At 61.1% G+C, this 111,697-nt stretch carries 117 protein-coding genes and 1 tRNA gene (2 of these 118 only partly in view); 66 read left to right on the plus strand and 52 right to left on the minus strand.

Translation table 11 applies throughout. From position 1 onward, the window contains the following. From KF814_11410 to KF814_11420, 3 genes are all read left to right on the plus strand, one after another. On the plus strand, positions 1-481 hold the 3' portion of the coding sequence (locus KF814_11410) for an NAD(P)H-binding protein (protein MBX3236750.1). Its footprint begins 182 nt before the window's first position; 481 of the gene's 663 nt are visible here — the last part of the coding sequence; the start codon falls outside the window, past its left edge; its stop codon occupies positions 479-481. After that, positions 478-1,356 carry an SDR family oxidoreductase gene (locus tag KF814_11415; protein MBX3236751.1) on the plus strand — a complete coding sequence of 293 codons (879 nt, stop codon included), beginning with the start codon at positions 478-480 and terminating at the stop codon, positions 1,354-1,356. Before KF814_11410 ends, KF814_11415 begins: the two co-directional genes overlap by 4 nt. A 482-nt stretch (positions 1,357-1,838) precedes the next feature. Further along, the gene (locus KF814_11420; protein ID MBX3236752.1) at positions 1,839-2,633 is read left to right on the plus strand and encodes a DUF1295 domain-containing protein; all 795 of its coding nucleotides are present in this window, start codon (positions 1,839-1,841) and stop codon (positions 2,631-2,633) included. A gap of 13 nt (positions 2,634-2,646) precedes the next feature. Here the strand turns inward: KF814_11420 and KF814_11425 are convergent, their stop codons facing one another. The 3 genes from KF814_11425 to KF814_11435 all read right to left on the minus strand — a co-directional run bounded on the left by KF814_11425 (position 2,647) and on the right by KF814_11435 (position 4,278). Beyond that, entirely contained in the window at positions 2,647-3,492 is an 846-nt protein-coding gene (locus KF814_11425) for a hypothetical protein (GenBank protein MBX3236753.1), read from the minus strand. Positions 3,493-3,673: 181 nt separating this feature from the next. Next, a complete protein-coding gene (locus tag KF814_11430; GenBank protein ID MBX3236754.1) occupies positions 3,674-3,889 on the minus strand; it encodes a hypothetical protein in 216 nt (71 codons plus the stop codon). 59 nt (positions 3,890-3,948) lie between these two features. After that, positions 3,949-4,278 carry a hypothetical protein gene (locus tag KF814_11435; protein MBX3236755.1) on the minus strand — a complete coding sequence of 110 codons (330 nt, stop codon included), beginning with the start codon at positions 4,276-4,278 and terminating at the stop codon, positions 3,949-3,951. Between the two features lie 102 nt (positions 4,279-4,380). Between KF814_11435 and KF814_11440 the strand changes: the two genes are divergently transcribed. The 6 genes from KF814_11440 to KF814_11465 all read left to right on the plus strand — a co-directional run bounded on the left by KF814_11440 (position 4,381) and on the right by KF814_11465 (position 11,253). Next, the gene (locus KF814_11440; protein MBX3236756.1) at positions 4,381-5,838 is read left to right on the plus strand and encodes a TldD/PmbA family protein; all 1,458 of its coding nucleotides are present in this window, start codon (positions 4,381-4,383) and stop codon (positions 5,836-5,838) included. Continuing rightward, positions 5,835-7,181: a TldD/PmbA family protein gene (locus KF814_11445; GenBank protein ID MBX3236757.1), complete on the plus strand. Its 1,347-nt coding sequence runs from the start codon at positions 5,835-5,837 to the stop codon at positions 7,179-7,181. The genes KF814_11440 and KF814_11445 overlap by 4 nt, the downstream gene beginning before the upstream one ends. 168 nt (positions 7,182-7,349) lie before the next feature. After that, positions 7,350-8,051, plus strand: coding sequence for a hypothetical protein (locus tag KF814_11450; GenBank protein MBX3236758.1), 702 nt, complete (start codon positions 7,350-7,352; stop codon positions 8,049-8,051). 137 nt (positions 8,052-8,188) lie between these two features. After that, on the plus strand, positions 8,189-9,829 hold the full coding sequence (locus tag KF814_11455; GenBank protein MBX3236759.1) for a hypothetical protein: 1,641 nt from the start codon (positions 8,189-8,191) through the stop codon (positions 9,827-9,829). A 63-nt stretch (positions 9,830-9,892) separates the two neighbouring features. Continuing rightward, positions 9,893-10,702 (plus strand): methyltransferase domain-containing protein, encoded by an 810-nt coding sequence (locus KF814_11460; protein ID MBX3236760.1) that lies wholly within the window; start codon positions 9,893-9,895, stop codon positions 10,700-10,702. A 17-nt stretch (positions 10,703-10,719) separates the two neighbouring features. Next, positions 10,720-11,253, plus strand: a complete 534-nt coding sequence (locus KF814_11465) for a hypothetical protein (GenBank protein MBX3236761.1) — start codon at positions 10,720-10,722, stop codon at positions 11,251-11,253. A gap of 140 nt (positions 11,254-11,393) precedes the next feature. Here KF814_11465 and KF814_11470 read toward each other — a convergent pair whose 3' ends face one another. Continuing rightward, positions 11,394-11,867 carry an LEA type 2 family protein gene (locus KF814_11470; GenBank protein ID MBX3236762.1) on the minus strand — a complete coding sequence of 158 codons (474 nt, stop codon included), beginning with the start codon at positions 11,865-11,867 and terminating at the stop codon, positions 11,394-11,396. 141 nt (positions 11,868-12,008) lie between these two features. On the opposite strand from KF814_11470, the gene msrA reads away from it, so the two are divergent. From msrA to KF814_11485, 3 genes are all read left to right on the plus strand, one after another. Continuing rightward, positions 12,009-12,623 carry a peptide-methionine (S)-S-oxide reductase MsrA gene (gene msrA / locus KF814_11475; protein ID MBX3236763.1) on the plus strand — a complete coding sequence of 205 codons (615 nt, stop codon included), beginning with the start codon at positions 12,009-12,011 and terminating at the stop codon, positions 12,621-12,623. 243 nt (positions 12,624-12,866) lie between these two features. Beyond that, positions 12,867-13,394, plus strand: a complete 528-nt coding sequence (locus KF814_11480) for a lytic transglycosylase domain-containing protein (protein ID MBX3236764.1) — start codon at positions 12,867-12,869, stop codon at positions 13,392-13,394. Positions 13,395-13,417: 23 nt separating this feature from the next. After that, complete coding sequence (locus KF814_11485; protein MBX3236765.1) at positions 13,418-14,218, plus strand: lytic transglycosylase domain-containing protein; 801 nt, start codon at positions 13,418-13,420, stop codon at positions 14,216-14,218. 149 nt (positions 14,219-14,367) lie between these two features. Here KF814_11485 and KF814_11490 read toward each other — a convergent pair whose 3' ends face one another. Continuing rightward, on the minus strand, positions 14,368-14,718 hold the full coding sequence (locus KF814_11490) for a PilZ domain-containing protein (GenBank protein MBX3236766.1): 351 nt from the start codon (positions 14,716-14,718) through the stop codon (positions 14,368-14,370). Between the two features lie 316 nt (positions 14,719-15,034). Here KF814_11490 and KF814_11495 point away from each other — a divergent pair, with 316 nt between their 5' ends. Beyond that, positions 15,035-16,297, plus strand: coding sequence for a hypothetical protein (locus KF814_11495; GenBank protein ID MBX3236767.1), 1,263 nt, complete (start codon positions 15,035-15,037; stop codon positions 16,295-16,297). Positions 16,298-16,309: 12 nt separating this feature from the next. On the opposite strand, the gene KF814_11500 is transcribed toward KF814_11495, so the two are convergent. Further along, positions 16,310-17,704, minus strand: coding sequence for a serine hydrolase (locus KF814_11500; protein ID MBX3236768.1), 1,395 nt, complete (start codon positions 17,702-17,704; stop codon positions 16,310-16,312). Between the two features lie 148 nt (positions 17,705-17,852). Then, on the minus strand, positions 17,853-18,191 hold the full coding sequence (locus tag KF814_11505; GenBank protein ID MBX3236769.1) for a PilZ domain-containing protein: 339 nt from the start codon (positions 18,189-18,191) through the stop codon (positions 17,853-17,855). A gap of 216 nt (positions 18,192-18,407) precedes the next feature. Here KF814_11505 and KF814_11510 point away from each other — a divergent pair, with 216 nt between their 5' ends. Together KF814_11510 and KF814_11515 are read left to right on the plus strand one after the other, a co-directional pair. After that, positions 18,408-19,541, plus strand: coding sequence for a pyridoxal phosphate-dependent aminotransferase (locus tag KF814_11510; GenBank protein ID MBX3236770.1), 1,134 nt, complete (start codon positions 18,408-18,410; stop codon positions 19,539-19,541). Between the two features lie 127 nt (positions 19,542-19,668). Beyond that, positions 19,669-20,172, plus strand: a complete 504-nt coding sequence (locus tag KF814_11515) for a hypothetical protein (protein MBX3236771.1) — start codon at positions 19,669-19,671, stop codon at positions 20,170-20,172. A 3-nt stretch (positions 20,173-20,175) separates the two neighbouring features. Here the strand turns inward: KF814_11515 and KF814_11520 are convergent, their stop codons facing one another. Further along, positions 20,176-21,051: an NAD(P)-dependent oxidoreductase gene (locus tag KF814_11520; GenBank protein MBX3236772.1), complete on the minus strand. Its 876-nt coding sequence runs from the start codon at positions 21,049-21,051 to the stop codon at positions 20,176-20,178. 73 nt (positions 21,052-21,124) lie between these two features. After that, entirely contained in the window at positions 21,125-21,940 is an 816-nt protein-coding gene (locus KF814_11525; GenBank protein ID MBX3236773.1) for a 3'(2'),5'-bisphosphate nucleotidase CysQ, read from the minus strand. 114 nt (positions 21,941-22,054) lie between these two features. On the opposite strand from KF814_11525, the gene corA reads away from it, so the two are divergent. Further along, a complete protein-coding gene (corA, locus tag KF814_11530; GenBank protein MBX3236774.1) occupies positions 22,055-23,113 on the plus strand; it encodes a magnesium/cobalt transporter CorA in 1,059 nt (352 codons plus the stop codon). A gap of 18 nt (positions 23,114-23,131) precedes the next feature. Here the strand turns inward: corA and KF814_11535 are convergent, their stop codons facing one another. From KF814_11535 to leuC, 3 genes are all read right to left on the minus strand, one after another. Next, positions 23,132-23,521, minus strand: a complete 390-nt coding sequence (locus tag KF814_11535; protein ID MBX3236775.1) for a hypothetical protein — start codon at positions 23,519-23,521, stop codon at positions 23,132-23,134. A gap of 12 nt (positions 23,522-23,533) precedes the next feature. Next, a complete protein-coding gene (gene leuD, locus KF814_11540) occupies positions 23,534-24,157 on the minus strand; it encodes a 3-isopropylmalate dehydratase small subunit (GenBank protein ID MBX3236776.1) in 624 nt (207 codons plus the stop codon). A gap of 75 nt (positions 24,158-24,232) precedes the next feature. Continuing rightward, entirely contained in the window at positions 24,233-25,636 is a 1,404-nt protein-coding gene (gene leuC, locus KF814_11545) for a 3-isopropylmalate dehydratase large subunit (protein MBX3236777.1), read from the minus strand. A gap of 127 nt (positions 25,637-25,763) precedes the next feature. On the opposite strand from leuC, the gene KF814_11550 reads away from it, so the two are divergent. From KF814_11550 to KF814_11560, 3 genes are all read left to right on the plus strand, one after another. After that, complete coding sequence (locus KF814_11550; GenBank protein MBX3236778.1) at positions 25,764-25,997, plus strand: hypothetical protein; 234 nt, start codon at positions 25,764-25,766, stop codon at positions 25,995-25,997. Positions 25,998-26,082: 85 nt separating this feature from the next. Next, a complete protein-coding gene (locus KF814_11555) occupies positions 26,083-26,634 on the plus strand; it encodes a hypothetical protein (GenBank protein MBX3236779.1) in 552 nt (183 codons plus the stop codon). A gap of 92 nt (positions 26,635-26,726) precedes the next feature. Continuing rightward, positions 26,727-27,200, plus strand: coding sequence for an MEKHLA domain-containing protein (locus KF814_11560; GenBank protein MBX3236780.1), 474 nt, complete (start codon positions 26,727-26,729; stop codon positions 27,198-27,200). On the opposite strand, the gene KF814_11565 is transcribed toward KF814_11560, so the two are convergent. Further along, positions 27,180-27,398, minus strand: coding sequence for a DUF1653 domain-containing protein (locus KF814_11565; GenBank protein ID MBX3236781.1), 219 nt, complete (start codon positions 27,396-27,398; stop codon positions 27,180-27,182). The genes KF814_11560 and KF814_11565 overlap by 21 nt on opposite strands. Positions 27,399-27,483: 85 nt before the next feature. On the opposite strand from KF814_11565, the gene KF814_11570 reads away from it, so the two are divergent. From KF814_11570 to xth, 7 genes are all read left to right on the plus strand, one after another. Then, positions 27,484-28,848 carry an FAD-dependent oxidoreductase gene (locus tag KF814_11570; protein MBX3236782.1) on the plus strand — a complete coding sequence of 455 codons (1,365 nt, stop codon included), beginning with the start codon at positions 27,484-27,486 and terminating at the stop codon, positions 28,846-28,848. Then, positions 28,845-29,528 (plus strand): tetratricopeptide repeat protein, encoded by a 684-nt coding sequence (locus KF814_11575; protein MBX3236783.1) that lies wholly within the window; start codon positions 28,845-28,847, stop codon positions 29,526-29,528. The genes KF814_11570 and KF814_11575 overlap by 4 nt, the downstream gene beginning before the upstream one ends. A gap of 78 nt (positions 29,529-29,606) precedes the next feature. Beyond that, on the plus strand, positions 29,607-29,825 hold the full coding sequence (locus KF814_11580) for a hypothetical protein (protein ID MBX3236784.1): 219 nt from the start codon (positions 29,607-29,609) through the stop codon (positions 29,823-29,825). Further along, complete coding sequence (locus KF814_11585; protein ID MBX3236785.1) at positions 29,826-30,296, plus strand: hypothetical protein; 471 nt, start codon at positions 29,826-29,828, stop codon at positions 30,294-30,296. A gap of 18 nt (positions 30,297-30,314) precedes the next feature. Then, entirely contained in the window at positions 30,315-31,145 is an 831-nt protein-coding gene (locus KF814_11590) for a mechanosensitive ion channel family protein (protein MBX3236786.1), read from the plus strand. Between the two features lie 182 nt (positions 31,146-31,327). Next, the gene (locus KF814_11595; protein ID MBX3236787.1) at positions 31,328-31,726 is read left to right on the plus strand and encodes a hypothetical protein; all 399 of its coding nucleotides are present in this window, start codon (positions 31,328-31,330) and stop codon (positions 31,724-31,726) included. Positions 31,727-31,863: 137 nt separating this feature from the next. Continuing rightward, entirely contained in the window at positions 31,864-32,637 is a 774-nt protein-coding gene (xth, locus tag KF814_11600; protein ID MBX3236788.1) for an exodeoxyribonuclease III, read from the plus strand. 72 nt (positions 32,638-32,709) lie between these two features. Here the strand turns inward: xth and KF814_11605 are convergent, their stop codons facing one another. Then, positions 32,710-32,889, minus strand: a complete 180-nt coding sequence (locus KF814_11605) for a hypothetical protein (protein MBX3236789.1) — start codon at positions 32,887-32,889, stop codon at positions 32,710-32,712. 530 nt (positions 32,890-33,419) lie between these two features. On the opposite strand from KF814_11605, the gene KF814_11610 reads away from it, so the two are divergent. The 11 genes from KF814_11610 (at position 33,420) to KF814_11660 (ending at position 43,048) form a co-directional block, all read left to right on the plus strand. Then, positions 33,420-33,716, plus strand: coding sequence for a PilZ domain-containing protein (locus tag KF814_11610; protein ID MBX3236790.1), 297 nt, complete (start codon positions 33,420-33,422; stop codon positions 33,714-33,716). Between the two features lie 505 nt (positions 33,717-34,221). Then, positions 34,222-34,821, plus strand: coding sequence for a LemA family protein (locus tag KF814_11615; protein ID MBX3236791.1), 600 nt, complete (start codon positions 34,222-34,224; stop codon positions 34,819-34,821). 28 nt (positions 34,822-34,849) lie between these two features. After that, positions 34,850-35,764, plus strand: coding sequence for a TPM domain-containing protein (locus KF814_11620; protein ID MBX3236792.1), 915 nt, complete (start codon positions 34,850-34,852; stop codon positions 35,762-35,764). Continuing rightward, complete coding sequence (locus KF814_11625) at positions 35,751-36,410, plus strand: TPM domain-containing protein (protein ID MBX3236793.1); 660 nt, start codon at positions 35,751-35,753, stop codon at positions 36,408-36,410. Before KF814_11620 ends, KF814_11625 begins: the two co-directional genes overlap by 14 nt. A gap of 28 nt (positions 36,411-36,438) precedes the next feature. Beyond that, positions 36,439-38,028 (plus strand): hypothetical protein, encoded by a 1,590-nt coding sequence (locus KF814_11630; protein MBX3236794.1) that lies wholly within the window; start codon positions 36,439-36,441, stop codon positions 38,026-38,028. Between the two features lie 41 nt (positions 38,029-38,069). Beyond that, positions 38,070-39,695, plus strand: coding sequence for a murein biosynthesis integral membrane protein MurJ (gene murJ / locus KF814_11635; GenBank protein MBX3236795.1), 1,626 nt, complete (start codon positions 38,070-38,072; stop codon positions 39,693-39,695). Position 39,696: 1 nt separating this feature from the next. Beyond that, a complete protein-coding gene (locus tag KF814_11640; GenBank protein ID MBX3236796.1) occupies positions 39,697-40,284 on the plus strand; it encodes a methylated-DNA--[protein]-cysteine S-methyltransferase in 588 nt (195 codons plus the stop codon). Next, on the plus strand, positions 40,281-40,745 hold the full coding sequence (dtd, locus tag KF814_11645) for a D-tyrosyl-tRNA(Tyr) deacylase (protein ID MBX3236797.1): 465 nt from the start codon (positions 40,281-40,283) through the stop codon (positions 40,743-40,745). Before KF814_11640 ends, dtd begins: the two co-directional genes overlap by 4 nt. A gap of 330 nt (positions 40,746-41,075) precedes the next feature. Then, complete coding sequence (locus KF814_11650; protein ID MBX3236798.1) at positions 41,076-41,642, plus strand: hypothetical protein; 567 nt, start codon at positions 41,076-41,078, stop codon at positions 41,640-41,642. 50 nt (positions 41,643-41,692) lie between these two features. Further along, on the plus strand, positions 41,693-42,586 hold the full coding sequence (locus tag KF814_11655) for an isoaspartyl peptidase/L-asparaginase (GenBank protein MBX3236799.1): 894 nt from the start codon (positions 41,693-41,695) through the stop codon (positions 42,584-42,586). 30 nt (positions 42,587-42,616) lie between these two features. After that, positions 42,617-43,048, plus strand: a complete 432-nt coding sequence (locus KF814_11660) for a VOC family protein (protein MBX3236800.1) — start codon at positions 42,617-42,619, stop codon at positions 43,046-43,048. Positions 43,049-43,255: 207 nt separating this feature from the next. Here the strand turns inward: KF814_11660 and KF814_11665 are convergent, their stop codons facing one another. The 3 genes from KF814_11665 to mtgA all read right to left on the minus strand — a co-directional run bounded on the left by KF814_11665 (position 43,256) and on the right by mtgA (position 46,675). Then, positions 43,256-44,407: a tetratricopeptide repeat protein gene (locus KF814_11665; GenBank protein ID MBX3236801.1), complete on the minus strand. Its 1,152-nt coding sequence runs from the start codon at positions 44,405-44,407 to the stop codon at positions 43,256-43,258. Then, a complete protein-coding gene (locus KF814_11670) occupies positions 44,407-45,810 on the minus strand; it encodes a tetratricopeptide repeat protein (protein MBX3236802.1) in 1,404 nt (467 codons plus the stop codon). The genes KF814_11665 and KF814_11670 overlap by 1 nt, the downstream gene beginning before the upstream one ends. Positions 45,811-45,919: 109 nt before the next feature. Continuing rightward, positions 45,920-46,675, minus strand: a complete 756-nt coding sequence (mtgA, locus tag KF814_11675) for a monofunctional biosynthetic peptidoglycan transglycosylase (GenBank protein MBX3236803.1) — start codon at positions 46,673-46,675, stop codon at positions 45,920-45,922. 26 nt (positions 46,676-46,701) lie between these two features. Between mtgA and yihA the strand changes: the two genes are divergently transcribed. Beyond that, complete coding sequence (yihA, locus tag KF814_11680) at positions 46,702-47,304, plus strand: ribosome biogenesis GTP-binding protein YihA/YsxC (GenBank protein MBX3236804.1); 603 nt, start codon at positions 46,702-46,704, stop codon at positions 47,302-47,304. Here yihA and KF814_11685 read toward each other — a convergent pair. The 10 genes from KF814_11685 to KF814_11730 all read right to left on the minus strand — a co-directional run bounded on the left by KF814_11685 (position 47,294) and on the right by KF814_11730 (position 58,395). Then, on the minus strand, positions 47,294-48,268 hold the full coding sequence (locus KF814_11685) for a peptidyl-prolyl cis-trans isomerase (GenBank protein ID MBX3236805.1): 975 nt from the start codon (positions 48,266-48,268) through the stop codon (positions 47,294-47,296). The two genes, yihA and KF814_11685, sit on opposite strands and share 11 nt — an antisense overlap. Before the next feature lie 195 nt (positions 48,269-48,463). Continuing rightward, positions 48,464-49,360: a peptidylprolyl isomerase gene (locus KF814_11690; protein ID MBX3236806.1), complete on the minus strand. Its 897-nt coding sequence runs from the start codon at positions 49,358-49,360 to the stop codon at positions 48,464-48,466. Positions 49,361-49,391: 31 nt separating this feature from the next. Then, a complete protein-coding gene (gene mfd, locus KF814_11695; GenBank protein MBX3236807.1) occupies positions 49,392-52,865 on the minus strand; it encodes a transcription-repair coupling factor in 3,474 nt (1,157 codons plus the stop codon). Between the two features lie 7 nt (positions 52,866-52,872). Then, positions 52,873-53,355, minus strand: a complete 483-nt coding sequence (gene rfaE2 / locus KF814_11700; protein ID MBX3236808.1) for a D-glycero-beta-D-manno-heptose 1-phosphate adenylyltransferase — start codon at positions 53,353-53,355, stop codon at positions 52,873-52,875. A gap of 78 nt (positions 53,356-53,433) precedes the next feature. After that, positions 53,434-54,639: a DNA polymerase IV gene (locus KF814_11705; GenBank protein MBX3236809.1), complete on the minus strand. Its 1,206-nt coding sequence runs from the start codon at positions 54,637-54,639 to the stop codon at positions 53,434-53,436. A 12-nt stretch (positions 54,640-54,651) separates the two neighbouring features. Beyond that, positions 54,652-55,275, minus strand: a complete 624-nt coding sequence (locus tag KF814_11710) for a SprT-like domain-containing protein (protein MBX3236810.1) — start codon at positions 55,273-55,275, stop codon at positions 54,652-54,654. 23 nt (positions 55,276-55,298) lie between these two features. Further along, positions 55,299-56,300, minus strand: coding sequence for a hypothetical protein (locus KF814_11715; protein MBX3236811.1), 1,002 nt, complete (start codon positions 56,298-56,300; stop codon positions 55,299-55,301). Further along, on the minus strand, positions 56,284-56,862 hold the full coding sequence (locus tag KF814_11720) for a D-sedoheptulose 7-phosphate isomerase (protein MBX3236812.1): 579 nt from the start codon (positions 56,860-56,862) through the stop codon (positions 56,284-56,286). Before KF814_11720 ends, KF814_11715 begins: the two co-directional genes overlap by 17 nt. Before the next feature lie 50 nt (positions 56,863-56,912). Further along, positions 56,913-57,857, minus strand: coding sequence for a paraslipin (locus tag KF814_11725; GenBank protein ID MBX3236813.1), 945 nt, complete (start codon positions 57,855-57,857; stop codon positions 56,913-56,915). 103 nt (positions 57,858-57,960) lie between these two features. Next, on the minus strand, positions 57,961-58,395 hold the full coding sequence (locus KF814_11730) for an NfeD family protein (GenBank protein ID MBX3236814.1): 435 nt from the start codon (positions 58,393-58,395) through the stop codon (positions 57,961-57,963). A 143-nt stretch (positions 58,396-58,538) separates the two neighbouring features. Between KF814_11730 and KF814_11735 the strand changes: the two genes are divergently transcribed. Genes KF814_11735 through KF814_11745 form a run of 3 tightly spaced genes read left to right on the plus strand, consistent with a single transcriptional unit; the run spans position 58,539 to position 60,638 of the window. Beyond that, positions 58,539-59,792, plus strand: a complete 1,254-nt coding sequence (locus tag KF814_11735; GenBank protein MBX3236815.1) for a TIGR02710 family CRISPR-associated protein — start codon at positions 58,539-58,541, stop codon at positions 59,790-59,792. Between the two features lie 39 nt (positions 59,793-59,831). Continuing rightward, the gene (locus tag KF814_11740; GenBank protein ID MBX3236816.1) at positions 59,832-60,188 is read left to right on the plus strand and encodes a four helix bundle protein; all 357 of its coding nucleotides are present in this window, start codon (positions 59,832-59,834) and stop codon (positions 60,186-60,188) included. Positions 60,189-60,236: 48 nt separating this feature from the next. Then, a complete protein-coding gene (locus KF814_11745) occupies positions 60,237-60,638 on the plus strand; it encodes a YbgC/FadM family acyl-CoA thioesterase (protein ID MBX3236817.1) in 402 nt (133 codons plus the stop codon). 120 nt (positions 60,639-60,758) lie between these two features. Here KF814_11745 and KF814_11750 read toward each other — a convergent pair whose 3' ends face one another. Next, positions 60,759-61,073, minus strand: coding sequence for a hypothetical protein (locus KF814_11750; GenBank protein MBX3236818.1), 315 nt, complete (start codon positions 61,071-61,073; stop codon positions 60,759-60,761). A 370-nt stretch (positions 61,074-61,443) separates the two neighbouring features. Between KF814_11750 and KF814_11755 the strand changes: the two genes are divergently transcribed. Then, positions 61,444-62,997, plus strand: coding sequence for a DEAD/DEAH box helicase family protein (locus KF814_11755; protein ID MBX3236819.1), 1,554 nt, complete (start codon positions 61,444-61,446; stop codon positions 62,995-62,997). Between the two features lie 37 nt (positions 62,998-63,034). Here the strand turns inward: KF814_11755 and KF814_11760 are convergent, their stop codons facing one another. From KF814_11760 to KF814_11780, 5 genes are all read right to left on the minus strand, one after another. Continuing rightward, on the minus strand, positions 63,035-64,945 hold the full coding sequence (locus KF814_11760; GenBank protein ID MBX3236820.1) for an alpha amylase C-terminal domain-containing protein: 1,911 nt from the start codon (positions 64,943-64,945) through the stop codon (positions 63,035-63,037). Positions 64,946-64,974: 29 nt separating this feature from the next. Continuing rightward, entirely contained in the window at positions 64,975-65,280 is a 306-nt protein-coding gene (locus KF814_11765; GenBank protein MBX3236821.1) for a hypothetical protein, read from the minus strand. Between the two features lie 732 nt (positions 65,281-66,012). Beyond that, complete coding sequence (locus tag KF814_11770) at positions 66,013-66,552, minus strand: hypothetical protein (protein MBX3236822.1); 540 nt, start codon at positions 66,550-66,552, stop codon at positions 66,013-66,015. A 164-nt stretch (positions 66,553-66,716) separates the two neighbouring features. Then, positions 66,717-67,199 carry a GNAT family N-acetyltransferase gene (locus KF814_11775; protein ID MBX3236823.1) on the minus strand — a complete coding sequence of 161 codons (483 nt, stop codon included), beginning with the start codon at positions 67,197-67,199 and terminating at the stop codon, positions 66,717-66,719. Positions 67,200-67,413: 214 nt separating this feature from the next. Further along, positions 67,414-68,043 (minus strand): thermonuclease family protein, encoded by a 630-nt coding sequence (locus KF814_11780; protein ID MBX3236824.1) that lies wholly within the window; start codon positions 68,041-68,043, stop codon positions 67,414-67,416. Positions 68,044-68,247: 204 nt separating this feature from the next. Here KF814_11780 and KF814_11785 point away from each other — a divergent pair, with 204 nt between their 5' ends. Next, the gene (locus tag KF814_11785) at positions 68,248-68,478 is read left to right on the plus strand and encodes a hypothetical protein (GenBank protein ID MBX3236825.1); all 231 of its coding nucleotides are present in this window, start codon (positions 68,248-68,250) and stop codon (positions 68,476-68,478) included. Between the two features lie 146 nt (positions 68,479-68,624). Here KF814_11785 and hemL read toward each other — a convergent pair whose 3' ends face one another. The 5 genes from hemL to KF814_11810 all read right to left on the minus strand — a co-directional run bounded on the left by hemL (position 68,625) and on the right by KF814_11810 (position 74,967). After that, positions 68,625-69,914 (minus strand): glutamate-1-semialdehyde 2,1-aminomutase, encoded by a 1,290-nt coding sequence (hemL, locus tag KF814_11790; GenBank protein ID MBX3236826.1) that lies wholly within the window; start codon positions 69,912-69,914, stop codon positions 68,625-68,627. Positions 69,915-71,071: 1,157 nt separating this feature from the next. Next, complete coding sequence (locus KF814_11795) at positions 71,072-71,479, minus strand: DUF937 domain-containing protein (GenBank protein MBX3236827.1); 408 nt, start codon at positions 71,477-71,479, stop codon at positions 71,072-71,074. Between the two features lie 36 nt (positions 71,480-71,515). Continuing rightward, a complete protein-coding gene (locus tag KF814_11800; GenBank protein MBX3236828.1) occupies positions 71,516-72,049 on the minus strand; it encodes a barstar family protein in 534 nt (177 codons plus the stop codon). 6 nt (positions 72,050-72,055) lie between these two features. Further along, entirely contained in the window at positions 72,056-72,529 is a 474-nt protein-coding gene (locus tag KF814_11805) for a hypothetical protein (GenBank protein MBX3236829.1), read from the minus strand. An 89-nt stretch (positions 72,530-72,618) separates the two neighbouring features. After that, entirely contained in the window at positions 72,619-74,967 is a 2,349-nt protein-coding gene (locus KF814_11810) for a 6-phosphofructokinase (GenBank protein MBX3236830.1), read from the minus strand. 201 nt (positions 74,968-75,168) lie between these two features. On the opposite strand from KF814_11810, the gene pyk reads away from it, so the two are divergent. The 12 genes from pyk (at position 75,169) to KF814_11870 (ending at position 89,441) form a co-directional block, all read left to right on the plus strand. Next, positions 75,169-76,632 carry a pyruvate kinase gene (gene pyk / locus KF814_11815; protein MBX3236831.1) on the plus strand — a complete coding sequence of 488 codons (1,464 nt, stop codon included), beginning with the start codon at positions 75,169-75,171 and terminating at the stop codon, positions 76,630-76,632. A gap of 3 nt (positions 76,633-76,635) precedes the next feature. Continuing rightward, positions 76,636-77,199, plus strand: a complete 564-nt coding sequence (locus KF814_11820; GenBank protein MBX3236832.1) for a hypothetical protein — start codon at positions 76,636-76,638, stop codon at positions 77,197-77,199. After that, positions 77,196-77,843: an HAD-IA family hydrolase gene (locus KF814_11825; protein MBX3236833.1), complete on the plus strand. Its 648-nt coding sequence runs from the start codon at positions 77,196-77,198 to the stop codon at positions 77,841-77,843. Before KF814_11820 ends, KF814_11825 begins: the two co-directional genes overlap by 4 nt. A gap of 44 nt (positions 77,844-77,887) precedes the next feature. Further along, positions 77,888-79,465 carry an insulinase family protein gene (locus KF814_11830; protein ID MBX3236834.1) on the plus strand — a complete coding sequence of 526 codons (1,578 nt, stop codon included), beginning with the start codon at positions 77,888-77,890 and terminating at the stop codon, positions 79,463-79,465. Continuing rightward, positions 79,462-80,967, plus strand: coding sequence for an insulinase family protein (locus tag KF814_11835; GenBank protein ID MBX3236835.1), 1,506 nt, complete (start codon positions 79,462-79,464; stop codon positions 80,965-80,967). Before KF814_11830 ends, KF814_11835 begins: the two co-directional genes overlap by 4 nt. A 553-nt stretch (positions 80,968-81,520) precedes the next feature. After that, positions 81,521-82,027: a macro domain-containing protein gene (locus KF814_11840; GenBank protein MBX3236836.1), complete on the plus strand. Its 507-nt coding sequence runs from the start codon at positions 81,521-81,523 to the stop codon at positions 82,025-82,027. 107 nt (positions 82,028-82,134) lie between these two features. Then, a complete protein-coding gene (locus tag KF814_11845) occupies positions 82,135-82,968 on the plus strand; it encodes an MBL fold metallo-hydrolase (protein MBX3236837.1) in 834 nt (277 codons plus the stop codon). A gap of 57 nt (positions 82,969-83,025) precedes the next feature. Further along, positions 83,026-83,985 (plus strand): site-2 protease family protein, encoded by a 960-nt coding sequence (locus KF814_11850; protein MBX3236838.1) that lies wholly within the window; start codon positions 83,026-83,028, stop codon positions 83,983-83,985. Next, positions 83,986-84,570, plus strand: coding sequence for a hypothetical protein (locus KF814_11855; protein ID MBX3236839.1), 585 nt, complete (start codon positions 83,986-83,988; stop codon positions 84,568-84,570). Positions 84,571-84,647: 77 nt separating this feature from the next. Beyond that, positions 84,648-85,121 carry a DUF1566 domain-containing protein gene (locus KF814_11860; protein MBX3236840.1) on the plus strand — a complete coding sequence of 158 codons (474 nt, stop codon included), beginning with the start codon at positions 84,648-84,650 and terminating at the stop codon, positions 85,119-85,121. A 157-nt stretch (positions 85,122-85,278) separates the two neighbouring features. Further along, positions 85,279-87,981, plus strand: a complete 2,703-nt coding sequence (locus KF814_11865; GenBank protein ID MBX3236841.1) for a sensor histidine kinase KdpD — start codon at positions 85,279-85,281, stop codon at positions 87,979-87,981. Positions 87,982-88,289: 308 nt separating this feature from the next. Next, positions 88,290-89,441: a porin gene (locus tag KF814_11870; GenBank protein MBX3236842.1), complete on the plus strand. Its 1,152-nt coding sequence runs from the start codon at positions 88,290-88,292 to the stop codon at positions 89,439-89,441. Between the two features lie 188 nt (positions 89,442-89,629). Here KF814_11870 and KF814_11875 read toward each other — a convergent pair whose 3' ends face one another. The 3 genes from KF814_11875 to KF814_11885 are packed head-to-tail and all read right to left on the minus strand — an operon-like array spanning position 89,630 to position 91,809. Beyond that, on the minus strand, positions 89,630-90,346 hold the full coding sequence (locus KF814_11875) for a hypothetical protein (GenBank protein MBX3236843.1): 717 nt from the start codon (positions 90,344-90,346) through the stop codon (positions 89,630-89,632). Between the two features lie 29 nt (positions 90,347-90,375). Further along, on the minus strand, positions 90,376-91,326 hold the full coding sequence (locus tag KF814_11880; protein ID MBX3236844.1) for an NAD(P)-dependent oxidoreductase: 951 nt from the start codon (positions 91,324-91,326) through the stop codon (positions 90,376-90,378). A gap of 12 nt (positions 91,327-91,338) precedes the next feature. After that, the gene (locus KF814_11885; protein MBX3236845.1) at positions 91,339-91,809 is read right to left on the minus strand and encodes a hypothetical protein; all 471 of its coding nucleotides are present in this window, start codon (positions 91,807-91,809) and stop codon (positions 91,339-91,341) included. A gap of 169 nt (positions 91,810-91,978) precedes the next feature. Here KF814_11885 and KF814_11890 point away from each other — a divergent pair, with 169 nt between their 5' ends. Continuing rightward, the gene (locus KF814_11890; protein ID MBX3236846.1) at positions 91,979-93,346 is read left to right on the plus strand and encodes a M20/M25/M40 family metallo-hydrolase; all 1,368 of its coding nucleotides are present in this window, start codon (positions 91,979-91,981) and stop codon (positions 93,344-93,346) included. Between the two features lie 79 nt (positions 93,347-93,425). On the opposite strand, the gene KF814_11895 is transcribed toward KF814_11890, so the two are convergent. The 9 genes from KF814_11895 to der form a co-directional block, all read right to left on the minus strand. Continuing rightward, on the minus strand, positions 93,426-94,499 hold the full coding sequence (locus tag KF814_11895; GenBank protein MBX3236847.1) for an NAD(P)-dependent alcohol dehydrogenase: 1,074 nt from the start codon (positions 94,497-94,499) through the stop codon (positions 93,426-93,428). Between the two features lie 25 nt (positions 94,500-94,524). Continuing rightward, positions 94,525-94,947, minus strand: a complete 423-nt coding sequence (locus KF814_11900; GenBank protein MBX3236848.1) for a PEGA domain-containing protein — start codon at positions 94,945-94,947, stop codon at positions 94,525-94,527. A 126-nt stretch (positions 94,948-95,073) separates the two neighbouring features. After that, positions 95,074-96,801: a hypothetical protein gene (locus tag KF814_11905; GenBank protein MBX3236849.1), complete on the minus strand. Its 1,728-nt coding sequence runs from the start codon at positions 96,799-96,801 to the stop codon at positions 95,074-95,076. An 81-nt stretch (positions 96,802-96,882) separates the two neighbouring features. Continuing rightward, entirely contained in the window at positions 96,883-97,314 is a 432-nt protein-coding gene (locus tag KF814_11910) for a cytochrome c (protein ID MBX3236850.1), read from the minus strand. A gap of 23 nt (positions 97,315-97,337) precedes the next feature. After that, positions 97,338-97,634: a zf-HC2 domain-containing protein gene (locus tag KF814_11915; protein ID MBX3236851.1), complete on the minus strand. Its 297-nt coding sequence runs from the start codon at positions 97,632-97,634 to the stop codon at positions 97,338-97,340. A gap of 27 nt (positions 97,635-97,661) precedes the next feature. Further along, positions 97,662-98,291: an RNA polymerase sigma factor gene (locus KF814_11920; protein MBX3236852.1), complete on the minus strand. Its 630-nt coding sequence runs from the start codon at positions 98,289-98,291 to the stop codon at positions 97,662-97,664. 90 nt (positions 98,292-98,381) lie between these two features. Continuing rightward, positions 98,382-99,398 (minus strand): hypothetical protein, encoded by a 1,017-nt coding sequence (locus KF814_11925; protein MBX3236853.1) that lies wholly within the window; start codon positions 99,396-99,398, stop codon positions 98,382-98,384. A gap of 197 nt (positions 99,399-99,595) precedes the next feature. Continuing rightward, positions 99,596-99,979, minus strand: a complete 384-nt coding sequence (locus KF814_11930; GenBank protein MBX3236854.1) for a hypothetical protein — start codon at positions 99,977-99,979, stop codon at positions 99,596-99,598. Between the two features lie 236 nt (positions 99,980-100,215). Then, positions 100,216-101,601 (minus strand): ribosome biogenesis GTPase Der, encoded by a 1,386-nt coding sequence (gene der, locus KF814_11935; protein ID MBX3236855.1) that lies wholly within the window; start codon positions 101,599-101,601, stop codon positions 100,216-100,218. A 65-nt stretch (positions 101,602-101,666) separates the two neighbouring features. On the opposite strand from der, the gene KF814_11940 reads away from it, so the two are divergent. After that, entirely contained in the window at positions 101,667-102,365 is a 699-nt protein-coding gene (locus KF814_11940) for a haloacid dehalogenase-like hydrolase (protein MBX3236856.1), read from the plus strand. Here KF814_11940 and KF814_11945 read toward each other — a convergent pair whose 3' ends face one another. Next, on the minus strand, positions 102,366-102,983 hold the full coding sequence (locus tag KF814_11945; GenBank protein MBX3236857.1) for a class I SAM-dependent methyltransferase: 618 nt from the start codon (positions 102,981-102,983) through the stop codon (positions 102,366-102,368). It lies immediately after the preceding gene. Positions 102,984-103,181: 198 nt separating this feature from the next. Between KF814_11945 and leuS the strand changes: the two genes are divergently transcribed. Genes leuS through holA form a run of 3 tightly spaced genes read left to right on the plus strand, consistent with a single transcriptional unit; the run spans position 103,182 to position 107,447 of the window. Further along, a complete protein-coding gene (gene leuS / locus KF814_11950; protein MBX3236858.1) occupies positions 103,182-105,617 on the plus strand; it encodes a leucine--tRNA ligase in 2,436 nt (811 codons plus the stop codon). A 46-nt stretch (positions 105,618-105,663) separates the two neighbouring features. Beyond that, complete coding sequence (locus KF814_11955) at positions 105,664-106,305, plus strand: hypothetical protein (GenBank protein ID MBX3236859.1); 642 nt, start codon at positions 105,664-105,666, stop codon at positions 106,303-106,305. A 20-nt stretch (positions 106,306-106,325) separates the two neighbouring features. Continuing rightward, positions 106,326-107,447 carry a DNA polymerase III subunit delta gene (gene holA, locus KF814_11960; protein ID MBX3236860.1) on the plus strand — a complete coding sequence of 374 codons (1,122 nt, stop codon included), beginning with the start codon at positions 106,326-106,328 and terminating at the stop codon, positions 107,445-107,447. On the opposite strand, the gene rpsT is transcribed toward holA, so the two are convergent. After that, positions 107,419-107,697, minus strand: coding sequence for a 30S ribosomal protein S20 (gene rpsT / locus KF814_11965; protein MBX3236861.1), 279 nt, complete (start codon positions 107,695-107,697; stop codon positions 107,419-107,421). The two genes, holA and rpsT, sit on opposite strands and share 29 nt — an antisense overlap. A gap of 111 nt (positions 107,698-107,808) precedes the next feature. Between rpsT and pyrF the strand changes: the two genes are divergently transcribed. The 6 genes from pyrF to KF814_11995 form a co-directional block, all read left to right on the plus strand. Beyond that, complete coding sequence (pyrF, locus tag KF814_11970; protein ID MBX3236862.1) at positions 107,809-108,546, plus strand: orotidine-5'-phosphate decarboxylase; 738 nt, start codon at positions 107,809-107,811, stop codon at positions 108,544-108,546. Positions 108,547-108,709: 163 nt separating this feature from the next. Then, positions 108,710-108,784, plus strand: a tRNA-His gene (locus tag KF814_11975). A gap of 34 nt (positions 108,785-108,818) precedes the next feature. Beyond that, positions 108,819-109,193 (plus strand): PilZ domain-containing protein, encoded by a 375-nt coding sequence (locus tag KF814_11980; GenBank protein MBX3236863.1) that lies wholly within the window; start codon positions 108,819-108,821, stop codon positions 109,191-109,193. A 139-nt stretch (positions 109,194-109,332) separates the two neighbouring features. Continuing rightward, positions 109,333-109,677 carry a PilZ domain-containing protein gene (locus tag KF814_11985; protein MBX3236864.1) on the plus strand — a complete coding sequence of 115 codons (345 nt, stop codon included), beginning with the start codon at positions 109,333-109,335 and terminating at the stop codon, positions 109,675-109,677. A gap of 160 nt (positions 109,678-109,837) precedes the next feature. Continuing rightward, complete coding sequence (locus KF814_11990; protein ID MBX3236865.1) at positions 109,838-110,203, plus strand: hypothetical protein; 366 nt, start codon at positions 109,838-109,840, stop codon at positions 110,201-110,203. Positions 110,204-110,485: 282 nt separating this feature from the next. Continuing rightward, positions 110,486-111,697: the 5' portion of a glycosyltransferase gene (locus KF814_11995; GenBank protein ID MBX3236866.1), read on the plus strand. It continues 90 nt past the right edge of the window; only the first 1,212 of its 1,302 coding nucleotides appear in the window; it begins with the start codon at positions 110,486-110,488; its stop codon lies off the right edge, out of view.

Genomic DNA, 111,697 nt, shown 5'->3' on the forward strand with positions numbered 1-111,697 from the left:
TCAGGTGGTCGGAACGGATACGTTGGTGCATCTCGTCGGTGTGCCGAAACCTGCGCCCTGGAAAGGCGAGCAATTCAGGCGCGTCGATGGGCCCTCCGCACTCGCGGCGATTGCCGCAGCGAAGGATGCCAAGATTTCGCACATTGTGTATGTGAGCGTGGCGCATCCCGCGCCGATCATGAAAGACTACATCGAAGTCCGCGAGGCCTGTGAGGCGGCGCTGCAAAAGGCGGGCGTCATTTCCACGATCCTCCGCCCTTGGTACGTCTTGGGGCCGGGCCACTGGTGGCCGGTAGCCCTGCGTCCCGCCTATTGGTTCATGGAACGATGGTCGAGCACGCGCGAATCCGCGCTGCGGCTCGGGCTCGTGACGATCGACGACATGCTGCGCGCCATGGTGTGGGCCGTCGAGCAGCCGCCGGCTGCCACGCGTATCCTCGAGGTCTCGGACATTCGACGATTGGGGCGGGACGCGCGATGAAACCCGTCGTTCTCGTGACCGGGGCAGCGGGTCTGATCGGCGGTTACTTGATGAACACGGCAGGCCGGTGGGCTTCACGGTGGGACGTGCGCGGGCTCACGAGGGCGGACGGCGACCTGACTCGCCCGGATCACGTGCAGCGGCTGTGGGAATGCCACAAGCCGGAAGTGATCATCCATTGCGCGGCGCTCAGCCGAACCGGTGCCTGCGAGTCGAACCCAACGCTCGCGCGCGCTATCAATGTGGAGGCGGCACGGCACCTTGCCGCCGTGGCGCGGGACATCCCATTCATCTTTCTCTCGAGTGATCAAGTGTTCGACGGAGCGAAGGGGAGTTACGTGGAAACCGATGCGGTGCATCCCCTCAATGTGTATGGCCAGACCAAAGCCGAAGCCGAACAAGTCGTGTTGGCCAATCGCGGCCATTCCGTCATCCGAGTCGCCTTGACGGCCGGTGCCTCTTCCACCGCCGATCGGAGTTTCGTGGAAGATATGCTCCGGTCGGCGGCCAAGGGTGCTACGCTCACACTGTTCACCGACGAATTCCGATGCCCGATTCCCGCCGGTCCCCTTGTGCGGGCGATATGGGAGTTTATTGAGCAGCAGCGCCCCGGCCTCTATCATCTGGGCGGGCGGGAACGTCTCTCGCGATGGGAGATCGGGGAATTGCTCGCTGGATGGTATCCTGACCTGAAGGCCGCGATCCGACCAGGCTCGGTCGCCGATTACGTCGGCCCCCCTCGTCCACCGGATCTTTCGATGAACAGCAACAAGCTCCAGCGGTTGCTGTCCTTCCCGCTACCAGGGTTTCGTCAATGGCTTTCGAGGCCGCGATCGGTCGGGCGTGACGCCTGGGATGAGAGGGCTTCGCCGTGACCTACTTCGGCAACGATCGAATAGAGGCGAGGACCTGCCGGCTTTCTTCCACAGCCAAACGGCCGTTCCACGAGGGCATGGTTCCGTTACCCTGGTGGATCGTTGCAAGCAGCCCGCTGTCCGGCTTCTCCTGCGTGCCGGGAGCGGGGAGGTTCGCAGGGTCGACTCCCAATTTTCTCTAGCCGTCTCCCTTCCCCCTTTGCCCATGGCATCCCGCGCAGAGTTTCAGAAAGATCACTTTTCCCCTTACCACATCCGTCGCCCCATTCGAGCTTTCAGCGATACCAGGCAGTGGTAGACCGGTGCAGGATCCGAAAACCAGCAGGCCCGTCGCGAACAGCAATCGCGGGGTCAAGCCGTTCCTCATAGTGACTTGAGGCTCAGAACATACCCTTGCCGTAGCTACGATGCTATTGGGGCCGCTCGGTATGCTCGGCCTTCTGGACGGCGTACAATCACCGACAAGGAGTATCAGGCGCGCTATGGACCCGGTTTCACTCTTGATTCACACCTGGCTTGGCGGGGCTGTCCTCATGGTCCTGCTCTGGTTGCTTCAGGAGCGTTGTCGCAACGCCTCGGTGGGTGACGTGGGCTGGTGTTATGGTCTTGCAGGTAGCGCCATCTGGTGTGCCTGGCACGTGTCGGGGGAACCGGCCCGTCGAGTACTGGTTGCGATGATGGTCTGTATCTATGCCGTCAGGCTCGGTACCCATGTGCTCGTCGACCGGGTGTGGAACAAACAGGAAGACCCTCGGTATCGATCGTTGCGTGAGCAGTGGGGAACGGAGTCTCGATGGCGGATGGCGCTCTATTTCCAGCTGCAGGCTCTGGCGCTTCCGCTGTTCGTCCTACCGGCCTGGCTCGTGATGCAAAACCCGCATCCGCCCTTTCACTTGTGGGAACTCGCAGGGCTATTGCTTTGGGGAGTTGCGGTCTCGGGGGAAGCCATTGCCGATTGGCAGCTCGCGTCGTTCCGCAGCAAGTCCTGGAACGTGCGCCGGGTGTGCCGGGTCGGGCTCTGGTACTATTCACGCCACCCGAATTATTTCTTCGAATGGCTCCATTGGTGGAGCTATGCGCTGATGGGTGTTGCGCTGCCGATGGGCAACTGGGGGTTGACGCTGATTGGGCCTGTGGCGATGGGAGTCGCCCTGCTCAAGGTGACCGGAATCCCATGGGCAGAGGCTCAGGCTTCGGCGAGCCGGGGAGAGGAATATGCGGCCTACCAGCGAACGACGAACGCGTTCTTCCCTTGGTTTCCCAAAAAGTCGGGCTAGTTTTCCGGTCCTGCTAGGTCGTCTTGCGTGCCGTGCCTGGCTTCAAGATCTCCATCATGGCTCGGGTGGCGCGGTGGATGCCCAGGTCCATGGCTCCCTTGAGGGCGGCACCTGATTGCACGTAGAACTCCAGTCCGTTTTCTGTTTCCAGAAATGCTACGTACTGGTCGAGTTCCGATTGAGATAGGCTACGGTAGGTGTACAGCATGGAGACGAGGACGTGGGCCTGGGCTTGCGGACGCCAAGCGCCGCGTTCCCGCGACACCTGGACCCGGATTCGATCGGCTCCGGTTCGCTTTTGCGCGGGCAGGGTGGCGTCGTAGGCGGAGGCGATGCTCACCATCATCGACTCGGTGACGTCCAGGAGCAGCTCCGACGCGCTTGTCGCCGTGTCGATGCGACGAATCAGTTGCAGGCGGTCTTGCGGCGGCGGAGTCTTCTCGAGCTGCTTGGCGAAAGTCTGCAGCTCTTCCACACGCTTAGGGTCGGCGGCTGCCTCTTCGAGTTTGGTAATTCGTCTTCCCAAATCGGTCCGCAGCCATTCCAGCGTTCGAGCCGTCACCTCCGGACGAAGCGTCTCCTGCAGCTCCTTCGCGACGTGCCGTTCCATCAGAGGGGCGTCGAACGATTCGATGAGTGCCCGTCGTAACGCTGCCTGTTGGGGCGCTGGAATCTTCTGGCTCTGTTGATCGAACCCCGCCACGACCTGTTGCGGGATCTGCCGAAGCGTCTGCTCCATCCCGGACAGCTTCATCACGTCTTTGATGGCGGACTCCGGCAAAGCAGGGCCCGCCCAAACGGGAACAAGGTTCAGACTGCAGAACGCGACGACGCAGAGTCCGACGGTGCGCGACAACATGAAGGCCTCCATCCAGAGAGAAAAAGCGCTGCATGCGATGGATACCGACTAAGTATAGCCGGTCATCGTAAGGCCTTGATCTGTCGTGGAAGAGCGGTGGGGCAGGCGACGGATTCCGTAGGCACGACGAGGCATATGGCCCAGCCGAGAACATCGCTGGACGGCTCTTTTGGATGGCTCGCTAGGGCTTGGGTGACAACGCAGCCAACCGCTCGCGCGCCGGGACGGCGGCAGGCGAACCGGGGTAGTCCCGGAGGATCTGTTCGTACAGTTCCTTGGCGTGGGCGGGATTGTTCTGACGCTCTTCGAATCGAGCGGTCTCCAGCAGTTGGTCCGATTGGTCTGACCCGCAACCTCCCAGCTGAATCAAGAGCAGTACCGCGAAACCGGCCGACAACGTGGTGCCGAGTCGGACCAGGTTCGTTGGCTGCGCTGTCCCGATGCGAAGGATCGTCATCATATTGCGGGCTCCCCGTTCCCGTCCTCATGTTCGCGGATTCCATACCGGGGCGACGTGACGGATTCGCTGCGACAGCGGGGACAGCGGCTGGGTCTCTTCAGGCGAGTGCGATCGCGAAAGGCGAACCCACAGGTCTGGCATTCCGATGGCTCCAACATGAAGGTGCGCGTCGGATCGCGCGCGACCGTTTTCACCACGTGGAGGAGATGTTCCTCCACCTGGCGTTCGGGCATGCCGAGCAATTGCGCCAGCTGATGTGACGTCATCAGCGTTCCCGTCAAGAGGCCGATGATACGTTGGCGCGGGGTTTGTTCCGGTGCGAGCATGCTCCGTCATCATAGGAGAATCCGGGCGTGATGAAAAGGCGAGAATCATGTCATGAGATCTTGGTATACTGCAGCGTATCTCCTTCACCGCCGAGACCCGTGATGACCGGACCCTCGTGGGACGAGCTGGCCGAACTGGGACTCAGTCGCGTACGGGCGGCCGGCGTGGACTACGCCGACATCCGCATCCTGCACAGCACGACACAATCTTTGCGCGGGGAAGACCGGCGCATCGCCCACATTCGCGACGCGGACGACCACGGGTTCGGCATCCGGGTGCTGCACCGTGGGGCCTGGGGTTTTGCCGCAAGTTCGATTCTTTCGCTCGAAGAAGTGCCACGAGTGGCAGAGTTGGCGGTGGAAATCGCCAAGGGGTCCGCATCCCTCGCTATCGAGAAAGTCCATTTGGCGCGCGAGCCCGTCCATCTCGACCGCGTCGTCACACCCTATCGTATCGATCCCTTTTCGGTACCGCTCGAAAACAAGACGCGCCTCCTGCTGGAGATCATGGAACGGATTCAGCAGCAGCGCGGTATCGCGCGGAGCGAAGCAAGCCTTTGGATGCAGCGTGACCGCAAGCTGTTCGTCTCGACCGAAGGGAGCCGGTTGGAGTTCGATGTATTGGCGCTGCAGGGAGATTGTGCCGCCACGGCGGTGCATGATAGGCGATTCGCCACCAGATCCTTCAATACACCGCATCTTCGTACGGGGTACGAGCTGGTTCTCGATGCGGGGTTCGATCGTGAAGCGGCTCGTATTGCGGAGCAGGCAGTCGAGAAGGTGAAGGCCCCGGCCGTCGAGGCCGGCGCGTACGATTTGGTGCTCGATCCGGAACATCTCTCGCTCACGATCCACGAATCCTGCGGGCACCCCAGCGAGCTGGATCGAGCGCTCGGCTACGAAGCCAACTATGCCGGCACCAGCTTTCTCACCCCAGATACGCTCGGCCGATTCCGCTACGGCTCCGACCATGTGACCTTGATCGCCGACAACACGGAACCGGAAACGCTCGCCGCCACCGGCTACGATGACGACGGAGTCGAGTGCCAGCGATGGGACATCGTGCGCAACGGCCTGTTCGTGGGCTATTGCACGAATCGGGAAGTGGCTCCGAAAATCGGCGACGAGCGTTCGCGAGGCTCGAATCGGGCCGACAGCTGGGGCTCGGTCCCGATCGTGCGGATCGCCAACATCGGGCTGGCCCCGGGAACCGCGCAACTCGACGAGCTGTTGGCGGGGGTCAAACGCGGCATCTATATCGAAGGGCACGGGTCCTACAGCATCGATCAGCGACGGTACAACTTCCAGTTCGGGGGCGACGCTTTCTGGCTCATCGAAAACGGCAAGCGCACCCACATGCTGAGAGATGTGATCTACCACGGCATCACGCCGGAGTTCTGGGGGAGCTGCGACGCTGTGGCGGACAGTTCGCACCGTCGGCGCTACGGGTTCATCACCTGCGGGAAGGGCCAGCCGGGTCAGTCCGGTTGGATGACCCATGCTGCGTCCCATGCGAGATTCCGGCGCATCCAGGTGATGCGCGGCGAGGCGAAGGGATGAGCTCCGTCATCAGCAAGACTTGGCCCAAGATGACGGGCCGGCAGGAGTTCGAATTCCTGGCCGACTTGGTCATGAAACACTCGACCGGTGACCATACCGTCATGCAGCTGCATGATTCGCACGGCGGGACGACGCGTTTCGCCAACAATCAGATCGTGCAGAATGTGAATAGTCGCCGCGGCACGCTGTCCGTGACCGTGGCATTCGGTCGCCGTCGCGGCACCGCGACCACGACGGATTTCACGGCGGGAGCGGTGCGTGAGGCGCTCAAGAGGGCCGAACGCGTGGCCCGTGCCGCGCCGGAAGATCCCGAATATCTGCCTCCCGTCGGCCCGCAACAATACCTCTCCTTGCCGACATCGCGACCCGAGACCGTGCTCGCCGGTCCGACCCGGCGGCTTGACTATGCCCGCGAAGCGATCGGGCAGTGCAAGATGGAGAACCTGAGCGCGGCGGGAACGGTGGCCTCGTCGACCTCGATCGTCGGTCTGGCGGCGGACACCGGCCTCAATGCGTACGAGGAACGGACGGAAGCGCGCTTCAGCATCACGGTGCAGGCGGGCGATGCCACCGGTTGGGCCGCCGCCTCCCACCGATCGATCGACCATCTGCGCGTACAGGAACGGACCCTGGCCGCGATCACCAAAGCCAAGCGGGGCGCCGATGAGCCTCGGGAATTGCCGGCCGGTCGGTACACGGTCGTGCTGGAACCGGCGGCCGTGGCCGGCCTCGTCAGTTGGATGACCTGGATGCTTGACGCGAAGTCGTTCGATAAAGGGACGAGTCCTTATTGCGAAAAACTCGGAACGCGCATCATCGACCGGCACCTCACACTGTCGAATCAACCCGACCATCCCGATCTGCTGGGTTATGGATTCACCGCGGAAGGGTTGCCGGTGACGGAGTCTGTCTGGATTGAGGCCGGTGTCCTTACCCAGTTGCAATACGACCGCTATACGGCCAAGGCGCATGGGATCGATCAGTTGCCGACATTGGAGTCCCCGTTCTTATCAGGGGAACGGCCGATCGGCTCCAGGGTCGATGACTTGATTCGCACCACGACCAGGGGGATCCTCGTCACCAATTTCTGGTACATCCGTCCGGTGAACCAGTCCGATTTGACCCTGACAGGCATGACGCGGGATGGGACATTCCTTATTGAAAACGGCGAGATCGTATCGGCGCTTCGGAACTTCCGTTTCCACGAGAGTCCCCTTCGCGCGTTCAATCACCTCGAGGCCTGGACCACCCCGGCGGAAGCCGTGACGTCGGAGACCGGCAAGAGCCTGGTGCCGGCGATGCGCCTGCATGACTTTAACTTTTCCAGCGTCACGCGGTTTTAGACCGGGGGCCGGTTCGGAGCGGGGTTCCAGGTGTCTCCTGACAGCCGACGGTGTGCCTTCCGGGTGATCTAGGCGGGGAATGGAAAAAAGCCTGAATCGACCATTGACTCAGCCTAACGGAAAGAGTAATGAATGAAGGTGGCGCCCTAGTGCCGGTACTATAGAATCATGACGAAAAAGCAACAACGCCTGGCGGAAAAGCCGATACAATTGCTGACGCTCGCGCCCTCCGAGGGGAAGACGCCCGGGCCAAACCCCTTGCTGCCCTCTCCGGTCCGCACGGCCGTGAGAAACGTCTTCGTGAAGCTTGAAGATCTCACGGAACGGTTCGAAGATTGGTGTCATCATGGGCGAAGCGAGGAACGTGCGCTCGAACCGGTTGGACAGCGCGTCCGGCACTGGCTTGGGGCCTTGCCTGATCGCTATAACGAGGGCTCGCTTCCGCAGGAATCGGCCCTGGTGCCCTCCCGCCGATGGGAGGGGTCGGTGGGAGAGGTCATTTTCCGCATCCGCGATCGAGCTGGATACGTGCAACGCGCGTTGATGGCCCAGGCCCGCGAGATCAAGGAGTGGATGGTCCAGCACACGCAGGCTACTCAAGCCGAGCTGAGCGACCTTCGCGGACAAGTGGCCGCACAGCGAACTCAGGTCGAACAACTGACGGCTCAGCTTCAAGATCTTCGGGCTATCGTGGCCTCTCAGCAGCAGGTGTTGGTGTATATGGGGAAGGAGCTGGACACGACCCAGCCTACCGAAACCGACGGGAAATCCATTGCCGGTCGTGTGGTGGTTTCCCGCGGGAAATCCGGGTCGCTCGATCGACGCGAAGCATCGGCCGACGCCAGCCAAACTCCCTATATCAACGCCTGATCGCCGGTTCCCTTCCGTTCCACGGATTCCCACGTCAGCTTTCACTCTCGGCTGTACGCGTCGCATGCTGCGGGGACCGAACCGTAGATAGATGAGCGAATCACGGGCTGTTCCCTGTTTTGTGTGGAGACAAGCGCATGGTGGGCCCCATAGGCAGGGTAACGGCAGCGGGACTCTTGGTCGCTGCGGTGACGATGGGGTCCGGCGCCTCGGGGCTCGCGAACGCCGCCACGGCGTTGTTCGACAATCTGGGCTCCCTGCACCATGAGATCTCCACCACCTCGCCGCAAGCGCAGCAGTTCTTCGACCAGGGGCTTCGGCTGGTGTTTGCCTTCAATCACGAGGAGGCCGTCGCCTCGTTCGAAGAGGCGATCCGCCTCGATGCCGACGCGCCCATGCCCTACTGGGGACTCGGGCTGAGTCTTGGCCCCAATATCAATTCAGCCATGGATGCCAAGCAGGAGCCCCGTGCGGCGGAGGCCTTGCAGAAGGCCGCAAGTCGGCTGGGCCGGGCTACGCCCCGCGAGCGGGCCTATATCGAAGCCTTGTCCGTACGGTATTCGACGAAAAGGGGATCCTCACGCAGGATCAAGGACGAGGCCTACGCGAAGGCCATGCAGGCGGTTGCGCGCGCGTACTCCGCCGATGCCGATGCCTTGACGTTGGCGGCGGAAGCGCTGATGAACTTGCGCCCCTGGGATTACTGGCGTGCGGACGGGCGGCCGCAGCCAGGCACCGAAGAGATCGTCAGTACATTGCAGCTGGCCCTTCGAGTGAATCCAGATCACCCCGGCGCCTGTCACTACTACATTCACGCAGTCGAGGCGTCCCGGGAGCCGGAACGTGCGGTCGACTGCGCGAAGCGGTTGGCGTCGCTCATGCCGGGTGCCGGGCATCTTGTGCATATGCCCGCGCATGTGTTCATGCGTGTGGGCCTCTATCGCGAGGCATCCGAGCATAACTCGTCGGCTGCCGCCGTCGACAGCGACTACCTGGAGCATCATGGATCGCGCAGCACTTATGCGATCGGGTATTACGCCCACAACCTCCATTTCCTGAATGCGTCGTTGATGATGGAGGGGCGGAGTGCCGAGGCACTGCGGGTAGCGCACGACTTGTTGGAGAAGTTGTCGGCCTGGGATACCAAGGACGACCCGGCTGGAGAGTTTTATGCGCCCACTGCGCTAATGACGCTGGCGCGGTTCGGTCACTGGAGTGAAATCATCCGGGAGCCGCCGCCGGCGAGGGAACGTCGACTGACCACGGGGCTCTGGCATTTCGTGCGCGGCTTGGCCTTTGCGGCTACCACCCGTTTCGGCAGCGCGGAAGGCGAGCTGTCCAACTTGCGAAAAGTCATGAAGGTGTTCGCCAAGGCGAAGACCTCCGAGGGCAAGACGAGTCGAAGTATATTGAAAGTGGCGGAGCGGGTCCTGGTCGGAGAGTTGGCGGCGCGTCAGGGGCGGTATGATGCCGGCATCCAAGCCCTGCGGGAGGCCGTCCGGCTGGAGACGGCGCTGCCCTACAGCGAGCCCCCGTTTTGGTACCAGCCCGTGCGCCACAACTTAGGCGCGGTGCTGATGCTTGCCGGGCTGCCGGCCGAGGCCGAGCGGGTGTATCGTGAAGACCTCGAGATCAACCCGGAAAACGGGTGGGCTCTGCAGGGACTGGCGCAAAGCCTTCGAGCACAGCATAAACAGGATGACGCGGAACGCACGGACGCGCGATTTCGGACGGCGTGGGCAGGCGCAGATGTCACCCTACTGACGTCGAGATTTTAGCCCCGGGCGAGTCCATCTCGGACAACGCACAACTGCATCGCACAGGGAGAAGAAGGGCGGGAGATGTCCAGGACCGAGTATGTATTCCAGGCAGGGGAAGAGCAGCGAGAACTCGAGCGTCTGCAGACGATCGAAGCGGCGTTTGATCCCGGTACCCAGCGCCGGTTGCTCACAACGGGGTTGAGCGCGGGGTGGCGTTGCCTCGAGGTGGGCGCCGGAGCCGGTTCCATCGTGCGATGGCTCGAACAGCGCGTCGGGCCGTCGGGCAAGGTGCTGGCGGTCGACACCAATCCCCGGTTTCTGCGGGGAAGCGGGACGTCCACGATCGAAATCGTGCAGGGGGACATTCGCAACGTGGACCTGCCGGCGGAGGCCTTCGACCTCGTGCATGCTCGGTATGTACTGATTCATCTTGCCGACTATCGAGAAGTCTTTGAGCGCATCCTGCGGTGCGTGAAACCAGGCGGGTGGGTGGTGATCGAGGAGCCCGACTTTTCCGCCGCCCGGGCGATCTCGGGACCCGAGGACGACAAATGCGCCTTCGATCGGATTACGGCGGCCATTGAGGGGATGTTCGCGTCGCTGGGAATGGACCACGCTACCGGGGCAAAGCTGCCCGCGCTGTTTCAGGAACACCATCTCAGCCAACTGACCGTAGACTACGAGGGGCATTTGGCTTCCGGGGGAGCGCTGGTGCCTCGCCTCATGAAGTTGTCGGCACAGCAGCTGCGAGAGAAATATGTCGCGACGGGACTGGTCACGGATTCGGATGTCGATGCCTACTGCCGCTTTGCCGACGATTCCGATGCCTGGGCCGTTTACTATGCGACCGTGGCTGTGACAGGATGGTGGCATCCGCAGTGCGGCGGGTGAGGCGAGGATTGGAGTAGATGCGATTTATCGTCGGCGTAATGGGCCCGGCCAAGGCCAGAAAGAAAGACATCGAAAATGCCCGCATGCTGGGGGAACTCATTGCCAGGCGTGAGTGGGTCGTACTGACGGGCGGCCGCGATGTCGGCGTGATGGATGCCGCATGCCAGGGCGCCAAGCAGGTTCCCCGGAGTCTGACGATCGGCGTCCTGCCCTCCGGCCGCGATCGGGTGTCGAAGTATGTGGACCTGGCGATCGTCACGGAGATGGGAAACGCCCGCAACAACGTCAACGTTATGACCAGTCAAGTCGTCGTGGCCTGCGGGCTGACCGGTTCCGGAACCGTTTCCGAAGTGGCTCTTGCACTGAAGGCAGGCAAACCGGTCATTTTGGTGGGTGCTTCGCCGGTCGAGGAAAAGTTCTTTAAAAAGCTGGGCGGAAAGCATCTGGCCTCCGTGGAGTCTCCCGAGGAGGCCATCAATCTCATCATGAAGCAGTTTGAGCGACACCAACCAGAGGTCGTTGAAGGCGCGAGGTCCTGGGGCGGCGTATGACGCTCCCGATACCGGCGGCCTGCGTTCCGTAGTCCCCTTTTCGTATCCCCTTTCAGTCCTTCGCCTCTCGGGGAATTCCCACCCTGGTGTCCGACTCCAACCGTTGATAGAGTGAACGGGAATCGGCCCTGCACGGCCGATTATTGCCCGGCAGGGGCGTCGGAACTCGGGCCTTTTTCCAGCAGCACGCCGGAACTCTCAAAAGGCAGCCGGCCATCGCCTGTGTGGAGGATACCTTTGATCGTATAGGTCACGGGGCGGTCCGGGGAAAAGGCCATGAATTGCCGGAAGACGTCGAGTGTCGAGGTGCTGGTCGAGACAGAGGCGATGGCCTCGCCGAGTCGCGGAACGAGGACGTCCTGGTTTCCCAATCCCCGTGCGAGGCGGTTGCCGTTCAAGTCCAGGCGAAAGTCGATGCCGGTTACCTTCAAATCGAAATCGTTGGGATTGCGGAGCCGAAGGTCGACCTTGAGTCGTTGCTCGAAGGCGCTGGCCTCCAGCGGCGTGACGTTGGTGACGAGTACTTCCGGTGGCTCGCCCTTCATCAACCAGGACGCGCAGCCGGGGAGCAATAGCAGGGCGACGAGGAGGAGCGTGGCCTGAATGCGATGCATAGGGGTCATCATAGCGAAACATCCGGCGGAATTCGAGCGCCGTAGTACTGATCGAGGGCGAGGATGGACCGCCTCCGGTCGGTGTGGCCGGCAAGTAAGGAATCGAAGAGGCGCGCGACAGAGGATTGGGAGGGCTGTCCAATGAAAACTCGTACTGGTTTTCACAGGTTCGTACTGGTCATGCTATTGCTGGGGGGAATTACTGCTTCGAGTGCGGCGGAGGAACGGCCCGGCAGCGCCAAGGCTTTCTTTGCCGGCGGCTGCTTCTGGTGCATGGAAGAGGTGTTTGAGAAAGTGCCAGGGGTAACAGCCGTGGTGAGCGGCTATATGGGGGGTCGGGTCGCCAATCCAAGCTACGAGGACGTGTCGGCCGGGACGACCGGTCATGCGGAGTCCGTCGAGGTGACATACGATCCCGCCAAAGTGTCCTATCGCGACCTCCTGAACGCGTTCTGGAAGAACGTAGATCCGGTCACGCCGAATGCGCAATTCTGCGACCACGGGTCGCAGTATCGTGCGGTGATCTTCGTCCAGAACGATGAGGAGCGCCGGTTAGCAGAAGAATCCAAGCGAGCCATCGAAGAGAGCAAGCGCTTCAAGGAGCCGATTGTGACTGAGATTTCGCCGACAGCCCCCTTCTACTCGGCGGAGGAGTATCATCAGGATTTCTATAAGAGGAATCCCATTCGGTATAAATTCTACAAGTACAACTGCGGGAGGGCACAGCGGCTTGAAGAGCTGTGGGGAGCGCCATGATGCCTGACGAGAGCCCCGATTCGCTGCAACGAATTTTGTCGCAAGTTTCCTCTCGTGCACACAGACTGGGCGGAGCCGATTCGTCAAGCCGAGCACCTTTTCCGTTGCCGATCATAGAGTTCTGCGACATCCCTCCTGGCATGGAAGTTGAGCTTATGCCGGGTTGTGATGCCTGTCTCGTTGAACAACAACCGACATCAGCGGATCTTCACGGCTTGGGGTGTATCCGCCGTGATGCGTCGTATGCTCTGCCCACTCAGTGTGCTTCTCTTGGTTACGCTAGGGTGGCCGGCCCCGACCAAGTCCGACTTCGACGGCAGGTCCCGGTATTCGAACGACGAGATTCAACGCGCGATCGTCTTCTATGCTCACAAGTATCAGCTTGAGCCTGCCCTGCTACGCGCGATCATCAAGGCAGAGTCGGATTTTCAGCCCGATGCGGTGTCGAGCAAGGGGGCCGTCGGCCTGATGCAGCTGATGCCGGACACGGCCGCGGACTTGCGGGTCCATGACCGCTTTGACGCCGTGCAGAACATCCGGGGCGGGGCTAGGCAACTGCACTATCTCCTGGGCGTCTACGACGGCGACCTGCGGCTTGCCGTTGCCGCCTACAATGCCGGCGTGCATCGGATCCGAGGGCATGGACATATCGCACGGATCCGCGAAACCCGCCGCTATGTGCGCAAGGTGTTCCGCTACTACCGGATATTCAAGGCCGAAGAACAGCGACAACAACGTCACTTTGTGGAGGGACTCGCTCGAGCCGTTTAAGTTCCACAGAATGGCTTCCCCCGGTGGCCCGATGCCCGCCTTCAGCCCCCTGCCTCGATTTCCTCTTTTACTTGGCGATCGGTCTACGTCATGGGACAGTGGTCCATGCCCATGCCGCAGCGCTGTATGGATCAGCGCCGCACATCACCGAGTTGATATTGAGGACGATTTGGCCCTTGGCGGCTGAATGGCACGACTTTCAGGCAATCATGAATTGGCCCGTTTGGAATCCACGCTGGACACCTGTGGCCCGTACGCTCTGCACAGTGGCGGTGGCGGCCACCATCAGTGCCGCCTTGCCTTCGGTCCCCCGCTTGGCGCTCGATCCCAATCCCTTGGAGCGGTGGCAGTCAAAGCCATCCGATCCCTTAGGGACTCTGATCGTCTCATACGCCGGGCAGTATGGATTGGAGCCGGCCCTGTTGAAGGCCGTGATCAAGGTTGAATCGAACTTCAATCCGCAAGCAATTTCCCCGAAGGGAGCGCTCGGTCTGATGCAGCTGATGCCGATTACTGCTGCGGCCTTGCACGTCATGGACCCGTTCGATCCGGATGAGAATATCCGGGCCGGCGCCCTGCTTCTGCGGCGGCTGTTGGATCGATTCCATGGAGATCTTGCCTTGGCCTTGGCTGCGTATCACGCGGGTGAAGGGCGAGTGAGCCAATTGGCCGGTCTTCCACCGTCTCCCGGTACGCAGCAGTATGTGGAGCGGGTCCTGAGCCACTACGGTGGATTTCTAGCCGGCGCACCCTCGACAGCGCGGAAGATTCCCCTCTGGCCGGATCGGCGGGCCGCTCGCTCACAAGCCTCTGCTCTGGATTAGACTTCCGTGACGTGAGCCCGAACGGTTGAGCCAGCGGTAGTAAGAGCAGTTTGATGAGGTGGAGGGAGCGGCCGTTCTCGGCAGACCTCGGATACCTGCCGGGGAGGGCTCTTTCTACCCGGCAGGTTGATCGGGACAGTGGAGCGGACTCAGACTGCCTGTCTTGTCGGCCGCGGTAGTTCCAGCCGACTCTTCTCGAGGAAATGATCCAGCCGCTCCTGCTCCTGGGTGTCGATCTGTACAACCTCCAGACCGAAGTTCGACCCCTTCACCCATCGCACTGCCGCCCGGCCGATCGAGACCCATCGTTTCTCATTTCCAAGATACAAACAGACCGGCATCTCCATGCCGACTGTGACCGGGGCCGTCCCGCTTGCGCGCCATCCTGAGCTGGAGAGATCCCACACGGTCCCTTCAGCAACGCCTTCATCGAGGAAATATTGAAACTTGCAGCGGAGGGGCTGTCGGGCTTCTGCGCGGCAGGTATAGTATTTCTCCATTCGTGGGCTCCCTGGTTTCTGGTGGTGGCCGCCGACTCGATCCGTCTCGCGCGCCTGTATGAGTCAAAGCTACCAGCCAATCGCGGTTTGCCAATGCAGCCTTGGTAGTACCGTGAAAGGAGGGGGAGTCATGAAGTTCTAGTATTTCCAATATGTTATGCAATGCGCCTGGTTCGTCTGACTAAGCGTATTGTGCGTGTTTGCCCGCTTGCCCACAGGGTTCACGCCTTGCCGGACGGGGGATATGCGGGATAGTATCGACACCCGCCTGTGTCAGAGTGAATCGGTAGATGGTCGTAAGAAAGGGGGCTGATGCATGCTGAAGTGGTGGATGGACAGATTCCGGAAAGCCGCACAGTCTCACCACGGAGCGCTATGGATAGCGCCGGTGCTCCTTTCCCTCTCGCTGAGTGGATGTCTCTCGCCGATTGCCATGCATCGTGCGGTCTTGGAGTACGACCGAACGGCTACAGAGCTGGAAGCAGAAATGTTGCTGCTCAACATTGCGAGGACGAGTCATTTCAGGCCGTTGCACTTTACGACGATCTCCAGCGTCGCGGCGACGTTTGATTTTTCAGCCACCGGCGGCTTGAACAGTCTCTTGTATCAGCGGGTGGATCCGCCGAATCAGACGGTCTTCATGAGCGTCGGAGGCTCAATTGCGGAACGGCCGACTGTCACGATTATTCCGATTCAGGGCGAAGAGTTTACGAGTCGCATCCTAACTCCGTTTGATGAAACCAAGCTGGCCTTCTTGTTCCAGCAGGGGATTGAACCGGGCATCCTGCTTCGGTTGATGGTCAGGGAGATCGTCTTGACCGGTGGCTCCCAGCGGACGCTGTTCCGCAACAATCCGTCGCGACGGGACGAGTATGAGGAATTCCGTCGGCGGGTCTACCACCTCTCTTCTCTACACAACAATCGTTCGCTCTACGTGTCGCCGATCGTGTATGAGGAACCGTTGCCCATTACGATCGACCATAAGTTGAGTGAAGGCATGATGGGCACAGTGATGGATGCGTCGGAAAAGCAGTACCGATGGATCGCCCCCAATGAACATACGCCGTTGGTTTTCACGAAGCGCATGATGGGCCGCGTCATCATCACCAACTACGATCTGCATAGTCTCACCAACGAAGAACGCCGTCAGCTGCAGCGGGAAGCAGAGCGGAATCCCCCCAGTACCGTGCTGGTCGACATTCGGCCGAATTATCCGGGTGGGGAGTATCCCCTGCATGGCGTCATGTTGCTGCGAAGCTTCAACGCGGTGCTGCGCTTTCTGGCTCTGGGTATTGCCACTGGGCCGGAATATGCGGTCGAGCGGCACCCCGCCACGCCCGAGGGGCCACAGAATCCGCCCAGCACCATTCAAATCGATGAAACAGACAAGCGACCGACGGACAGCGATTTTGCGGTGGAATATGAGGGAAAGTGGTACTCCATCAAGAAGGCGCCTCGGACGCTCGGTGCTCGCGCGCCCTGGAATCAGGAGGCCTTTCGCGTGTTGGCGATGCTGTACCAGGTGACGGTGACGGATGTGTCGAGAGTCCCCACGCCTGCGATCACGATTGCGAAATAACGGGGAGGCTCGTTAGGAAGAGGGGGCAATGGCCTGGAGGATTTGCCAAAGGAAGTCCTCGTGGTCCCAGGCATCAGGACGTCGTGTCAGACCCAACCGTACGACCACGAGTTGGTGCGACGGGATGATGCTGGTGAATTGTCCCTCATAGCCCACTGCATGCCAGGCTGTCGGTAAAGCCCGGGCCGGCCCCTCGAGCTTCCGAAACTCCCTGGGCACTCGCAACCAGAGGTGTGCACCGTAGCAGGCATCGGTGGCTTGTGGAGTCGTTGTCGTCGAATAAGAGACCCACCCTTCCGGAAGAACTCGTCTCCCCTCGCAGACACCGTCCTGAAGGTACAGCGCACCAAAACGAGCCCAGTCCCGCGCCGTCGCATACATGAACGACGACCCGACGAAGGTGCCGCTGCCGTCGGTCTCTAATACCGCATGCTCCATCCCCAGAGGGTCGAAGAGTGCCTCCTTTGGGAAGGTGAGATACGCCCGTTCGTTACCGATGGCGTCCCGCATCACCCGCGAAATGATGTTCGTATTTCCACTCGAATAGTGCCAGACGGATCCGGGAGGGGTCCGGAGCGGCTTGCGTGCCGCGTATGCGGCTGCATCCGGATGGTGGAGCAACATGCGGATCACATCTTTGAATGGACTGCGGTAGTCTTCATGAAAGTCGAGCCCGCTTGTCATCCGCAGGAGATGGTCGAGGGTGATGGCACGACGGGAATCGAAAGGTTCTCGCCAGAACGACTGCGGGAGTTCCCCCGTGAGGGACAGCCGACCTTGGCCAACCAAGATCCCGGCCAAGGCGTTGATGACCGTCTTGGCCATCGACCAGCCCAACAGGGGCGTATCGGGGCCGAAGCCTTCTGCATATTGTTCGGCGACCAGGCGGCCGTGATGAAGGATGACGACCGCCCTTGTACGGCGACGGGGGGACCCCGCCTGTTCCGCAAATGCCGCGTTGATGACGTTGTGGAGTGACGGGTAGGTGACCTTCCCGAGCGTGGATGTGTGTTCCCGCAAGGTCGGTCGTGCTGGGGAGGAGAGGTGCCCCTGCAGATCTTTCTGTGTCGACGCGGACGACATTCCACCCGCATCCGTGGCAGCCTGGTACTCCAAGGCGCAGCCCAATCGTCCCCGATAGACGGCTGTACGCCTGACCAGTCCCCAGAAGCTCACGGTTACTCGCTTGCTCGCGTAATCCACGTGTGAGGAGAAGTGGCGGAGTACAGACAAGTCGTCGACGCCGACGTCATTTGCCAAGATGTCATCAGGCCGGCGGCCGGAGACGAACAGGGCGGAACAAAAGATCTTAGCCTTATAGCTGCAACCGGTCGAGGCGAGCATCCGGCCGAGCATGAGGAACCCGAGAAGGAGCGCGAGTACGCCGAGCAGCCAGATGGAGGTCACGAGGGGGTTACCAGTTGATTTCGCCGGGCGTACCGTTCCGAAACTTACCCGCGGGCGCGGAGAAGATCAGACGGTACCCTACACGGGAGCGATGTCGTTCTGCCACAGAAAAGGGGATGGGGGAGGAGACGTGAGCCGATCCGGGATACTAAGCCAACGGCTTGCCCTTCATGATGAGATGGCGAAGGCGCTCGCGTTGTGCGGGGAGAATGACGTCGAATTCCAGGCCGAATGTATAGCCATCGACCCACCGGATGATGGCGCGGTCGATTCGCAGCGGCCAGGAAAAATCGGCCAGGAAGATTGAAATCTGGAACTCCGTCCCGACCTCCACTGCGATCTCGGATTCGGCGCGGCAACCGGTGGTCGAGATGTCCAGAACCTGTGCTTGACCCTCAAGCCCGTCAGGCCCCGTAAATACCAAGTGGCATGTCGCGGCCATGCGCCTGGCGCGTCGGCTTTCTGCTGTGGTGGGTTTCGAGTTCACCTGCGAGTGCCTCCGAGGAAGCGGGAGTCTGTTTCGCGGCCTGTCTGTGTCTCCTCTAGAAGTCTAGTCAAAAATCGGGATTTCGGCATGACCCTGACAGCGTACCGCGCAAGTAGGGCCTGTGGTTGTCTCAGGCTTGGCCGTTCCTGTATACAGGGCGCATTTGGACTCATCAGGCAGGAGGGACGGGCGATGGGACGTACCGGCAACCAGCGGATGGAACGCTTGGCACAATCCGAGATCCGGGCGATGACTCAGGCCTGCGCGCACGTGCAGGGTATCAACATGGCTCAGGGGGTGTGCGACACGGGAGTCCCACCAGTCGTGGCGCGCGGGGCGCAGCAGGCGATTGACGAAGGCATCAATATCTATACGCGATACGATGGTCTGGCCCGGTTGAGGCAAGCCATCGCTGGAAAGCTTCAGACCTACAACGGGCTTCGGGCGGATCCGGAACGGGAGGTCACGGTGAGTGCAGGCGCGACCGGCTCATTCCACTGCGCCTGCCTGGCGCTCTTAAATCCAGATGATGAAGTCATCGTTTTCGAGCCCTACTATGCCTACCATACGAGCGCGATCGTCGCAGTGGAGGCCGTGCCTCGGGTTGTCCGTACCGCCCCGCCGGACTGGACATTTTCTCGCGAGGATGTGCTCCGGGCGATCACCAGCCGGACCAAAGCCATTGTCGTCAATACCCCAAGCAATCCCTCGGGCAAGGTGTTCGGTCAGGAGGAATTGCAGTGGATTGCCGAACTCGCCCAGGCGCACGACCTCTTCGTGTTCACGGACGAAATTTATGAGTATTTTCTGTTCGACGGGCGCCGTCACCAGAGTATTGCAGCCCTCCCAGGCATGGCTGAACGGACGATTACGATCGGCGGCTATTCTAAGACCTTCAGCATCACCGGTTGGCGTATCGGATACAGCCTGGCGCATGAGCAATGGGCTCAACTCATCGGAGCCATGAACGATCTCCTGTATGTGTGTGCTCCGGCTCCGTTACAGCAAGGCGTGGCGATCGGGATCGAGCAACTCCCGGCCTCCTTCTACGAGGACTTAGCGCGCGAGTACCAAGCCAAGCGTGATCTATTCTGCCGAGCCCTGTCCGACGCAGGGCTGCCGCCGGCCGTGCCGCAGGGCGCCTACTATGTCCTGGCGGATGTCTCGCGCCTGCCTGGCACGACAGGAAAGGAGCGCGCCATGTACCTGCTCGAAAAATCCGGAGTGGCGGGAGTTCCGGGCGAGGCGTTCTTTCAGAGTTCCGCAGGCCATCGCTTTGTTCGGTTCTGTTTTGCGAAAACCGACGAGGACTTGCGCGAGGCCTGCCGTCGACTGACACGTCTGGGTTAGCGGGAGAAGCTCCAAGCGAAGAGCGCGAAGCGACGCGATGCTTGTACGACTGGAACGGCCATGGTATCAAAATAGGGTTGCATCGTAAGGTCGAGCCAGGGGTGACACAATCATAACGATGAGTGGCATGACGACAATGGGCAAACGCAGTCGGGTCCTGAGCCTTGCTGCGACCATGGTCTGGTTATTTATGCTCGTCGGCTGCGGCCACCAGCAGAGTCGGCATCAGACGCCTGCGCCCCTCGTTGGATCAACGGAAATCAATCAAGGAGCGGTCGGCGAGACTGAGCGATTGGCAGGGGAATGGGAATACGAAGAAAGTGGCATGACCATCACGCTGATCTTAGATCGTTTCGGCAACGGCAATTACGATTTCAAAGACGGGCAGTTTGTGACGCATCGGTTAGTCGACCGTGTATGGAGCGGTACGTGGATTCAGCGGGAGAACGATCGGGAGGGTGGCTTCGAGATCACCCTTTCCTCGGATTACCGTGAAGGTGATGGGCGTTGGTGGTACACACGCATCGAAGATGACCGCAATCCCCAGAAGCCCGGCGGACGGTTCCACGTGACGAAGAATGCTCTCCCCCTGGATGCCCGAAGTGTTCCCATCCTCTCTGCTCGGCCGTAAGTCTTACGCGCGGCCGTTCCCGGCTCCGTCAATCGCTTCGTACAGTGCCGAGTAGTCCCCGTCTGAAAATCCCATCTCAAGGGCTCTCTCCAGCAAGCTGCGGACGCCCTGCAGCCCGAGCGTACTGAGGCCTGCCCGTTGTGAGGTCTCCAGCATGAGGTCGACATCCTTCAACAGGTGCCGGGTGGAGAAGTTCGGGCGCTGGTATTCTCGAGTCGTGAGTCTGGGCAGCTTTTTATCGAATGTGGGGGCAAAGAGGGCGCTTTTTCGGAGGAGCGCCATGAAGGTATCCGTCGAAAGCCCGTTGCGGCGCACCAACCCCAAGCTGAGACCGAAGGCAGCGGTTTCGGCCGCGATGAGCTGATTGAGGGCCAATTTGATGACCGCAGCGCTTCCGACCGGTCCGATCCGTTGGACTTCCTGCCCAAGCGCCTGCAACATCGGGGACCACTGAGTAAACTGCTCCGGCGTGGAGCCGACCATCACGAGCAGGGTCCCTTGCGCGGCTTCGGTCACGCTGCCCAAGACGGGCGCCTCCATGTAAGCCCCACCCAGTCGCTGGATCTCGAATGCGAGCTCGAGACTCTGATCAGGACCGATCGTGCCCATTTGAATGATGGTGCGTCCGGCCAGCCGTTGGGCGGTTTCTCCCTGGAGCAGAACCGATCGAATGGCAGTCTCATCGGCCAGCAGCAACAGCACGGCCTCCGCCGAGCCCATCGCGTCCGCCGATCGTGAGACGACGCGAAGCCCCCGATTGCGCAAGGGCAGAGCCTTCTCGATGGTGCGGTTGTATACGGTGACCAGATGGCCGGTTCTGTGGAGCCGCTCCGCGATAGCGCTCCCCAACACGCCCGTTCCAAACAACGCGAGCTGCATGCCTCCACTCCTTTTCCCGATGAGTGGTGGCATAGTACGCGGGACGAAAGGGAATCGGAAGGGGAAAGCCGGACTACCGGCCGGCAGCCGCGGTCTTCTTCAGCAGATTCAATAGGGGAGGGTGAATCGACGAAGACAGTGCGAGTGCGCCTCGCTGACGCGTATTGGGTTGATTGAAGCACGGGAGTTCGCCGGATGCATTGGTGGCCTGTCCGCCTCCTTCGATGACCAGCAGGATACCGGCGACAATATCCCACTCGTTGCCGCCATCGAGCATGATCGCCGCCTCCGCCTGACCGGCAGCCACCAATGCGAGGCCATAGGCGATGGAGCCGATCGGCTGGCAGCGGACCCGCGATTCCAACTGCCGCAGCCTGCCGCTTCGCAGGTCCCAGGGATTGACGAGGACGATGGGCCGCTCCCCTGGCTCGAATCGACCGGCATCCGGCTTCGACAGATGCTCGACCATGAGGCCGCCTCGGTGAATGGCTGAAAACCATTCTCCCCTGGTGGGATTATAGATGGCGGAGAGGATGGGTCTGCCGTCTTCCACCAGTGCGACGGAGATGCAGAACTCAGGATCGCCCCTGACGTAGGCGCGGGTACCGTCGATCGGGTCGACGATCCACACACGTTGTTTCGAGAGACGATCTCCGTTGTCCTGGGATTCCTCGGAGAGCCATCCATCTTCCGGAAACTCCTCGCCCAAGCGAGACTGGAGAATCTCGTTCACGGCCAAGTCCGCCGTGGTCACCGGCGATTGATCGCTCTTCGTCCGAGTCTCGAAGCCGGTTTTGGCCAGGCGCAGCGCTTCGGTACCGGCCGCCAGCATGGCCTCTTTCAATGTCTTGAGTTCTCGCTCCATCCGTTCACCGCGCTTTCGTTTCATCGACACGTTCTTCAGTTACCGTATCAGGTCGTCGGGCCGGAGCAAAGGGGGAACAGAATATACACGAGAAGGCTCTTGACCGCGTCCGGCGATGCGCGTACAAGCGACCCCATCATGAAACTGGTGCAAAAGCGGTCGCGAAAATCAGGATTGCCGCCGGGCACGCTTGTACACATCGGGGAGAAGCGCGCCGAAACCGTCAAGGTCAGCCTCTTTGACTACGGCGAAGGGCAGTTTCAGGAACGCACGGGCTTGAAGCCAGAAGATATTACCGCTGCGGGTGACGCGGCGGTTCGCTGGATCGACATCGGCGGCGTGCACAAGGTGGATGTGCTGGAGACGTTCGGCAAGACGTTCGGTCTCCATCCGCTGCTGCTGGAAGACATCGCCAATACCGACCAACGGCCCAAATATGACGACTATGGCACGTATGGCTACGTGGTCCTGAAAATGTTGTATGAGGGGGAGCGGCGAGGCGATATCAACGTCGAACAGGTTAGTCTGGTGTTTGGCGAAAATGTCCTCCTGTCGTTTCAGGAGAACGGAGGCGACGTCTTTCAAGTGATCAAAGACCGGCTTCGGGCTGGGAAGGGACGCTTGCGCCATGCCGGGGCGGACTACCTTCTGTATGCGCTCATGGACTCGATCGTCGATCGCTACTTCGGCGTGCTCGAAACGCTGGGGGAGAAGATCGAAGTGTTGCAGGATTCCGTCGTGACCAACCCCCAACCGGAGACGCTACGGGATATCCACGCACTGAAACGGCAATTGCTCTTTCTTCGGCGATCCGTGTGGCCGCTGCGGGACGTCATCAACAACCTGTCGCGCTCGGATGGACAGTTCCTTCAGGGGACGACGAAGGTCTTCTTCCGCGATGTGTACGACCATGTCGTCCAGATCGTCGATACGATCGAGAGTCTGCGCGAGATGGTATCTTCGATGATGGAGGTCTATCTATCCAGCGTGAGCTATCGACTGAACGCGGTCATGAAGGTGCTGACGATCATCACCACGATCTTCATGCCGCTCAGCTTCATCGCCAGCATCTACGGCATGAATTTCGAGCACATGCCGGAGCTGAAGTCTCCCTATGGCTACCCGGCGGTCCTCGCGGTGATGGCGTTCAGCGGCGGCGCGATGCTCTATTTCTTTAAGCAGAAAAAGTGGCTTTAGCCACGGAAACCTTCCGCGTTAATCCAGAACCTCGACGCGATCGACGAAGTAGGCCGTTTCTCCGAAGCAATTGGTGGGAATGTATCGAAACTCCTTGTAGTGGAGCACAACCCGCTTTCCCATCTGTCCATCCAGCTTCTTGGCCACGGCATCGTCCCACACGCTGAAATCCCACAGCAGCGGCGCGACCCCGGGAACGGTGGTCATGGCCAACTCGCCCTCGTGGGTCTTGCAGACCCACCCCTTGCGTGAAAACTTTTGCAAGTACCCGGCGCGGTCGCCGTCGGAGTAGCTCCAATTGAATACGATCAGGAGGTAGGCCGCCCCTCCAAAGAAGAGGAGCGTCAGAAACAGTTTCGGTCGCCAAAGCCACATGAAGGGGAAAAGCAGGGTTTCCCACCAGGTCATGAAGACTCCTTCCTATGAGGTGAGGTCTTGGAACAACCAAGGCGCTTGGGTGCGTCGGCGCTGTTCATACTCCGAAATCTTGGCGGCGTGTTCGAGCGTCAGGCCGATCGAGTCCAGGCCCCGGTACAGGCAGTCCTTCCGAAACGGATCGACATCGAAGTGATACGAGGTGCCAGACGGCGTCGTCACCTGCTGTGCCGCCAGGTCGACTGTCAGGCGGTAGCCTTCTTTCCCGGTCACGCCCTGGAAGAGCGCCTGAACCTCGTCGGCTTTCAGGACCACCGGGAGAATCCCGTTCTGGAAACAGTTGTTGTAAAAAATGTCGGCGAAGCTGGGGGCGATGACGCACCGGATGCCTTGGTCCAACAGCGCCCAGGGTGCGTGCTCGCGCGAGGAACCGCAGCCGAAGTTGTCGCGGGTCAATAGAATCGTCGCCTCCTGGTAGCGCGGCTGGTTCAGGAAAAAGCCGGGATCGGCGGAGCCGTCCTTCCGCTTCCGCCAATCGAAAAACAACCCTTCGCGCAAACCCGTCCGCTTGATCGTCTTCAAAAACTGTTTCGGGATGATTTGGTCCGTATCGACGTTGAGCCGATCCAGCGGCGCGACGATGCCTGTCAGTGTCGTGAATGGTTGCATGAGTCTCGTCTCTCCCTTGAATCATCCGCCAGGGTGCCGTGAAGGCCCAGGAGATGCGACGGCGTAACCGGAGTATCAGCCCCAGTGCCGGATATCGACAAAATGTCCTTCGACGGCGGCGGCTACGGCCATCGCCGGCGACACGAGGTGCGTGCGGCCTCCGGCTCCTTGCCGACCTTCGAAGTTACGGTTGCTGGTCGAGGCGCAACGCTCGCCGGGCTTGAGCACGTCCGCGTTCATGGCCAGGCACATGCTGCAACCGGGCTCACGCCACTCGAAGCCGGACTCGCGGAAAATCTTGTCGAGACCTTCCTGCTCGGCTTGTTGCTTCACGAGGCCCGAGCCAGGCACGACCATCGCGTGCACGCTAGAGGCGACCTTCTTACCTTTGGCAAAGGCGGCGGCAGTCCGCAGATCCTCGATCCGCGAATTGGTGCAGGAACCGATGAAGACCCGATCGATCTTGATATTCCGAATCGGCATCCCGGCCGTGAGCCCCATGTAATCGAGGGCGCGCTCTGTGGAATGCCGGAGTTTTTCGTCCTGCATGGTCCGAGGATCGGGAACGAGACCGTCCACGCCGGTGACCATTCCGGGGCTGGTGCCCCAGGTCACTTGTGGGGCGATCTTGTCGGCCCGCAACTCCACGACTGCGTCGTACCGTGACCCGGGATCGCTGGTAAGGTGACGCCAGGCAGCCACTGCCTGGTCCCAGAGGGCGCCGGTCGGTGCCATCGGCCGTCCTTTGATGTAGGCAACGGTCTTGTCGTCCGGAGCCACCATTCCGGCGCGGGCTCCACCTTCGATCGACATGTTGCAGAGGGTCATTCGGCCTTCCATGCTGAGTGCGCGAATGGCGGAGCCGGTGTATTCAATGACGTAACCGGTGCCTCCGGCAGTGCCGATCCGGCCGATAATGGCAAGGATCACATCCTTTGCGGAGCAGCGCGGCGATAGTTCACCTTCGACCCGAACCTCCATCGTCTTCGGGCGCTTCTGAATCAGGCACTGGGTAGCCAGGACGTGCTCGACCTCGCTCGTGCCGATGCCGAACGCGAGCGATCCGAAGGCCCCGTGCGTGGACGTGTGGGAGTCACCGCACACAATCGTCATGCCGGGAAGGGTGAATCCCTGCTCCGGACCGATCACGTGGACGACGCCTTGCCGGATATCGCTCATTCGGAACAGCGTGATGCCGAAGTCGGTGCAGTTCTCATCCAGTGTCTGGATCTGCTTGGCGCTGATCGGATCGGCAATGGGAAGACTCCGGTCAGTGGTGGGGACGTTGTGATCCGGCACTGCCAGCGTGGCGCCCGGGCGGCGCGGCTTTCGTCCGGCCACCTTGAGCCCCTCGAAGGCCTGTGGCGAGGTGACCTCGTGAACCAGCTGACGATCGACATAGAGCAATGTCGTGCCGTCCGGTTCCGATCGAACGACGTGCGAATCCCAGATCTTGTCGAAAAGTGTCTGTCCGGCCATCCTCTGCTCCTCCAGGGCGCGAAGAAAAGAGCCTATTATACATGGGAGCAGGCGGTCGGCATCAAGGCCAAAGGCGGCGAGCGTCTGGGAGCTTCAGATTTTGAAACTGCCTACCGATAGAGTGCCCATGGAACGCGATTCACTCGATTGCGAACAGATCACGATTCCTCGCTGGACCATCAAGCGGGATCCCCGGGCGCTCGGATGCCCGGTCTGCGGCTCGGTGATCGTCAAGATCACGGCCGAATGGCGCCAGGTGTCGTTCTGCACCTGCCGTTTGATCGAGTATCGTGTACTGCCTCGAGCCCCCAAGGCCCTTCCCAGCCCGCCCGCGACCCCAGACGTCCGGAAAGAGCCCTAATACCGCCGATTTCCTCGCCACTTCCAGCGCTCTGCTACTCTTATCATTACACCAGTTGTTTGATCCGTCGGCCAGGGAGGGGACTATGGTGCGCCGAATCGTACTCGTGACACTGCTCGCAACCTGGGGAGTAACCGTTGCCGCTTCCGTGGAGGCTGCCGATCGCTCGCCGGCGAAGGCGCTCAGTAAGGCCTATACCCTGCCGCAGAGCAACGTGGCTCGTTCTTGCACGTCCGACGACCTGTTGGGAAGCTGGCAGCTGGTGGGGTTTGACTCGCCCTATCGCTTCCGCGACCCGCGCGCTCCCTATCTGTTGCCCTACCAAGTGTTTCAGTATGCCGATCATGGAAGCATGAAATCCGCGCATTCGTCGAAGCCCATTGTCAGCGAGGCGGAGACGCTGTTTGCCACGATCCCGCAGGCAATGTCCTACAGGGTGCAACTGGGCGGAGTCGTGACGTTGAGCAGAGAAGGGCAGGACGGGGCGGTGGAAACATGGCGCTGCACCACCATGACCGAGGACCGCATGGACGTGCGACGCCAGATGTCGTTTCAGCGGGGCGACTTGATCATGACCCTGACGGGACGAGAAGGCCGGACCCTGTTCGTACGCCACCTCAGAAGGGTCTCCTCCTAGCCTCGTTGCATTGATCCTCAGGACCGTGATACCACCGGCGGGCGCGTCGTGCCAGGCACCACGCGCCCGTTGTCTGTCGGGGAGAAAATCGCATGGAACCTGCCAGTCCGCCGTGGAGTCGGCCTGCTGCGATCGAGTGGGCGCAGTGTCTCTTGAACAGTTATCGCCGCTGGATCGGACGGGAGTTGACCGATCGAGTCGGGGATCATGGATTTCAGGCGCAGGCTCTGTTTCTCGCCCCAATCGTGGTCGTCTCACACGGCTTGGAGGCAGATCCTGTTCTCAACTATGGGAATCAGCGCGCATTGGAACTTTGGGAGACGACGTGGGAAGAGTTGGTGAAGACGCCGTCGCGTCTGACGGCCGAGCCGGTCAATCGCGCCGAGCGGGAATGGATGCTCGAGCAGGCGAAGACTCGCGGGTACATCGAGAACTATCGGGGAGTGCGCATTTCCCGCAGCGGCCGCCGTTTTCTGGTGGAGCGTGCGACCGTGTGGAACGTCGTGGATGCAACCGGCCACCGACTCGGGCAGGCCGCGACGTTTTCAACCTGGACGTTCCTCTAGCCGACGGAACCTGGGCATCTCCACGCCGCTGACCAGGACAGACTCCAGGAACATCGCCATGGGCCTGATCCACAGGCCACCTTCTCCATAAAGCGGACGATAGACGACGAACTCTTCCTCCGTCTCGGAGTGGCGGGCCACACCGATGACTTCGTAGTCCTTCCCCTTGTAGTGACGATAGCGACCGAGCTGAAGCATAGTGTATTCTTACCCGCGCCAGTCTATCGGACACCGCATGTCGCCACAAGCCCCGCTCAACGCACCGCGTCGTCATGATGTCGTCATCATCGGTGGCGGCTCGGCCGGTTATGCCGCCGCCCGTGTCGCTCGTGATGCCGGAGCCGATGTCGCGATCGTCGATTCCGGCCCGCTTGGGGGACTCTGCATCCTTCGCGGGTGCATGCCCACGAAAGCAATTCTGCGATCGGCGGAAGTTGCGGCGTTGAGTCGGCGAGGGCCGGAGTTTGGCTTGGCGCCGATGACTCCCCGTGCGGACCTTGCGGCAGTCGTCGATCGCAAAAACCGGTTGGTTCAAGAGTTTGCCGCCGATCGAATCGCGTCGCTGCATGACCCGAAGTTCACGCTCTACGAATCCCGTGCCGAGTTTCTCTCCCCGGCCGAACTGTTGGTGGGTGCTGAGCGCGTGACGGCCGGGTCTTTTGTCATCGCCACGGGTTCCACGATCAGCCAGGTGCCGATCCCTGGTCTCGAGGAGATTGGCTATCTCACGAGCGACACGGCGCTGGACATCCGACGGCCGCCGGCATCGCTCGTTGTGTTAGGCGGAGGACCGGTTGCCGTGGAGTTCGCGCAATTCTTTGCGCGCATCGGAACGAGCGTGATTCTCATCCAGCGTAGTCCAACCCTGCTCTCCGATATGGACGAGGACGTAGGGCATGCGTTGGCGGCGGCCTTGCGGATGGAAGGTCTCGAAGTGCTGACGGGAATCTCCGTGGATGAAGTGACCCGCGACGCGACGGGCAAGACGGTCAGGATTCGCCTCCCCGACGGGGCGCAGCGGTCGATCATGTCGGAGGAGATTCTCCACGCGCTGGGCCGTCGTCCCAACTTAGATGGGCTTGCGCTTGATCGCGCCGGGATTGCCGTTATCGATGGACGGTTGACGGTCGGTCCCGACATGCGCACGGCTCAGCCGCACATTTTTGCCGTCGGTGATGTGAACGATTTGACGCCGGTCGTGCACTCGGCCGTCATTCAAGGTGAGGTGGCGGGCTATAACGCAACCCATCCAGATCGACCTGCTCGGACGGTAGATCGACGGCTCGACATGGAGGCGGTGTTCACGGATCCGCAGGTAGCTACGCTGGGACTCAGTGAACGGACGTGCCGGGAACGAGGAATGCCTTACCTGTCGGCCAAGTATCACTTCGCCGACCATGGTAAAGCTATGTGCCTGGGTGCCACGCATGGATTCGTTAAGCTGGTGTGCGAACCGCAGCGTGCGGAGTTGATCGGTGCCCACATCGTCGGCCCCGAAGCAGCGGAACTCATTCATGAGCTGGTCGCGGTCATGCATTTTCACGGAACCGCCCACGATCTCATGCGTATGCCGCACTATCATCCGACGCTGGCAGAAATCGTGACGTACCCGGCGGAATCCATCGTGGAACAGCTGGAGTCCCCATGATCTCGAGGTGGCGCATCCCGGGGATCGTCCTGACGGCCGCGGCCGTTCTGTCTTGCGGGCAGCAGAGCTGGGAAGACGTCATGCAAGCCGGGGAGGCTTCTCTTCAGAAGGGGCAGTATCAAGAGGCCGAACGGACTTTCTCGGCAGCGGTGAAAAAAGCCGAAGCGTTCGGCGCGCACGATCGGCGGGTGGCGGTGTCACTGTCTCGTCTAGGCCAAGCCTTGTCGGCGCAGGGCAAGTTCGTCGAGGCCGAGCCGGTGTACCTGCAGGCCCTGACGATTTATCAGGAAGTACACGGCGAGAATCATCTGGATGTGGCCGCTGCGTTGAACAACCTCGGCGTATTGCATCGCAAGCATGGTCAATATGCGGACGCCCAACGGCTATTGGCGAGGGCATTGTCTATCAAGGAACGCTTGCTGGGGGCAGAGCACCCGGACATCGCGCTGGCGCTCACGAACCTGGCGACGATGCACTTGGCGCAGAGTGAGTGGGGGGAGGCGGCTCCCTTACTCGCGCGCGCGCTCGCCATTCGCGAGAAGCAACTCGGGAAGGACCATCCCGAACTGATCAAGACGCTTGAAGACTATGCCGGGACGCTGCGGAAGTTAGGGAGGACGGCAGAGGCGGCGGCTTTGGAGGATCGTGTCTCGAGTATCAAAGGAAAGAAGAAGCCCTGACCGGAGGCCCGTTGAACCGATACACCGGTCCAGTGTAGCGTACGCTGGCAAGGCATTCGATCAGCGAGAGGATGGGTGATGTCGGAATTGCGCATGAGAGCCCTCATTGCCCGAGGGGTTGGAATTTCATTCACGGCCTTGGGGTTCGTGTTGGGAATGTATGGGCTCGACCATACTGAGACCATGTGGTTGCGGACGGCGCTGGGGCTTCTGGTCACGGGAATGGCCGCGCAGGGCTATGCAATGTATTGCTCCGTCCGCTGGATGCGCGAACAGCGTGATGGGGAGTCGCAGTAAATGGCACGGGACGGGAGTTTGCTGGCTCACCGACTAGTCAGATCGGCTACGTTTCTTCTGCTCGCGGCCATGATGTTGCTGACGGCCTGCGGCGGTCCTTGGCGCGATAAATATCTCGAGAAGGGGCTGAACAACCTGACTCAGGACCAGGTGGCGGAAAAGCTTGGTCCTCCCCACACGCTGAAGACGCCGGCGCTTGGCGGCGATACGATTTGGACGTATCGCGTGCCAATGGGGGACAAGGAGATTCATCCTTGGAATCCCAGCAATTTGACGGCCGGACCGAAAACCAAAGCGCCGCCCTCGCCGTCGCCGTTCGGGAAAAGCCTTGCCGGAAGCGAAGAGGCCTACCGGGAGCCGCTATACTGCTACCGCTATACCCTTGCGTTCGATGAAGCCAAGGTGCTCAAGAGCTGGAAGCGTGAGGAGTGCGTCCCGCGGTCCGGAGGAGAGGGTTCCGCCACGCCGTAACGACGGAGAAAGGTCTTGATGCAGTCACTGTTGCCTGGTCTGGACTCAAGTGTTCTGTTCGATCTACTGAAGTCGTTGTTACTCCTGTCGATTTTGCTCGCCACTAGGGCGCTGCTCGTTCGCTCCATCGCCCGCAATCAGACCTTGACGATCGAAGCGAAGCGCCGATGGATCGTGACCACCCGCAATAGCATCGTGCTGTCGTTTGCGGTGGGGTTGGTCGTCATCTGGGCGCATGAGATCGAAGCGTTCGCGGTTTCATTGGTGGCGTTGGCGGCGGCCGTGGTGCTGGCGACGAAGGAGCTGATTCTCTGCTGGAGCGGAGCCGCCCTGCGCGTTGGTGGAAGCGTCTACTCGGTCGGGGATCGGATTCAGATCGGATCGTATCGCGGCGTAGTGCTGGACCATGACATCTTCGCCACCAAGTTGCTCGAGATCGGGCCGGGTTCCTTGTCTCATCTTTATACCGGCCGGGTCGTCGTGTTTCCGAACAGCATGCTGTTCACCAACGGGTTGGTGAAAGAGAACCCCCCGCAGGATTACGGGCTGTATGTGATGACGGTTCCCCTGAGGGGTGAGGACGATTGGGCGATCGCGGAGCGCGCGCTGCTGGACGCGGCCAGGACGGAATGCGCGCCGTTTCTGGAGGAAATGACCCGGCAACTCAAGTTGTTGGAGCAACGGAATCTGCTTGAAGCGCCGTCACCGGAACCTCGGATCACGATCCAGTTGCCGGAGGCCGGCAAAATGCACCTTGTTCTCCGCTTCCCGGCGCCTGACCGCGGCCGATCCAGAGTCGAGCAGGCGATCCTCCGTCGATACCTGGCGGTGACGCGATCGGCCAAGTAGCCGCGGAAGCCACCTCTACCGACTCTCCGGTCCCTGTGTTTCCCGCTGTCTTCCCCTGTGCCCGCGGAGCCTTGCACAAAAGGACAAAACAATTGGCAAAACGGAATCTTCACGATACTCCTGGAGGCACAACGGACAGCCGCGGTGCCGTCCATAACTTGTCGTACTAAGGGAGGTCGTCGATGAGAAAGTGTGTGGCGATGATGGTTGCTCTCGCGTGGATGGGAATCAGTGCACCGTCGTTTGCGGATGAAGGCGGCCATCTTGCCGAAGGGATGAAGAGCGAGTTCGGCGGTATGGCTGATGATGTGAAAGGCCATGCCGACGACATGACGAATGACATGAAGGCCAAGAAGGATCAACTCAAGGCCGACATGAAGTCCAAGCGGGAAGAAGCCAAATCAAAGAAGCGGCATGCCAAAGCGGAGATGAAGGCCAAGAAGGATCAGCTCAAGGCCTCGGCCAAAGCGAAACGGGATTCGGCCCATGCCAAGGCCAAAGAAGTGAAGCACTCCGCCGATGACATGAAGCATGAAGCGGACGGGATGGCTCACGACTTGATGGATCCGGTGAAAAACTAAGTCTTGCGAGCAGGCGAGTGATCCTCGCCCCAGTTCATCGACGGCCCGCGATCGGGTGATCCCCGGTGGCGGGCCGCGGTGTTTGAAGAATCTCCATTGTTGGCGGCGCGGACGGTCTGCTAGAATCCCCCGCTACTATGAAAGTCGCCACCTTCAACGTCAATTCCCTGCGAAAACGAATTCCGATCGTTCTGGAGTGGCTCCAACGCCATCAACCGGATGTGCTCTGCTTGCAGGAAACCAAGGTGCAGGACAGCGAGTTCCCATTAATGGCGCTCGCGCCGTCCGGCTATGAAATCACTTATCGGGGTATGAAGTCCTATAACGGCGTAGCGGTGCTCACGCGCACCAAGCCCGACGCGGTGTTTTATGGGTTCGACGACGGTGGGGACACGGAGGAGGCCCGGTTGATGCGGGTGGTGGTCGGCGGAGTTCCGATCGTCAATACTTATATTCCGCAAGGATTCGAAATCGATTCGCCGAAGTATCAATATAAGCTCGGATGGTACGACCGTCTACGTCGCTATTTCGATAGACATCTCTCTCCGAAGGAGCCGGCGATCTGGTGTGGAGACATGAATGTGGCCCCAAGACCCATTGATGTCCACAGTCCGGAGAAGCACCTTAAACATGTCTGCTATCACGAAGACGCGCGCAAGGCGTACGAACGAACCGTTGCGTGGGGCTTCGAGGATGTGTTCTGCAAACTGTATCCAGATCGCCAGCAATTTACGTTTTGGGACTACCGCGCTCCAAGTTCACTCGCTGCAAACAAAGGGTGGCGAATCGATCACATCTTAGCCAGCTTATCGATGGCGGCAAAATGTCAGAAGGTCGAGGTCGACATCGAACCTCGCCGCGCTGCCGAACCTTCCGATCATACGTTCCTGTGGGCCGACTTCAGTCTCTAGGCAGGACCTGCGCGGGGACGGCTTTGCAGCCCGCCGCCTCCCGCGCCGTTGTGTCCCGCTTCGCATGCGGGTCTACTGCAATGCTTCAACCGGTTCCATCAGTAGTTGCTCGGCGGCCCGAGTCCGACGATTTTGCTCGATCAAGGGATCCACGAGAGATCCGCAATTAATACAACGCCAGACGAAGGTTTCGGGCGAAAAGTCCGGCCGCCATTCATCAACCATCAGTCCTTGGCAACGTCTGCATGTCATGGCTCCCACCTCCTTTGAGTTGTGCCCTTGTTCGTTCTAGGGCCTTGCCCATGCGAAGGAGAAAATAACAGCGAGAGATTAAATCGCTGTTAGTGCGACGTTAGAAGGTTCTAACCGAAATTATTCTGTAGATTGAGGCGGTTAGGTGATCTCACTTTGACAAATCATGGAGCGCCTCCGGAGGTTGTGTCCAAGCTGGCGGCGAGAACTTTAACCAGCGGTGCGCATCGCACACCCTCGAGCTTAAGTCCTGGTGCGAAATGCTTGCTCCCTTGACAGAAGCGGGGTGATGCTTTATCCGTGGCGAAAGGCCAGACGAACCCACTATGCCCACACCCCTCACGTGCCCACAATGCGGGAAAGACAAAGTCTTTCGATCCCGCTGCCACACATGGCTCGAATGGCTTCAAGCGCTCGCGTGCATATCGCCTTTTCATTGCCAGTCCTGCAGTTTTCGCTTTCCCGCATCCCGCCTCGGGCGCGTCTATCCAACCCAGACCGTGGATCGCCGCGAACATCTGCGAATTCCGGTGCGACTGTTCCTTTCGTTCTCCGGAGGGAAAATTCAAGGGAAGGGCACTGTGCTGGATATTTCCATGGGCGGGTGCATGATCGAGAGCGATGCGCCAGTGCACGTCGACGACATCTTCTACTTGCAGATTGCGCTGGATGGCGCGCAAGACCCCTTGGAAGTCGCTGCGATGGTACGATCGATCAGCTCCCGCGGCATCGCCTTCAAATTCTTGCGGGCGGCGCAGGAGAACAAGCGGCTGCTGGCATTCGTGCAAACCAAGACCTCAGCCGGCGGATCGAGAACCGGATCGTGAAGGGCAAGCACTCTGCTACGTGGGCGATGCGTACTAGATTGGTGTTTCCCAAGCAGATGCCTGGGGATAATCCGAGATTAGGCGTTCATGCTCGGAGTGATCGAAGGGTTCGATATGAAGATCTGCGGGCCGCAAAGGCTCAGGGCATGTCGGCGACGTGAGGTAAGCCACATAAGCCTCCGCCTTGTCCCTGGTTGAAAAGCGACACAGCCCGTGTTCGGGCATGTTGGACGTGGGATGCCAGAAGGCCAGGCCGATCGATGTGCCTTGGAACACGCCGAGTTCGCCATGGCGAATTTGATAGCCTCCGGAATTTCTAGTCGAACGTTCAATAGCCATGGGGCGGACGACGGTGCAGTAGGGGTAGAGACGGGCAGATTATATCAGCGGCACGCGAGGTTCGGTAGCGGTGCGCGCTATCACTGGAATCGGGCGTTGACTTCGCGGGTGGCGGTCTTAGATCTTCACTACGCGTCGATGATTACGGGGCGCGAAGGAGGCATGCATGGGCACGTCAGGCAAGCGGATGGCGGGGGCGTGGATCTTCGCGGGGGTGCTCGTCCTTTCGGGATGCGGCTACAACGATCTCCAAGGGTTGGACGAAGACGCCAAAGCGGCTTGGAGTGAGGTGATCAACCAATACCAGCGCCGGGCCGACCTTATTCCGAATCTCGTCAACACGGTGAAGGGCTATGCGGCGCATGAGAGAGGAACGCTGGAAAGCGTGGTCCAGGCACGTGCGGACGCGACTAAGGTCCAACTGACGCCGGAGTTGCTCAAAGACGAAGCCGCGTTCAAGAAGTTTCAGGAAGCCCAGCAGGGGCTGTCCAGCGCCCTGGGCCGGTTACTTGCGCTGGCGGAAAACTATCCCAACCTGAAAGCCGATCAGAACTTTCGTGATCTCCAGAGCCAGCTCGAGGGGACAGAGAATCGCATCACCGTGGCGCGCAAACGCTACATCGATAAGGTCGCCGAGTTCAATAAGATGGTCCGCTACTTCCCCACCAACATCACCGCCAAGTTCCTGCTGCATCTCGAAGAAAAGCCGAACTTCACCGTGGCGGACGAGAAGGCGGTGGCCAAGCCGCCTGAGGTCAAGTTCTAGCGTCGACTCCGATTGAAGGGAGCGGGACATGTGGCGGGTTAAGGGGCCGCGCTCCAGGCGCCTGGTTGAGGCCGTCCTGTTGGTACTGCTGTGCGTCCTGCCCGCACAGGCGCTCGACGTTCCGCCCTTCAGTGGCTGGATCGTCGATCAGGCCAAGCTGTTATCCGCCGAATCCACCGCCCAGCTCACCGAACATCTCCGGGCGCATGAACAAAAGACCGGGAACCAAGTGGCGGTTCTCACCGTGCCCTCACTCCAGGGAGAATCGGTTGAAGACGTGGCACAGCACGTCTTCGTCGCCTGGGGACTCGGTAAGAAGGGTACCGATAACGGCGTCCTCCTATTGATTGCTCCAAAGGAGCGAAAAGTCCGTATTCACGTCGGATATGGACTGGAAGGCGCGTTGACCGACGTCGCCGCTTCTCGCATCATTCGTTTCGAGATCGTGCCGCGTTTTCGCACCGGCGACTTTGCCGGTGGCGTGACGGCTGGGGTCGAGGCTATCCTCAAAACGATCGCCGGTGAGTATCGAGCACCAGAACAGGCGGAACGAGCCTCGGGGGCGTCGGGGCCTATACCCCAGATCCTCTTGGCCGTGTTCGTGGGCACCATCGCCGGGCTCGTGCTGTCTCGAGTGAATCGCTTGGCCGGATCGGCGGTCGGCAGCGGTATCTCACTCATGGCCGCGCCTTGGCTCGTTCCGGCTGGAATTGCGGCCGTGGCGACGTTCTTGTTGATGTCGCTGGTGAACGCGGCCATGAGCTCCTTAGAGTCTCAATCCAGGCGACGTAGACGTCAATCCGACGATAGCCTCTGGTACAGTACGCAAGACGGTGGGTGGGGATCTTCTGGCGGGTTCGGTGGTTTTTCGTCAGACTCCGGCGGCTTTTCCGGCGGCGGGGGTGGCGACAGCGGGGGAGGAGGCGCCAGTGGCGACTGGTAAGCCGATGTTCCTGACCGAGGAGGGGCGAAACCGCGTCGAATTGGTCGTCCGTGAAACTGAGTTGCGGACGAGGGCGGAAATCGTGCCCATGGTCGTGGCTCGCTCAGGTCTCTATCGCGAGGCGCCCTACCGCGCCGGGGTTGTGTCGGCTACCGCGGCCTTGGCGCTGTTGCTCACTACAGAATCGCTCTGGTTGCCTTGGGGATGGCACGCCGGAAACGGGGTGTTGCTCTTGCTGTTGACGATAGTGGCCTATGGGGTGGGGGCGTGGTTCGGTACTACCGAAACAGGCATTCGGTGGTTTGTGTCGCGGGAGCGCATGCGTCACAAAGTACTCATGCGAGCGGAACGGGCGTTTGCGCAACATGGCGTGGGACAAACCCGAGAACGTACCGGTGTGCTCCTGTTGGTGTCGTTGCTGGAGCGGCAAGTCTCGCTCTGGCCGGACCGGGCCCTGCGCGAACTGGTTCCCGCGCTGGAGTGGGAGCCGGTTGTGGCGACCATCGTGCCCCATCTCTCCGCCGGAAATCTCGCCGAGGGGTTGTGTGCCGGTATCGAGCACTGTGGCCGGTTCTTGGCCGACCGCCTTCCGCCACGCCCTGGCGACAATCCCGACGAACTACCCAATCGAGTCATTCAGGAATGAATGCAACACTAGAGCAGGGAGTCTCTCTGTGATTCGAGGGTATGCGGGAAACCCGAGCGTGCTGCCCGGCGGGCAGCTCTCCCTCCACGTTTCCACCACTGCTCCTGAGTTTCGGGTCCGGTTGTTTCGGCAAGACACTTCACTGGTCTTCGTACAAGAATCCGATTGGTTGGAGGGACGGCATGTGTTGGAGCCGTCTACGGCCCTTGATCGGACAGGTGACTGGAATTGGCCTGCCTATACCATACCGGTACCGTCCGACTGGCCCTCAGGTGTCTATCTCGCGCAGTTAGTCGAGGGGCGCGAAGGTAAGCCGATCAGGCCGCCCGAAGGCATGCCGAGATTCGATGGCCGCGACGGGCGCATTCTGTTCGTGGTCAAAAGCGCTGCGCCCGGCACCAAAGCCAGCATTCTGTACAATCTTCCGCTCTTTACCTATCAGGCCTACAACTATACCGGTCGTCTAAATTTCTATATGAAAGGTGATCCGCCGGATGCGGACCGCGTCCACCGCGTCTCGTTGCGCCGCCCCGGTGCCGGCACGGGTGGCGACATCGGCGGAGAATACGACGATCACTGCGGCAGCGCCTGCGACTGGTACGATGACAGCTCACCGCGCAATACTTTCGCCCATTGGGACGCGCCGTTTCTTACCTGGTTGGCGAGCCATGGGTATCGGGTTGATGTCTGCACCGACCTCGACCTTCATGAAGGCAGCGCGACATTGCCCGCCTATCGGCTCTTGCTCTGTGTCGGCCATCACGAATATTGGTCGACCGAGATGCGCGATCACGCGGAGGCGTTCGTCAAAGCCCGCGGCAACATTGCATGGTTCAGCGGGAACACTTGCTGGTGGCGGGTCCGGGTCCGCTTGGACGGCGCACAACTGGAGTGCCGGAAAATCGACAACGGCGATCTCTGGTGGTCCGGCGCCAGACGTCCTGAGAATCATCTTACGGGCGTGAGTTTCCAAAACGGCGGCGGTTGGTGGGGTGGTGAAGCGCGTGAACCGCTGGGATTCACCGTGCAGCATCCGGAATCTTGGGTCTTCGAGGGAACGGGACTCAAAGCCGGCGACACATTCGGCCGCGAGGCTGCGTTGGTGGGATTCGAGTGCGACGGCGCGTCGGTTTCGAATATGCCTCAGCCCGGGCAGGCGATGGAACCGGATCATCGAGACGGTACGCCATCGTCCTTCCGCATCCTGGGTTGGGCCAGGCTGAGGCAGTTCGGCAACGGGGTCACCGGCTGGTGGAACGAAGGGCCGGCCCCGACGGGAAAGGAAGTGCGCCTCGCTACGATGGGTCTGTTCACCGATGGCGGCACCGTGTTCAACGCCGCGACGACCGACTGGGTACGCGTGCTCGTGCAGGCCCGTGAGGCCCATACGGAACGAATTACGCACAATGTACTGCAACGGCTGTCCGGCCAAGTCGGGCAGGCGGCAGTCGAGCCGCAGAGGGATGGCTTGGCAGGGAGGCTGGTGCAGGCGGTGACGACGGTCGGCTGCTTCTTCGCGGCTCTGCGAACATCCACCACGCGTCGGCCGGTCCTGTTCGGTGGCCTCCGGTTCGCATGGAGACTCGGTCGATTAGCCCGGCTAATCCGATTCCCGTGAAACAATAGACTGCCTCTCACGGTTTCGCTACAATCCGACCGATGTCCGATCCCGCCCCCGCTGTTGCTCCATCACCATCGAAGGATGACAACCACTCCGTCGTCAAGGCGGCGGGACTCATCGGGCTTGCCACGTTTTCGAGCCGCATCCTCGGGTTTGTGCGCGATATGGTGCTGGCGAGGCTCTTCGGGGCTACGGCGGCAGCCGATGCGTTCTTCGTCGCCTATCGTATTCCGAACCTGCTGCGCGAACTCTTTGCCGAAGGGTCCATGTCGGCGGCCTTCATCCCGGTCTTCACCGAATACCATACGTTGCGCAGCAAGCAGGACGCCTGGGAGTTGGCCAGCGCCGCCTTCACGACGTTGCTGACCATTGTCACCGCCATCACGCTCGCCGGAATTTTGGCGGCGCCTTGGATCGCTTGGCTCATCGGCTGGGGGTTCCACGACGACCCCGCCAAGCTGGAGCTGACGACCGTGCTTACCCGCGTGATGTTTCCCTACCTGCTGTTCATCAGCCTGGCGGCGCTCGCGATGGGCGTGTTGAATTCCATGCGCGCCTTCGCGGCCCCCGCGTTCTCGCCGGTTTTTTTCAACATCGTGATAATCGGCTGCGCGTTCCTGCTGGCACCGCAGATGGAGCAGCCCATTCTCGGCGTCGCCATCGGCGTCGTCGTCGGCGGGGCGGCCCAGTTTGCCATGCAGTTACCGGGGTTGCATGCACGCGGCATGTTGTTCGGTCTGTTGTTCCAGCCGCAACACCCCGGCGTCAAACGGATCGGGCTTCTAATGGTGCCGTCGTTGCTCGGTCTTTCGGTCACGCAGATCAATATTTTGGTCAGTACGTTCCTTGGCTCGCTCTTCCCCGGGGGGCCGACCTACCTGTTTTACGGTATGCGCCTCATTCAATTTCCACTGGGCATCTTTGGCGTAGCGCTGGCGACGGCGATCCTGCCCACCCTTACAGCTCAGGCGGCGCGCGGCGCGTTGGACGATTTGCGGACGACGCTGGGATTTGGGCTGCGGATGATCCTGTTCATCATCCTGCCGGCGATGCTGGGCTTGATCCTGCTGAGAGTGCCGATCGTGCATCTGTTCTTCGAACACGGGTCCTTTACCGCGGCCGATACGGCCGCCACCGCCACCGCCGTGCTCTGTTATGCGGTGGGGCTCTGGGCCTTTGCCGGCGTGCGCATCATCGTCTCCGCCTATTACTCGTTGCAGGACACGAAGACTCCCGCCATCACCGCGGCGCTGGCCGTTGGGGCCAACATCATCTTCTCGGTCATTTTGATGAGACCGCTCGGCGCGCCGGGTTTAGCCTTGGCCACGGCCTTGGCCTCGATGTTGAATGGCAGTATCCTCGTGGCAGTCTTGAACCGTCGGTTGGGGCGTGTGGATTGGGGCTCGGTTGCGCGATCGGCCGGGCGAGTGCTTATTGCCTGCCTGCCGTTGGTGCTGATCTGTCTTGCGGTGGCGCAAGCGCCGATTTGGAAGGAACCGGGCGCTTGGATCATGAAGACGGTCTGGTTGGCCGGAGGCATCGGCTGCAGCGTCGTCGGCTACGTGGTCGCGCATCTGTGGCTTGGGTCCGAGGAACTGGATGTGGCGTTGGGGTTGGTGAAGCGAAAGCTTGGGCGGGTCGCGAAGAAATTCGGGGGAGTCTGACGTGGCGCAACAGACGACAGTGGAAACAGAATGTGGGCTCGTGCGCATCACGGCGTCCGATAAGGGTGTCATCGCCATCGATTTTGTGACAAACCAGGCTGGCAAGGCGCAGCCTCGCACCACGAAGGCTGAAGGCCAGACGGAAGATCGGGCAGCAGCGTTGATGGACGAAGCTGAACAGCAAGTACGTGAATATTTCGCCGGCCAGCGCCGGACCTTTACGATGGCTGTCGACCTGTCAGCCGGCACGGCGTTTCAGCGGAAGGTGTGGCGGGCCATCACCAAGATCCCCTATGGCCGTGTCCGGTCCTACCAGTGGGTCGCGGAGCGCGTCGGAGGCAGGCAATATGCACGGGCGGTGGGGATGGCACTTGGCGCTAACCCCGTGCCCATTGTGGTTCCCTGTCATCGCGTGGTCGCGCACGACGGATCGCTCGGCGGGTTCTCCTGCGGCCTGCCGATCAAGCGCCGCCTCCTGAAACTGGAAGGCACGCTGGAGCAACTGGAAAGGGTAGGGGCTGTGCGTGAGGCGTCCTTCGTGACCTGCGAGATGCGAGAGACGCTTCAAATCCCGCGTGGTTTGAGATGAAAGCTGTTCTTCAGCGAGTGACCCATGCCTCCGTGGAGGTGGATGGGCAAGTGATCGGACGAATCGGCGCCGGATTGTTGGTGTTGCTCGGCGTGGCCAAGGGAGACGGCGAGGCGGATCTCCGCTATATCGTCGAGAAGATCGGGGCCTTGCGGATTTTCGGCGACGAGCAGGGCAAGATGAACCGGGCGGTCGGCGAGGCGGGAGGGGCGGTGCTGCTGGTTTCACAGTTCACGTTGCTGGGGGATACGAGAAAGGGCCGCAGGCCGGGGTTCGACCAGGCGGCGCCCCCGGACGAGGCGCAGGCCCTGTACGAGGAGGCAGCGGTCCGGCTGCGTGCGCAGGGCCTCACGGTTGAAACGGGGCAGTTCGGCGCGCATATGAAGGTGGAACTGCTCAATGATGGGCCGGTCACGTTTCTGGTAGATAGTCGTTTGGGGAACCCGTCGGCAGGCTGCTGAAACAGGCCACCAGCGTCGTTCTCGCCTCGGCAGCATTCTTCACGTAGCCCAAGGCTACGCCTCCGGTGAGGCCGTCGGCTGCGGCCTCGCTGAAGCCCTGTGTGAGCCCCTGCTGGACGATGAGTCCCCGCGATAGTAACTGGCCGCATACGCGTACCTAGTGAAAGTCGGTGAGGTCACTCCTGTCTTGAGCGACTCTAAAGAGACGCCAGATGTTGGCCGATAGAGAGAATAGGTGGAGCAGACTCGGCCCCCGAGTCACGGTCTGTTATACTGGCAGTGTGTTGCAGCCTGCTGGATCGTAGGGCACGGAATGCCCAGGAGGTAGAGATGGAGAGTCTCGTCCCTCGCAACCATCCGCTTCGGCAACTGTTTGGAGCCTTGACGGAAAAGAGTTTCACTGAGCATCTCGGTTGGCCAGACCTGAACGTCACCGACTACGTCTCCAACCTCCTCGTCGAATTCGCCCACGCCGACCGCCTCTACCGCATCCAGAATCAAGACAGCCGCCAGCTCGACTCGGTGGTTGAAATGCTTTATGAATCCGAACTCATGCTCAATGCGCAGTCTCTGGAGCGCGAGCGGGACGTCCATCGCCACATCGGCGACTTCACCCTGTTCATGGCCGGGCTTTTCCCCGAATATCTTCGCCGACTCAAGACCGCCGGGCTCATCTACCATAAGGACTTCCTGGTCGACTATGTGAAGACCGGCAAACGGTCCTACGGGCTGGTGGCTGAGTATGGGGGCTACGATCCGGAGCAGGATTCACCCTTGTTCAGAAAGCTCTCGGAGAATTTCGAACTCTGTGTCACCGGTTTGGGATTTGTCCGGTGCGATCTCGATCGCATGCAGGATCCTGCCTACCGCAAATTCAAAGACAGTCTGCTCAATTGACGCCCACGAGACCGATCCTTTTGATCCACGGCGGGGCCGGCCGAAGGCCCATGACGGCCGCGCAGGCGGACTGCCTTGCCGCGACGTTGAACGAGGGGCATCAGTTGCTGCGTCGCGGTATGCCTGCGATGGGTGTCGTCGAAGAAGCGATCCGGCTGCTGGAAGGTTCCGGCCTCTTCAATGCAGGGAGGGGATCCAATCGCCAGCTTGACGGCATCCGTCGGATGGATGCTTCGATCATGGAAGGACGCACCCTCAAGGCGGGTGCGGTGGCGTCGATCGAAGGCATCGTGCATCCGATCACGGCGGCGCGCCTGGTGCTGGAAGAGACCGGCCATGTGTTGCTTGTCGGGCCATCCGCATCCCGTTTTGCCGAGCACTTCGGCCTCGAGCGATTGCCACGTAAACAGGCGCCTCGCGCCTCCCGCAAACGCCGAGAAGGATTGACGGTCCAGGCTGATAAAATCTTCCGGCTGCACCGCGCGTTGCTGCGGCGCGGACGGCTTGCCCAGCGAGCGTTGGGAAAGGAAACAGTGGGAGCGGTGGCGCTGGACCGCCGGGGCACGCTTGCAGCCGGCGCCTCGACGGGCGGGGTCGATGTCATGCTGCCGGGCCGCGTCGGGGATACCCCGTTGATCGGCTGCGGCGTTTATGCGGACAATCTGGCCGGCGCGGTCTCGATGACTGGCCTGGGCGAGAGCATCATCCGGATTGCCGCAGCCAAGGAGCTCACCGATCTTCTGGCGCGGGGTTTGAGTCCTGCCGCCGCGTCACGGAAGACCCTCGCTTCACTCACCCGCCGTACTCACGGCGCTGCGGGCGCCTTGATTCTGGCACCGGACGGCCGCTTTGCGATCCGCCATACCACGCCCGTGATGGCAGCAGGTTATTGCAAGGGCGACGGGCGGCCCGTCGTCCAGGGCCGGTTTGCACCGCACTCCTAGTGGTTGGTAGAGTGGTTGAGGGTGAAACGTATGGACGCCCTCTTTCATTTGGCTTTTCCCGTTCACGACCTTGCCGCGGCGAAGCGGTTTTATGTCGAGGGATTGGGCTGCGTACTCGGCCGAGAGTCGGCCACGGCCATGACCCTCGGCTTGGCCGGCCATCAACTCGTAGCCCATCTGTCTACGGATGAGATCCATCGGCAGAAGGGCATCTATCCTCGCCACTTCGGCCTCGTACTGAGCCTCGAAACCGATTGGCAGGTCTTGGCGGATCGGGCCAAGGCCAGGGGCCTGACGTTCTATCAGCAGCCCCGGCACCGATATTGCGGCACCAAGATCGAACACCGCACGTTTTTCCTCGAAGACCCCTCCGGCAATCTTCTCGAGTTCAAACACTACACGCATGAATCGGCGATCTTCGGCGAACGCGGGTTCACCTCGGTCGGCGACAGCGACGAGTAGCGCTATAGTGTCGAATGAGCCCCGCACGATCGGCAGAGGCAATCAGCCGCCGTCGCGAGAAGTCTACGTTGATAGCATGCCAACATCGGCAAGTCGGACAAGGCGATCGGTAAGCTGCTGGTTTGAGTCAAAGAGCTGAGGCCACCGGCAGGGAATCGGGTATTCAAACCGAGACGGAATCGGCCCCCATGAAGTTGAAACGTTAATCTAGGAGGCGGGAATGTGCAGGTTTCGGCATTTGACCGACGTCCAAGGTTGACAGTAAGGGGACGGGTAGAGCGCAGCATCCTTCCCCGAAATTTGCGCTAGCGCGTTCATGCGCTTCTTCAATTCCATCACGGCTGATTCCACCTCGGGAAAGTGAGGATGAAATTCGAGCACTTTCTGATACATGACCAGCGACTCCGCATACCTCGCTTGCCCAGCATAGACTTCGCCCAAATGAAAATACGCTTCCCAGAAATTCGGATTCAGCGGTAAAGATGTTTCAAAGACGGTAGCAGCCCGGTCGATTTCGCCCATCTGTTGGAGTGTCCAGCCGAGCTGCTGGTAGGCATCGTAGGTCGGATGATGATCGACCACATACTCAAAGAAGGGGGCTGCATCCCGATATCGGCTCATTTGTTTGAGCGCAATTCCCACATGAAGCGCCTGAGTGTAGCCCTGGGGGTAGAGTCGCAAGTATTCAAGGGCGGCATCTCTTGCCTCATCAAGTCGATTCTGGTCTATGTATAGATAGAGTAAGTTTCTCCACGCGATGGTTGCAGTCGGAATTCTGCTAACGATCTCCTTGAAATAGTGCTCGTCGTTATGGTCAATCGTCTTGACCCACGGTATCGCCAAGAATCCCGGCCGTACCTGCATCTTGACGAATTCGCCGCCCCAGAGTTGGTATCGCTCATTCCAATTCACGAAAACTCGATCTCCCTCTTGTCCTCCTTCCCAACGGACGACGACCCACGGGAATGCCGATTGTCCGGCAATGGATGTTTTTGTTTCAGACAAGGTTGAGATTTGCGAGTGATAGCCTGCTCCTGGACTGTCGTCGAAGGCACCATTAATCACGATCAACGTACTATGGATTGCGAATGCGGCTATCAACAGGCGAATCCATCGGCGAAGGACGTGCAATGAGGTCATGAACTGTTTTTTGAGCTCCTCTGACTCCAGGGCAAGATCCGTCAAGGTAAGGACCATGAGGCTACCTGCAAGAAAAGGCAGGACAAATGGTAGCCAGGTTCCTACTACTCGATATTCCGTCTGCGCATAGATGGAAAAGGTGGATAATGCCATGAATGGGATGCTGCCCTTGAAGGGCCTTGCCAGCTGCACGAGGTGGTTGAGCGTGCGGTGTATCATCACAAATTGTCCAAACTGCGACTCAAGTAACTCAGTGCGACCGGGTTCCTCGGGGATTGTTGTAGGACCTGACGGAAACAGGGAGCAGCTCGTTGAAAGTCCAGAAGCCGCATGAAATAAACCATGCATAGATTCAGGTGCGCTTCTAGATCAAGCGCTCCGAACCGCAGTGCCGTCTCATATTCGGTGGCCGCTTCTTTGTAACGACCCAACTGATCAAGGACCACACCGAAGCCGTGGTGGGAGGTGCCGCTGCTGGGGTTCAAGGATATGGCGGCCCGAAAGGCAGCAATCGCTTCCTCATTCCGATTCATATGGTGGAGATCCGAGCCATAATTTTCGTAGAACCCGGCATCCCGAGGGTTCTGACGAAGCGCGAGTTCATAGTGTGTCCGTGATTCGGGGTCATGCCCCGTTCGGTGGTACATCCTCGCCGCGAAGTACTGCGCGCGCCAGTCGTTGGGCTCTGCCTCAAGCCGCTCGATTGCCAGCGAAAGGGCTTGCTGGTAGTCACCGATCTTTTCGCTGAGAAAAACGTGAAAGGGGAAATGTTGATCTTTTGGGGTGACTTCATATCCCCGCTTCAACATCTCGTATTCATGAACGAGATCACCGCGATGAGAGTAGAGGATTGAAGCCCAGCGGTAGGCGAACCCGTTCTTGGGGTTCGCATCGATTGCCTTCAGGAATGCCGGCAAGGCCTCATTGAGTTCGTGCTCACGGTAATGCACAATGCCTATCGTAAGATGGGCGATGTCCGAATGATCGGCGTTGTCCACAGCACGCTGCGCATAGGCGAGGGCAGGTCCTGCATGATTGGAATCATAGATCCGTAAGTAGCGGTGGTACAGCGCAAGCAGGCAGTAGGGTTGGCTTCGCTCCTCGAGCGTATGCAATTCGCCCACAGCATGAAGCATGTAAAAGAATGTTCTGGGCTGATTGGAGGTGAACAGATTCAGTGCGCGATCGAGCGAGTGAATGGCGTCATCATATCGGTGCAGGCGGGTTTGGGTGACGCCGGCCAGCAGTAGGCCGTCGATGTGGTCGGGTTGCTGCTGAAGGACCGCCAAGAAAAATCCAAGGGCGGCATCGTCGCGGTGCCTGTCGAGCGACACCATGCCGGCGCGCAGCAGGTCCGGGATTTGGGAAGACTCCGGGCCTTTGATGTTCGGCTGACTAGATTCGGACCTATTGACCTGATCGGAGTCTGCCGATTCGGCTAGGTAGGCCGTCGCTGCGGCGAGGTAATTCCCAAAGAGGTACTGGGCGAAGCCTACGGCCTGTTTCGGTGACGTTGGGAATAATAATAGATCGATGTGACTGAAACGGGCCTTGCCCGCATAGACACAAAAGAACACAATTCCGATGACGAGCAATTCAAGATATAGTCGCTTTGCGGGCATTTCCCAAATATAGCAGCCCGGTAGGAATACGAAGAGCTGAGGGAAGCTGCCAGCCTGAATTCGGTGCCCGCGTCACGAGATACCCTTCACGCGCGACGAAGTTCTATTCCTATCCTTCGTTCTTCGTCTTGGTGACCGAGGCCGGGCGACGGCCGTTGCCTCGTTCCAGCCAGCGGATGATGTGCTGTTGTCTGCGTGCGAGGTACCTGGTGGGCCGGATGGGATCGTATCGGCGGGGCGAGGGGAGGATTGCGGCAAGCAGGGCCGCTTCTTCCAACGTGAGTTCCTTCGCTGGCTTATCGAAGTGGTGACGGGCCGCGGCCTCCGCGCCGAAGACCCCTTGTCCCCACTCCGCAACGTTCAGATAGAGTTCCAGGATTTGCTGCTTGGTCAGGTGTTGCTCCAGGGAACGGGTGATCAGCGCCTCGCGGGCCTTGCGCAGTAGGGATCGTTCCGATGAGAGATAGAGGTTCTTCGCCAGTTGCTGGGTGATCGTGCTGCCGCCTCGCTTGAACTCGCCGACCTCGAGGTTGTACAGCGCGGCATCTTTGATTCCTTCCCAATCAAATCCTTCATGCGCAAAAAATGAGGCGTCCTCCGCCGCGACGACCGCCCGCTGCAGGTAGGGAGAAATTTTCGACAGCGGCACCCAGACGTATTGGATCTTCTGGGACCGCCCCTGTTCCTTGGCTTGGGCGCGGCGCGCTTCCATCAAGGCGGTTTCGGCGGGATGGTGTTTCGCGAGGTCCGAAACGTCGGGAAGGGTGACGAGCCAATAGAGGGCCAAGCCGGCCAGGGGGATACCGATCAGCACGGTGGCCCACAACAGCATCCGACCGAAGGTGCTGCCTGTTGACTTGCTCACCCTTGACCTTCTAGTAAATAACGCACATGAAAGTACTCGGCGCCGAGTTTATCAAAAGTTGCGGGGCTCCAGAACAGTTTCCCTCCGATCGCCTGCCTGAGCTGGCGTTCGTGGGCCGGTCGAACGTGGGCAAGTCCTCCCTCATCAATTCCTTGCTCTATCGCAAGAGCCTGGCCAAGGTCAGCAAAACGCCAGGAAAAACGAGGGCTGTGAATTTCTTCACGGTGCGGACCTCGGATCCGGAACTCTCCCAGCTCTCGCTGGTGGATTTGCCGGGCTACGGCTATGCCAAAATTTCCAAGAGCGTCCGCGCGCAATGGGGACCACTGATCGAGCGTTATCTGCTGGACCGCCCGTCATTGGGATTAGTGGTGCTGTTGATCGAAGCCCGGGTCTGCACGGAGCAGGACGTCATGACCGTGCAGTGGGTGCAATCGATCGGCCGCCCGCTGGTGATCGCCTTGACCAAGTTCGACAAGCTGCGCCGCAGCGAACGAGACGCTGCTTTGCGGGATACGCGAAAGGCCTGCGGGGTGGGGGATGACGTGCCGATCGTGCCCTATTCGTCCGAAACGCACGAAGGCCGGGACGCCCTCTGGGGAGAAATCCGCCGGCAGCTTAAAACTTGATCTCGATGAAAGCCTTGTTCTTCAAGTCGGCCATCCAGGTCTGATACTGGTCCTCGGTCTTCTGCTGAAAGACCAGGGACTGAATTTCCTGCTTCACCTGATCGAAGGGCCGGAACTGCCGCTGACTCTTGTCGTCCACCCGCACGATGTGGAACCCTTCCGACGTTTCGACGATGCCTGTGGTGCCGCCGACCGGCAAGCCTGCCACGGCCTGTTCGATCGCCGGGAGCAATTCGCCTTGCCGAACCAGCCCCAATCGGCCACCCTTGGAAGCATTGGCCCCGTCGGAAAAGCGCAGGGCCAGTTCATCGAATGATTCACCCTGCTTGAGCGCGGCCAACAGGGCTTCGGCGCGGCCGCGCGCGATGGACACTTCGTCCTCGTTGCGCGCTTTGATCAAGATTTGGCTGAGCTGATATTCTTCGGGGTAGGCGAACCGGTCTTGGTGCTCCTGGTAATAGCGCTTGATCTCCGTGTCGCCCACCATGATGACCCCGCGGACTTCGCGATCGACCACCCGCATGAGCAGTAACTGTTCCTTCACGCTTCTCGTCGCGGCCTGATCACCGCGTTCGATTTTCTCGCCCTGCTTCTTGAGCTCTTCGACCGCCTGCACGACTTCCTGATCGGAGACTTCCACGCCCTTGTTGGTGGCAGCCTGGAGCTGGAGTTTGCGCTCGATCATCTTGGTGATGGCGGTGGCCTCGGCTGCCTTCAGGCGCCGATCAAGCTCCTCGCCCTTATAGAGTTTTCGCAGCCGTTCCTGATCGGCGAGCAGATCCCGCTTCAATTCGGACAGCATGATCAGGTCTCTGTTGACGACCGCCACGATCCGGTCTTCAACCTTGGCGGCCTGGGCGGGGAGTGATGCGGGCAAAGCCCAGACGAGCACGCCGAGGGCCAGGCCCAGGTGTCGGACCGAAACCAGTCGGTGCAAAGGCGATATGGTGCGGGGCTGCGTCATAGGTCGATCGGATTGTACACAATTGCCGGGTCAGAAAGGGAGCGTCAATGCGGTCGTCCGGGGTGCGGCATCGAGGAAGCTGAGGCGTCCTGCCGAGGAGCTTGGACTGCAATCGTAGGCCGGCCACTGCAGGGGCACGTCCGTCTGCAGGCGTCGCTGCATATTCGACGCGTCCTGGTTCGTTCCAATTCCGGTTTACGGGCGGCCGGTTTCGTCGGTCACGTATCGCGACGCATCGGCCAAGCGAATCGTGGCGCCGGTCCGCAGTTCTGAGAAGACGTCATCCAACCGTTTCCGCCGCTTTTCGGCCAACAGTTCCTGGCGCAGCCGCTCGCGCGTAGCCTGGTCGGCCTGAAGAATCTCGGGCTCGAGCGGGCTGACCTTCATGAGGTAGTAGCCCTTCTCGGACTTCACCGGGTCGCTCAAGACTCCCGGCCGCAGGTTGGGCACGAGGGCGTCGAGTTCCGGTTCGAGGAGGCCCTTCTTGTACGGGCCGAGGTCGCCGCCCTTGGCGCGGCTGCGTTCGTCCACCGAATAACGGGCGGCGAACTTCGAGAAGTTCCCGCCGGCTTCCACCTGACGCTTCAAATCCTTCGCCGCATAGACGTTGGGCAGCAGCATCACCGAGACGGCGACCTTGGGGTTCGCCAACAACTGGTTCGCGTGCTTTTCCAGATACGCGTCGAGCTCTTCCTTCGAGACTTCGACCTTGGTCTTGATCTTGTCCTTCAGCAGTTCGTCCAGGATCAACTGTTCCCGGTAGCGCTGCGTCTTTTCGCGAATGTCATCCGACTGGTCCAGGCCTTGTTTCCGGGCTTCCTGCATGAGCAATTCACGCATGATCAATTCGTCGAGGAACCGCTTCTTGCCGCCTTCCTTGTCGTAACGGGTTCTGGTGGCCTGGGACAGTTCACCCCATCGGAGGTCGAACTCGGATTGCGTGATAGAGCGGCCGTTGATCATGGCCACTACGGGTTCTTCCTGCGGCGGCTCGGTACAGCCGGTCAGCGAACCGGTCAGGCCCAATGAAATGAGGGCGCAGGCGAGGCGTACGCGCCAGTCGGCGGACAACGATATCAGAGGCTGCATCATGTGGGTGATCCGGGTTGTGGGGGTCAACTGCTTAGGCCGATCCTACCTGTGGACTTGATTTGTTGGTATCACAGACTTGGAGGGTTTGCAAGGTTGCGTTGAGTTCTGAAAACACCAAACTCCAGTCCTCATGCGGCATCTGGAGCTCGAAGGAGAGAGGAGACAAGAACCGCAGGCGTTTCTTGTAGCGGTCCATCAGCGTTTGCACCGCCTTTTCGGGGACCTTGGCCTTGGCGTCGAAGGTGATGGCGACCCCGTTCGTTTGCTCGACGATCGAATTCAGCCGGAGCTGTTTGGCCAGCAGCCGAAGCTGCATGACCTCGAAGAGTCGTTCCACGGCATCGGGGGGCGGTCCGTACCGGTCTTCGATTTCCCCGTGCATCAGGGCCAGGTCGCCGAGTTGAGTGCAGGATGAGAGGCGCTTGTACAGCGAGAGTCGATGGTGGCTGTCCACCACGTAGGTTTCGGGAATGTAGGCCGACACGCTCAACTGCAGCATCGGGTCCGGCTGTTCTTCCACCACATGGCCTTTCAGCCGCTGGACCGCCTGTTCCACCATTTGGAGATACAGGTCGAGGCCGATCGCAGCAATGTGGCCGGACTGCTGCTTGCCCAATAGATTCCCGGCGCCGCGGATCTCCAGGTCGGCGGCGGCGATGCGGAAGCCGGAACCCAATTCGGTGAATTGTTGAATGGCGGTGAGCCGCTTTTGCGCGTCGGTCGAGAGTGAGCCTTCGTCCGGAATGAGGAAATAGGCATAGGCCTGTTCGCCGCCTCGCCCGACACGGCCGCGCAACTGATACAGCTGAGCCAGTCCGAACGTATCCGCCCGGTTCACGATGATCGTGTTGGCGCTCGGCACGTCGATGCCGGACTGAATAATGGCGGAGGCTATCAGCACGTCGGCCTCATGCTTGAAAAACTTCAGCATGACCGCTTCGAGCGGTTTCGAGTCCATCTGGCCGTGAGCCATGACGATACGGGCTTCGGGCACCAACTGGTGCAGCCAGGCCCCCGTCCGTTCCATGGTTTCCACGCGATTGTGGACGAAGTAGACCTGCCCGCCCCGTCCGAGTTCGCGCAGGACCGCCTCGCGGATCGCCTTCTCGCTGAACCGCAGCACTTGTGTGCGGATCGCAAGGCGCCCCGGCGGCGGCGTGTCGATGATCGAGAGGTCGCGCACGGTCGCCATCGCCATTTGCAGCGTCCGTGGAATCGGCGTGGCCGTGAGCGTGAGCACGTCGACCTGTGTGCGCAGTTGCTTCAAGCGCTCCTTGTGTTTGACCCCGAACCATTGCTCCTCGTCGATGATCACGAGCCCCAGGTTGCGGAACTGTACGTCCTTCTGCAGCAGGCGGTGCGTGCCGATCACCACGTCGACCACGCCGGCTGCCACGTCTTTGACGATCGCCTTGGTTTCCTTGCTGGACTGGAACCGCGAGAGCAGCGCCACCTTGGTGGGAAACGGCGCGAACCGCTCGGCGAAGTTGTCGTAGTGCTGGTGCGCGAGCAGGGTGGTGGGGACAAGGACGGCTACCTGACGATTTTCCTCTACCGCCTTGAAGGCGGCCCGCATGGCGACTTCGGTCTTGCCGTAGCCCACGTCGCCGCAAACTAACCGGTCCATAGGCTTGTCGGACCCCATGTCCTGCAGAATGTCCTGGATGGCACGGCGCTGGTCCGGCGTCTCCTCGTATTCGAAAGCGGCCTCGAACTCGTGGTAGATCGTGCTGTCCCGGCCGTACGACGGGCGGTGGACCAGTTCCCGGTTGGCATAGAGGTCCACCAGTTCGTGTGCCATCTCCTCGATATCTTTCTTCACGCGGGCGGTGGTCTTGGCCCAGCTTGTGCCGCCGAGCTTGTCGAGTCGCGGGACATGGTTTTCGGCGCCCGAATAGCGCTGCACCTGGTTCAGCCGATCCAGCGGCACATAGAGTTTGTCGGTGCCGGCGAACTCGAGGATCAAGTAGTCGCTGTCGAACCCCTGCACAGACAGTCGGCGCAGGCCTTGGTACCTGGCGATGCCGTATTGCACGTGAACCACGAAATCGCCTGTGTTGAGGTCTTCGAGCGAGGACAGGAACGTCGCGGCTTTGCTCTTCTGTTGCGGCTTGTGCCGGTGGCCCTTCGCGAACAGTTCCTCTTCGGTCAGGACGATCAGGCGCAGGTCAGGCGACAGAAATCCCGCCGAGACATCGCCGTTGATGATCGCGAACGGGGTTTTCTGTGAGCCGCTTGACGAGAGGGCGGCCGTTTTCCATTCGACCGCCGGCAGGTCGTGTTCGCCGAAGAGCGCCAGGAGCCGCCCCACCTGACCCTGACTGCGCGCGACCAGCACCACCGTGCCACCCTCACGCAGTTGGTTCAGCACTTCCAAGGTGCGGCTGAAGGCCGTTCCCCGCAGACCCAACCCCGAACTCGCCGGAGTCTGTGCCGGACAGGAGAGGACCGGCTGCCAACTGTCGTCGGGAGCGGTCACCGGTTCTAAGGCCAGGGTCGGTTGTCCATCGGTCATGGCAAGGATCTGTTCCCAGGTCACATAATGCTGGTCCGGGGTCGGATAGGGATTCGGATCGCTGCGATCCTCGTGGCGCAGATAGCCTTCCTCCACCGCGCTCCAACATTTCCCGGTCTGCTCCTTGAGCGCCTCCGGTTGGTCGAAAGCCAGCAGCGGCGACTGCGGAAAATAGTCCAGCAGCGTATCCATATGCCCATACAACGTCGGCGCGTGCCATTCGGCATCCGCGGCCAGCGGGGTCAGGGCGTCGGGCGAGTCGGCAGGACGCACATACTCGCGGGCCGGGAGCACCCAGGCCTGTTTCACTTTGTCGGTGGATTTTTGCGTGGCTGGGTCGAAGAACCGCAGGGACTCGATCGTGTCGCCCAAAAACTCGACGCGGAGCGGTTCGGCGTAGGCCGTGGAAAAGATGTCGACGATTCCGCCGCGGATGCTGAACTCTCCCGGGATCTCGACCACCGAACATTGCCGATACCCCAGACGCAGCAATCCCGAGACCAACGCCTCTCGCTCCAGCGTGCCGTCCGGTTGAAAAAGGAGGCTGGCAGTCGTGAAGACCTCGGCCGGGAGGATGCGCTGCATCAGGGCCGGGACCGAGGTGAACAGCACCGTGCGCGTGGCCGTCGCCAGATGCTGCAGTGCCTGCATGCGGCGGGCGACCAGGTCGACGGGCGGTGCCGTCGACTCATAGGGCAGAATCTCCCATTGGGGGAAGAACACGATCTCGCTGGAGGGAAGCCCGCAGAGTTTCCGGAAGAACAGAGTGTCTCGATAGAGCCGATCGGCTTCCTCGTCGCTCTTCGCCACGACCAACCACGAGCGACTCGCGAGCGAGCCGGCATGGCCGGCTTGCGTGACCAGGGCCAGGCTGAAGCCGGCCGTCGAGCCGTGCAGACCAATGAGGCAGGGTTTGCCGCCGTCGGCGCGCAAGGCGTCCAACGTGGGCGTGAGCCATTGAGTCAGGTATGCGGGAGCGGCGGCAGGCACACAAATCCTATGGCGTTGTGGAACGGATGCGCTGGACCAGCAGTGTCGTGGAGACGCCCGGCACGAGCGGGATCGTTTGGACGCGGCCACCGCGAGCCTCGACCGTCTCGCGGCCGACGATGCGGTCCAACGCCCAGTCTCCGCCCTTGACCAGCACATCCGGTTGCAGGGCGGCGATAAGATTGCCGGGGTCCGGTTCGCCGAAAAGCACGACGTAGTCTACGCAGGCCAGGGCGGCCAGCACCTCGGCGCGCTGCGCTTCCGGGACGATCGGACGGTCTGGCGCTTTGTTCAAGCTGCGGACCGAGGCATCCGAATTGACCCCGACCACGAGCAGGTCGCCGAGCGCCCTGGCGGCTTGCAGATACCGTGTATGGCCGACATGCATCAGATCGAAGCAGCCGTTTGTGAACACGATACGGTGCTGTTGTCCTCGACGGCAGGCCAGGATCGGCTGCAGTTGGTCACGAGTTAAGATCTTTTCATTCATGGGTTGTCGACGTCGGAGTAAACGGTCCCATCTTAGGGTGCCGATCCCCGGCGAATCAATGGCGTTGCGCGAAGCTGCTCAGGTTTCCTGATGTTTGGGCTTGGTCGGTTTTTTGCGCAGGTCGCCGCCTTCGCGGGTTTGAGGCAAGCCACCCAGGCGAATCACGCCGGAGCCGTGGCGCTTCATGAGCTGATCCAAGATTGCGACCGCATCGCGCCGCTTTCGGTCGAACAGGGGCTCCGGCGCCGGGACGAGCTCCGACAAACCCAGTCCGACAAGTCGGTAGCGCGCGCGTGGTTGCACCAACTCGGCGAGCCCGTTTCGAATGTCCGGCCACATTTCGGGGTCGTAGTTGAGCGGCGCGGGGAAGTGTCGTTGCCGCGTTGTAATTCGGAACTGCGCATCCTTGAGCTTCACGGTGAATGAGCCGGCAGCGAGACCTTCGAGCCGCAGGTCGTGCGCGAGCGCTTCGAGAAACCCGTGCACGATCGGTTCGAGCAGGCGGAGATCGTTCGTGTCCTCGTCGAAGGTGGTTTCGTGGCTCATGCTTTTGGCCTCGCGGTCGGCCACGACCGGGTCCGAATCCAGGCCTTGGGCCAATGCCTGTACCGCCGCCAGCCTGGTGCCGAAGAGGCGCTGCAGGGAGGGCCCGAACTGCGGGGCAATGAGGTCGGCGATCGTTCGGAGGCCGAGGTTGCCGAGAGACTCGGCGGTTTTGGGGCCGATCCCAGGCAAGGATCGCGCCGGGAGCGGGGCCAGGAAAGCAGCTTCGGCACCGGGCTCAATGATGGCGAGGCCGTCGGGCTTATGGGCATCCGCCGCGATCTTGGCCACAGTTTTTCCGGTGGCGACCGCGACCGTACAGGTGAGGCCGGTGGCGGCGCGGATTTCCTCCTTGAGCGCTTGCCCAAGCACCCGCGGGTCGGGGTGGCGGATCTGGAGTCTGGTGGTGTCTGTGTAAAACTCATCGATGCTCGTCCATTCGGTTTCCGGAAAGAATCGGTCGGTGACCGCTTCAAGCTCGCGATGGAGCCGCGCATACAGCGGCCGGTCTGGCGGCACCAAGACGAGCTGAGGGCAGAGCTTCATGGCCTGGACGGTCGGCATCGCGCTCCGGACGCCGTAGCGGCGAACGGCATAACTCGCGGCGGCGATGGTGCCGCGGGGCGGAGGGCCGCCGACTGCGACCGGCTTGCCTTCCAGGGAGGGGTCGGCCAACACGGCGGCGGAGGCGAACATCGCGTCGATGTCGCCGAACAGAATCTGGCGCGGCCAACGGGTCATCGTCGAGCCCGGTCAGGGTGCGGCAAACGGGAGATCGAGTTGGGTAATGAGGCGCGGTCCGGCGCGCTCCGTCTCGGCCCGCTCGAGACGGGCGAACGGCAGCTCGCTGAGCGGCCCTTGGCAGGCGCCGCAGTAGTGCATGTTGGGCCGGATCGTTCGGCGTTGCCGCCGGTACAGATGGCCGCAATGTTCGCAGCGCCAGACATAGCGCGCGAGGGCCTCCACATCCCGGCCGAGCGAGTGATAGAGCGTGACCCCGAGGCCGTCCTCGTTCATGCGGTCCATCATGCGGCGAAAATCGGCGCCGTGATTCGGCCGCCGCTTCAACACATCATACTGCCACTGGTGGATCATTTCATGCGCCAGCGTGAGCGCGATCTCCCGTTCCCTACCCGCCTGCTTGAGCAATTTGGACGAGAGCCGGATGCACCGCCGCTCGGTCCCGACGGCGGCCACCCGGTCCGGCGGACAGCGCGGCCCGGCGCGGCTCACGAACATCCCGACCGACGAGGTGAGGCGGGCACTCCAGATGATAGGAATCGGCGGCAGGGTGCCGGAGAAATATTGCTCGTTATAGTGCGCCCACAGGGTCTGCAGGTCACGGTCCGAGGCTGGTATGGGAATGGGGGATTCCATCGGGCAGATCCCGCCGGCTGCGATTAGAACGAGCCTTCGAAGGCTTCGATGACTGAGGCGGCCAGCAGCGGCACCATGATCTCGTGGTGTCCGGTCAAGGCGTAGCCTTTGCCTCCTTTTTGCGTGGGGCGGCGGACGACGTTGGTCATGGGGCGATAGTGGGTCAAGAAGTCCATGTTGACGGTCGTGATGTCGCCCAATGTGTGGCCCAGGTTCCGGCCGAGCGACACGGTTTTCAGGAACACTTCCGGCAAAATCACGGCGGAGCCCAGATTGAGGTAGACGCCGCCTTCCATGCCGGCGACCACGGCGGCCAGCCGGCGGAAATCCATCAGCGAGCAGGCCCCGATCGCGGCGCCGTCGGCGGAGGGATGCATATGGATGATATCGGTGCCGACCGCGACATGAACGGTAACCGGAAGCCCCAGGCGGGCGCCTGTGGCCAGTAGGCTCGTGGCACGATGGGGGAAGAGGCGCTTGTTACGATGGATGAACCGGCCCAATGCCTCGCCCAGGCCCCGGCCTTCCCTCATCCCCTGCGTGATCGCTTCATTGAGCATGCGTCCGGTTTCTTCCGCCATCCCGAAGCGGCCCGAATCGATCTCGGCGTCGACCTCCTCGGAGGTGTGCCCCATCAAGGCGAGTTCGAAATCATGGATGATGACGGCACCGTTCATGGCGAGTGCCGTGACGATCTCTCGCTCCATCAGGTCGACGAGCAAGGGGCCGAGCCCGACCTTTACGACATGCGCCCCCATGCCGACGATCACCGGTTTACCGCGCCGGCGAGCCTTCACGATGGCGGCGGCCACCTCGCGCAGCGTTTTGACGGCCAGGATGTCGGGGAGCGAGTCGAGAAAGCTTCGGAACGATTTGCCTCGCCGCCAGCTCCGGGCGAAGTTCGATACCTTCACCTTGCTGTGCCGGCGCTGGAGCGGATAGGTCTTCAGGCGCGAAGCGTCGATGGGTGCAATCAACCGCGGCGGCTGTGACAAGCGGGAGGCGCGCTTACGCGTGGGTGCCAAGGACGCGGTCCTCGATGAGTTCGCAAAGCACGTGGCCGAGCGTGATGTGGCTTTCCTGGATGCGGGCCGTGACGGTCGACGGCACGATGAACGGATAGTCGACGAGACCGGCCAACCGCCCACCGGATCCACCGGTCCAGGCGACGGTGATCAGACCCAACTCCCTGGCCACTTCGACGGCCCGCAGTACGTTGGGAGAATTTCCGCTGGTGCTGATCGCGATGGCCACGTCGCCTTTCTGGCCGTGGGCGCGGACTTGGCGCGCGAACAGTTCCTCATAGCCGTAGTCGTTGGCGATGCAGGTGATGGCGGCGATGTCGGTGGCTAATGCGATCGCGGGAAAGGGCGCCCGCTCCCGTTTATAGCGGCCGACGAACTCTGCCGCGATGTGGGCCGCGTCGGTGGCGCTGCCGCCGTTGCCGAACAGGAGGACTTTGCGTCCTTCCCGAAAGGCTTGGCCGATGGCCCGCGCGACCTGCGCGATCCGCTCGGCATGTTCACGGACGAACGCCCGTTTGACGTCCGCGCTCTCCTCGAATGCTTTGATCGCCAGTTCTTTCATGGGGCCGAATTGTAGGAGAGCAGCAGCGTCCTGTCAAACGAGGACCGGCGCTACTTGGCCGTGGGCTTCGCCGGCGTCTCCGGTTTCTTGCCGATCACGTTCATGGCGAGCGCGAGCATCGAGCCGACATCCGACAGATTGGCCGGCAGGACGAGGGTGTTGCCGGTTTTGGCGAGTTCCCCGAACTTGCCGATGTATTGTTCCGCGACCCGAAACTGCACCGCCTCGAAACCGCCCGGCACCTGGGTGGATTCGGCGACCTTGCGCAACCCTTCGGCGGTTGCATTGGCGATGGCGGTGATGGCGGCGGCCGCGCCTTCGGCTTCGTTGATCTGTTGTTGCTTCTTGGCCTCTGAAGCCTTGATGACCTGCTGCTTTTCACCTTCGGCTTGGTTGATCGCCGCGTCGCGCTCGCCTTCCGACGTGAGGATCACCGCGCGCTTTTCCCGCTCCGCGCGCATCTGCTTCTCCATCGCGTTGAGCACGTCCTTCGGCGGCGTGATGTTCTTGATCTCGTAGCGTAGGACCTTGACGCCCCAGGGCTCGGTCGCCTTGTCCAGTTCGTTCACGACCTGGCTGTTGATGTTGGTCCGTTCCTCGAACGTCCGGTCCAGTTCGATCTTGCCGATTTCGCTGCGCAACGCGGTCTGGGCGAGTTGCGAGATGGCGAAGCGGTAATCGCTGATCCCGTACGACGCCCGCTGCGGATCGAGCACCTTGACGTAGAGGATGCCGTCGACGGCGACCTGCACGTTGTCGCGGGTGATACAGATTTGCTCGGGAATGTCGACGGCGGTTTCCTTGAGGGAGTGCTTGTATTGGATGCTGTCGATGAAAGGCACCAGAATATGGAAGCCGGCGCCGAGCGTGCGCGAGTACCGCCCGAGTCGCTCGACGACATAGGCGCTTTGTTGCGGGACGATCCGGGCCGTCTTGGCGATGATGATGGCGACGAGGACGGCAAGGAAGATGACGACAGTCAGTCCGCCGGGCATAGTGCTTTCCTCCATGAAGGCCTCCGGTAAGTGGAGCGTGAAGCGTCGTTTGTGAAGCGTGGGTCGAGGCGAGATACGCGCGACGAGATACGCTTCACGTACATTATTCCGGTCTGATCGAGAGCGTCAGGCCGTCGACGTGGTCGACGCGGCTGCGTTGCCCCTTCTGCAAGGGGACTGCGCTCACGTTGCGGGCGTTCCAGGTACTGCCGCGGAACTCGACCTTGCCCAACGCGCCGGAGGCCAAGTCTTCCAGCACCAACGCGAGTTCGCCCACCATCGTGTCGACGGGCGCGGCACCCGCTTCATCCTGGTTCATCCAGCGCCGCAACGGACCACGAAAGACGATAAGGGAAACGATGGAGAGGACGGAGAACAACAGCCATTGCATCCACTCGGCGGCGATGACGTCGAAACCCGCGAGGGCTCCGACGAGCAGGGCCGCCAGTCCGAAGAACAGCATGTAGAAGCCGCCGGGCGTGATGATTTCCGCTCCCAGCAGAAGAAGCCCCAATAAGAGCCAGAGCCACCAGGTCATCGCACCTCCTCGGGCGCGCCGCACGCCGCGTGAACCGCTTCGGCGGGGGCAAGTCTAAGCGCCTTTCCGTAGAGCGTCAAGGACCGGGCCGCGCGCCGGTTCATTGAACAGCTCTCGGACCGATGGTATAGTCCGCGCCAGCCATGGCGACCGATTCACCGGTCAAAGCTTTGCTGATCGCCTTGACGGACGCGCCACCGCCCGCCGTCCATGTGATCAACCGCTTGCAGCCCGAGCTGCTCTGCTTCTTCGTGCCGGAATCGGCGAAGGCGGGGATCGAAGAGTCGGTCCAGCCGCAGGTGCGGCAGATGCCCAAGCGGTGGGACTGGATCGTGACGCCGGACGCATCCGACCCGATCGCTTGTCACAGGGCACTGGGCCAGTCGATCCAAGACTTGTTCCGGACTTGGGACGTGCGGCCCGGCGAGGTGGTGGTGGACCTGACGGGAGCGACTCCGGCCATGGCTGCCGCACTTGGGGCTGCGACGCTGCCTTGGACGTCTCGCACGATCATGCTGGTCGAGGGACAAGACCCGGATGGCGAGACCCTTCAGATCGACGGGCAGGATCTGCGCTGGATTCAAGGCAATCCTTGGGATGAGGCGGCTGCGGTGGGGCGGCGCGAGGCGGCCGAATCTTTCAACCACGGATCGTTCAGGGCGGCCGCCACGGCCTTTCATGGGCTGGAAGCTCGTGTGAGCGGGGGGCAGAAACCGCTTTATCGTGCGCTCGGCGATCTCGCCATGGGCTACGCACTCTGGGAACAATTTCAGTACCGCCAGGCTTGGGACAAGCTTAAGACGGCGACGAAAGCGCTGGAGATGGCGACGATCTGGGGCGGCCCGCCCGGACTCAAGAGCCTGTTGCCTGCGATCAAGGCCAACAGTGGGTTTTTGGAAAAGCTCGTGCTCGATCCCGCTGAGGTGAAAGAAGGTGTGGCCTTGGACCTGCTGGCCCACGCGCACCGACGGGCGCTGGTCGACCATGACGGTGAACGGGCGATGGGGGCGTTGGTCCGCGGATTGGAAGCCTGCGCCCAACGCCAGCTCTACCGGCAATACAAAATTAAGACCTGGGATGTGCAGTCGGAGCAACTGCCGGAAGCGCTGCGTGAAACCTGCAGGACCTGCTACCTCGATGACGTGGACGGCAAATACAAACTGCCGCTCCAGAGTCAATTTCGTGCGCTCGCGGGGTTGGGCGACCAGATGGGGCAGGCGTTCCTCCGCGACTGGCCCAAGATGAAACCGCTGCTCGATGCCGCCAATCATGCCGTGCTCGGCCACGGCTTCGAACCGGTGAAGCTCGAACGCTTCCAGCAACTCCACGACATCGTCATCAAACTCGTCGGCGTCAACACGAGCTCGCTTCCGGCGTTTCCTGTGCTGAGCCTCTAGGCAGGGGCGTTGTTAGTGAACCGTGAAGCGTATCTCGTGATGATGAAGATCAAAAACTTTCGTGATTTGGCTGTCTGGCAGTTGGGGAAAGAGATTGTCCTGCAGGCGTATCGGGTCACCAAAGGGTTTCCGAGGGAAGAGCTGTATGGGCTGGTATCGCAAATGCGCCGTGCCGCCGTGTCGATTCCCTCCAACGTGGCTGAAGGCCTTAACCGGAAGCACAATCCAGAATTTCGACAGGCCCTCTATGTGATACTGGGGTCTTGTGCTGAACTCGAAACTTATGTCGAACTCGCGTACGAGCTGGGTTTCATGACCGTCCGGGACCGAGCGCAGATGATAGAGGGCCTCGACCATGAATCGCGGATGCTCCGCAATCTCCTCAAGCACTTGTAAGGCATCAGCGTAATCCCACGAGATACGCTTCACGAACGACGAGATACCATGGAAGTTCGGATTTATTACGAGGACACCGACTGCGGCGGGGTGGTGTATTACGCCAACTATCTGAAGTATTTCGAGCGGGCGCGGACGCACTATCTGGAAGAACGCGGCCTATCGGTGGCGGGGTTGCGCGATGCCGGTACGCAGTTCGTGGTCGTCCATGCCGAAGTGGACTACCGGTCGCCCGGCCGCTACGGCGAGACCCTGATCGTCGAGACGACGATGCCGGACCTCTCCCAAGCCTCCTTTACGTTTGCGCACGTGCTGCGGGAAAAGGAAAGCCGGCGTGTGGTGGTCGAGGGTTCGGCCAAGCTGGTGGCGGTGGACGACCAGCTCAAAATCAAACGCCTCGACAAGACCACCCTGGCTGCGTTACAAGGACCTCCACACCGGAGGAGCTGATGGAAAAACTTCCCACCTGGTTGGCAATCGGCGGCGTCGTGATCGGCTTCATCGTGCTCGCCTGGCTGCTGTTTTCCGACGACCCGAAGGATAAGAAGAACAAGAACCAGAACCCGTGAGCTATCGGGCTCGCGCGCCTTGGGAGTCCGAGACTCGATCGCTTTTGACGATCTTGACGATCTGATCGTCGAGATCCACTTCGATACTGACCACGTCTCCTTTCGCGAGCTTCTCCCGTTCAATCGTCACTGAGTCCGCCATGCGCAGCGTCCAGGTTTGACCTTCTTTCGTTTTGAACGTGAGGAGCTGGTTGCGCAAGTCCACGTGTTCGACCTGGCTCCTGGAAAAGACCATGGCGGTTTCATAGCTGCGGGCTACGTCGGCCGCGCTGATCCAACCGATCAGGGCAACGGCGCTCAGTAGGAATCGTTTCATGGCAACCTCCTTCCGGCCGGGGGAGCCCGACCTGTGGGATTGAGCTAGGTGACGACCCTCAGCCTAATCCCGGCAGCACAGGCAGTCTGTCGCCGAAGGTCGGATTCGGCGGCGGTATCTGCCCCGGTAGCCTGTGGTTCCTTGTGCTACGAAGAATTGTCGGCTCCGGCCGGGCGACCCTTCCCGAATTCCCTCCGGGTTGATATAGTGCAGGCTCATCCCACAGCCGAATGGTTCAGGCGGTTCCCCTAACATCGATGTCCAAGCCGTTGTCGTCCCGCTCTCGATGCTGCGTCGTGCCTCCAGGGTTTGGTCGTTGCTGTGCGACGATTGATCCCGGCAGCACAGTCGTGGGCCGGTGGAGGTGTGCGTGACCCTTCCTCCTTGGAATGCCAAGTTGCGCGACTGGCAGACCCGCGCGGTTGGGGCGGCGGTGACCCACCAGACCCAGGATTTTCTGGCGACCGCCACGCCGGCCGCCGGGAAGACGCGGTTTGCGCTGCGGATCGCCCATCAATATTTGGCAGACCGTGCGGCAAGCCGAGTGCTGGTCATCTGCCCCACAAACCACCTGCGGACCCAGTGGTCGAGCGCGGCCGGGTTGGTCGGCATCCAACTCGATCCGGCGCTGACCAACGACCAGGCCATGGAAGCCCGTGACTACCACGGTGCGGTAGTGACGTACCAGCAAGTCTGTCTCGCCCCGGACGTTTTCCGTCGCGCCTGCCGAAGCAAGCCGACCCTGTTGATTTTCGACGAGCTGCACCATGCGGGAGACGGCAAGGATTGGGGCAACGCGCTGCGCGACGCCTTTGCCGAGGCCCGGTTCCGCTTGGCCCTTTCCGGTACGCCGTTTCGATCGGACAACAATCCCATTCCCTATGTGCGGTACGAACGGGGCGAAAGCCAGGCCGACTTCACCTACAGCTATGCCCAGGCTATCCGCGAGGGGGTCTGCCGTCCGATTCTGTTCCCGAGTTATGAAGGGGAACTGACGTGGTTGTCGGGCGGCCGCGAGCATCGCGCCACGTTTGAGGATGGGCTCAGGGCCGATCGGCAACGAGAACGGCTCAAGACCGCGTTGCTGCAGGAAACCTGGCTGGGGCCGGTCATCGCCGACGCGCACGGCGAGCTGACACGGCTGCGCAAGCAGGAGCAGCCGGATGCGGGCGGCTTGATCGTCGCCATGAACCAAGACCACGCGCGCCAGGTGGCGGACCTCGTCAAGCGGGTCACCGGCACGACGGCGGAAGTGGCGGTCTCGGACGATCCGTCCGCATCGCAGACCATCGAGACGTTCTCGCAACACAGGAAGCAACAGTGGTTGGTCGCGGTGAATATGGTCAGTGAAGGCGTCGATATTCCTCGGCTACGGGTCGGCGTCTACGCCACGAACGTCCTCACGGAAATGTATTTTCGGCAGGTGGTCGGGCGGTTCGTTCGGATGCAGGAAGGACTGCCCAAGCCGCAGCGCGCCTGGCTGTATCTGCCGAAGGATGCGACCCTCGTCCATTACGCCAAGCAGATCAAGGCCGAACGAGACCATGTGCTGGAAGACGTCATGCCGGCGGTGCAGCGAACGCTGTTCGGGACCGTCGCGACCTCGCTGAACGAGTATGTGCCGCTGCATGCGGTGGCGCGCATGGATGCCCTGATCGGTGGAGAGAGCGACGAGGCGGAGAGTCACACGGAACCGGTTCGGGCGGTCGCGCTGCACGAGCGGAAAATCCATCTCCGCGATATCCACCGCGATCTCGTCGCCTCTATTGCCCGCAAGACCGGGATGGACCACCGGTTGATCAACGCGGAACTCATCAAGCGGACCGGCTGCCGGGTCGATCAAGCCACGGTGCCGCAATTGGAACGGCGGATTGCGATCCTCGAACGTTGGCGCGACCAAGGGTACGACGGTCCGAGACGGTAGCCCCTGCCGGGATACCTTTCGAGCATCTATCGACAGGTTATCGTGTGAAGACAAGCAGGCTGTTGGCCGGGAGAGTTACGGCTGCCGAGGCACTGAAGCCGTGCAACGGTTGCTGGTCCGCCAGCACCGAACCGCCGTTGCCGACCACGCCGGGATTCACCCAGTTCTCGTAGACGTCGCTGTTGAACAGTTCCCGCCAGGTACCCTCTCCGGGGAATCCGATGCGATAGCCGAATCGGTGGAACGGCGCGAGATGGACCACCACCAGCACGTCGTGCCCTGCACCAGGCACCCATCGGTGAAAGGCCAGCACTCGATTCTCGTCATGCGCGTGGACCACGCGAAACCCCTGTCCGCGTAAGCCGGGGCAGCGACGGCGCCAGGAGAGCAACTCGCTGATGCAACGGACATGGTCGAGCATCTGCTTGTCGCCCTGATCCAGTCCAGCCCAATAGAGCAGCAGTTCCGGGTGAGAGACGAAGTCGTCCGCCCACGGTTTGTCTTCCAGAAACTCTTGGCCCATGAACAGCATCGGCAGTCCCGGCGCCGTCAGGCTCAAGCAGGTCGCGACGCGGGCTCGGCTCCGTCCGTACCAAGACCGTGGGTCGGACGGATCGGCGAGGCGGGCGATGCGCGGCTCCCGGTCACGGTAGACGATGTCGTGATTTTCCGGTCCCTGCACGAAGCGCCATTGCTCAGAAAATCCTGACGGCCAGAGGCTGCCGGCGAGTCCGGTCATGTCGAGCGGCCGGTCGTCCGGAGCGCTCGCGCTCGCAATCACGTTGCGGATCGCGCTGCGCAATCCATCGGTGAGGGTCGTGTCGAAGCCGGCCCCCTCCGGCACCGGCTTCACGATGTAGGGATTCACGTCCCAGTATTCGGCATGGTGCAAGGCCGAGGGCCGATGCGCGCGCAGGGTGGACGTAAGGTCCTGGCAAAACCGCCAGCCGTTCGGCGCTCCGTCGTGATCGATCACGCTGACTTGATCGTAGCGAAATCCATCCACGCGATACTCGTCCAAGAAGAATTTGGCGTTCTGAATCAGGAAGTCCCGCACCTCGGGTTTGGCGTAGTCGAAGACGAGCCCGCCTGCGTGGCCCTTGTCGGTGAAGTAGAGCGAGTTGTTGTTGCCGCCTGCCTGCGATTGCCGATCGAAGAAGTATAGGCTCTGGTCGCCGAACTCGCCTCCGGCGTGGTTGTAGACGACATCCAGAAGCATCGCCAGACCGTGGAGATGCGCCAAGTCCACCAGCGCTTTGAGCTGATTCATTTCCCCGCGCAAGTCTTCGCGGCGGTATCGCCGCGCCCCCTTCGCGTCGAGCAGCCGGTTGACCTCGTTCAGGTAGGCCGGCAGGTCCGTATCCGCGACGGCGAAATCCATCTCGGGCGAAAAGTAGTCGGTACCGTTGTAGCCGAGGCTGAAGCTGGTCTGGAATTCCTGTATGGGAAGGAGTTGCAGCGCCGTCACGCCGAGCCCTGAGAGATACGGCAGCTTGCGCGCGACATCCAGAAACGTGCCGCCTTTGCGCGGGAGGTTCGGTGTAAAGAAGGTGCCGACGTGGAGCTGGTAGATGACGAGCTCGTGGAAAGGCGGCGTGACGAATCCGCTCTCGTGCCAGGGGAAATCCGGCCTTCGCACGACACAGTCGCCGGGAAACGGCGTCTGGAGCTCCCGAGCATAGGGATCGCGCTTGGGGCCCTCGCTGCCTTCGCCTACGACGTAGAACATGTAGCGTTGGCGATCCTTCACGCCGGGAATGAAACCTCGCCAATGGCCGAACGCATCGCGCGTGAGGAGGCTGGCGTCGTTTCTCGTCCGGTGGTTGAACTCGCCGATGACATGGACGGTCCGGGCATTGGGAGCCCAACAGCGAAACGTCGCGCCGTCGGCGATGAGATTGGCTCCCATCGGAGTGTCCGGACCGATATGGGCGAGGGAAGCAGACATGGTGAGCGGGCTGAGAAACGACGGTCGGGTTAGGTGCGCGTGGCGTTTCTGCGGGCGGCCGCCCGGATCTGCTTGGCGAACCCCCTATCGTCGTGCAGCCGTACGGATCCTCCGACCGGCGCCGGCGGAGCGATACGTCCGCTGACCGCCGCCTTGAGAATTTTGGGCGGGCAGCCGAAGAACTGGTGACTCTTTTCCGTGGCGATCTCGCGCACCGTCGTCCGCTCGCCGTCCAATGAATCGACCGCCACCGCCCAAATCTCCGGCGCCGACGACACGGCCGTCGGCAGCACTTGCTCCACCGCGATCTGCAGCATCATGCTGCCCTTTGCCATGGTGATCCCTCCAAGGATTCAACGCGCAGGCCGGAAAATGCAGCCGTATCTGGAACTTATTCTGGACCGATGGGCGGAGCGAATCAATCGAAAGAAGGGGAGCACGGAATAGAGGGAGCATCTGACTTAAGACTTGGGCATAGCTTGAGCAATAGAAAAGAGTTGTATAACTCATAAAACAGACTGATCGGACAGCGGTTCTATGTAAGAACGAAAGCTGAACGGTGCTACGCGACCGAAGCCGAGGCTGTTCAGGACGGCTGCCGCAGGTCGAAGGTGTGAGTCTGGTCATGTTGGTGGACAAAAGACTTGATTCTCGACACCATCGAAAGAAGCGGGAGGGGGCGTGGCGCGACGGAGAAGGGGAACGGCTGCAGTCAGGAGAACCAAAGGGTGAGGCCAGCGGAGTTTCAGCTTCTTCACTTCTCAATGCAGACAACTTCCCTGCGGCGGGAGAGGTCCGTGACTGCCCTAAATAGATGCTTGCCAGGATACGCAATGAGGGCTGCAAGTCCGACAAGGCAGGCTGTTGTTACCAGAGACAAGCCGCCTTGAGTGAAGATGAAAAGCACGAGCAGCACGAAGAGCGCTAACCATCCCACTTGTTCGTGCTCACCATCACTGAAGCTTCAATTCCAAGTCAGCAATGCCTGGCACAGGATTGAGTCGATCCAGAGCAGTCGGAGCGAAGCCCCGCAAGATAGACGAGGGCGATCGTGCTTGCCGCGAGCGCTACCAACGGAACATTGGCAAGAGGTTCAGCGGGTGCCGCAATGCCCTCTGTGCGGCAAGTTGCAGAAGTCTCCGATGAAAGCCGGCGTTCGGAAACGCCACCTTCAGGCTCGCGAGGAGGTCTGCCGAATGTCCCATTGCGATGGCGCCCCAAGAGAAGTCTGCGATGTCGGCACGCCGAAAGACCTCCACCAAAGGAAATCCGCACCCATCGCATGAGCGTAACCGGTGGTGCATTTCAATCATCAGCGACACTTCGGGGATCCATGCCTCCCTTCCCGTGCCGGCTAAGTATTCCGATGCGAGACGAGCCGAGGGTAGGAGGTAGTCGAGGGTCTTATCAGTCCAGATTCCGATATCGTGGAAGCACGCTGCGAGGTGAATCTTCTCCTTGTCTTCAGCACCGCTTATTCCCCCTGCGTAGCAGAGATGGACCACTCGATAGACGTGGTTCCTATACCCAGGGAAGTCATTGCCGATGTGATCTTTGAACGCGCCGAGGATTTGCTCAACGAGCGGAAGATGGCGATCAAGAGTCATCAGCCGCGCCGTTCTTTCTCGTGCATCGGCAGATCGAGTGCGAACCGCATCCGGTCCGTTTTCATCGTGGTCAGTTTCTACGGTTGTTGCTCCGACGCGGCACGCGAGCGGCGGGGGGAGGGCCGGCGTCGTGAGTCAGACTGCATGCGGTTGAGAGCGGCATTTCATGCGTCGTGGCTCAGTGTGAGCGCAAGGTAACGAACGCCCTCCACAGGATTGGGATAATACGCGTCGACTTCTCGGAACCCAAGAGAGTGGTAAAGTGATTGTGCCTCTGCCATGCATGGCAAGGTGTCCAGCAATATTCGGGAATAGCCCAGTTTCTGAGCGCAGCGGATGGCCAATTCGGCCAGCCTCCTTCCCAGGCCTAGCCCACGATATTGGGTCTTCACATAGAGCCGCTTCATTTCGCAACTCTCGGTGTCCTGTTTGCGGACGGCGACACAACCAACCCACTCTCCGTTGATTCTGGCGAGCAGCAAGCAGCCCCGAGGGGGCCCATAGACTCCTGGCAGGTCCGCCATTTCCTGGGAGAAGTCCTGAAAGCAGAGATCGACAGCCAAGGCTGCCGCGTATTCTTCGATCAGCATTCTCCCTGCCGCATAGTCCTCTGCGCTGGCAGCTTCCGTGATTGCAGCCTGACTCATAGTGATTTCCTTGGCTAAGCTGAGTTGACCGGCCTGCCGTGGTTGCACCGCCCTCACTATTCCTGGGGTGGAAGGAAGAGTCAAGCTCCGTAGCATGCCGATTTCGATGAAACGCATCGTAGAGGAAAGCTGAAAGGGGAGGCTGTTTGCGAGGAGACGATCACTTGAAGTCCGCGGCTGATTCAGGGACGGGGCGTCACGCTTCACGCGTTGGCTAGCTTTTCCGCCCGAAGCCCTCCGCCGTCATCACGTCCGCCACGTTTTCCCCGTCGATGAAGACGTCGGCGAGCCTGCGACCGTAGACGTCGCGGCCGTGCAGGACGATACGGATAGAGCCTTCGTGTAGGAGTTGTTGCAGTCGAAGCGTGGCTTCCAACCCGCCCGGTTCCGACCGTTCCGGAGCGTTGTAGCCGCGGATACGAATGCGTTCGGCGCCGTATCGCAACGTGTCGCCGTCGATGGCGCGCACCAACCGCTGCTCCAGATCGACGCCGGGCTCCGGTTGCCCGAGATGGTAATGCGGCAGAAGGCGAAAGTGGCTGGCGCGCGCCTGTGACTTTTTGGCGAAGGGGTTTTTATGTGGGCGTGGTCCGCGTTCGTGATGGCTGCGGCGATGGTGAGGGACCGTATGTTGGGGCAACGGGCTCCGTTCCTCCGGTTTCAGCGGCCAGCAGTCGTTGCAGGAAAACGGTGTGGGATTGCCGGACGGCGCAGGAGTGTAGGTCCGCAAGTCAGACCGGCTCTCGTCGATTGCCCCGACCGCGTTGGCGGCGGGTGAGAGCGTCAACAGGCTCAGCGTGATTCGGGCCATCAAGTGTGAACACCATTGTGTGAGAGTGGACATGAAGCAGGTCCTCCTGCCTCGGTGCAAAGCAGGCTTCGTGCCACCGCGATTCTCCACCCGCGTAACGTTGACAGCATGGAAAACGGCGTGCTGAAATAGCTCGTCTTTCGTCGTTCGTGAAGCGTATCTCGTTCATACGTGGGTTCCGCGAGATACGAAATGCGAACCACGCTTCACTTTTGATGGCCCACGGAGGTTCAACCAATGGATATGTTTGGAAAAGTCGGCCTGGTCGAAGTGCCGATCTTGATCGCGCCGGACCAGAAGCTCTGGCTGGATAAGATGATCAAAGAAGGCAAGATCGCGGTGCCGCCCGGCGGAACGCTGGAAAAGGGCTCGCTCTATTCGATGTTTATCCGCATGCTCCTGCACAACGCGATGGAAGAACAGAAGAGGCAGGAGGCGATGGATATGGACGACGAGGATGACGAGTAGGCAGGAGGCGATGGGGCATCCTGCGTCGTTTCTGAAGCGCTGATTCAGCCTGTCTCGACGGCAAGACTGTATCCAAAGAGAAGGGGCCCGTATCCGAAGGGATACGGGCCCCATTGTTTCGGAAACCACGCTTCATGAAATACGAACTACGCGCTCAGCGATTTGAAGGCGGCCTGTGCTGCCTTGACGGTTCGCTCGATGTCCTTCGGTGTATGTGCCAGGGACATGAAGGCCGCTTCGAATTGGGATGGGGCAAAGTAGATTCCCGCCTCCAGCATCTGGTGGAAGAACTTCGCGTAGGCCTTCGTATCCGACTTCTTCGCCGTGGTCCAATCCACGATCGGCCCTTCTGAGAAGAACGCGCCCATCATCGAGCCGACCCTGGTTTGCGTAAGGGGCACACCGGCTTTCTTCGCCGCCTTACCCAATCCGTCTGCTAAGACCTTGGACCGCTCCTCCAATTGATCATAGGCACCCTTGCCCTTGAGTCGCTTGAGGGTTTCGATGCCGGCCGTGACGGCCAACGGATTTCCCGAGAGCGTGCCCGCCTGGTAGACCGGTCCTGAGGGGGCGATCATCTTCATGATGTCTTTGCTGCCGCCGTAGGCTCCGACCGGCAGACCGCCGCCGATGATCTTGCCGAGCACCGTGAGGTCTGGGGTGATGCCATAGAGTGTCTGGGCTCCACCGTACTGGACGCGGAAGCCGGAAATCACTTCGTCGAAAATCAGCACCATCCCGTGCGCGTCGGTGAGTTTGCGCAGGCCCTGCAGGAACTCGGGGTTCGGGGGGACGACGCCCATGTTGCCGGCGATCGGCTCGACGATTAGGGCCGCCAGGTGGCGGTAATGCTGCTTGATCAGCTTTTCGAGCGTGGCGAGGTCGTTGTAAGGCGCGGTCAGGGTGTGTTTGGTGAAGTCTTCGGGCACGCCGGGACAATCGGGAATGCCCAGCGTGGCCAGGCCCGAGCCCGCCTTCGCCAGCAGGTAGTCGCTGTGGCCGTGGTAGCAGCCTTCAAACTTCACGATGCCGTCGCGCTTCGTATAGGCACGGGCCACCCTGATGGCGCTCATGACCGCTTCGGTGCCGGAGCTGACCAGCCGCACTTGCTCCATGGAGGGTAGGGCTTCCTTGACCATCATGGCGAGACGGATTTCTAATTCGGTCGGCGCGCCATAACTCGTGCCCTGCGCCGCCGCCTGTTGAATGGCTTTGGTGACGGTGGCGGGAGCATGCCCCAAGATCATCGGTCCCCAGGAAAGGACGTAGTCGATGTAGCTGTTCCCATCGGCGTCATAGAGCTTGGCGCCCTTGGCCCGTTCGATGAAGCGCGGAGTGCCGCCCACCGAGCGAAACGCCCGAACCGGACTATTGACCCCGCCGGGGATGACCTGTTGCGCCTCCGCAAACAATTGTTCAGAACGTTGTGTTTTCATAGACCTCTTCCGTGAAGACGTGGGTGGGGCGACAAACTAGCATGCGACTCTGGGAGCGTCAATCGGGTGGACAAGAAGGTTATTCGTGAAGCGTCTCTCGACAATAGCAAAGAGCGAGCGGCGTGTAGCTGATGGCATAAGCCGCGTTCTGTTTTCATCTCCGAGCTATGCGGTATAGGCCATGAGCGATACGCCCTCCCCGCTCCGTATTTATTTGGATACGAATCCCCAACCAATCGGATACACCTCGATGGAGTCCATAGAACCTCGCAGAAATTTCAGTTGAAAATGTGACGACTTACAACGACTCACGACATGGCGCAGGTCTTGCTGAGTCTCCTGCTGTCACACGTAGGGGGAAGCCATGAAAGTCATCTGTGCCTGGTGTCAAAGCGAAGGTCGTCCGGCCCTGGTTCAGGAGAAAGCTCCGTTCTGGGATGCCCGGGAAACCCACAGCATCTGCACTCATCACCTTGCGCAGATGAGCAGCCGACGGGCCTCTTCAGTCCCCTCGGCTGATGAACGGACGAGGAACCACCGAGAGTCCTTCCTCCACTCGTACTTCCACCGCAAACCGGCCGTCTGCACCGAGTAGCCACGCGCCTCTCTCCCCGTACGACAGGATCGCTTCTCGAAATCTAGTTTCATGTCCCGCCGGCTGTCAGACATTTCCCTGCAGACAAAAAGCGTCAACTAGAGCCGGAATGTCACGGTTTCTCGACGATCCTCCCGGAGTGCGATCAGGAGGGGATTCCTATCCTCTTGAATGTGCGAACTTTTTGGATGTCGGGCCAAGCGGAACTACGGTGGTGCGACTCTTGCGATCTTCCGGCGGCATGGCTGCAATGGGTCAACGGGGGGCACTGTGAAGGTCCTGTGCGCGTGGTGTGTCCGAGAGGGCAAACCTGCTTTTCTCCGAGACAAGGCGCCGCTCGATGACCCGAGTGAAACCCACGGCCTCTGTGGAAACCACTTCAAGTCACTCAGCTCAGGCGTCGGCAGCTGCGTGCATTGGACCACTCACCTGAACCCGTTTCTGCACGACCTCTATTGGGGCGTGAATTGGTGGGTGCAGCGGTGGGTCGGTCTGCTCCGATTCTAGAAGCAATCTCGGCCTGCGCCGGTGACCGACCTCATCCGATCTACCCGCGACCGGCCTAACCCAATTTCCCGCCCAAGAGTTTCAATCCCTGCTCCAGCAGCTTGGAGTCCGGTAGCTTTCCATCCGGCGTCAGCTTGTCGATAAGGCCGGGAAGGAGATCGGCCAGCTGGCCGCCGGCAACGTCCGGGCTGACTCCGGCTTTCCCCGCCAATTGTTTCACGAGATCGCTGCCCAGCCCCTGCTGAATTTGGTCCGCGGAGATCGGGAGATTCTTCCCCGTGCTCACCCAGGAGTTGACGATCTCGCCCAACCCGTTCTTTTGAAAGGCCTGGACGAGGCCCGCGAGACCGCCGACGGAGCTATTCTGGCCCAAGAGCCCGACGAGGGCTTGCATCAGGGGATGCTCTTTACCTCCGCCCATCATGCCGGCCGCTGCCTGTCCGAGCTGATCCATGAGTCCCATACGTTCCCTCCTTCTGCATGGAGAAGTGTATTGTGTTTATCGCTTGCGTGGGCCAGCTGCCCGCCCAGCCTGTTGTTTCTTGGCGCTCACCTCCAGCAGGAGCGGCGGCACCAGCCAGTTGCGGCGTTTGCTCTTATGCCGTTCGGAGACGGCAAGCACGGTGTGAAACGGCAAGCCCGCGCCGTTGGCTTCGTCCCGGTGGCTGCTCCAGCCTTCTCCCGCTTCCGTCAGGATCTCGATGAAGGTTTGGTAATCGTCCTCTTCATCCGGCTTCGCCAACAGCTGGTCTGCGTCGGTCACGACGACGACGTAGCCCTTGGCCGGCAACCATTCCAGATCGATGAGGCATTCCTCGAGTGCATCCCAGTTGTGACCGAAATAATCTGGGAACGACAGGATTCTGGCGAATTCGGAGAGCAACCCGGCCTTGGTCTTACACTTGGCGCCCGAGACGGTTTTGAGCAGGAATCCGGAGGGCAGCGACAGGAGCGTTTCCGGCTTGTCTTGTTCCCCATGGACCAGCAAGTGGGCCCAGGGTTGTTTGGTCGATTGCAGGACGGTCGTGGGCATGGAACCTCAATTCATCGGGATAAACGTCTTGTAGTGGTCGCCGGTGTAATAGGCTTTCCCGGTCCGCTGGTCGATCACGATCCGCTCAGCCCCGCGATTCTTCCCCGGCACTTTAGGGTGGACGTCGTACTCGCGATAGGAACCACGGGGCAAACGGCGCTCACGATTCTGAAACGTGCGACCGCCGACATAGCCGGGGACCGGCTCGCCCTTGCGGGCCTCGATCAGTTGCAGCGTTTCCCGCGCGACGCCTGGGATCGCGCCGTTCGCAGCGGGGGCCAGACTGTCGCGAGCTTTCGGTTGGGAAGCGGTCGCTTGCGAGGCGGTCGATGAAGCGGTCGCGGCGTCGGTTGGTGTGACGAGGATGGGGGACGCTTCCTGCAGCGCCGGAGCCGCTTCGGCTACAAGGCTGATCCCCGCGCAGGCGAAGATCACGCCCAGGAGCAGCAGGACTATTCTGGTGGCGCATCGGATAGACATGATCGCTGTGCGGCACAGTCGACGAAAACCCTAGCATGCCCTTTCGGTAGGGGTCAACGCTGCTTCCCCGTCACGACGCCGCAACTCCTTCACAAACGGTCCGGCGCGTGTTCCGCCCCGTGCATACGCGCGAACAATTCCCAATCGAACTGCTTCGGATGGATCGCGTGCAGCGGAATCGTATCCATGGCGTGCGAATCGCGATAGGCGACCATTGAGCCCACGATCGATTCCGGCTGCTCGACGAGGCGTCGGACCGTTTCATACGCCAGATGCTGGCCGATCATCTTGTCTTCCGGCGTCGGGGGCGCGCCCCGCAACGTGTGACCGAGGATCGTGGCCTTGGTGGCGGACGCCAGGGAGTATTGGTCGGTCCCTTGGCGGCGCGGGGGCCATTTGGCGATGGCGTTCGCGACGTACTCGACCAATCCATGGACTCCGCCGTCTGGGTGATGCCGATGGGGGGTGCGCTCCGCCACGATGAAAATGTGACTCTTGTTCGGGACGCCGAGCGTGCGTTTGAGCGTGCCGAGCATCACCTGATCGATATAGGCGTTAGGGTCTGGGTGTTCGTTGACCAGAATGCCTTCCGCCCGAGCTTGATAGGCGCAGGCCAATGCCAGATGTCCCGATCCCGCCCCCATCACCTCGACGAAGAAGATGCTGCCCATCGCGGCGCTCGTGGCCTTGAGCGATTCGATCGATTGGTTGGCAAGTGCGATGGCCGAGTGGAACCCCAATGAGGTCGTGCCGGCCAGGTTGTTGTCGATCGTGCCGGGAATTCCAACGACCTGGACGCCGAAGGTTTCGAAGATCGCCCTCGCCCCGCGCAGGCTGCCGTCGCCACCCAACACCACCACCGCGCTGTCCTGCAGATAGGGGGTGAGGCTGCGGACCGCCGCTCGTTGGACTTGTTCGTCCTTGAAGTCCTCGAAGCGGCTGCTGCCGATGGGGCTGCTGGCGTGGCTTCCCATGCCGCGCGTGTCTTCTTCGGTTACCGGTGTGATCCAGTTATTCGCGAGCCCCAGGAATCCGTGGCGCACGAACATGACCTCTAATCCGAAACGGTTGCCCGTCACGCGTAGTTCCTTCAGGGCCGCGCCGCCGCCGCCGAAGTCGCCGCCGGAAACCAACGCGATCAGCCGTTTGATCTGCCGGGGTTTGAGCGTGACCCGGTCTTTCCGTTCGCGCTCGATCGTGATCCAGGCCTCGCGGGCCAGCCGTTCGCTTTCGATCAATCCGACCGCCGTCGAGTACCCGGACAGTTGGTTGTTCTCGAAGGTCAGGAGGACGACGTTGTCCTGGCCTTCTTTGTATTCGCCGAACTCCGAGAAGGCTTCCCGGAAGGGCCTGGGGTCGAGATAGATGCGCAGGGCGCGCAGGGTCGAGCTATGTGTATAGAGGCACAGCACTTGGCCCGGGTTCGATCGGCCCAACTGGTGGAGGCCATCGATGACGTCCATGTAGAGGTCGAAGAACGAGTGGCCGCCGGGGTAGCTGTAAAAGGGGTGCTTGATGAGGCGTTTCGCGCTCTTGGCATCGACGCCGAAGGCTTTTGCCGCCGCCTCGACCTCCGCCTGTTTTTCCATGCCGGTCACCCACCCGAAGTCTTGCGACTCCAAGGTCGGCTCAGTTTGGGTTTGCGGGGGCGGAGCCGTCTCGTCACGTTTGGGCAGGAGGGCTTTGAGGATGCGCCGGCAGAGTTGTTCCGTATTGGGGCTAGTGCTGATGCGATGGTGAAAGCGGTTTGGGTCCAGGTAGTTGTGCAGTTGGAGATAGTCGAGCTGCTGCCCCACGACGCCCACCATGCGGGCCAGGGCGGCGCCGACCGCATCGGCCCGCGGGACGCCGCGCTCGGTATCCAGAATATTGGCGAGACGCCGTCCGACGCGATGGGTCTTGCTCTCGACTTGCGAGACGCCGTGGCGCATTGTAAAGAACAGCGCTCGATCCTTGAGTTCTCGCGGGAGCAGCCAAAACCGATCGTCGCCTAAATCGAGAACGATGCGGCCTTCCGCCAATTCCGGCGTGAGGTGCGCGCGCGGGACGATGGCGACGGGACGCCGATGCGCGGGCTTCTGCACCGCGCCGATCGGGGCGCGATAGAGCGGCGCCAATTCGCCTCGCGCCAGGAGATAATTCCACGCGGCATAGAACACCAGCTCGTCGCCGCCGCAGGCCTTCACGATCAGCTCACGGCGCGCATCGCGATAGGCTCCGGCGTTGGGCAAGCCCGCCGTCACGCGGCTGATGAAATTCCGGATCGCCTCGATCGCGGTCTCTGCGACGCGGCGCCGGTCGGATGTCTGGGGTGGTGGCCCTGGCAGTACATATCGGTCCGTGGAGGTCCGCTCCGCGAGCGATTCGGCGTAGGCGAGCAGCCCGTCGATGGTGACGAAATCCAACTGCTCGGTGGGGCGGTCCTTCGGTGTCTCCATGTGGCACCTCGTCGAGGTGTGATGCGCGCAGCGGATGCCGTCGCGTGCGGCGCTCACGCCATGTGCGGCACGCGTATGTTCTTTTGCGGCATGAGAATACGTTTGTTAGAATGACACAATTATCGTCTCGATGAAAGAAACCTTCTGACGATCCACCCCGTTGTCGCAGATTGTGACAGCCGTTTCCGATCGGAGTGCTCGGTGCCGACCATGCGCAAAGCCAAGATCGTCTGCACGATCGGCCCGGCGAGTGAGCGACAGGACACGCTGGATCAGCTGATCGCTGCCGGCATGGACGCGGCCCGGTTGAACTTCTCGCACGGGACGCACGAATCGCATGGGCGGGCGATCAAAGCGGTCCGGCAGGCGGCGGAGCAGCGCGGCGTCGCGGTTTCCATCATTCAGGATTTGCAGGGACCCCGCATTCGGGTCGGTGAATTGCCCGAGGAAGGCGTGGAACTGGTGGCGGGCCGGCAGGTGCGATTGCGCACGATGGCCTTGCGATCGGGCGGGCAGATCGGCGCGCGCGCGGCGCGGCCGTCCGACGACGTTCCGGAATTGCCCGTCACGTACCAGCAATTGACCCGCGATGTGCGGCCCGGAGCAAGAATTCTGATCGACGACGGGCTCGTGGAGTTGCAGGCGCAGCGCATCGTCGAAGGGGCGGTGCTCTGTTCGGTGACGATCGGCGGGCGCGTGACCTCGCACAAGGGCATCAATTTACCCGGCACACAAGTCAGCGCGCCGACGCTGACGGAGAAGGACCGGGAAGATATTCGATTCGGGGTTGCGCAAGACGTCGATTACATCGCCCTGTCGTTCGTGCGGGGGCCGGAGGACGTCGTTGCCGCGAAACGCATGATCCAAGAATGCGGCGGCAATGTGCCGGTCATTGCCAAAATCGAACGTCAGGAAGCGGTGGTCGCTCTGGCTGACATCTTGGAACAGGCCGATGGAGTGATGATCGCCCGGGGCGACTTGGGCGTCGAATTGGGGCCGGAGGCCGTACCGGTTCTGCAGAAGCGGATTATTGCCAGTGCCAACCGGCGCCGTTGTCTGGTGATCACGGCCACGCAAATGCTCGAATCGATGACGCACCATATCAGACCGACCAGGGCGGAAGCCTCGGATGTGGCCAATGCCGTGTTCGATGGGACCGATGCCGTGATGTTGTCGGCGGAAACGGCGGTGGGGCAGTACCCCGTCGAGGTCGTCCGAATCATGGATCGAATCGTGCGGGCGGCGGAGGTCGAGACGGAGCCGAGTTTTGTCCGGCGCGGGCAGCCGGACGGCGAACTGGTCTCGTTCCCGGAGGCCGTCTCTACTGCCGCCTCCACGGCGGCTGCGGCCACGGGCGCCAGCGCCATCGTCGCCTTCAGCGAGCGGGGTATGACCGCGCGGCTGGTCTCGAAACAGCGGCCTTCCGCACCGATCCTGGCCTTTACGCCTTTTGTGCCCGTCAGACAGCGGATGGCGCTATATTGGGGCGTGCGACCCTATACGATGCCGCAGATCTCCAATACCGACGAGCGTGTCGACGAAGCCGAACGCCGCCTGAAGGCGGAGGGGCTTGTCACGGCAGGGCAGCGCATCGTCATTCTGTCCGGCACCCGCATCGGCCAGCCGGGCGGAACCAATCTCATGAAACTGCATAAAGTCGGCTGACGCATGCAAAGAAGGTCATTCCTCCTATGGATGGGGGCTGCGCTGGTTGCCGCATGGGCATTCGGCGGTGCTTCCCCGTCGTTTGCGCAGACGAACGCCGGCACCCATTCCCCCGCCAAGGTCGTGGAGAAGTATTTCGCGTTGGACAACAAAGGCGTCCGGCTCGATGCAGCCTCGTTCGACGCCCTGGCCTCGTTCATCGATTGGAAGGAAGAACCGACCTGGGGCAAGATCGTTGTGATCGACGGGTTTACCGTCCCAGACGATTTCCGAAAATGGGACATCGTGGATAAGATGGAAGTGGTGGTCCCGGTCGAGTTCCGGGTCCTCGGTTACCTGTACCTGGAGACGGCCGGGTTTGTGCCGGAACCGAGCACGGAAGAAGTCCGCGTGCGCCTGAAGCTTCAGGGCGCGCGGTGGAAAATTATGGAACCGGTGCTGCCCCCGCATGTGGGACAGAAGCGCATGTTGAATTTCGTGCGGCAATCGATATTGGATGAGCGGGATGAAACCAGGCGCGCGGCGCTCACGACGCTGCAGCAGGAATTGCGAAAGGCGAAGGAATGAAACGCACCGCTGTGGATCTCTTGATCTTCGACTTGGACGGGACGCTGATCGAGTCGAAGTGGGATATTGCTGAAAGCGTCAACCTGACGCTCCGGGAATTGGGTGTGCCGGAACGGCCGCAGGAGGAGATCTTCGGCTTCGTCGGCGACGGCGTGAAAAAATTGCTGCGGTTGGCGGTGGGCGAGGCCGATCCCTCGCTCTACGACGAGGCCCTGCGGGTGTTCCGGGGGCACTACCTCGCGCATTGTCTCGATCGCACGGCGTTCTATCCCGGCATCGAGACCATGCTCGGGCACTTCGCCGACAAGTCCAAAGCCGTCGCGACGAACAAATCGCTGGAGTACACCAACGTCATTCTCAAGGGGCTGGGGCAGCACCACTTCAAGTTCGTCGTCGGCGGCGACAATGGGTTCGGCCTCAAGCCGGAACCTGGTATGTTGCTCCATGTGTTGGAGCAGTTGGGGGTGGACAAAGACCGGGCGGTGTTGATCGGCGACAGCACGAACGACATCAACGGAGGGCACAATGCCGGCATCCGAGTCTGTGCCGTGGGGTACGGCATGGGTAATCGCGAGCGCATGGTCGCCTGTAAGCCGGATTGGTTCATCGAACGGCCGGAAGAACTGATGGAGATTTTTAAATGAACGCAAAACCGTCGATCGTATTTCGTGAAGCGTCTCTCGACAGGATGAAGGGTGTGTCGTGCGGGGCCAGAGCCTTCTCCTTTGTCGCGCTTTTTCTGTTCAGCCTCAGCTTTGGCAGCCTGGCATCGGCGGAATCCTCCAACTTGGCCGATCGGGTGATCGAGCATAAGCTGGGCAACGGGATGACCGTATTGATGGTCGAGCGGCACCAGACGCCGGTCGTGAGCATCAACATGACCTTCGGCGTCGGCGGCATCAACGAACAGGTCGGCCAGACGGGATTGGCGCATCTCTACGAGCACATGGCCTTCAAGGGCACCAGGACGGTCGGGACGAGGGACTTTGCGAAGGAAGAGGCGGTGCTCGAGGAACTGACCAAGGTCGGGACTGAGCTGGAAAGCCGCGAACGCGAGGAGGCGGCGCAGGCACAACTCACCGGCAAGTCCCCCGCGCCTTCGAAGGAACTGGAAGCGTTGCACCATCGGTTCAAGGAATTGCAGGAGCAGGCAGGCCAGTACGTGGTCGGCAACGAGATGGCCATGCTCTACCAGCGGCACGGCGGGGTTGGGTTGAACGCCTCGACGGGCAAGGACATCACCCGCTATGTGATCAGCTTGCCGGCGAACCGGTTGCCCCTGTGGGCCGCATTGGAATCGGATCGCATGGCCCACCCCGTGCTGCGCGAGTTTTATAAGGAGCGCGGTGTGGTGATGGAAGAGCGCCGGTTGCGGACCGACGACAGCCCTAACGGCCTGCTGTATGAAACATTCACCTCGACGGCGTTTCAGGCGCATCAGTATGGCGTGCCGACGATCGGTTGGGGGTCGGACATCCTCTCGCTGACGCCGGCGGCGACGGAGGCCTTCTTCAAGACGTACTATGGTCCCAACAATGCCACAGTCGCAATCGTGGGGGACATCAATCCGAAGGAAGTCATCGCGCTGATCGAGTCGACATTCGGCAAGATTCCGGCGGCGCCGCCGATTCTGCCGTTGGTCACCGAAGAGCCGCCGCAGCGGGGGGAGCGTCGCGTGGAAGTGGAGTTCGACGCGGAGCCGGCCGTGGCCATGGGCTATCACAAACCCACGATCGGTCATCCGGACGATTTCGTGTTCGACGTGATCGATGCGGTGTTGACGGAAGGCATGACCTCACGGCTCTACAGCAAGCTCGTGCGCGACAAGCGCCTCGCGGCCGGCGTCATGTCCGACACCAACTATCCGGGCGTACGCGCGCCGAACCTCTTCGTGCTGGCTGCCACGCCGTTGGCGCCTCACACCACGGCGGAAGTGGAAGCCGCCGTCTATGAAGAACTGGAACGGTTGAAGACCGAGCCGGTTTCTCCGAAAGAATTCGAGCGCGTGCTCAACGGGCTTGATGCGGACCTGGTCCGCTCGTTGCGGTCCAACAGCGGGCTCGCGTCGCAATTGTCGTTCTATCAGACGGTGGCCGGGACCTGGCGCTACGTGCTCGAGGCCCGCGGGAAGATCGCGGCGGTCACGCCGGCCGATGTACAGCGGGTGGCGTCGCAATACCTCACCAAGTCGAACCGGACGGTGGGCGTGCTGGTGAAGAAACCTTCGGACAAGAAAGTCGCGGCAGCGAGTGAGGTGGCGCGATGACACAGCAAGTTGGTGAAGCGTATCTCGTGAAGCGTGAAGCGAGGGCAGAGCGAATGCAACAGATGCGGGCGCGGTTGGCAAGCGTGGCGGTCGTGGTCTTGCTGGTGATGCAGTCATTCGTGGGGCTCGCGGCCGATCAGGCCTCCGGCGATCCGCGGACCATGCGGTTTCCCACCGTCGACTTCAAGCCGCCAGATGCCGATCGGGTGGTCTTGGATAACGGGATGGTCGTCTATCTCTTGGAAGACCACGAGCTGCCCCTGGTGACCGTGAACGCCACGCTCAAGACCGGCAGCTGGCTCGACCCGGCCGACAAGGTGGGACTGGCCGGCCTCACAGGTTCGGTCATGCGCACCGGCGGCACGGCCAAGATGTCGGCGGACGAGGTCGACGAGGAGCTGGAACGGCTCGCGGCGAACGTCTCGGTCGGGTTCGGCAAGGAGTCCGGTTCGGCGTCGCTCGACGTGCTGACGAAGGATCTCAAACGCGGGCTGCAGATCTTCGCCGACCTGCTCCGGACGCCGGCATTTGACCAAGGGCGTGTCGAACTGGCCAAGCTGCAAGCCATCGAGGGCATCCGGCGGCGGCAGGATAATCCAGGTTCGATCGCGGGACGTGAGTTCGGCAAGCTACTCTATGGAGCGGCACATCCAAGCGCCCGTGAAACGTCGCCTGCGTCGATTCGCGCCATCACGCAGGAAGACCTGCTGGCCTTCCATAAACAAACCGTCCATCCGAACGGAATCATCCTCGGCGTCACCGGTGACTTCGAGAAGGGCGCGATGTTGGCGCTGCTGCGCGAGGTGTTCGGCGATTGGGCCAAGGGAACGGTTCCGGAGTTGAAGATTCCCGACGTGGCGACGGGTGAGACGCAGGCCGGCGCAGTACGGTTCATCAACAAGGAAACGTCGCAAACGCATTTGCGGGTGGGGCACTTGTCGCTCCGCGAGACGGATCCCGACTATGTTGCGCTCTCGATCGCGAACGATATCCTGGGCGGCAGTTCCTTCCGCAGCCGGCTGTTCAACGACGTCCGCACGAAGCGCGGCTTGGCCTATTCGGTCGGCAGCGGCATCCGTGCCGGTGTCCATGACCAGGGCGTGTGGTTGATGCGGGCTGAAACGAAACTTGCCTCCACGCAGGAGGTTGTGAATCGCTTTGTCGCAAACATGGAACGGCTGCGCAACGAGCCGGTGACCGATGCCGAGCTCGAAGAAGCCAAGGAAGCCTACGTGAACTCGTTCGTGTTTTCGTTCACCAGTGCCTCGAGCATTGTGGCGCGGTTGATGGACCTGGAATACGACGGGTTGCCGAAAGACTGGCTGCAGCAAATCCGCGACAAGGTCGTGAAGCTGACCAAGGAAGATCTGCAGCAGGCGGCGCGGAAACATTTCAACCCGGAACGGCTGCGGATCTTGGCAGTCGGATCAGGTGAGGTGCTGTCGAAAGTGCTGGCGAGTTTCGGAGAAGTTAAAGAGATAAAGCTGGCACCGGAAGGGTGAAAGGGGGCGGCCGGGACCGAACGGGGGGGCTCGGCCAGCCATCATGCGAGGTTCGGCAACGACCGTTTGAAGCATTGTGCCGATTGAGCGCAGGCTCCTCTGGGGCTGCGACTCCGTCGCAAGGCCGTTGCCTGCTCGATGGTCCATCCACCGATACCAGCTGCCCGCGATGGCTGGCCGAGCCCCCCGTTGGGTCCCGGCCGCTACAAGGAGCTTCCGGAGCTGCGTGAGAGACGAGAAAGAGGGATGGCTGGACGCGGATGCCGGGCGCGAGGACGCCGCAACGCGTTCGGCTCAGGCTGGCCGCCCAGGCGCTGGAGGCCATCGACGCAGGCGCCTCTGAGACCGTGACGATGTCACGATGCCGGCACCTGCTTCAGTGATCAGCTATCCCTACGGCAGTTGCCGCTGCGGCGATCCCCCGCCCGCCACCCGCATCCAGCCTGTATGGTGATGCCGGGAGAGGACAAGGGCTAAGCCCGAGGTAGTACGTGCGTCACCACCATGTGGTGCTCCCTTCCTTTTCTATAAAGGTGAAGTTGCCGGTATCAGCATGATGAATTTTGATGTCATTCACGGCAGCATTTTGGATGTCGACGCCGAAGTCATCGTGAATGCCGCCAACAGTTATGGCATGATGGGCGGAGGCGTGGCCGGCGTCATCAAGCGCGCGGCGGGGTCTGTCGTCGAGGATGAGGCTCGTAAGCAGGCGCCTATTCCTGTCGGACAGGCGGTGCTGACGTCCGGTGGGAACACCAAGTTCAAGGGCATCATCCACGCGCCGACGATGACGGAGCCGAGCATGCTGATTCCGGCTCACCATGCATCCTTGGCCACATCGGCGGCCTTGCGAATGGCCGACGTCCGGGGATTTGCTTCGGTCGCCATTCCCGGCATGGGCACCGGTGTCGGCGGCGTCTCGGCCGAGGAGGCGGCCCGTCACATGATCGATGCGATCAAGCAGTTTGCGCCCAGGTCCTTGCGGGTGGTGTTGCTGGTCGATGTCGACCCGAACATGGTACAAGCCTGGAGGAAGCAGCTTATCGCGTATGGCTTGTAGCGAATGGCACGCACAAGAGCAGATCGCTAATGGCCGGTCGCACGTGACCTAAGTGTGATTAGTCCGGACCATACGCCACATGCTATGAGCCTTTTGCTTAAACTCTCATGTTAGAAGACGAACTTAGCGACATCATCAAGAAGGCGAGGACGGGCCAGCAGCGGACGGTGGCCGAGGTCGCGCGCGCGAGCGGCTTGACCGAATCGGACCTGGGAGACCTGGAGCGGGGCCATGCGCCTCGCCGGAAGGAACAGGTTCGTGCCGTGGCCCATGCGTTGGGTCTGCGTCCCGAACCGTTGGAGCAGGTTGTCGAGGGTTGGACGCCGAGCGGCGTTCCTGCCGCCGTGCCCCATGTGGAAACGGTGTTGGGATCGATCGGCGGCTATGAGGTGAAGGGCTATATTGTGCACGACCGGGGTGAGGCCGTGATGATCGATACGGCCTACGATCCAAAAGGCATGATGCGGGTGTTGGCGGAGAAGGGGCTTCGCCTGCGGGCGATCTGTCTGACGCACGGCCACTCCGACCATGCCGAAGGTATCGAGGATCTCCTGCACAGCACGCGGGTGCCGGTCTATCTTGGCCCTGGCGACCTCGATCTGCTCGGCTGGCGCCCTCCGGCGGAGCTGCTTTCTACTCCTCAGGATGGTGGGACGGTCACCGTCGGCGGGCTGACCATCACGTTCCTGACCACGCCGGGCCATACGCCGGGGGGCATTTGCTATCGAGTCGATCAGGCCGACCGTCCGCTCTGCTTCGTGGGGGATACGCTCTTTGCTGGGTCCATCGGCCGTTCCAACCCGGCCGGCCTGTATGCGACCCATCTGGAATCCGTGCGGCGACGTGTGTTGAAATTATCCCATGAGACCTGCCTCTTTCCCGGTCACGGCCCCGCCACCACCGTTCGCGAAGAACTGGTCCACAATCCCTTCTTTCAGTAACGCGACGGAGGCCGATCGGTGAATCGGGACGAGACGGATCTTCCTCCTTCCGGTTCCCTGCATGCGCCTCACGGTGATCCACGCCCGGTCCCGGTCCTCCAACCGGCCGTGCTCGACAAGGCGCCGGATGACGATGAGGAGGAGGACGACCCGCCCTCGTTCTTCTCGTCCGTGCTGCTTCCCTTGGGTCTGTTGCTCCTCACGATTTTCACCACGCTCTGGGCCGGTGCCTATCAAACGAATACCAATCCCCTCGTGGGGGCCTGGGCCTTTTTAAGCAACGATCCCACGGTGCTGTTGAGCGGAATTCCCTTCGCCGCCACGCTGTTGGGAATTCTGATCACGCATGAGCTGGGACACTATGTCCTGTCCCGCATCCATCGCGTCCCGACTTCGTTGCCTCTGTTCATCCCGGGGCCGCCCCATTTTGTCGGGACCTTCGGGGCCATCATCCGCATGCGCGGGCCTGTCACCGATCGGCGAGCCTTGTTCGATATCGGCGTAGCCGGGCCGATTGCCGGATTCGTGGTAGCGGTCCTCGCGTTGGTCGTCGGGCTTCGGCTGTCCACCGTCGTGCCGTTACAGCCGGGCTACGGCCTCCATTTGGGTGAACCGCTGTTGTTGCAATTCATTTCCTGGTTGGTGATCGGTCCCTTGCCTCCGACCGCAGATGTGATCCTCCATCCCATCGGGTTTGCCGCTTGGTTCGGTCTGTTCATTACGTCGTTGAATCTCCTCCCGATCGGCCAATTGGACGGCGGCCACGTCGCCTATGCGCTGTGGGGAGAGCGGCAGCGCAGCTTGGCCGTGGCGATCGTACCGATTCTCTTACTCTTTGGCTGGCTGGGGTGGAAGGGGTGGTTTCTCTGGGTGGGGCTCGCCGGCATGATGGGGCTGGCCCATCCTCCGGTCTTGAACCCTCAGCGGAGCTTGGGGCGCGGCCGGCGGATCGTGGGCTGGCTCGCGCTTGGCATCTTTCTCGTGACCTTCTCGTGGGAACCCTTTATCCTGCGCTGAATGGCGCAGTTGAAGGAACTCCTCTCCACCGTCGAAGAATCCGTCAATCCTTTCTATTTTGCGGGCCGCGTGCTGGTCTTCCTGCTGTTGGCCGCTTGGGGCTGGCGCTTCATCACGACCCCGCTCGAAACCAACTACACCGGCGAGTCGTTCTTGCATTTGATCAACCTGCCGTTCCATGAAGCGGGCCATCTGCTCTTCATGCCGTTCGGAGAGTTCATGACGATCCTGGGCGGAAGTCTCGGTCAAATCCTCATGCCGGTCGTGTGCCTCGTGACCTTTCTCGTCAAGACGCGCGATCCGTTCGGCGCTTCGGTCGCGCTCTGGTGGACGGCGGAAAATTTCATGGACCTCGCGCCCTATATCAACGATGCCAGGGCGTTGGACCTCTTGCTGCTGGGTGGATTCACCGGCAAGGAAGTCGATGCGCACGATTGGAACAACCTCCTCACGCTGTTGGGCTGGCTCGAGTACGACCATCGATTGGCCCATCTCTCGTACGGCTTCGGTACCTTGTTGATGATGATTGCGCTGATGTGGGGCGCCTGGCTCCTGGGTCGGCAGTACCAGCGGCTCGATTGGTAAGGCAGCACCTGCTTCACCCCTTGTCGGGTGTCACCGCCGTTGCAAAGGCTGCGTGCATCGTGCACACTGGGGCCGCCATGCGATCCTGGCGCGACACACTCCTGGCATCGATTCTGCTGCCGGCCCTGTGCTGGACCGGTTCCGCATTCGCCGACGAAGCCACCTCGCGGTTCGTCCTGCAATTCGACGGCGAAGCGGTGAAGGACCAGAAAACCGGTTTGATCTGGGAGCGGGAACCGGATTACGTTTTCGACGTGTGGGACAAGTCGGTCGCGCGCTGCGCCACCAAGACCGTGGGCGGCCAGAAGGGGTGGCGAGCCCCAAGCATTGAGGAGATCAAGACGCTGGTCGATTCCGAGCAGCAGGATCCGTCGCTCCCACAGGGACATCCCTTCCGCAATATCCGGTCCGGCATCTACTGGACTGCGACGCCGCATCCCACCGACGATATCGTGGCTTGGCAACAGAGCTTCTTCTCCGGTCAGGCCGTGACCGATCAGAAGTCGGGTACGCGCCGTCTCTGGTGCGTGCTCGGGCAGGTCAACCGGTAAGCTTTCCCAAACCCCGTTCACCTTTTCATCGGATTGTTGCTCCGTTCTTACATCCAGGTCGATAACCTCAGACCGCGTTTCGCGGGTACCCCGCATTGACGTCGTATCCACCCCTTCATAGAATGAAGCCGACCAGACACCGGATGCGGGGATTTGTATGGATGTCACAGGCCCTGAACCCGATAGGCTGTTCAAGCGGGTGCAAGCCGAAAAGGCCGAGCGCATCCGCGGAAAGCTGAAGATTTTTTTCGGCGCGACGGCCGGCGTCGGTAAGACCTACGCGATGCTTCAGGCCGCGCATGAGCAGCAGGCCGACGGCGCCGACGTGCTCATCGGCGTGGTCGACACGCACGGGCGCGCCGACACCGCGGCCCTGGTGAGCGGGCTCGAACTCTTGCCGCTTCGCTCCGTCGAGGGCCGGGGAAAGACGCTCGCCGAGTTCGACTTGGACGCGGCCCTCGCCCGTCGCCCCACGATCATCCTGGTCGACGAACTGGCGCATACGAACGCGCCGGGCCTACGGCATGCCAAGCGCTGGCAGGACGTGCAGGAACTGTTGAGCGCCGGCATCACCGTCTACACCACCGTCAACGTGCAGCATCTGGAGAGCTTGAACGACGTGATCACACAGATCACGGGCGTTCGTGTACGCGACACCGTCCCCGATTCCGTGCTCGAACGGGCGGATGACGTGGAATTGATCGATCTCCCGCCCGACGATCTGCTTCAGCGCTTGAAAGACGGCAAGGTCTATGTGCCGGAACAGGTGCAACACACCCTCCAGAAATTCTTCGCCAAGGGCAATTTGCTCGCATTGCGCGAGCTCGCGCTGCGCCGGACGGCGGAACGGGTCGACCAGCAAATAGAAGTGTACCGCCGTGACCACTCGGTGGTGCAGACGTGGCCGGCCACCGAGACGATCATGGTCTGTGTGAATCTCAAACCGCGGGGGCCGAGGTTGGTCAGGGCCGCGTGCCAAATGGCGGCCGGATTGCACGCCAAGTGGATCGCCGTCTACGTTCAAACGCCTCGTCACCTGACGTTGTCCGACGAGGAACGAAGCCGCGTGGTGGAGACGCTGCGGTTGGCCGAAAAGCTCGGGGCCGAGACGGTAACCTTGACCGGTGACCAAGTCGCGCAGGAACTGCTCACTTTCGCCCGCAGCCGGAACGTCACCAAAATCATCGTTGGAAAACCCGTGCGTCCCTGGTGGAAAGAATGGATCTACGGCTCCGTCGTCTCCGAGCTCGTACATTGCAGCGGCGACACCGACATCTATGTCATCACGGGAGAGGCGGGGGAAGGCCGTTCCCTCGTCAGGCGGACTTTTCAGCGGACCAGCAATTGGTCCACCTACGGAGCGGCCGGCCTCGGGGTGGCGCTGTCCACGACCGTGGCTTGGGTGATGTTTCCCTCTTTCGGGTCGGCCAATCTCATCATGGTGTATCTGCTGGGTGTGGTATTGGTGGCGGTTCGGTGCGGGCGTGGGCCTTCGGTGCTGGCGTCGTTGTTGAGCGTCGCAACCTTCGATTTCTTTTTCGTGCCGCCCTACTTCTCGTTCGCGGTGACGGACATTCAATACCTGCTCACCTTCGCCGTCATGCTCAGCGTGGCCTTGGTGATCAGCAATCTCGCGGTACGGATCGGACGGCAGGTGGAAACGGCGCGATACCGCGAACGGCGCACCGGCGTGCTCTATGCCATGAGCCGTGATCTCGCCACCCATCGCGGAGCCTCGACGCTTGCCAACGTGGCGGCCAAGCATCTGCGTGACGTCTTCGATAGCCAGGTCGCGATGTTCCTGGCCGACCGGGAGCGGCGGTTGCAGTTGCAGCGAGGGGAACAGTTGTTCTTCGAGTTCGATCCGACGGAAATGGGTGTCGCGCAGTGGGTCTACGACCACGGCGAGCGGGCGGGGCTGGGGACGGATACGTTACCGGAATCCAATGCCCTGTATCTTCCGCTGGTCGGCTCGACCGGCGCCATCGGAGTGGTGGCTGTCCGTCCCGAACAGCCTCAGCTGTTGTTGGATCCGGAGCAATTGCATCTGCTCGAGTCCTTGGTCAACCAAACCGCGCTGGCGATCGAACGTACGAATTTATCGGAAGAAGCGCAGCGCGCCCATGTCCAAGCGGAAACGGAGCGCATGCGGAACGTCCTTCTCAGCTCGGTGTCTCATGACTTACGCACGCCGCTGGCCACAATTACCGGCGCGGCCAGCGACCTGTTGGACGACTCGGGACGTGTCGATGCCGCCTCGAAGCATGAACTGGCGCGGTCCATCTACGAGGAAGGGGACCGGTTGGATCGGTTGTTGCGAAATTTGCTGGAGATGATGCGGCTCGAGACGGGAGCGGTGCAGTTGAAGCGGGAGTGGATTCCGTTGGACGAAGTCGTCGGCGCGGCTGTCGGGCGGTTGAGAAGCCGATTGCGGGACCATGCCCTCGACACCAAGATCCCACCGGACCTTCCGCTGGTCAATGTGGATACGGGGTTGATGGAACAGGTGGTGATCAACCTAATGGAGAACGCAATCAAGTATGGGCCGCCGGGGACACCGATCGAACTCTCCGCATCCGCCGGGGATCGTGAAGTTGTGGTTGAGGTGGCGGATCGGGGGCCTGGCTTGCCGCCTGGTGAAGAGGAGCGTATCTTCGAAAAATTCTACCGGCTCCAGCGGAGTCGCGAGGGCGGGGTGGGGCTGGGATTGACGATTTGCCGGGGCATCGTCGAGGCACACGGCGGACGTATTTGGGCTGAGAACCGGGTAGGCCGGGGCACGATGTTCCGATTCACGATTCCACTGACCGAGCGACAGCCGGCTGCCGCTTCCGAGTCGATGGAGGTTCGTTCTCTGTAGGTCCGTCAGGTCGGCAGCATCCGGCCGTTCCGATTCGATTCAATGGCCCAAGCTGCCTCGGTATTACTAGAGAACGATGAGCCGGACCTGAGACGATTTGTTCGTCCGTCATTCCCGGCGAACGGTTTCCGGCTCATCGAATTGTCCGTGGGCAAGGAGGGGTTTCGGCGGATTGCGGCCCTGTTCTGGAATATGTATCCCGTCTTGATACAGCTCGGTGTACAGTCAGTCTCGTGGGGAGCGTGAGGGCGTCAGGCTGGAAAAAGAAGGGGCGGTGTCTTCTCTGGGCCGCGGCGGTTGCCTCGCTGATGGCGGGCACGGCCGTCGCTGTCGAAGTGCCGTCCCCGGCGGAAGGCCAAGGCACACCGACGTCCAGTGTCGCGGGAACAACAGAGCCGGCGAGCCTCTGGCATTACGGCGCCTATGCCGATGTCTCCTATGTCCTGAATTTCAATTTTCCCGAAAACCATCTATGGCGGAGCCGTTCGACCGCCGTGCGGCACAATGAGCTGGCCCCCAACATGGGGCTGGTCTATGTTCGGAAGGACACAACCACCGACTCACGTTGGGGCATGGAGTTCGGCCTCCAGGGTGGGTACGACTCCAAGAACTTTGCATTTCTGCAAGGTGAGGGCAAGGTCGACGGCGCGGATACCTGGCGCCATCTCCATCGGGCGAACGTGTCGTATCTGGTCCCGGTGGGCAACGGCCTGACGATGACGGCTGGTCTCTTCAACAGTTTGATCGGCTACGAATCGCTCTACGCCAAAGACAATGCCAACTACACCCGTTCCTGGTTGGCGGACAATACGCCCTATATGATGTTCGGCGTCAGCGCCAAGTATCCGGTCAACGAACAGCTCACGGTCACGACCTTCGTCATTAATCGATACTCCCACCTGGCCTATACCAACGATCAGCCGTCCTATGGGGGACAATGGGCGTACAAGGTGACGCCGAGGTTGACCCTGACGCAGACGGTCTATGCCGGGCCTGATCAAACCAATACGTCACTCGAATTTTGGCGCCTGTACGGCAACCACATCGTGGAGTGGAAGGGCGAAGACCTGACGGTGGCGTTTTCCTACGATATCGGGACGGAAAAAGTGGCGAACAGACCGGGTCAGCCGCGAGCCTTTGTGACCGGTGCCAATGTGGTGGCCCGTTGGCACATCAGTGGACCCTGGGCGGTCGCATTCCGGCCAGAAGTCTACTGGGACCGGAACGGCCGCTGGACCGGCAACGAGCAGTTCGTGAAGGCGATGACGTCGACTGTGGAATACAGGATTCCATACGGCTGGACGAACACGATGCTCCGGCTCGAACATCGGTGGGATGAATCGACGGGGGCGGGAGGGGGATTCTTTAGCCGCGGAGAGATTCAACCGGGCGTGATCGGCCTGACGCCGAACCAGCATTTGGTGTTGCTGGGAATCCTCTGGACGTTCGACAGCCCCTAGGCGGATGCTGAAAACGACCTCGAAGCTTCGTTCTCGGGTCGCGCGCCCCCTCAACGTACGAGAAACAGTATGCCTCGGGTTCCCGCTCCCTGCGGCCTTGCCCGACGGTCGTTTTGAACATCCGCTAGAACGATTGCCGCATAGGGTAGCGTCCTCACATCGGGCCGAGATACGAGATACTTCAGTTACTAATTCGCCGCTCGCGACTTTTCCCTGACCAGCCGCAACATGTCCACGATTTCGCGATCGAAGCGATCAAGCGCGACCTCTTTGGCTTTCGCGATGGCGCTCTGGTCCTCGACGAACGGAGCGGGACCGACGAGCGTCGTCTCGCCCTCGGTGCTTTGGGTGCCGAACAAGTAGCCGGTCCGCACGTCCCAAAGCGCCCCTTCCATCATGAACAGCGCGTGACTTTCCGTGCCATGCGCAAAGTATGTGCCGATCCCGGTTGCATACCAGGCTGCATGGCCGTTGTTGTATCGCTCTAAGGCCGAGGCGCCGTCGATGATGAGGAGCGCGTCTGCGTTGTATCGAGCGGCGGCCAGGCGGAGATCGCGAAAGGTCGTTCCCTGCACCGAGGAATTGGCCAGCACTGAAACCTGCGTGAGGAGACCTTCATCCTTGAGCTGCCTCAAGGTGTTCAGCAGCCGATCGGCGTCGGCGCTCACCCAATCTACGCGGCGTAGTGAGGGTTGCGAGGGAAACTGCTTGTGCTTGAAAAACAGGGCAAGCCGGTACGGATGCGTGAGGGTCGGGGTCGCCGCCATGGTGTCCGCGATGTCGCGGTCCGTGACCATCTCCGGGTGTTCGTGAAACGATTGCTGCAGCGCCTGGCGGTTTAACCCCTTGGCGCCGCTGCAGGCGGCCAGGTTTGTCAGTAGCAGCATGATCAGGAACAGTTTCATAGAAGACCTTTCCATCGCCGACACGACGTTCAGGGCGTAGGTGATTGTGCAGGCAGTGTGATATGGGAGAGCGCTTCCAAGGCCAGGAGCAGCGCGTGGGTGCCGGAGCGACCGTGCCCGAGTTCCTGAACTTTCCGGTACAACTGATGCACGAGTGTTAGCCCCGGGAGTTGGAGATTCCGCCGCTTTGCTTCCTCGAGGGCGATGCCCATATCCTTGACGAAGTGATCGACGAAGAACCCGGGATCGAAGTTTCGGGCCAACATACGCGGGGCCAGGTTGTCCAGGGTCCAACAGGCGGCGGCGCCCCCGCGGATAGAATCCAGCATCCGTGGCAATTCCAGCCCGGCTCGGTACCCGTATACCAAACTCTCGCAGACGCCGACCATCGTGCCGGCAATGACGATCTGATTGCACAGCTTGGCGTGCTGGCCCGTGCCGGGCCCTCCTTGATGCACGATCTTCTTTCCCAGACACTCAAATAGCGGCATGACGGCCTGCACGGCTTTGGTCCAGCCGCCGACCATGATGGAGAGCGTCGCGTTGCGAGCCCCGATGTCCCCGCCGGAGACCGGCGCATCGATGGTTGCCACGCCGCGGGCCTGCGCCTGCTCCGCGATCTCGCAGGCGAGGGCAGGTTCCGTCGTAGTCATGTCGATCAGCACCATATCGGGTCTCGAACCCGCGAGTACTCCGTGGCCCCCAAAGTAGACCTCCCTCACATCGTCGGGAAAGCCGACCATCGTGAAGAGCACATCGGTCTGCTCGGCGACCGCGCGGGGCGAGTCGGCCCAGGTGGCGCCCTTTGCCAGGATCGGCAAGGCCTTGGTGCGATTGCGGGTGTAAAGGGTCATCCGGTAGCGGGCATTCTGCAGGTGCTGGCACATCGGTCCGCCCATCACACCCGTGCCGATCCACCCGACGCGTGTTTCGGAGGGCGCGGCCAGTCTCGGAGGAGTGATGGAAGGTTCGATGGGCATATTGCTTGTCGGCTATTCCACCAGGGGGGTGATGCGTGTGGCGATGGCTTGCACGACCCCCTCCTTATCCATTTGAATTTTGCCGCCCTTGAAGCTGAGCGCATAGCCGCCGTGGCTCGGGGCTTGGATCGTTGCCTCGAGCGTGACGCGCGCGCCGTTTTCGACATCCGGGTCCTTGACCAATGGAATGCCGCAGAGGCCGGGAACCGCCACGGCGATCGTGCCGCTGTCGTCTTCCAAGCTGAAGAGGTAGCCGCCGTAGCAGGTGGAGCCGGCAGGAATCTCGTAGGGATCGAGCGGTTCGACGTTCCGGACGGTACCCTGCAACGACACCTGCCGTAAGTGAAACAGCCCCGGATCGGACAGGATGTCTTGAACCGGAGTGGTTTCCTGCGCCAAGGCGGGGGCCGTTCCGTTTGCGACGCACCAGACAGCCAGCAGCAACAATGCGTGAAACCACGGCCGCCGTTTCCGTTGTCTCATGGCGCGCATTGTACCATCGTTGTCCCGCTGGTTCGTACACTTCGCCTGCTTTCTCTCTCAAAAATGACCCGCTATAATCGCCGAGGTCGCGTCGAATTCGATGGAGCCGCGAAGTGCGAGAGGCAGTACCGTCTTCAGACGACGGTGGCCGAAGTCGGAAAGGAGCAGGATGAGCCGCAAGGACACACTCGACACCTACATCAACCATGTCCGCCCGCAATATGAAGACATGTTGGGACAGGCGGTGGAGATTCCGTCCATCAGCATGGACCCGAAGCATGCGCCGGACATCGGGCGGATGGCGCAGTTGGCCGCCGACTATCTCCGCGCGGCCGGCGCCGAAGCCCATATCGTCCAGACGCCCGGCTATCCGGTGGTGTCCGGAGGGTGGACGCTCGATCCGGCGTATCCGACGGTCACGATCTATAACCATATGGACGTGCAACCGGCGCAGGAGCCGGAATGGAAACAGGCGCCGTTTGCCTTTCAAAACGACAACGGCTGCTATCGCGGACGAGGGGCCACCGACGACAAGGGGCCTGCCTTGGCGGCTCTCTTCGGCGCGCGCTATGCGGTGGATCAAGGGACGCGGGTCAACATTCGTTTTCTGTGGGAGCTGGAGGAAGAAAACGGTAGTCCCAGCTTTGCCGCGGCCATCAAAAATCACACCGCAATTCCGCGCCCGGATTCGGTCGTGATTTCTGACACCATCTGGCTCTCGAAGGGCCGGCCGGCCATGCCGTATGGATTGCGCGGGTTGCTGGGCGCGAGGCTTGTGCTTCGCACGGGCGAGAAGGATGCCCATTCCGGTGTCACCGGCGGGGCGGCGCGCAATCCGCTCGTCGAGCTGATGGAGATCGCCCATGCCTGCGTCGATGCGAAGAGCGGCAAGGTGAAAATCCCCGGATTCTATAACGACGTGGTTGCACCGACCAAGGCCGAGATCACGAGTTTCTTGAAGTCAGGATTCCAGGTCAGCAAGTTCAAACAGGCCTATGGGTTCAAGACCCTGCGCACGCACGATCCGGCCGAGGTGATGAAGCGCATCTGGGCTGCCCCGACGTTCGAAGTACACGGCCTCACCGGCGGCTATCACGGTCCCGGTGTGAAAACAGTGGTGCCGGGTCATGGCGAACTCAAGATCAGTATGCGCCTGGTTCCCAGTCAGACGCCGGAGAAGGCCTTCGCCTTGCTGAAAAAATACGTGGCGAAGTTGAATCCTGCAGTGAAAGTGGAACGGGAAGGCATGCTGCATCCGTTCCGCGGGGTATTCGACGGGCCCTATGTCGAGGCCGTGAAGCGTGCAGTGAAGGAAGGGTTTGGCAAGGAACCGGCATTTATCCGGGAAGGCGGATCGATCGGCGCGGTTGTGACGATGCAGAAGGCCTGGAAGGTGCCGATTCTGTTCATGGGACTGAGCCTGCCCGAGCACGGATACCATGCGCCGAACGAGTACTTCGATTGGGGGCAAGCCTCAGGCGGGATGAAAGCCTTCGCGCACTATTTCGAGGAATTGGCGAAGATGGGAACGCAGTAGTCCGACCGACAGAGCTGGGAGGAAGACGCGGGACGAACGTGCACGCCGAATGGGACGGTCGTCTCGAGAATGGTGCAAACTATTTCAGCGATGCCAGGTCGATGACGAAGCGGTAGCGCACGTCGCCGCGGACGAGACGCTCATAGGCCTCGTTAACCTGTTGGATGTTGAGTATTTCGACATCCGCTCCGAACCGGTGCTTCGCGCAGAAGTTCAGCATCTCCTGGGTTTCCTTGATCCCGCCGATCAACGAACCGACCAGTCTCCGTCGATGCAGCAACAAGGGGAATGCCCCGAGTGGCGTCGGTTTGTCCGGAGCCCCGACCAGGATCATGGTTCCATCGGTTTTGAGCAATTCGAGATAGGCGTTGAAATCATGTTGCGCCGACACCGTATCGAGAATGAAGTCGAACTGCTTGTCCAATTTTGTGAAGGTTACCGGGTCCGACGTTGCATAGAACGCCTTCGCGCCGAGGCGCTTGGCGTCGGCGGCCTTCTTGGTCGAGTGGCTGAGCACAGTGACGTCGGCTCCCAAGGCCTTCCCGAGTTTCACGGCCATATGGCCGAGTCCCCCCAGCCCCACCACGGCGAGCCGATGCTTCTTCCCGACGCGCCAGTGCCGCAACGGTGAATAGGTCGTGATTCCCGCGCAGAGGAGTGGCGCGGCTTCCGCCGGCCGGAGGCCCTTCGGGATACGCAGGACGTACCGGTGATCGACGACGATTTTGGTGGAGTAGCCCCCATAGGTGGGCGTGGTCCCATCCAACTCCGTGCTGTTGTAAGTAAAGGCGATCGGTCCCTCGCAGTACTGCTCCAGACCCTTCTTGCATTGCGGGCAGGTGCGGCACGTGTCCACGAAACATCCGACACCGACGGTGTCTCCGACCTTGAACCGCTTCACCCCGGCTCCGATCGATTCAATGGTGCCGACGATCTCGTGGCCCGGCACCATCGGGAAGCGCGCGCCGCCCCATTCGTCGCGGGCCTGGTGCAGATCCGAATGGCAAATGCCGCAGTAGCGGATATCGATCAGGACATCGTGGCGACCGACTGCTCGGCGCTGGAAGGTGAACGGCGCGAGCGGCGTGGTTGGACCTGTGGCGGCATAGCCCTGTACCTCGATGGTTGATGCGGTTTTCCCTGTCCTGCTCATCGTTGGATCCTCTGTCTATTGGAGATCAAGGTGCCGTGGTCGGCGCCGATCCGATTTCCGGTTCAAGCGAAAGGTTGAAGATGCTCGGGTCTTGTTCCCACGCGCCCGGCGCAATCAATCCCAGCAGGGGCAGGAGAAACATCGCACCGCCGATGACATCGACGAAGCCGACGCTACTGAGTTTTCTGGATGTGGCGCGAGAGCTGGTTTGATACCCGGGCTTCTGGACATCGATCCGGAGTTCGCCCCGGCGCGGTGCGTCATATTGGAGTGGGGTCGTGCCGATCTGCGAACCGTTTACGAGGACGGTGGCGCCGGGCGGCTCGGAATTGATCTTCAACTGTTGCGAAGTGCCGCCGAAGAACGAGCAACCGGCCAGGTAACTCGTGCAGACCACGAGGCAGATCATGCGGCGGATTGTGTGAGAGCTGGATACGGAAGAGGGCATGGGGACCTCGCTCGTTAGCCGAGCTCACGGTTACCATAGCGCTGGATGATTGGCAAGCACGAGTCCGACCCTCGGGCCGGGAGGCGGAGAGACGGCCGTGGGAGTTCGCTCCCACGGCCCTGTGTGCTAGTTGCTGGCCGGCGCCGGCGCCGGTGTGGCGGCCAGGAGCGGCGAGAAACTGGGATCCGCGTCCATGATCGGCTTCAAGAGGTTCGCCTGCATGAAATACCGCCAGACCTCATCGGACTTGCCGGGCACTTGGTCAAACCACCGCTTTGCCTCCGTCAAGTGGTGCAGCATCTTGGCCTTATCGCCATAGTTGGGCATAAAGATCATGCTGTAGGCCATCGTGTATTCGGCCAAGAACTTGTCGAGCGGCAGTTCGGCGTTCGCCAAGGAGGCTTCAGCGTCCGCATAGGCGCGTTCGCTCTCAGGGTCGTGCAGGATACGGTTCCAGGCGACCTTGGTGATGCGCGACCATGCCAACTGCAACTGCGCTTCAGCCTTCGGGGTCTTGCGGTTCTCGGGAATGTCCCGCACGAGCGATTCGAAGGTCTGGATCATCGGCACTTGATCGTTGTTCCACCGGTAGGCGACGCCGAGTTGGAATCGGTAATCCAGTTGTTGCGGCCGAACCGACACGAGCGTTTGCAAGGCCGGCAACATTCGATATAGGAAGTCGGCCGGTGTCGGCTCAGGCAATCCCCCCATCTCCATCCCGTTGGACAGGTCCAAGCGTTCCGATTCGGCATAGATGTTCCAATAAAATTCATCCAACACCAGTGCCAGGGCCGGGTCTTTCACGTTCAGCTGATGGCCCTTGCGCCCTTCGCGCAGGATGACGGTGTAGAGGTTACGGGTCAGGACCGTCAGCGCGTCCGGCTGTTTGGGATCGATGAGCAGGATACGGTTCAGGAGCGCCACTCGATCGCGCAGTTCCGGATAGGTGGCCGCGCGAGCCGCAGCCGCCGTCAGAGTGCCGGGCTGGTCGTCGGGTTGCCACCAGGCGATCGTCTCGGGGAGCGCCCGGCTGGTTTCGGTCGCAAACGGAATCTTTTCCACTGTCATACCTGGTGCTTCAGCTTGCGACGGCAGCGGAAGGTTGAACACGGCCGTGTCGCCCGGGAAGCCGTGCTTTTTCAGCCCGCTGAACACGACCCACTGGGTCGTGACCGATTTCACCGCCAGCCGAGGCCGCTTGATCGTATTCGTCCACTTCGCAAGTCCCGGCGCATAAGTCAGCGGGGAGGTGAGCGGGTCCTGATACTCGACCTTCAGGAGCACCAAGTTGGCTGTCGTCCCCAACACCTTGCCGCCGGTCTTCAGGCGAAACGACCCGCCCGGGATCGGCCGGGTTTCTACCGCCGTCAGGTGCAGGCCGGTCCCCGGAGGCGAGATACCGAGGGCATCCATCACGAAGGCACTGGCCGGCGCGCGCGGGAGTTCGTCGCCGAAAAATACCAATGGGCCTGTGCTGGGCCAAATGACATCCATGGCAATGTCGGTCCGCCGCAGGGCCGGCGCATGGGCGGCGGCGAGCGGCGCCCAGCAGGCCTCATATGAAGCATCCGACGGCGGCGCAAAGTGTTTCACCGGTCCGGACGCCGCGACGACCAGACGGTATTGGCAGGCAAAGTCCAGCTGACCCGCCTGAACGCGGTCACCTTTGGAGATGGCCTCCGCGTACTGCAGGGCGACCTGCGCGGCCGAGGTCTCGTGCTTTGCCGATTTGGGTTTCTGCTGCTTGGGCGCGGCCGACACCGATTCAACAATTCCGCTTCCAACGACGACGATGGCCGCGACGGACAAGGCGATGAGCAGTTTTGTATGCAAGAGCGCATTCCTGCGATTCATGACGTGCCAACCTCCGGTATCAAGGTAAGAACGGTCACTCTACCACGCGGTTCTTTTCGTGCGAAAGGGGTTTGGAAAGGGTCAGGGGGTCGGGGGAGAAGGGGTCTGAGGCCGGCTGAATCGCACGAGCGAGCGGATATAACGAAGCACGGCTTCCTGGTCTTCGGCTGAGAGCGTTCCATCCCAGGAGGGCATGGCTGTGTGGGGCTTCCCGTTGGCGATGATCTTCAGCAATTCCTTGTCGGACTTGGCGGAGGTGGCAGCGGATACGAGATTCCCCGGCCTGGGGGAGAGAAAGGGAGCCTTGGCTCCGTCGCCCTTGCCTTCCGGCCCGTGACAGTCGGCGCAACGTTCTTGGTAAAGGCTTTGTCCGCGCTGGAGGTCATCCGCGTGGGCGGTCAGCATCAGACCCGTCGCTGATCCCAAGACCAGCAGCAGCACAAATGCGCGATCAAAGGAACGTGGTCGGGCTGGAGCCGTATGCGAAGTTCGCTGGGGATGGCTGGGAGCCATGCGCCTTTCCCGCCGCATCGAGGTCAGGCTGAGGCCGCCGCCTTGAGTATTTGGCGTCGCAGGGTCGAGCGGCTTTGGGAGGAGAGGGTCGGTGCCGGGCGGTTCTGACAGAGACGGACGGTCTGGCGGAGCGAATCGAGGAAGACTTCACAGTTCGGACAGTGGCCCAGATGGGAGCGGATTTCCTGGCAGACGTCCTTCGCGAGTTCATCATCCAGGTATGCCGACAGCCGTTCCAGGATCTTGAGGCAGTGGCCTTTCCTGTGACCGGCATGGACGGGTTTGCGGGTTCCTGGCTGGGTGCGAACTTGTGAAGCCATAATGACCTTCTTTTCCACTATACCAAATCAATCCGGAATTGTGTGGTCGTTCTGCCGGATGTCGCCGGTCAGTCCTCTGGCGCTCAACTCTTTACGGACGAACAACCGGGCGCGATGAAGGCGCGATTTGACGGCCCGCTCGTTCAGTCCCATGATGCTGCCGACCTCCTTGGCGCTGAGCCCTTCCATGTCGCGCAGCACGAGCACCATGCGATATTTTTTCGGGAGTTTGGCGATGGCATGGTCCAACATGCGCCGAAGCTCTTTATTCTCCAGCGCCTCCTGCGGGCTCATGCCGTCCATGGGAATCTGCAGCTTGAACTCGCCCTCCGACGTCGGGATGAACTCTTCCAGTGAGAGTTCCCGTTCGGGCTCGCCCTTCCGTTTGCGGCGCATGCGCATGCAAGCGTGGGAGGCAATGGCATAGAGCCATGTGGAAATTTGAGCCTCACCACGAAAATCCTGGAACCCACGGTACGCGTTGAGGAATGTCTCTTGGACGAGATCCTTCGCCGCTTCGGTTTCGCCGCACAACCGGTGCGCGAATCGATAAATCAAATCGACGTTGTCTCGGTAAATCTGATCGAACGAGCGGGAGTCCGGCGCGGGTGATTGGATACTGGAACGATCGGGCCTGTTCTTGGCAGGGGAGGCCATAGAAGGACAGGAGTCTACGGGCGGTTCTTCGAGCCTGTCAAGCAACCACCGCGCGGAAGCGTCTGCGCCGGCCAGCGGCTTCCGGACCGGTCAATTCACCCGACGGATATCCACGACAGTCCCCTCATGGTCGAGCTCAACCGTAATGGGGGTCCCTTCTTTCAGGCTCGACAGGACGGTCTTACCGGCGGATGGGGTGACGGACTGTTCCCCTTCCGGGGTGTGGAGGGTCAACGCGGCTCGATCGGCGGAGGCATATGTGAGCGGGCCGGTGAGGAACCGCCGCGCGGTGGTCCCGTCTTGCAAGAGGTCGATCGCCACGTGTCCCTCATGGATCCAGAGGCTCATATCCTGCCCCACCTTCGCATTGCGCACGCCGGTTTTTGTGCTGACCGTGACGATGCCCAGCGGCGTCCGGAGGAACACATAGCTCGACTTGAGCTTGGCAACGGTGCCGTTGAGCAACACGTGCAAATGAGAAGCGGCATGCGGGACCTGACTGACTTGCAGATCGAATTGCATATCGTGGATCCCCCGCATGGCGCCGGCTGCGTCGATCTCCACCGTCAACGGTTTCTGGCCGTTGTGGCCCAGCAATTTCGTGGCGAATTGGCCCATGGGGACGGTTTGCTCGCCGTCCGGCGTCCAAAGCGCGAGCGTCTTGGTGTCCGGCGAGATCGCTTCGGGCGTGGTCGTGACATACCGGTGAATGAGCGTCCCTGGTCCCCGGTCGCGCACATCCACGACGGTCGTGGTGCCATGCACGTAGAGGGTGATCTTGTGGGAACTGCGAATATCCCGAAGGGAGGTCTTGGAACTCAGCGACAATTTCCCGATCGGAGTCTGAAGGAACACAATGCCCGGTACGGAGCGCCAAATGGAACCCGACACTTGAACGGAAGGGGAAACCGGCGCCGCCTCGGCTTCCGGGGCCGCGGCTGCCTGAGCCTCTTCATTCTGCGGCGCTGCGTCCGGCTCGACCGGTGTTTGGGGGGCCTGAGCCCAGCCGGACGGCAAGGGGCCGGCACAGGACAGCGCTAAAATCCAGACGAAGGGACGAAGGGCGGAAAGACGGCGACGTGCCGCGCGGATGACCATGGTGCTCATCGGATGACCTGTTCCTGTAAATCGATGATGGATGACGCGGGAATCTCTGATAGCCCCCGAAGGAAATTCTGGGGGGCAGTCGATGCAGGGAGCGTTGTGCTCCGTTTCTTGAGCGAATAACACGACGCTCCCGCCCAGTCAAGTTGAAAGGCATTCGCGTCGGAAGGAGAGCGGCAGATGCAGTGCGGCGTGATGGATCAGAGAGGATCGTGTTGGAGCAAAAGGACGATGCGGGACTGTTGCCGTCTGCTCGCTTCCGGCATTCCAAAGCCTCGTGCCAGCACGAGGCCTTGCGTCGATACGCAGACGGTTCTCATCTCGAAGTGGCGCCAGTCTTCCCCGGCAATCCGTTTTTCCATTTCGGCCAACACGGCGTGAAACAGATCGACCAACACGTTGGGCAAGGGCGACACGAGGCCGCGTTCAACTGGCCCCTCGCCGTCGGACAGCGCGCACAACCAGGTTCTTGCCCGATCGTTCAGATGGAGAATCCGCCGCGCCATGGTCAGCACAATGAACCCACTGTCGGTTGAAGCCGAGATCTCGGGAGAGACGCTCAGTTGAAGGGCTGTCGAGGGCATGGACGAATTCCTCGCTGAGTGGTGCAGTGCAAGACACCCTTGCTGCTGGTTTGAGAGGCCGGCGCATCACAGCCTCGATGTCCCTAGGTAAAAGCAAGATGCAAGCCAGCACAGGAATCGGAGCTGTCGATAGGAATGAAGAGAAAACGTGGGAAATTTCGTGGATTGCTGCGGTGATCAGCGCGGCGAAATGTATCCAAATGTGTCAAAAGCGTATCTGTTCCGGCAAGCGCGCCTCACTTCTTGCGGACCATGAGGCGAATCGGCGTACCGGAAAACCGGTATTCCTTCCGAATTTGATTTTCGAGGTACTTCAAGTACGCGGGCGTGATATCGCCTGGATGTCCCACGAACAAGACGAACACCGGTGGTCTTGTGGCAACTTGAGTCAGGAACGCGGACTTGCTGGCTTTGGTCGGCTTGCCCTTCTTGACCGGCAGTGGGTGCGATTCGAGCAGGCCTTGGAAAAATTGATTCAAGTGGCCCGTTGCCACCCGCTTGCTGAATGATAAGAACACTTGGTCGATCAACGTGAAGAGACCGCGAAGGAAATCCGGCTGCAGCGCCGAGATGAACAGCACGGGCGACCAGGCGAGGAAGGGGAACCGTCTGGCCAAGTCCTCTTTATAGGCTTCCCGAGCTTCCACATCGTCGCTCTTCAAGTCCCATTTGTTCACGATCAGGACGCAGGCGCGTCCCTGCCGCAGGATCAATCCTGCGATCTTGGTATCCTGTTCGGTGACGCCCTCGACGGCGTCGAGCACGAGGACGGCGACGTCGGATCGTCCGATTGCGCGCAGCGACCGCGCGACGCTGTAGCCTTCGATGCCCCGCTCCACCTTCCCGCGCCGACGGATGCCGGCCGTATCGGTGAAGATGTATTGCTTGTCACGGAAGGTCGCGATGGAGTCCACGGGGTCGCGAGTCGTCCCGGGCACGTCGCTGACCACCACGCGGGCTTCACCCAGCACGGAGTTGACCAGCGTGGACTTGCCGACATTCGGGCGCCCGACAATGGCTACACGCGGGATATCGGTCGGCTGCGATTCGGTTTGCTCTTCCGGAGGAAGCAGCGGGAACAACGCGTCCAAGAGCTCCGCGACTCCGATGCCGTGTTCGGCGGAGAGGGGGAACAGCTGTTCATAGCCGAGACGGTAGAAATCGGCGACCAACGGTTCCGCCTTCGGGGTGTCGATTTTGTTGACGACGATGAAGACGGGTTTCTTGCTCCCGCGGAGCGTTTCAAACACTTCCTGGTCGGGGGGCGTGAGTCCGGATCGGCCGTCGAGCACGAGGATCAGAATGTCGGCTTCGGCAATCGCAAGCTGGGATTGCTGTCGAATGAGGGCCAGCATGCCTTCGTGGGCCGTCGGGTCGAGGCCCCCCGTATCGACCAGCCGGAAACGCCGATTCCGGTATTGGCCGTCGGCATAGTTGCGGTCCCGGGTCACGCCGGGCACGTCATCGACGATCGCGGTGCGGCTTCCGAGGATGCGATTGAACAGGGTAGATTTGCCGACGTTAGGTCGGCCGATAATGGCGACGACGGGCAGCCGGACGCTTTCCGTCGGCGGAAGCTCCGCCATGAGGTCCTGTTGTGAATCGGTCTCTGGCCTGCCCATACGTGAGGCGGACCGTAGCACAGCGATTTCGAGAAAGACAACGGGCGTCGTGTATACTGACAAGAATGACCAACCATCGTTCCGAGCCCCCCGCTCCCGCACTCGACTGGGAAGAGATCGACGATGTGCTCCTGGACATGGACGGCACCTTGCTCGATCGGCACTTCGATAACTTCTTTTTCGAGGAGGAACTGCCGCGCCGCTATGCCGCACTCCATGGCCTGGCGGTGGATGTCGCTCGGGACCGGCTGATGGGGTTGTACCGCTCCGTGGAAGGAGAACTAGCCTGGACCGATCTCCATTATTGGACTGAGCGGGTCGGCCTCGACGTGGTGGCGATGCATCGTGAGCTCGATCACATGATCGGCTTCCTTCCCGATGCGCCGGAGTTCCTCTCCCAGCTTCGAGGGCTGGGCAAGCGGGTCACGATTCTGACGAACGCCCATCGCGCCGGGGTCGAGGTCAAGGCGGCGAAGACCGGCTTGGATCAGCAGGTCGATCGCATCGTGGACGCCTTCGAAGTCGGGTATCTCAAGATGAGGCAGGAATACTGGCCGGCTTGCCAACGACTGGTGGGGTTCGATCCGCGCCGCTCGCTCTTTGTCGACGATGATGAACGGTGCCTCGCCGCGGCCCAACGGTTCGGCCTGGGCCGGATCTTTCATCGCTCCAAGTCCAGTTCGCAGCTTCCGCCGGAACCGTCCGACCGGTTCCATTCGATCGAGAGCCTCCTCGTGCTGTCCGACGGTCGTCGCCCCTCTTGATCAGGTTCTCGTGCGACGGGCGGTCCCCCGATAGAGTTCACCCAGAATTCTTGGCGCATCGGGTACGAGGCTCCTGCTCAGCTGCTCCACCGACAAACCCGCCTGCGTCACCAACCGATCGATCGGCCGATTGAGATTGCAGCCGCAGCCGATGACATTTTGGATTGGATTCAGCCGGTCCTGCCACCGCGCTACGGACGGTAGGTCGCTGCGCCCATGCTCGAGAAAGTAAAACCGCCCCTCAGGCTTCAGCACCCGTTCAACTTCCCGGAGGGCCGATATCGGGTCGGGAATCGTACAGAGGGTGAAGGTGCAGACCACGCAATCGAAGTGTTCCGATGCAAAGGGCAATTGCTCGGCATCGGCATAGACCAAGGAGACGGGGACCGATGCGCGTCCGATACGGTTGGTCACTCGCCGGGGCAACAGGGGCACGGGGTCTACGGCTGTGACCCTCGTGACGGTATGGGGATAGTGCGGGATGTTCAGGCCGGTGCCGAATCCGATTTCGAGGACCGAGCCCGCGGTCTGAGCAAGCAATTCCTGCCGGGCGCTGAGGAAGAACTCCTGGCTCAACGCCCAATCCATGAGACGAGGGAAGATGACGGTGGCGTACATGTGAGGCGGCAGCCTAATTGGTGCGGTGCATCGGCCCTCATTATATAGATTTCTTAACAGCCTGTGCCGCGCGGGCCAGTCTCCTTGTCGATGTGTCCTGTTCTTGTTGCCCCGGTGCGTCTGTGTTAGCATCCTCCCCTTTGGCGGGCACGACCCACGCTTGGGCTGCGTTGCCCCGCCGTCACCCGAACATTTTGTATGAGCAAAACCTACGATCACCTGGCCGTTGAGGCCAAATGGCAGGCTTACTGGGAGCAGCACCGGCCCTTCCGCGCGACACAGGATCCGGCAAAGCCGAAGTTCTATTGCCTCGACATGTTCCCCTATCCCTCCGGGTCCGGTTTGCACGTCGGACATCTGGAAGGCTACAGCGCGACCGACATCGTCTCCCGCTATAAACGGATGCGTGGGTTCAATGTGCTGCATCCGATGGGTTGGGACGCCTTCGGGTTGCCAGCCGAACAGTATGCGGTGAAGACGGGTGTCCATCCCGCGACGACGACGGCGCAAAACATTGCGACGTTCAAACGCCAGATGAAACGTGCCGGCCTCTCCTATGACTGGGAGCGGGAGCTCAGCACCACGGACCCCGACTATTATCGTTGGACCCAATGGATTTTCTTGAAATTGTTCGAGCGTGGGTTGGCCTATGTGGCCGAGGTGCCGGTCAATTGGTGTCCGGCGCTCGGGACCGTACTGGCCAACGAGGAGATCGTCGATGGCAAGAGCGAGGTCGGCGGGTTCGATGTGATCCGCAAACCGATGCGGCAATGGGTGCTGAAGATCACCGCCTATGCCGAGCGGTTGCTCGACGACCTGTCGCTGGTGGAGTGGCCTGCCAGCACGCTCGAAATGCAGAAGAACTGGATCGGCCGCTCGATCGGGGCTGAGGTGGATTTTGCGCTGGCCGACGTCCGCGGCAATCTCCGCGTGTTTACGACGCGACCCGACACCTTGTTCGGTGCCACCTACATGGTACTGGCGCCTGAGCATCCGCTGGTCGACATCGTCACGTCCGAGGGGCAGCGGGTCGTAGTCGCCGAGTACCGGGCGGCGGCGGCGCGCAAGAGCGACTTGCAACGACAGGAATTGGACAAGGAAAAGACCGGTGTGTTCACTGGGGGGTATGCCATCAACCCGGTGACCGGCGAGCGTCTTCCGGTCTGGATTGCCGACTACGTGCTGATGAGCTATGGCACGGGCGCCATTATGGCGGTGCCCGCCCATGACGAGCGCGACTGGGCATTTGCGAAGCAATACGGGTTGCCCATTCGAGAGGTCATCGAGGGTGGGGACGTGCAGCACGCGGCCTTCATCGACACGGATCGAGGCAAGGTCGTGAACAGTACGACGGCCGACGGGGCCTTCTCCATCGATGGACTCCTGCCCGCCGAGGCAATTCCCAAGATGACCACTTGGCTCGAAGGGAAGGGCAAGGGCAAAAAAACCATCAACTACAAGCTTCGCGACTGGCTGTTTGCCCGCCAGCGCTACTGGGGCGAGCCTTTTCCCGTTATCTGGGTCGATGGCGAGGCACGTCCGCTGCCTGAGGAGCAGTTGCCGCTGACCCTCCCGGAAACGAAGAATTTCAAGCCGTCCGGAACCGGCGAGAGCCCGTTGGCCAACCTCGAGGATTGGCTGCAGGCAACTGATCCGGCCTCGGGTAAGCCCGCCCGCCGCGAGACCAACACAATGCCACAGTGGGCCGGCTCCTGTTGGTACTACCTCCGGTTCATCGACCCCAAGAATCAAAACAGTCTGGTCGATCCCGAGAAGGAACGGTACTGGATGCCGGTCGATCTCTACATCGGCGGGAGCGAGCATGCGGTGCTGCACCTGCTGTATAGCCGGTTCTGGCATAAGGTCCTGTTCGATGTCGGGGTCGTATCCACGCCGGAGCCGTTCAAGAAGTTGGTGCATCAGGGTATCGTGCTGGGAGAAGACAACCAGAAGATGTCCAAGTCCCGCGGCAATGTCGTGAATCCTGATGAAATGATCGATGCCTTCGGTGCTGACGCGGTGCGACTCTATGAAATGTTCATGGGGCCGCTGGAGTCGATGAAGCCTTGGAGTACTCGGGGTGTCGAGGGAATCACGCGGTTTCTGGATCGGGTTTGGCGACTCATCGTGGGCGAAAACGGCGAAGTGAGTCCGGCGGTTACGACGGCCGAGCCGGCCATGGAGCATCGTCGGCTCCTGCACCAAACCATTAAGAAGGTGACGGAGGATCTCGAGTCGCTTCGCTTCAATACCGCCATTTCGCAAATGATGGTCTACACCAACGAGATGACCAAGTTGGAGCAGCGGTCGCGCGCCTTGCTGGAGCCGTTTCTCCTGCTGCTCTCGCCCTTTGCTCCGCATCTGAGCGAGGAGTTGTGGGAACGGCTGGGATTGCCGCCGTTGGCCGGCCAGCAGCCCTGGCCGGCGTTCGATCCCGCGCTCGTGGTGAACGATCGCATGACGATTCCGGTTCAAGTGAACGGCAGGCTTCGGGGGAAGTTGGAAGTGGAGACCGGGACCGAGCGTGACGAGATCGAGCGGCTCGCACGGGCCGATATTACGGAATGGCTTCAGGGCAAAGAGCCGAAGAAGGTCATCTACGTCGAAAAGAAATTGATCAACTTCGTGATTTAGCGCTGTGCGACAAAGAAAGAGTCACAAGGCAGTAGGAACAAGTACAGTGCGAAGCAATAGATTGGACCTTTTGCCGCTTTCCTTCTGCCTCGCGCTCTTGGCGCTCGCCGGTTGCGGCTATCAGTTTCGTGTCCAGGGCTCGGGCCCGACCATCGGCGGGGCGGAAGAGCCTGCGGCAAAACGAGCCCATGCGCCGCGCCTGGCGATTCTCCCTCTGCAAAACAGCACGTTCGAGCCCAATCTGGAACTGAAACTGGCCAACTACTTCAGACGGGAATTTTCGTCGGGTGCCGGAGCGGAAATCGTGAGCGCCTCCGGCGCCGCCGACTTACTATTGTCGGGGTCGATCATGCAGATCGAATTGCCGACCCTGAGCTTCGACCGTACGACGACTTTTGAAAGCCGGGTCCAGATGCTGGTCAACGTGAGGATCGAGGACGTGAAGACTCGCCGGGTGGTATGGACGCAGGTGGCGAAAGGGACGTCGGAATTTTTTCTGACCCAAGATCTGCAGTTTAATCGAGTCCTTCAAAATCGCGCTCTCGAACAGGCGGGACGATTTATCGCGGAAGATCTGGCTTCGCGCTTTCTGTTGTTCATAGATTCGGGCGAGTTGGAGAAGGTCTTGGCGCGTCCCACCAATGCGGAGGCGTCGCCAGCCTCCGTTCCGGCTGGAGTTGCACGGTAACGCATATCAACGGATAAGCCATGGGACAGACCCTCGCCAGCTTGGAATTGCCTCAGGCCCTCGGTCGGGCAGGCCTTGCGCCGATCTATGCCGTGGTCGGCGAAGAGGACTACCTTCGCGATCGCGCGGTGGCGGCCTTACGAAACGCGGTGCTCGGCGATGAGACTCCGACCGGATTCAATGATGACGTGTTCCACGGCGACGAATCGGCGGTTGAGGACGTGTTGGCCTGCGCGGCGGAGATTCCGGTTTTTGCGACGCGACGCGTGGTCGTGTTCAAGACTCTCGACAAACTGGCGGCGCGTGAGGGCGAGAAACTCCTACCCTATCTCGCCGAGCCGAACGAGACCACGACCCTGGTGTTGGTCGCGACGAAATTCGACGGGCGGCTCAAGTGGACGCAGGCATTGACGAAGCATGCGGTCGTCGTGGATTGCGCTCCGTTGCGCGAGGCGCAGGTTGCCGGATGGATCAAGCAGGAAGCCGGTACGGTGGGCGTGCGCCTGGACGATGAGGCGACGCAGTTGTTGAAGGAAGTGGCCGGTGAGTCACTCTACGGGGTGCGCCGAGAACTGGAAAAACTCGCTGCCTACGTGCCTGCTGATCGAGCGGCGCAGGCGGCGGACGTGGAATTGTTGCGGGGGACGGAGGCTGGCGCGTCGGTTTTTGACCTCACGGCTGCCATTGGCGCTCGGGACCATGGCCGCGCGCTTCGAATTCTGGCGAGGAATGTCGAAAACGGGGAGGCGCCCCTTCGTATCCTGGGAGCCTTGGTTTGGCAATATCGCCGGCTTTGGAAGGTGAAAGATCAGCTGGCGGCCAGCGGACGCGATGGTGACGCCGCACGGACGCTGCGGATGGATCCGGCCCGCGTGCGGACGTTTCTCGGGCAGTTTTCAGACGGTCATATGGTGCAGGCGTTTCAGTGGTTCATGGAAACGGATGGACGACTGAAGGGAGGAAGCGGGAGCTCGCCGGTGCGCGTCATGGAAGGTCTGCTCTTGCAGCTCTGCAGTCGGCCAGCCCCTCAACAGATCACGCCGGGGACTGGACGGACCACACCGCCGGCTCAGAGGCCTGCGGGAGCTCGACCCCTGTCGAACGTTCGTACGATTACGCGTGGGAAGCAGCCAGGGCGTTGACACGCTGGGTGAGACGCGAGACGCGGCGGGACGCCGTGTTCCGCTTCAAGACACCCTTGGTAACGGCTTTGCTCAGGGCTGCCGTCGCGGCGCGCAACGAAGCTTTCGCCTCATCGACCTTCTTGTCCGCGATGGCCTCGGTGACCTTGCGGATGACGCTGCGGACGGAGCTCAACGTCGCCCGGTTACGGAGGCGACGGCGTTCGGACTGGCGGGCCCGGCGGATCGTGGATTTGTGCACTACAGGCATACGGAATCTCCTACGTTCAAAGCTTGGACTTGTAGCATAGGACGGGAATAATGGTCAAGGCGGTTTATAGGCGGTGGGCGTCCTGCAATTCACCTGAGTCGGAGAGAGAGCATGACGAGAATTGACGCGAGGGATCGCCTGATGTTGGCCTTGGATGTGCCGTCTGCGGCCGAGGCGGAGCAGTTGGTCGCGCGTCTCGGCGATCATCTGCGCTTTGTGAAAGTGGGATTGGAACTGTATACGGTGGCGGGGCCTGACATCGTGCAGAAGCTCGTTCGGATGGGAAAGCGGGTCTTCCTCGACCTAAAGTTCCTCGACATCGAAGAGACGGTCCGGCGCGCAACAGCCCGCGTCGCCTCCATGGGTGTGACATTTCTCACGGTGCATGCCAATCGGAAGGCCCTGATCGCGGCGGTTCAAGGACGTGGCCAGTCGGATCTCAAGTTGTTGGCAGTGACCGTGCTGACGAATTTTGATGGCCAGGATCTTCGGGATATGGGGATCCAGCGCACGGTTCAGGACCTGGTCACGGCACGGGCATCCCTGGCGGCCGAAGTAGGATGCGACGGGGTGGTTGCCTCCGGAGAGGAACCTCAAGCCATCCGCGCCAAGGTCGGCCAGGATTTGATCATCGTCACTCCGGGGGTCCGCCCGGCCGGCAAGGGTACTGACGACCATGCACGGGCAACTACGCCCACCCAGACCATCGCGTCGGGGGCGGATTATTTGGTGATCGGTCGGCCGATTCGGGATGCCCAGGATCCGCAGGCCGCCATGAACGCGATTTTGGAGGAGATGCAGGCCGCCTTCGATGCCAGGAGCATTCCGGCCATCGGTCGCGAATCGTGACGCCACCTTGTCCCTATCCGATGCCGCCGGCCGATCTATGCGTAGGGGCATGGGGCCTACGCTGCTCCCTGCGGGACTTCACGAACAGCTGGTTGCGGCGTTTCCCCGCGGTTTGCTATGATGCGCGTTCGCCACGTATTCGGGTCGTGTACTGCAGATGATGGTGGGTGTAGCTCAAGGGTAGAGCGCCTGACTGTGGCTCAGGAGGTTGCGGGTTCGAAGCCCGTCACTCACCCCATCCTTTTGTTCGTGAGTTTCCCGCAGGAGGATCAATGGCCGGCCAGGCTCATCCGCTGTCCGTCTCGACGGCCGACCAGAGATCCCAGTCTTCCGGTACCCACTTTCACGTCCGCTCCTTCCGCCGGTTTTCGATACAGTGTGCCGTGTACTACGCATCCGAGACCGTCCGAGGAAGCGGCACGGTTTGGAATATGTCCATGGACGGTTGGCGTGTGGATGGGACGGAGCCGGTTGTGCCAGGTACGGTGATGACGCTGAGTGTGATTCTTCCAGGGAAATCCTCAACCGTCTTCGTGGAGCAGGCCACGGTGCGCTGGTCGCGAGGACGGGAGTTCGGTATCCAAGTCTCTTCGATTCGGGAAGACGAACAGGCCAGGTTGGCGGATTTCGTGCGCGCGCTCGTGTAGCTCATGCCTCTGTCTTTCTAGACCTCCTGTCCGCGGCGCACCCGAAAACGGAAAAATCTTTGCCATCCCGACGCTGATGGGTACACTAACCCCGAGGCAAGACACCCCGGCTCTTCAAGATTTTGGATCCCCATACATCATGGCCAAACAGTACAAAGCCCGCTCCCATTCCCGCGTTCCCGTCAGCTGCTTCCTCTACTACCTCGGAGATGGGCTCGTCGGCACAGGCAAAGTGTGTGATCTGTCCGTGAAGGGCTGGCGGATCGAGGGTGACAAGCCGGTTACCATCGGCATGAAGCTGACCCTTCGAGTGTTTCTCCCGGATCAACCCAAGGCGATCGATATCGACGGCGCCATGGTGCAGTGGGTAAAGGACCGTGTATTCGGATTGGAAATTGTCCGGATGAGTGCCTCGGCTGAAACCCGCATCCACAAGTTTGTCGAGTCCATGCTGAACCCTCCCGGTTCTTCCCGCGTCGCCTGAGCCGCGTTTCTTTTCTCCGTCTTCCGCGCCGGCGCCATCGCGTTCCACACACATCCGTCACCGTTACGGGTTGGGCGGGGAGGTCCCCCCTTTAGAGGACTACCGACCGGTCGGCGAATTTTCATATTCTGCCGAGGCTTTTGATTGCCCGGAGGATTGAATGGAACAACAGAATCGCCCCCGCTTCATAGTGGAATGCACCGGATCGCGCTCGGAGGATGGTCGCTTAGTGTGGAATGGTCGGATGCTGGATTTATCGATTCCAGGGTGGTCGCGGACCGGACTGAAGGGGTTGATTGCGGGTGATTTGCTGCAATTGCATCTCCATATCCCGGGGCAACCGAAACCGCTCTCGGTACGCTTGGCCACCATTCGTTGGATTGCCGATTCCCGGGTCGGCGTCGATCCGATACTCATGGATGCCGACGATCAGGCCAGGCTCAATGCTTTCGCTACCGCGCACGGTGCCGATGTCCAATTCGCCAGCGATCGACACGATCAAATCGTCATCTCGGATATGCGCTGACCCTTCCTTTCGCTCCTTCCATATCAGAGGGTTGTCCGGCCGGGCGCGATCCCAGATCCGCGCGGCCTTCGTGAGCCCATCCTCGGCTCGCCGTGCGGCGCAGTTCGCGACTGTTTGATTCTGCGCCAGCCTGCGCTCTTCCGCCCCTTGTCAGATCGTATGGCGACGGGATTGCTTGACATCAGTCGGCTAGATGGTGTCTCTTGCCTAGAGGGCTGTCCCGGCAGAGGCTCTGCATCGTCGTGACGCAGTCGCGGACGGCTCAGGCTCGAGGACTACAGAATGACGACGGGCACGCACGTTACCCAGGCTCCACATACGACGCCCCTCACGCCTGAAACCGAGGCGCAGGTTTCCCAATTTGCGGAAACCGAGATTCTGGTCGGCATTCCCAGCTTCAACAATGTCGAGACGATTGGGCACGTGGTCCGAGCAGTCAGTGCAGGGCTGGCCAAATACTTTCCGCAAGCCCGCGCCGTATTGGTGAATTCCGACGGCGGGTCGACCGACGGCACTCAGGAAGTCGTCGCGCAGACCGTCGTCGACCTCAAGACGCTGTTTATCGGGGACCAGCAGAGCTCATTACACAAGATTATTACCCCTTACCATGGCATTCCAGGGAAGGGCAGTGCGTTTCGCACCATTTTCGAGATCGCTCGGCGCCTGAAAGCCAAGGCATGTGCAGTGGTGGATTCCGACCTTCGTAGCATCACGCCCGAATGGATCGAATTGCTGGTGAGTCCCGTGCTCGAACAGGGGTTCGATTATGTCGCCCCCTATTATCTCCGGCACAAATATGACGGGACGATTACCAACAGTATCGTCTATCCGATGACACGGACGCTGTACGGCCACAGGATCAGGCAGCCCATCGGGGGAGACTTCGGTTTCTCCGGGCACCTGGCGCAGCATTATTTGGACAAGCATGTCTGGGAGTCAGAGGTCGCCAAGTTCGGGATCGATATCTGGATGACCACGGAAGCCATCGCGAGCGGAGCCCGCGTCTGTCAGAGCTTTCTAGGGGCCAAGATCCACAACCCCAAAGATCCTGCTGCCGACCTGTCCGCCATGCTGGTGCAGGTGTTGGGGGCGGTGTTCGCACTCATGGAGGAACACCACAGCGTGTGGTCGAAGACCGAAGGGTCGAACATCGTCCCGCTGTTCGGCTTTCAATATGAGGTCGGCGTGGAGCCGGTCAACGTGAATGTCGATAGAATGATCAGCAGTTTTCGGCAAGGATTAAGCGACTTGGCGCCGATTTGGGAACAGATGTTGGCCCCGGGAACGCGTCAAAGTCTCAAGCCGTTAGGCACCTGCTCGCTGCAGGAATTTCGCATCGCCGATACGCTCTGGGCCCGCGTGGTCTTCGATGCGGCCGTGGCCTACCGTAACCGGGTATTGCCCCGCGAGCATTTGCTCAAGGCCTTTACGCCGCTGTACCTGGGACGCACCGCGTCGTTTGTCTTGGACACTCAAGGACTGACCTCGGCGGAG

Source organism: Nitrospiraceae bacterium, assembly GCA_019637075.1.
Classification (GTDB): domain Bacteria; phylum Nitrospirota; class Nitrospiria; order Nitrospirales; family Nitrospiraceae; genus JAHBWI01.

Excerpts from the sequence above, each read along its gene's own strand:
- KF814_11415 (MBX3236751.1), top strand. The coding sequence starts at position 478 with ATGAAACCCGTCGTTCTCGTGACCGGGGCAGCGGGTCTGATCGGCGGT.
- KF814_11420 (MBX3236752.1), top strand. The coding sequence starts at position 1,839 with ATGGACCCGGTTTCACTCTTGATTCACACCTGGCTTGGCGGGGCTGTC.
- KF814_11425 (MBX3236753.1), bottom strand. The coding sequence starts at position 3,492 with ATGTTGTCGCGCACCGTCGGACTCTGCGTCGTCGCGTTCTGCAGTCTG.
- KF814_11435 (MBX3236755.1), bottom strand. The coding sequence starts at position 4,278 with ATGCTCGCACCGGAACAAACCCCGCGCCAACGTATCATCGGCCTCTTG.
- KF814_11440 (MBX3236756.1), top strand. The coding sequence starts at position 4,381 with ATGACCGGACCCTCGTGGGACGAGCTGGCCGAACTGGGACTCAGTCGC.
- KF814_11445 (MBX3236757.1), top strand. The coding sequence starts at position 5,835 with ATGAGCTCCGTCATCAGCAAGACTTGGCCCAAGATGACGGGCCGGCAG.
- KF814_11450 (MBX3236758.1), top strand. The coding sequence starts at position 7,350 with ATGACGAAAAAGCAACAACGCCTGGCGGAAAAGCCGATACAATTGCTG.
- KF814_11455 (MBX3236759.1), top strand. The coding sequence starts at position 8,189 with ATGGTGGGCCCCATAGGCAGGGTAACGGCAGCGGGACTCTTGGTCGCT.
- KF814_11460 (MBX3236760.1), top strand. The coding sequence starts at position 9,893 with ATGTCCAGGACCGAGTATGTATTCCAGGCAGGGGAAGAGCAGCGAGAA.
- KF814_11465 (MBX3236761.1), top strand. The coding sequence starts at position 10,720 with ATGCGATTTATCGTCGGCGTAATGGGCCCGGCCAAGGCCAGAAAGAAA.
- KF814_11470 (MBX3236762.1), bottom strand. The coding sequence starts at position 11,867 with ATGCATCGCATTCAGGCCACGCTCCTCCTCGTCGCCCTGCTATTGCTC.
- msrA (MBX3236763.1), top strand. The coding sequence starts at position 12,009 with ATGAAAACTCGTACTGGTTTTCACAGGTTCGTACTGGTCATGCTATTG.
- KF814_11480 (MBX3236764.1), top strand. The coding sequence starts at position 12,867 with ATGCTCTGCCCACTCAGTGTGCTTCTCTTGGTTACGCTAGGGTGGCCG.
- KF814_11490 (MBX3236766.1), bottom strand. The coding sequence starts at position 14,718 with ATGGAGAAATACTATACCTGCCGCGCAGAAGCCCGACAGCCCCTCCGC.
- KF814_11495 (MBX3236767.1), top strand. The coding sequence starts at position 15,035 with ATGCTGAAGTGGTGGATGGACAGATTCCGGAAAGCCGCACAGTCTCAC.
- KF814_11510 (MBX3236770.1), top strand. The coding sequence starts at position 18,408 with ATGGAACGCTTGGCACAATCCGAGATCCGGGCGATGACTCAGGCCTGC.
- KF814_11515 (MBX3236771.1), top strand. The coding sequence starts at position 19,669 with ATGACGACAATGGGCAAACGCAGTCGGGTCCTGAGCCTTGCTGCGACC.
- KF814_11520 (MBX3236772.1), bottom strand. The coding sequence starts at position 21,051 with ATGCAGCTCGCGTTGTTTGGAACGGGCGTGTTGGGGAGCGCTATCGCG.
- KF814_11525 (MBX3236773.1), bottom strand. The coding sequence starts at position 21,940 with ATGAAACGAAAGCGCGGTGAACGGATGGAGCGAGAACTCAAGACATTG.
- corA (MBX3236774.1), top strand. The coding sequence starts at position 22,055 with ATGAAACTGGTGCAAAAGCGGTCGCGAAAATCAGGATTGCCGCCGGGC.
- KF814_11535 (MBX3236775.1), bottom strand. The coding sequence starts at position 23,521 with ATGACCTGGTGGGAAACCCTGCTTTTCCCCTTCATGTGGCTTTGGCGA.
- leuD (MBX3236776.1), bottom strand. The coding sequence starts at position 24,157 with ATGCAACCATTCACGACACTGACAGGCATCGTCGCGCCGCTGGATCGG.
- leuC (MBX3236777.1), bottom strand. The coding sequence starts at position 25,636 with ATGGCCGGACAGACACTTTTCGACAAGATCTGGGATTCGCACGTCGTT.
- KF814_11550 (MBX3236778.1), top strand. The coding sequence starts at position 25,764 with ATGGAACGCGATTCACTCGATTGCGAACAGATCACGATTCCTCGCTGG.
- KF814_11555 (MBX3236779.1), top strand. The coding sequence starts at position 26,083 with ATGGTGCGCCGAATCGTACTCGTGACACTGCTCGCAACCTGGGGAGTA.
- KF814_11560 (MBX3236780.1), top strand. The coding sequence starts at position 26,727 with ATGGAACCTGCCAGTCCGCCGTGGAGTCGGCCTGCTGCGATCGAGTGG.
- KF814_11565 (MBX3236781.1), bottom strand. The coding sequence starts at position 27,398 with ATGCTTCAGCTCGGTCGCTATCGTCACTACAAGGGGAAGGACTACGAA.
- KF814_11575 (MBX3236783.1), top strand. The coding sequence starts at position 28,845 with ATGATCTCGAGGTGGCGCATCCCGGGGATCGTCCTGACGGCCGCGGCC.
- KF814_11580 (MBX3236784.1), top strand. The coding sequence starts at position 29,607 with ATGTCGGAATTGCGCATGAGAGCCCTCATTGCCCGAGGGGTTGGAATT.
- KF814_11585 (MBX3236785.1), top strand. The coding sequence starts at position 29,826 with ATGGCACGGGACGGGAGTTTGCTGGCTCACCGACTAGTCAGATCGGCT.
- KF814_11590 (MBX3236786.1), top strand. The coding sequence starts at position 30,315 with ATGCAGTCACTGTTGCCTGGTCTGGACTCAAGTGTTCTGTTCGATCTA.
- KF814_11595 (MBX3236787.1), top strand. The coding sequence starts at position 31,328 with ATGAGAAAGTGTGTGGCGATGATGGTTGCTCTCGCGTGGATGGGAATC.
- xth (MBX3236788.1), top strand. The coding sequence starts at position 31,864 with ATGAAAGTCGCCACCTTCAACGTCAATTCCCTGCGAAAACGAATTCCG.
- KF814_11605 (MBX3236789.1), bottom strand. The coding sequence starts at position 32,889 with ATGACATGCAGACGTTGCCAAGGACTGATGGTTGATGAATGGCGGCCG.
- KF814_11615 (MBX3236791.1), top strand. The coding sequence starts at position 34,222 with ATGGGCACGTCAGGCAAGCGGATGGCGGGGGCGTGGATCTTCGCGGGG.
- KF814_11620 (MBX3236792.1), top strand. The coding sequence starts at position 34,850 with ATGTGGCGGGTTAAGGGGCCGCGCTCCAGGCGCCTGGTTGAGGCCGTC.
- murJ (MBX3236795.1), top strand. The coding sequence starts at position 38,070 with ATGTCCGATCCCGCCCCCGCTGTTGCTCCATCACCATCGAAGGATGAC.
- dtd (MBX3236797.1), top strand. The coding sequence starts at position 40,281 with ATGAAAGCTGTTCTTCAGCGAGTGACCCATGCCTCCGTGGAGGTGGAT.
- KF814_11650 (MBX3236798.1), top strand. The coding sequence starts at position 41,076 with ATGGAGAGTCTCGTCCCTCGCAACCATCCGCTTCGGCAACTGTTTGGA.
- KF814_11655 (MBX3236799.1), top strand. The coding sequence starts at position 41,693 with ATGACGGCCGCGCAGGCGGACTGCCTTGCCGCGACGTTGAACGAGGGG.
- KF814_11660 (MBX3236800.1), top strand. The coding sequence starts at position 42,617 with ATGGACGCCCTCTTTCATTTGGCTTTTCCCGTTCACGACCTTGCCGCG.
- KF814_11665 (MBX3236801.1), bottom strand. The coding sequence starts at position 44,407 with ATGATACACCGCACGCTCAACCACCTCGTGCAGCTGGCAAGGCCCTTC.
- KF814_11670 (MBX3236802.1), bottom strand. The coding sequence starts at position 45,810 with ATGCCCGCAAAGCGACTATATCTTGAATTGCTCGTCATCGGAATTGTG.
- yihA (MBX3236804.1), top strand. The coding sequence starts at position 46,702 with ATGAAAGTACTCGGCGCCGAGTTTATCAAAAGTTGCGGGGCTCCAGAA.
- KF814_11685 (MBX3236805.1), bottom strand. The coding sequence starts at position 48,268 with ATGACGCAGCCCCGCACCATATCGCCTTTGCACCGACTGGTTTCGGTC.
- KF814_11690 (MBX3236806.1), bottom strand. The coding sequence starts at position 49,360 with ATGATGCAGCCTCTGATATCGTTGTCCGCCGACTGGCGCGTACGCCTC.
- rfaE2 (MBX3236808.1), bottom strand. The coding sequence starts at position 53,355 with ATGAATGAAAAGATCTTAACTCGTGACCAACTGCAGCCGATCCTGGCC.
- KF814_11705 (MBX3236809.1), bottom strand. The coding sequence starts at position 54,639 with ATGACCCGTTGGCCGCGCCAGATTCTGTTCGGCGACATCGACGCGATG.
- KF814_11710 (MBX3236810.1), bottom strand. The coding sequence starts at position 55,275 with ATGGAATCCCCCATTCCCATACCAGCCTCGGACCGTGACCTGCAGACC.
- KF814_11720 (MBX3236812.1), bottom strand. The coding sequence starts at position 56,862 with ATGAAAGAACTGGCGATCAAAGCATTCGAGGAGAGCGCGGACGTCAAA.
- KF814_11725 (MBX3236813.1), bottom strand. The coding sequence starts at position 57,857 with ATGCCCGGCGGACTGACTGTCGTCATCTTCCTTGCCGTCCTCGTCGCC.
- KF814_11730 (MBX3236814.1), bottom strand. The coding sequence starts at position 58,395 with ATGACCTGGTGGCTCTGGCTCTTATTGGGGCTTCTTCTGCTGGGAGCG.
- KF814_11735 (MBX3236815.1), top strand. The coding sequence starts at position 58,539 with ATGGCGACCGATTCACCGGTCAAAGCTTTGCTGATCGCCTTGACGGAC.
- KF814_11740 (MBX3236816.1), top strand. The coding sequence starts at position 59,832 with ATGATGAAGATCAAAAACTTTCGTGATTTGGCTGTCTGGCAGTTGGGG.
- KF814_11745 (MBX3236817.1), top strand. The coding sequence starts at position 60,237 with ATGGAAGTTCGGATTTATTACGAGGACACCGACTGCGGCGGGGTGGTG.
- KF814_11750 (MBX3236818.1), bottom strand. The coding sequence starts at position 61,073 with ATGAAACGATTCCTACTGAGCGCCGTTGCCCTGATCGGTTGGATCAGC.
- KF814_11760 (MBX3236820.1), bottom strand. The coding sequence starts at position 64,945 with ATGTCTGCTTCCCTCGCCCATATCGGTCCGGACACTCCGATGGGAGCC.
- KF814_11765 (MBX3236821.1), bottom strand. The coding sequence starts at position 65,280 with ATGGCAAAGGGCAGCATGATGCTGCAGATCGCGGTGGAGCAAGTGCTG.
- KF814_11770 (MBX3236822.1), bottom strand. The coding sequence starts at position 66,552 with ATGACTCTTGATCGCCATCTTCCGCTCGTTGAGCAAATCCTCGGCGCG.
- KF814_11775 (MBX3236823.1), bottom strand. The coding sequence starts at position 67,199 with ATGAGTCAGGCTGCAATCACGGAAGCTGCCAGCGCAGAGGACTATGCG.
- KF814_11780 (MBX3236824.1), bottom strand. The coding sequence starts at position 68,043 with ATGTCCACTCTCACACAATGGTGTTCACACTTGATGGCCCGAATCACG.
- KF814_11785 (MBX3236825.1), top strand. The coding sequence starts at position 68,248 with ATGGATATGTTTGGAAAAGTCGGCCTGGTCGAAGTGCCGATCTTGATC.
- hemL (MBX3236826.1), bottom strand. The coding sequence starts at position 69,914 with ATGAAAACACAACGTTCTGAACAATTGTTTGCGGAGGCGCAACAGGTC.
- KF814_11795 (MBX3236827.1), bottom strand. The coding sequence starts at position 71,479 with ATGGGACTCATGGATCAGCTCGGACAGGCAGCGGCCGGCATGATGGGC.
- KF814_11800 (MBX3236828.1), bottom strand. The coding sequence starts at position 72,049 with ATGCCCACGACCGTCCTGCAATCGACCAAACAACCCTGGGCCCACTTG.
- KF814_11805 (MBX3236829.1), bottom strand. The coding sequence starts at position 72,529 with ATGTCTATCCGATGCGCCACCAGAATAGTCCTGCTGCTCCTGGGCGTG.
- KF814_11810 (MBX3236830.1), bottom strand. The coding sequence starts at position 74,967 with ATGGAGACACCGAAGGACCGCCCCACCGAGCAGTTGGATTTCGTCACC.
- KF814_11820 (MBX3236832.1), top strand. The coding sequence starts at position 76,636 with ATGCAAAGAAGGTCATTCCTCCTATGGATGGGGGCTGCGCTGGTTGCC.
- KF814_11825 (MBX3236833.1), top strand. The coding sequence starts at position 77,196 with ATGAAACGCACCGCTGTGGATCTCTTGATCTTCGACTTGGACGGGACG.
- KF814_11830 (MBX3236834.1), top strand. The coding sequence starts at position 77,888 with ATGAAGGGTGTGTCGTGCGGGGCCAGAGCCTTCTCCTTTGTCGCGCTT.
- KF814_11835 (MBX3236835.1), top strand. The coding sequence starts at position 79,462 with ATGACACAGCAAGTTGGTGAAGCGTATCTCGTGAAGCGTGAAGCGAGG.
- KF814_11840 (MBX3236836.1), top strand. The coding sequence starts at position 81,521 with ATGATGAATTTTGATGTCATTCACGGCAGCATTTTGGATGTCGACGCC.
- KF814_11845 (MBX3236837.1), top strand. The coding sequence starts at position 82,135 with ATGTTAGAAGACGAACTTAGCGACATCATCAAGAAGGCGAGGACGGGC.
- KF814_11855 (MBX3236839.1), top strand. The coding sequence starts at position 83,986 with ATGGCGCAGTTGAAGGAACTCCTCTCCACCGTCGAAGAATCCGTCAAT.
- KF814_11860 (MBX3236840.1), top strand. The coding sequence starts at position 84,648 with ATGCGATCCTGGCGCGACACACTCCTGGCATCGATTCTGCTGCCGGCC.
- KF814_11865 (MBX3236841.1), top strand. The coding sequence starts at position 85,279 with ATGGATGTCACAGGCCCTGAACCCGATAGGCTGTTCAAGCGGGTGCAA.
- KF814_11870 (MBX3236842.1), top strand. The coding sequence starts at position 88,290 with ATGGCGGGCACGGCCGTCGCTGTCGAAGTGCCGTCCCCGGCGGAAGGC.
- KF814_11875 (MBX3236843.1), bottom strand. The coding sequence starts at position 90,346 with ATGAAACTGTTCCTGATCATGCTGCTACTGACAAACCTGGCCGCCTGC.
- KF814_11880 (MBX3236844.1), bottom strand. The coding sequence starts at position 91,326 with ATGCCCATCGAACCTTCCATCACTCCTCCGAGACTGGCCGCGCCCTCC.
- KF814_11885 (MBX3236845.1), bottom strand. The coding sequence starts at position 91,809 with ATGAGACAACGGAAACGGCGGCCGTGGTTTCACGCATTGTTGCTGCTG.
- KF814_11890 (MBX3236846.1), top strand. The coding sequence starts at position 91,979 with ATGAGCCGCAAGGACACACTCGACACCTACATCAACCATGTCCGCCCG.
- KF814_11895 (MBX3236847.1), bottom strand. The coding sequence starts at position 94,499 with ATGAGCAGGACAGGGAAAACCGCATCAACCATCGAGGTACAGGGCTAT.
- KF814_11900 (MBX3236848.1), bottom strand. The coding sequence starts at position 94,947 with ATGCCCTCTTCCGTATCCAGCTCTCACACAATCCGCCGCATGATCTGC.
- KF814_11905 (MBX3236849.1), bottom strand. The coding sequence starts at position 96,801 with ATGAATCGCAGGAATGCGCTCTTGCATACAAAACTGCTCATCGCCTTG.
- KF814_11910 (MBX3236850.1), bottom strand. The coding sequence starts at position 97,314 with ATGGCTCCCAGCCATCCCCAGCGAACTTCGCATACGGCTCCAGCCCGA.
- KF814_11915 (MBX3236851.1), bottom strand. The coding sequence starts at position 97,634 with ATGGCTTCACAAGTTCGCACCCAGCCAGGAACCCGCAAACCCGTCCAT.
- KF814_11920 (MBX3236852.1), bottom strand. The coding sequence starts at position 98,291 with ATGGCCTCCCCTGCCAAGAACAGGCCCGATCGTTCCAGTATCCAATCA.
- KF814_11925 (MBX3236853.1), bottom strand. The coding sequence starts at position 99,398 with ATGAGCACCATGGTCATCCGCGCGGCACGTCGCCGTCTTTCCGCCCTT.
- KF814_11930 (MBX3236854.1), bottom strand. The coding sequence starts at position 99,979 with ATGCCCTCGACAGCCCTTCAACTGAGCGTCTCTCCCGAGATCTCGGCT.
- der (MBX3236855.1), bottom strand. The coding sequence starts at position 101,601 with ATGGGCAGGCCAGAGACCGATTCACAACAGGACCTCATGGCGGAGCTT.
- KF814_11940 (MBX3236856.1), top strand. The coding sequence starts at position 101,667 with ATGACCAACCATCGTTCCGAGCCCCCCGCTCCCGCACTCGACTGGGAA.
- KF814_11945 (MBX3236857.1), bottom strand. The coding sequence starts at position 102,983 with ATGTACGCCACCGTCATCTTCCCTCGTCTCATGGATTGGGCGTTGAGC.
- leuS (MBX3236858.1), top strand. The coding sequence starts at position 103,182 with ATGAGCAAAACCTACGATCACCTGGCCGTTGAGGCCAAATGGCAGGCT.
- holA (MBX3236860.1), top strand. The coding sequence starts at position 106,326 with ATGGGACAGACCCTCGCCAGCTTGGAATTGCCTCAGGCCCTCGGTCGG.
- rpsT (MBX3236861.1), bottom strand. The coding sequence starts at position 107,697 with ATGCCTGTAGTGCACAAATCCACGATCCGCCGGGCCCGCCAGTCCGAA.
- pyrF (MBX3236862.1), top strand. The coding sequence starts at position 107,809 with ATGACGAGAATTGACGCGAGGGATCGCCTGATGTTGGCCTTGGATGTG.
- KF814_11980 (MBX3236863.1), top strand. The coding sequence starts at position 108,819 with ATGGCCGGCCAGGCTCATCCGCTGTCCGTCTCGACGGCCGACCAGAGA.
- KF814_11985 (MBX3236864.1), top strand. The coding sequence starts at position 109,333 with ATGGCCAAACAGTACAAAGCCCGCTCCCATTCCCGCGTTCCCGTCAGC.
- KF814_11990 (MBX3236865.1), top strand. The coding sequence starts at position 109,838 with ATGGAACAACAGAATCGCCCCCGCTTCATAGTGGAATGCACCGGATCG.